The organism is Planctomycetaceae bacterium (genome assembly GCA_041398825.1).
Classification (GTDB): domain Bacteria; phylum Planctomycetota; class Planctomycetia; order Planctomycetales; family Planctomycetaceae; genus F1-80-MAGs062.
Window position 1 is genome coordinate 1 of sequence record JAWKTX010000013.1, and the last position, 115,343, is coordinate 115,343.

At 54.5% G+C, this 115,343-nt stretch carries 81 protein-coding genes, 2 tRNA genes and 3 pseudogenes (1 of these 86 running past the window's edge); 23 read left to right on the plus strand and 63 right to left on the minus strand.

Annotated elements, in window-relative coordinates; all coding sequences use genetic code 11:
- Positions 1–73: 73 nt before the first annotated feature.
- Positions 74–604: a DUF4240 domain-containing protein gene (locus R3C20_20880; GenBank protein MEZ6042965.1), complete on the minus strand. Its 531-nt coding sequence runs from the start codon at positions 602–604 to the stop codon at positions 74–76.
- A 100-nt stretch (positions 605–704) separates the two neighbouring features.
- On the opposite strand from R3C20_20880, the gene R3C20_20885 reads away from it, so the two are divergent.
- Positions 705–1,178 (plus strand): Imm1 family immunity protein, encoded by a 474-nt coding sequence (locus tag R3C20_20885; GenBank protein MEZ6042966.1) that lies wholly within the window; start codon positions 705–707, stop codon positions 1,176–1,178.
- Positions 1,179–1,723: 545 nt separating this feature from the next.
- Here the strand turns inward: R3C20_20885 and R3C20_20890 are convergent.
- The 7 genes and pseudogenes from R3C20_20890 to R3C20_20920 form a co-directional block, all read right to left on the minus strand.
- Positions 1,724–3,118 carry an AAA family ATPase gene (locus R3C20_20890; protein ID MEZ6042967.1) on the minus strand — a complete coding sequence of 465 codons (1,395 nt, stop codon included), beginning with the start codon at positions 3,116–3,118 and terminating at the stop codon, positions 1,724–1,726.
- Positions 3,088–3,477 (minus strand): hypothetical protein, encoded by a 390-nt coding sequence (locus tag R3C20_20895; GenBank protein ID MEZ6042968.1) that lies wholly within the window; start codon positions 3,475–3,477, stop codon positions 3,088–3,090. The genes R3C20_20890 and R3C20_20895 overlap by 31 nt, the downstream gene beginning before the upstream one ends.
- Before the next feature lie 5 nt (positions 3,478–3,482).
- Complete coding sequence (locus tag R3C20_20900) at positions 3,483–4,253, minus strand: nucleotidyltransferase domain-containing protein (protein MEZ6042969.1); 771 nt, start codon at positions 4,251–4,253, stop codon at positions 3,483–3,485.
- 653 nt (positions 4,254–4,906) lie between these two features.
- Positions 4,907–6,286 (minus strand): nucleotidyltransferase domain-containing protein, encoded by a 1,380-nt coding sequence (locus R3C20_20905; GenBank protein ID MEZ6042970.1) that lies wholly within the window; start codon positions 6,284–6,286, stop codon positions 4,907–4,909.
- Positions 6,287–6,457: 171 nt separating this feature from the next.
- Positions 6,458–7,267, minus strand: a pseudogene (locus R3C20_20910) (PhzF family phenazine biosynthesis protein).
- Positions 7,268–7,660: 393 nt separating this feature from the next.
- Entirely contained in the window at positions 7,661–8,011 is a 351-nt protein-coding gene (locus R3C20_20915) for a hypothetical protein (protein MEZ6042971.1), read from the minus strand.
- Positions 8,012–8,436: 425 nt separating this feature from the next.
- The gene (locus tag R3C20_20920) at positions 8,437–8,937 is read right to left on the minus strand and encodes a VOC family protein (GenBank protein MEZ6042972.1); all 501 of its coding nucleotides are present in this window, start codon (positions 8,935–8,937) and stop codon (positions 8,437–8,439) included.
- A 241-nt stretch (positions 8,938–9,178) separates the two neighbouring features.
- Here R3C20_20920 and R3C20_20925 point away from each other — a divergent pair, with 241 nt between their 5' ends.
- The 3 genes from R3C20_20925 (at position 9,179) to R3C20_20935 (ending at position 11,787) form a co-directional block, all read left to right on the plus strand.
- Positions 9,179–10,081 carry an AraC family transcriptional regulator gene (locus R3C20_20925; protein ID MEZ6042973.1) on the plus strand — a complete coding sequence of 301 codons (903 nt, stop codon included), beginning with the start codon at positions 9,179–9,181 and terminating at the stop codon, positions 10,079–10,081.
- 397 nt (positions 10,082–10,478) lie between these two features.
- Positions 10,479–10,637 (plus strand): PEP-CTERM sorting domain-containing protein, encoded by a 159-nt coding sequence (locus tag R3C20_20930; GenBank protein MEZ6042974.1) that lies wholly within the window; start codon positions 10,479–10,481, stop codon positions 10,635–10,637.
- A 304-nt stretch (positions 10,638–10,941) separates the two neighbouring features.
- Positions 10,942–11,787, plus strand: coding sequence for a radical SAM protein (locus tag R3C20_20935; GenBank protein MEZ6042975.1), 846 nt, complete (start codon positions 10,942–10,944; stop codon positions 11,785–11,787).
- 239 nt (positions 11,788–12,026) lie between these two features.
- Here R3C20_20935 and R3C20_20940 read toward each other — a convergent pair whose 3' ends face one another.
- Both R3C20_20940 and R3C20_20945 read right to left on the minus strand, forming a co-directional pair.
- Complete coding sequence (locus tag R3C20_20940; protein MEZ6042976.1) at positions 12,027–12,815, minus strand: SDR family oxidoreductase; 789 nt, start codon at positions 12,813–12,815, stop codon at positions 12,027–12,029.
- 175 nt (positions 12,816–12,990) lie between these two features.
- Positions 12,991–16,134 (minus strand): MMPL family transporter, encoded by a 3,144-nt coding sequence (locus R3C20_20945; GenBank protein ID MEZ6042977.1) that lies wholly within the window; start codon positions 16,132–16,134, stop codon positions 12,991–12,993.
- A gap of 413 nt (positions 16,135–16,547) precedes the next feature.
- Between R3C20_20945 and R3C20_20950 the strand changes: the two genes are divergently transcribed.
- Positions 16,548–17,834 (plus strand): redoxin family protein, encoded by a 1,287-nt coding sequence (locus tag R3C20_20950; protein MEZ6042978.1) that lies wholly within the window; start codon positions 16,548–16,550, stop codon positions 17,832–17,834.
- Positions 17,835–17,973: 139 nt separating this feature from the next.
- Here R3C20_20950 and R3C20_20955 read toward each other — a convergent pair whose 3' ends face one another.
- A complete protein-coding gene (locus R3C20_20955; GenBank protein MEZ6042979.1) occupies positions 17,974–19,626 on the minus strand; it encodes a hypothetical protein in 1,653 nt (550 codons plus the stop codon).
- Positions 19,627–20,260: 634 nt separating this feature from the next.
- Here R3C20_20955 and R3C20_20960 point away from each other — a divergent pair.
- The gene (locus R3C20_20960; protein ID MEZ6042980.1) at positions 20,261–20,965 is read left to right on the plus strand and encodes a response regulator; all 705 of its coding nucleotides are present in this window, start codon (positions 20,261–20,263) and stop codon (positions 20,963–20,965) included.
- A 194-nt stretch (positions 20,966–21,159) separates the two neighbouring features.
- Positions 21,160–22,491 carry a Gfo/Idh/MocA family oxidoreductase gene (locus tag R3C20_20965; protein MEZ6042981.1) on the plus strand — a complete coding sequence of 444 codons (1,332 nt, stop codon included), beginning with the start codon at positions 21,160–21,162 and terminating at the stop codon, positions 22,489–22,491.
- A 36-nt stretch (positions 22,492–22,527) separates the two neighbouring features.
- Here the strand turns inward: R3C20_20965 and R3C20_20970 are convergent, their stop codons facing one another.
- Complete coding sequence (locus R3C20_20970) at positions 22,528–23,667, minus strand: ROK family transcriptional regulator (GenBank protein MEZ6042982.1); 1,140 nt, start codon at positions 23,665–23,667, stop codon at positions 22,528–22,530.
- 280 nt (positions 23,668–23,947) lie between these two features.
- A complete protein-coding gene (locus R3C20_20975; GenBank protein ID MEZ6042983.1) occupies positions 23,948–24,163 on the minus strand; it encodes a hypothetical protein in 216 nt (71 codons plus the stop codon).
- A 29-nt stretch (positions 24,164–24,192) separates the two neighbouring features.
- Here R3C20_20975 and R3C20_20980 point away from each other — a divergent pair, with 29 nt between their 5' ends.
- Positions 24,193–24,435, plus strand: coding sequence for a hypothetical protein (locus R3C20_20980; protein ID MEZ6042984.1), 243 nt, complete (start codon positions 24,193–24,195; stop codon positions 24,433–24,435).
- Here R3C20_20980 and R3C20_20985 read toward each other — a convergent pair.
- Complete coding sequence (locus R3C20_20985; protein MEZ6042985.1) at positions 24,416–26,800, minus strand: MMPL family transporter; 2,385 nt, start codon at positions 26,798–26,800, stop codon at positions 24,416–24,418. The two genes, R3C20_20980 and R3C20_20985, sit on opposite strands and share 20 nt — an antisense overlap.
- 83 nt (positions 26,801–26,883) lie before the next feature.
- Here R3C20_20985 and R3C20_20990 point away from each other — a divergent pair, with 83 nt between their 5' ends.
- Positions 26,884–28,161 (plus strand): amidohydrolase family protein, encoded by a 1,278-nt coding sequence (locus R3C20_20990; protein MEZ6042986.1) that lies wholly within the window; start codon positions 26,884–26,886, stop codon positions 28,159–28,161.
- Between the two features lie 404 nt (positions 28,162–28,565).
- Positions 28,566–29,852, plus strand: coding sequence for a hydroxylamine reductase (hcp, locus tag R3C20_20995; protein MEZ6042987.1), 1,287 nt, complete (start codon positions 28,566–28,568; stop codon positions 29,850–29,852).
- 187 nt (positions 29,853–30,039) lie between these two features.
- On the opposite strand, the gene R3C20_21000 is transcribed toward hcp, so the two are convergent.
- Both R3C20_21000 and R3C20_21005 read right to left on the minus strand, forming a co-directional pair.
- On the minus strand, positions 30,040–31,002 hold the full coding sequence (locus R3C20_21000; protein ID MEZ6042988.1) for a 2-hydroxyacid dehydrogenase: 963 nt from the start codon (positions 31,000–31,002) through the stop codon (positions 30,040–30,042).
- On the minus strand, positions 30,999–31,262 hold the full coding sequence (locus R3C20_21005; GenBank protein ID MEZ6042989.1) for a hypothetical protein: 264 nt from the start codon (positions 31,260–31,262) through the stop codon (positions 30,999–31,001). The genes R3C20_21000 and R3C20_21005 overlap by 4 nt, the downstream gene beginning before the upstream one ends.
- A 269-nt stretch (positions 31,263–31,531) precedes the next feature.
- Between R3C20_21005 and R3C20_21010 the strand changes: the two genes are divergently transcribed.
- The 3 genes from R3C20_21010 (at position 31,532) to R3C20_21020 (ending at position 35,453) form a co-directional block, all read left to right on the plus strand.
- A complete protein-coding gene (locus R3C20_21010; protein MEZ6042990.1) occupies positions 31,532–32,929 on the plus strand; it encodes an SGNH/GDSL hydrolase family protein in 1,398 nt (465 codons plus the stop codon).
- A 171-nt stretch (positions 32,930–33,100) separates the two neighbouring features.
- Complete coding sequence (locus R3C20_21015) at positions 33,101–33,886, plus strand: TVP38/TMEM64 family protein (GenBank protein ID MEZ6042991.1); 786 nt, start codon at positions 33,101–33,103, stop codon at positions 33,884–33,886.
- A gap of 52 nt (positions 33,887–33,938) precedes the next feature.
- Positions 33,939–35,453, plus strand: coding sequence for a mercuric reductase (locus R3C20_21020; protein ID MEZ6042992.1), 1,515 nt, complete (start codon positions 33,939–33,941; stop codon positions 35,451–35,453).
- A gap of 230 nt (positions 35,454–35,683) precedes the next feature.
- On the opposite strand, the gene R3C20_21025 is transcribed toward R3C20_21020, so the two are convergent.
- The 12 genes from R3C20_21025 to R3C20_21080 all read right to left on the minus strand — a co-directional run bounded on the left by R3C20_21025 (position 35,684) and on the right by R3C20_21080 (position 60,865).
- Positions 35,684–37,060, minus strand: coding sequence for a DUF1593 domain-containing protein (locus R3C20_21025; GenBank protein ID MEZ6042993.1), 1,377 nt, complete (start codon positions 37,058–37,060; stop codon positions 35,684–35,686).
- Positions 37,061–37,081: 21 nt separating this feature from the next.
- Positions 37,082–38,518 carry a DUF1501 domain-containing protein gene (locus R3C20_21030; protein MEZ6042994.1) on the minus strand — a complete coding sequence of 479 codons (1,437 nt, stop codon included), beginning with the start codon at positions 38,516–38,518 and terminating at the stop codon, positions 37,082–37,084.
- 7 nt (positions 38,519–38,525) lie between these two features.
- A complete protein-coding gene (locus R3C20_21035; protein ID MEZ6042995.1) occupies positions 38,526–41,543 on the minus strand; it encodes a DUF1553 domain-containing protein in 3,018 nt (1,005 codons plus the stop codon).
- Between the two features lie 440 nt (positions 41,544–41,983).
- Positions 41,984–43,045: an arsenosugar biosynthesis radical SAM protein ArsS gene (arsS, locus tag R3C20_21040; GenBank protein MEZ6042996.1), complete on the minus strand. Its 1,062-nt coding sequence runs from the start codon at positions 43,043–43,045 to the stop codon at positions 41,984–41,986.
- Positions 43,046–43,145: 100 nt separating this feature from the next.
- Positions 43,146–44,324 (minus strand): methyltransferase domain-containing protein, encoded by a 1,179-nt coding sequence (locus R3C20_21045; protein MEZ6042997.1) that lies wholly within the window; start codon positions 44,322–44,324, stop codon positions 43,146–43,148.
- Positions 44,325–44,586: 262 nt separating this feature from the next.
- Positions 44,587–47,319, minus strand: a complete 2,733-nt coding sequence (locus R3C20_21050) for a protein kinase (protein ID MEZ6042998.1) — start codon at positions 47,317–47,319, stop codon at positions 44,587–44,589.
- A gap of 13 nt (positions 47,320–47,332) precedes the next feature.
- Entirely contained in the window at positions 47,333–47,902 is a 570-nt protein-coding gene (locus tag R3C20_21055; GenBank protein MEZ6042999.1) for a hypothetical protein, read from the minus strand.
- A 67-nt stretch (positions 47,903–47,969) separates the two neighbouring features.
- Positions 47,970–48,659, minus strand: coding sequence for a PEP-CTERM sorting domain-containing protein (locus R3C20_21060; protein ID MEZ6043000.1), 690 nt, complete (start codon positions 48,657–48,659; stop codon positions 47,970–47,972).
- A gap of 98 nt (positions 48,660–48,757) precedes the next feature.
- Positions 48,758–55,462, minus strand: coding sequence for a hypothetical protein (locus R3C20_21065; protein MEZ6043001.1), 6,705 nt, complete (start codon positions 55,460–55,462; stop codon positions 48,758–48,760).
- Positions 55,463–55,509: 47 nt separating this feature from the next.
- Positions 55,510–56,154, minus strand: coding sequence for a hypothetical protein (locus tag R3C20_21070; protein ID MEZ6043002.1), 645 nt, complete (start codon positions 56,152–56,154; stop codon positions 55,510–55,512).
- Between the two features lie 649 nt (positions 56,155–56,803).
- Positions 56,804–58,564: a PKD domain-containing protein gene (locus R3C20_21075; protein MEZ6043003.1), complete on the minus strand. Its 1,761-nt coding sequence runs from the start codon at positions 58,562–58,564 to the stop codon at positions 56,804–56,806.
- A 24-nt stretch (positions 58,565–58,588) separates the two neighbouring features.
- Entirely contained in the window at positions 58,589–60,865 is a 2,277-nt protein-coding gene (locus tag R3C20_21080; GenBank protein ID MEZ6043004.1) for a hypothetical protein, read from the minus strand.
- 351 nt (positions 60,866–61,216) lie between these two features.
- Here R3C20_21080 and R3C20_21085 point away from each other — a divergent pair, with 351 nt between their 5' ends.
- From R3C20_21085 to R3C20_21095, 3 genes are read left to right on the plus strand one after another with little or no spacing between them, the layout of a single operon-like run.
- Positions 61,217–62,014, plus strand: coding sequence for a hypothetical protein (locus R3C20_21085; GenBank protein MEZ6043005.1), 798 nt, complete (start codon positions 61,217–61,219; stop codon positions 62,012–62,014).
- Entirely contained in the window at positions 62,011–62,973 is a 963-nt protein-coding gene (locus tag R3C20_21090) for a hypothetical protein (protein MEZ6043006.1), read from the plus strand. The genes R3C20_21085 and R3C20_21090 overlap by 4 nt, the downstream gene beginning before the upstream one ends.
- A 14-nt stretch (positions 62,974–62,987) precedes the next feature.
- Complete coding sequence (locus R3C20_21095) at positions 62,988–63,728, plus strand: hypothetical protein (GenBank protein ID MEZ6043007.1); 741 nt, start codon at positions 62,988–62,990, stop codon at positions 63,726–63,728.
- Between the two features lie 270 nt (positions 63,729–63,998).
- On the opposite strand, the gene R3C20_21100 is transcribed toward R3C20_21095, so the two are convergent.
- The 16 genes and pseudogenes from R3C20_21100 to R3C20_21175 form a co-directional block, all read right to left on the minus strand.
- A complete protein-coding gene (locus R3C20_21100; protein ID MEZ6043008.1) occupies positions 63,999–70,667 on the minus strand; it encodes a secretin N-terminal domain-containing protein in 6,669 nt (2,222 codons plus the stop codon).
- Between the two features lie 83 nt (positions 70,668–70,750).
- Positions 70,751–70,930, minus strand: a complete 180-nt coding sequence (locus tag R3C20_21105; protein MEZ6043009.1) for a hypothetical protein — start codon at positions 70,928–70,930, stop codon at positions 70,751–70,753.
- An 812-nt stretch (positions 70,931–71,742) separates the two neighbouring features.
- Positions 71,743–72,885, minus strand: coding sequence for a hypothetical protein (locus R3C20_21110; protein MEZ6043010.1), 1,143 nt, complete (start codon positions 72,883–72,885; stop codon positions 71,743–71,745).
- Entirely contained in the window at positions 72,882–76,787 is a 3,906-nt protein-coding gene (locus tag R3C20_21115; GenBank protein MEZ6043011.1) for a secretin N-terminal domain-containing protein, read from the minus strand. The genes R3C20_21110 and R3C20_21115 overlap by 4 nt, the downstream gene beginning before the upstream one ends.
- A 236-nt stretch (positions 76,788–77,023) precedes the next feature.
- A complete protein-coding gene (locus tag R3C20_21120; protein MEZ6043012.1) occupies positions 77,024–77,446 on the minus strand; it encodes a hypothetical protein in 423 nt (140 codons plus the stop codon).
- Complete coding sequence (locus R3C20_21125; GenBank protein ID MEZ6043013.1) at positions 77,446–77,949, minus strand: hypothetical protein; 504 nt, start codon at positions 77,947–77,949, stop codon at positions 77,446–77,448. The genes R3C20_21120 and R3C20_21125 overlap by 1 nt, the downstream gene beginning before the upstream one ends.
- Positions 77,946–79,745: a hypothetical protein gene (locus R3C20_21130; GenBank protein ID MEZ6043014.1), complete on the minus strand. Its 1,800-nt coding sequence runs from the start codon at positions 79,743–79,745 to the stop codon at positions 77,946–77,948. Before R3C20_21130 ends, R3C20_21125 begins: the two co-directional genes overlap by 4 nt.
- A gap of 4 nt (positions 79,746–79,749) precedes the next feature.
- A complete protein-coding gene (locus tag R3C20_21135; protein MEZ6043015.1) occupies positions 79,750–81,405 on the minus strand; it encodes a type II secretion system protein GspK in 1,656 nt (551 codons plus the stop codon).
- A complete protein-coding gene (locus R3C20_21140) occupies positions 81,402–82,550 on the minus strand; it encodes a prepilin-type N-terminal cleavage/methylation domain-containing protein (GenBank protein ID MEZ6043016.1) in 1,149 nt (382 codons plus the stop codon). Before R3C20_21140 ends, R3C20_21135 begins: the two co-directional genes overlap by 4 nt.
- Positions 82,547–83,149, minus strand: coding sequence for a hypothetical protein (locus R3C20_21145; protein ID MEZ6043017.1), 603 nt, complete (start codon positions 83,147–83,149; stop codon positions 82,547–82,549). The genes R3C20_21140 and R3C20_21145 overlap by 4 nt, the downstream gene beginning before the upstream one ends.
- On the minus strand, positions 83,146–83,967 hold the full coding sequence (locus R3C20_21150; protein ID MEZ6043018.1) for a prepilin-type N-terminal cleavage/methylation domain-containing protein: 822 nt from the start codon (positions 83,965–83,967) through the stop codon (positions 83,146–83,148). The genes R3C20_21145 and R3C20_21150 overlap by 4 nt, the downstream gene beginning before the upstream one ends.
- A 145-nt stretch (positions 83,968–84,112) precedes the next feature.
- Positions 84,113–84,682 (minus strand): type II secretion system protein GspG, encoded by a 570-nt coding sequence (locus tag R3C20_21155; protein MEZ6043019.1) that lies wholly within the window; start codon positions 84,680–84,682, stop codon positions 84,113–84,115.
- Positions 84,683–84,718: 36 nt separating this feature from the next.
- Entirely contained in the window at positions 84,719–85,534 is an 816-nt protein-coding gene (locus R3C20_21160; protein ID MEZ6043020.1) for a type II secretion system F family protein, read from the minus strand.
- A 502-nt stretch (positions 85,535–86,036) separates the two neighbouring features.
- Positions 86,037–86,456 carry a hypothetical protein gene (locus tag R3C20_21165; GenBank protein ID MEZ6043021.1) on the minus strand — a complete coding sequence of 140 codons (420 nt, stop codon included), beginning with the start codon at positions 86,454–86,456 and terminating at the stop codon, positions 86,037–86,039.
- 62 nt (positions 86,457–86,518) lie between these two features.
- Positions 86,519–86,725 (minus strand): annotated as a pseudogene (locus tag R3C20_21170) (ATPase, T2SS/T4P/T4SS family).
- On the minus strand, positions 86,635–87,747 hold the full coding sequence (locus tag R3C20_21175; GenBank protein MEZ6043022.1) for an ATPase, T2SS/T4P/T4SS family: 1,113 nt from the start codon (positions 87,745–87,747) through the stop codon (positions 86,635–86,637). Before R3C20_21175 ends, R3C20_21170 begins: the two are co-directional and overlap by 91 nt.
- A 479-nt stretch (positions 87,748–88,226) precedes the next feature.
- Between R3C20_21175 and ilvC the strand changes: the two genes are divergently transcribed.
- The gene (gene ilvC / locus R3C20_21180; GenBank protein MEZ6043023.1) at positions 88,227–89,231 is read left to right on the plus strand and encodes a ketol-acid reductoisomerase; all 1,005 of its coding nucleotides are present in this window, start codon (positions 88,227–88,229) and stop codon (positions 89,229–89,231) included.
- Between the two features lie 171 nt (positions 89,232–89,402).
- Here ilvC and R3C20_21185 read toward each other — a convergent pair whose 3' ends face one another.
- The 9 genes and pseudogenes from R3C20_21185 to R3C20_21225 all read right to left on the minus strand — a co-directional run bounded on the left by R3C20_21185 (position 89,403) and on the right by R3C20_21225 (position 98,332).
- Positions 89,403–90,338 carry a hypothetical protein gene (locus R3C20_21185; protein ID MEZ6043024.1) on the minus strand — a complete coding sequence of 312 codons (936 nt, stop codon included), beginning with the start codon at positions 90,336–90,338 and terminating at the stop codon, positions 89,403–89,405.
- 236 nt (positions 90,339–90,574) lie between these two features.
- Entirely contained in the window at positions 90,575–91,303 is a 729-nt protein-coding gene (locus tag R3C20_21190; GenBank protein MEZ6043025.1) for a DUF434 domain-containing protein, read from the minus strand.
- Between the two features lie 187 nt (positions 91,304–91,490).
- A complete protein-coding gene (locus R3C20_21195) occupies positions 91,491–92,468 on the minus strand; it encodes an SDR family oxidoreductase (GenBank protein MEZ6043026.1) in 978 nt (325 codons plus the stop codon).
- A gap of 399 nt (positions 92,469–92,867) precedes the next feature.
- Positions 92,868–92,938 (minus strand) — tRNA-Trp (locus R3C20_21200).
- A 159-nt stretch (positions 92,939–93,097) separates the two neighbouring features.
- Positions 93,098–93,169, minus strand: a tRNA-Ser gene (locus R3C20_21205).
- A 227-nt stretch (positions 93,170–93,396) separates the two neighbouring features.
- Complete coding sequence (locus R3C20_21210) at positions 93,397–94,761, minus strand: PQQ-binding-like beta-propeller repeat protein (protein MEZ6043027.1); 1,365 nt, start codon at positions 94,759–94,761, stop codon at positions 93,397–93,399.
- 329 nt (positions 94,762–95,090) lie between these two features.
- Complete coding sequence (locus tag R3C20_21215; GenBank protein ID MEZ6043028.1) at positions 95,091–96,797, minus strand: DUF4198 domain-containing protein; 1,707 nt, start codon at positions 96,795–96,797, stop codon at positions 95,091–95,093.
- Between the two features lie 174 nt (positions 96,798–96,971).
- On the minus strand, positions 96,972–97,526 hold the full coding sequence (locus R3C20_21220; protein MEZ6043029.1) for a hypothetical protein: 555 nt from the start codon (positions 97,524–97,526) through the stop codon (positions 96,972–96,974).
- Positions 97,432–98,332 (minus strand): annotated as a pseudogene (locus R3C20_21225) (DUF1559 domain-containing protein). The gene R3C20_21220 and the pseudogene R3C20_21225 overlap by 95 nt, the downstream one beginning before the upstream one ends.
- A gap of 374 nt (positions 98,333–98,706) precedes the next feature.
- On the opposite strand from R3C20_21225, the gene R3C20_21230 reads away from it, so the two are divergent.
- Positions 98,707–98,880, plus strand: a complete 174-nt coding sequence (locus R3C20_21230) for a hemin uptake protein HemP (protein MEZ6043030.1) — start codon at positions 98,707–98,709, stop codon at positions 98,878–98,880.
- Between the two features lie 403 nt (positions 98,881–99,283).
- Complete coding sequence (locus tag R3C20_21235) at positions 99,284–100,324, plus strand: VWA domain-containing protein (GenBank protein ID MEZ6043031.1); 1,041 nt, start codon at positions 99,284–99,286, stop codon at positions 100,322–100,324.
- A gap of 209 nt (positions 100,325–100,533) precedes the next feature.
- Here R3C20_21235 and R3C20_21240 read toward each other — a convergent pair whose 3' ends face one another.
- Positions 100,534–100,776, minus strand: a complete 243-nt coding sequence (locus R3C20_21240; protein MEZ6043032.1) for a hypothetical protein — start codon at positions 100,774–100,776, stop codon at positions 100,534–100,536.
- A 57-nt stretch (positions 100,777–100,833) separates the two neighbouring features.
- Positions 100,834–101,853, minus strand: a complete 1,020-nt coding sequence (locus tag R3C20_21245; GenBank protein ID MEZ6043033.1) for a TIM barrel protein — start codon at positions 101,851–101,853, stop codon at positions 100,834–100,836.
- Positions 101,854–102,034: 181 nt separating this feature from the next.
- Here R3C20_21245 and R3C20_21250 point away from each other — a divergent pair, with 181 nt between their 5' ends.
- On the plus strand, positions 102,035–103,270 hold the full coding sequence (locus R3C20_21250; protein MEZ6043034.1) for a Gfo/Idh/MocA family oxidoreductase: 1,236 nt from the start codon (positions 102,035–102,037) through the stop codon (positions 103,268–103,270).
- 390 nt (positions 103,271–103,660) lie between these two features.
- On the opposite strand, the gene nadE is transcribed toward R3C20_21250, so the two are convergent.
- The 5 genes from nadE to R3C20_21275 form a co-directional block, all read right to left on the minus strand.
- Positions 103,661–105,664 carry an NAD(+) synthase gene (gene nadE, locus R3C20_21255; protein MEZ6043035.1) on the minus strand — a complete coding sequence of 668 codons (2,004 nt, stop codon included), beginning with the start codon at positions 105,662–105,664 and terminating at the stop codon, positions 103,661–103,663.
- Positions 105,665–105,839: 175 nt separating this feature from the next.
- Positions 105,840–106,490 (minus strand): nucleoside monophosphate kinase, encoded by a 651-nt coding sequence (locus R3C20_21260; GenBank protein MEZ6043036.1) that lies wholly within the window; start codon positions 106,488–106,490, stop codon positions 105,840–105,842.
- A gap of 206 nt (positions 106,491–106,696) precedes the next feature.
- Complete coding sequence (gene upp / locus R3C20_21265; GenBank protein MEZ6043037.1) at positions 106,697–107,341, minus strand: uracil phosphoribosyltransferase; 645 nt, start codon at positions 107,339–107,341, stop codon at positions 106,697–106,699.
- 163 nt (positions 107,342–107,504) lie between these two features.
- Positions 107,505–108,308, minus strand: a complete 804-nt coding sequence (locus tag R3C20_21270) for an FkbM family methyltransferase (GenBank protein MEZ6043038.1) — start codon at positions 108,306–108,308, stop codon at positions 107,505–107,507.
- Between the two features lie 179 nt (positions 108,309–108,487).
- A complete protein-coding gene (locus tag R3C20_21275) occupies positions 108,488–109,411 on the minus strand; it encodes a class I SAM-dependent methyltransferase (GenBank protein ID MEZ6043039.1) in 924 nt (307 codons plus the stop codon).
- 546 nt (positions 109,412–109,957) lie between these two features.
- On the opposite strand from R3C20_21275, the gene R3C20_21280 reads away from it, so the two are divergent.
- Positions 109,958–110,923, plus strand: coding sequence for a class I SAM-dependent methyltransferase (locus tag R3C20_21280; GenBank protein ID MEZ6043040.1), 966 nt, complete (start codon positions 109,958–109,960; stop codon positions 110,921–110,923).
- 42 nt (positions 110,924–110,965) lie between these two features.
- Positions 110,966–111,853 (plus strand): GNAT family N-acetyltransferase, encoded by an 888-nt coding sequence (locus tag R3C20_21285; GenBank protein ID MEZ6043041.1) that lies wholly within the window; start codon positions 110,966–110,968, stop codon positions 111,851–111,853.
- A gap of 559 nt (positions 111,854–112,412) precedes the next feature.
- Here R3C20_21285 and R3C20_21290 read toward each other — a convergent pair.
- On the minus strand, positions 112,413–112,916 hold the full coding sequence (locus R3C20_21290; GenBank protein ID MEZ6043042.1) for a hypothetical protein: 504 nt from the start codon (positions 112,914–112,916) through the stop codon (positions 112,413–112,415).
- 220 nt (positions 112,917–113,136) lie between these two features.
- On the opposite strand from R3C20_21290, the gene cysE reads away from it, so the two are divergent.
- Entirely contained in the window at positions 113,137–113,979 is an 843-nt protein-coding gene (gene cysE, locus R3C20_21295) for a serine O-acetyltransferase (protein MEZ6043043.1), read from the plus strand.
- 96 nt (positions 113,980–114,075) lie between these two features.
- Here the strand turns inward: cysE and R3C20_21300 are convergent, their stop codons facing one another.
- Both R3C20_21300 and R3C20_21305 read right to left on the minus strand, forming a co-directional pair.
- A complete protein-coding gene (locus tag R3C20_21300) occupies positions 114,076–114,309 on the minus strand; it encodes a hypothetical protein (protein MEZ6043044.1) in 234 nt (77 codons plus the stop codon).
- Positions 114,306–115,343: the 3' portion of a sodium/solute symporter gene (locus tag R3C20_21305; GenBank protein ID MEZ6043045.1), read on the minus strand. It continues 657 nt past the right edge of the window; the window shows 1,038 of its 1,695 coding nt (coding positions 658–1,695); the start codon falls outside the window, past its right edge; its stop codon occupies positions 114,306–114,308. Before R3C20_21305 ends, R3C20_21300 begins: the two co-directional genes overlap by 4 nt.

Below are 115,343 nucleotides of genomic sequence, written 5' to 3' on the forward strand. Positions count from 1 at the left end.
GACGCAAACGCCGTTAATCCCGAAGCAAATGATGACCTTTCCCTCTCGACGACGCAGCAACAGGCAGGTCTCGTCAATGAAACATTGACCACAGTTTGGGATATCTCTTTCGCAGAGATTCTTGATCTTCATCGAATGGTTCGCCGATTGGGTTAGGGTCGCCCGGTCCGTCAGTCGTGTTGGGAAAGTCATCAAGCTCGGATTCCTCTTTCCCAAGTGACTCTGCCCAGGCAAACATGGCGGGGTTGAGAAACGACAATCCGCTGGACCGAACTTTCTTTGCCGGCGGGTCAATCGCCGACGCGAGCGACTCCGGATTGTTCAGGGCCTTCGCGTAGATGCTCTGTCCCTGAGCAACCAGCCAGTGACGGAAGTCAAGAAATCCGTCATCTGAACATCCGTCGCAGATCACGAAGGCAGCTCCCCACAGATCCCATCTGTATGCTCGACAAACGAAGTGCTGAAACCAGTGGTCGAATTCGACAATCTGCTCCGCAGAAAGGCGAACGAGCGCTTTCCGCAGCGATAATTCCTGCCGTTGTACTTGCCCCTTTGCCACATCATGGCTGGCCTGGATCAATGACCAAAATTGTTCTTCTGTCATCGAGGTGTGTTCCGAAAAGCTGCTGCCTCAAATGTGGCTTCGTCGACATGGTTGATCAGTCTCGGTATCATACCAAAGCCTGTGGCGATTGAGGTGCATGATGTCACACGTTCGATATACAAACATCGTCGGCAAGGTGATCGACCATCCCGACGAAACGCAGATGCGACATGACTTGTCGGAGGTCCCGTGGCGGCAATGGTATCGCTGTCTGCAGGGAGCCGCGATGCTGGAAGTTGTATCTGATGAGAACGATCCGCATTCAGTCCGCCCGGGAAAAACGTCGCCACAACCTGTCCTCATTGTTGCTCAGCCAAATGCCGACGAATTCCTGTTGTCATGGCTGGAAGACAGACGCGAATGGGTTCCGTGGAATGGCGGAACATGTGAAGCGTTTTCCACTTACTTTTCAGGAGGCAATGAACATCGAATCCCCGACGACTGTCTGGTTGATTCGGAGACGGCACTCAGGGTAATGTTGCACTTCGTAACACAGCAGACTCGCGACAATTCTGTTACCTGGACACGGCTCGATGAACTTCCGGTCGAAGCGGATTTCTGGGAACCGATGTAGATTCTGATCGCAAAACATGCGTGCAATGTGCGTTCATCTTTTTGTCGCTGGATTCGTAAGAATTCGGGCACTGCGGTGGCGCTTCCAGTAGTCTCACGACCTCTGCTACGAACTCATTTTCCCTAAAAGGCAGCTCCACGGCGGGAAGCCCTGGACTTGTCAGGACGCACGGTTCGCATGACGAATTACCTCCGTCGATATCTCAACGGTGAATGGCAGGCTGTTTGGCGAGAGCTGATATGCGCCGGGCCGGTCGCACTTCAACCCCCACCGATTGGCGTTAACAGCCTGTTGCTGCGACTCTACTGCAGGCCGTTCACAAGGGTCTTGGTATGACCAATTGACGAATGAGAACGGTTCGCTTCGTTGTTCTCACTGCTACCTGTCATAGGAATGATGGATCTGCAGCTTCGTTTCGGGCAAAAACATGGAACCCGCAGGTCGGGCATTTCCAGCCTCCGGAGTCAAGCGCACGCACCCTGACGTGCGATGGCCGGGACCGGATTCCTGAATCGTTGTGATTGGTGAACGTTACCCGCAAGCATTCATCTCCGGTGATTGAATGGATTTACGGTTGAGAATGGCCGTGAAGGTTCGCAGTAAGTCTGCATGGCAGCGACAGAGACGAACTCCTTTTCAGGATAACGCAAAGCAGTGAGCCTGCCGCCGAAGACGCAGCCCGTGTCGATGTTGACCGTCCGGTTGAGCCACTCGGGTTCGGGAACAGGAGTATGGCCGTAGACAACCATTGCCGATCCACGGTATTCCGCAGCCCAGTTGAGCCGAATTGGCATTCCGAACTCGTCGGTCTCTCCCGTGGTGTCTCCATAAAGGGCGAACCCCCGGACCTTGCCCGAACTTCGGCCCTGATACGCTTCCTTCATTCCAGCATGAGCGACAACCAGCTTGCCATCGTCGAGGACGTAGTGGCTCACGAGGCCGTCGAGAAACTCGGCCAAGTCTTTGCAGAAGGGTTCACGAATGTCGTCGGGAAGGGCTTCGATCTCGCTCCATGACTCGGCCAGACCGTGCGTCATCTGCGGATTCTTTCCACGCAGCTTTCGCAGCAATTTCATGTCGTGATTACCGGGGACGCAAATCCCTGTTCCATGTTCCACCATCTTGCGGACAATTCGCAACGTATCGAGAACTCTTGGACCTCGATCCACCAAATCACCAACGAACACCGCCTTGCGGCCTTCCGGGTGCCTGAATGTAGTGGACGAGGCCACGAGTCCGCCAGTTCCCATCGACAACCGTAAATCGCAGGGACTCGTCGCCTCGTCCACTACAGGTCGATAGCCAAGCTCGTGCAACAAGCCTTCAAGCTCGTCACAACAACCGTGAATGTCGCCGATGATGTCAAACGGACCATGCTCGTCCCGTCTGTCGTTCCAAAGCGGGACTCGTTCGATGTTCGCCGATGTGATCTCTTCGACGGAATCCATCACGAAGATGTGTCGGAATCCTTCTTGTTCCAGAGCCTTGATCGAGAATTGATTCTGTGACGATTGTTGTTGCACGACATGCGAGCCGAACTTGCGATCATGCTGATTCTGATTGCGTTCGTGACAAGCCTTTTCCGTGGGATTCAGAACGATAGCCACAGGCAGGCAGTGATACTGTTTCGCCAACCGTACCAACGGCCTGCGTGCTTCCGGCTGAACATTGGTGGCGTCAACGACCGTCAGGTGCCCCCGAGCGAGCCGTTTTGCCGCAACAAAGTGCAGCACTTCAAAGGCGTCGTTCGTCGCTGCCTGATCGTTCTCGCCGTCACTGACGAGTCCACGGCAATAATCCGACGACAGTACCTCAGTCGGCAGGAAGTGCCTGCGTGCAAATGTGCTCTTCCCCGACCCGCTTGGGCCGATGAGAACGACAAGTGAGAGTTTTGGGATTTTGATGTCAATTACGTCTTTTGCTCCCAGAGTTGTTGCCATCCGGGAAAGGCTGCGGCCCAGACTTCTGCCTGTTCTCTGGTCTTGATCCAGCATCGTCGATCATTCCTGATACGCTCGATGACCTTTGGGTGATAGATCATCTTGACTCGAAATGTTTCGACATACTTAACATGAACAACAGAGGTGATGAGTCTTCGTGCCCTGCGATGTAATCCTATGCAAATCAACCCATCACAGGTGCCAGTATAACAACCAGCAATGTACACCTTCGCCCCGCCTCGAAACTGGCGAGTACCGATCTTTATTTCTTTGCCACCGGGACCGAATGGACGCTCTCGCTTGATGTTTGCAACGATGCACCAAATACCGTCGTTGTTACGATCCGTTGTTTCCGTCATCGCAGTCACCTCAATCGAAGCCGAATTAACAGATCGTTCAATGCCGTTGCACCACTCGGCTGTTCTGGGAGGCGGCTCTGCTCAAAGGCTTCCTCAAGCTCAGTCCGCAATCGTTCGTATTCCCGTTCGTGAAATGCAAGGTCGGCCTGATCGAGCGTGCCTTTCTCCGTGCCGCTGATCTTTCGCTCAATCAACTCGGGCAAGTAGGGCAGCTTGAACGTCTCATTCAGATGGACCAGATTCGCTTCGATTTCGCCGGTTCGCATCAGGTGAATTCCCGTCAGCAGAACTCGGTAAACATACAGCAGCGGTTTGACCCGAGGCGGACCGGCACTGTCAGGGGGACACTCCTTCTGAAACAACTTCCACTGCGTTGAGGCGAATCCGAGGTAGTGGTGAGCGTGATGCTTTGTGAGGCAACTCGGGGCGATGGCCTTGATTTCTTCGTGTTCCGGGGTGGTATGGACGATGAGCGGTGAAAGCACCTGCTCCATCCACATAGCCATTTTTCCTGAGCAGTGATACTGGCCGAAGGATTTCCTGGCGTCGTGCGTGACGAGATCAATCTCCAGGCCATCGTGGATGCCCGACTTTGCAATTGTATCGGAGCCGGTTTCCAACCCAGTGATTTCCTCAAGCGGCAACAGATGCGCTCCCCGCAGGTCAGAATCCGAATCCGGCGACGGGAAAGCCGTACAGGTGGGCTCGATCGTGGCGAACAGCAGTGGGTACGGATGGTCGTCGATGTGCTTTTGTAGCCGTGGATCGAATGTCATGAGTGTTGTCCGGTATCGTGATTGACGGGCCTGAACTCGTGAATGACGAAATCGTGCCGACGATGTTGTCGGTTGAATTCCTCCAGTTCCTCTGCCGGAATCCAGTATTCACGAAGTCTCTTCCGCCGGCTTCGTGGATTTCATGTCGGTCGAGATAGTCCTGCAGAAAATCAGAGCGAAGGACATATCCGACGTGGTTGAGAGTTCGATCTTTGGTGTTCCAGTCACGAGCGATGAAAATGGCGTACTCTTCAGTGACCACTGGATAGAAAATTGGCTGCCATTCCAGCCCGGCGGAAATCGCTTCCAGCCCGACGCTTCGATCAAGTCGAGTTCAGCCTGACCAACAGGTCGAAATAGTGTTGCGATCTGTCTGGTCAGCGGGGAACACTCCCGAGCTCCGTGTTATCGAGCCTTGATGAGACAGGTGAAGCCTAAGTGGTCTGTGAGCCTGTGTGGTCTGTAGAGACCGTGTGAGTCTTGTGTGGGACTTTGCAGTTTGTTTAGTCTGTGGGGTTTGTGGAACGGGTGGCACAGACATTCCTGTCTGTGTCAGCCATCAATCCGGCCCGGAATAAAACGCCGGGTAATGATCGACATGCTTAACGAGTTCTGCCTTGACGGGGTTATCTGCCATGTAATTCAGTTTTTCTTCAAACTCCGGGCCTCGTCACGAACGATTCGGTCCCATGATTCATCCTGCCAGATTGTGCCAGTCCGCCTTTGCGATGCTGATTGATCAGACGAGCAGAGACGCCTTTGATCCCCTTCATGACCCGGGACAGGGAATGTCCGGTATGAGGCCGCAACAGTAAATGCATGGTCAGGCATGATATAGCTGCAGCCAGCAGGTAGAATTGTTTGTCGCCGGCCTTGATGTGATCCAGCACAATCATTCGTTCCTGCTCGGTCAATGTGCCAGCCGCCAGCCGAAAAGTGACAAAGTAGCAGCTGCCTTCCATTGTCCATTGAGGCAGGTTTCGCCGCCGTTTTTCCAGGACGGGTTCAGGGGATGACACAGACAGGAATGTCTGTGCTACTGGTACTTTATTGCTGCCAGTTGGTTGAGCAATCTCAGGTGGCTCAGACATTCTTGTCTGAGCTGCACTCCGCCTTGCCTTGATGAGAAAAGCATTCACCTTCTCGTAGTCAGGCCGTTCCGGCAGTCTCGTCTGTTCCAGGGCTCTTTCGAACTCAGCATGGAGAGCAAGTCGCCATTTCTCGGTTTCCTCCCACGGCACCTCGCCCTTCTTGATCGCCAGCAGTTGCTCACGATGTTCGTCCACTCGTACCGGAACAAAGCCCTCTCGAAGCACGGTGATGCCCGAGATGAGCAACCGAATCAGGTGCATGACGTGTTTCCACTTGACCTGCCCCTGATTGCGGATGTCAGACTGCATCTTTTTGAACTGCGATATGACGTAGCCGTTGTAGGTCTGGTACACGAGCCGAGAGAGAAACATTTCGCGCATGTTGAGCAACTCTTCAGCCAACGGTGTCGCTTTTTCGATCAACGGCGAGTAGAGACACTCCAGCACGTTTGGGTTCGCCTTGAGTGCCAGGACGAGAAACTTCTGAAGCTCCCAGTACGACTCCTGAGTCTCATGGCATTCCAGTTGTTCAGGGACACCGTACAGCGACCAATGTAGTTCGGCTGGCGGGAGGTAACAGCCACGACGGTCGATGTCTGACTCGCTGTCGGCCAATCCGTATGCCTGTGAACCAATCACACACTGAAAGATCACGTTTTCAAAGAGATCGTGGCGACGAAGAATGACGCCGCTTTCTCCAATGTCTCCTTCTTTGAACTTGGCGAGGGTCGTGAGATCACCGGACTTCAAAGCTTCTTCGACTCCATCCGGAAAACGAACTCGATAGGAATGTTCGAGATCAGACGGTGATTTCACAACGACGCCGACTGCGCCTCGAGGATGCAGCGTGCGACCATTCTGGCCGAAAACATCCTTCAGCGTTACGACCTGCGTGCCAACTGCGAAAATCAGGTTGGGATGATGACGTACTCGTTTAGTCATTGACTCGCGTCCTTCGAAGTCGAGAAACTCCCACTCAAATGCGTTCCCAAAAATTCTGAGGTATGGTACGCCAAACCGGACTCGGGTGATCTCATCAGGCGAGATCGTAACTGGGCCTTTCTCCCATCGGCTGAGGACATCAGGATGCTCGAATTCTGAGTTAGCGTTAAGCTAAATGGCTGCAGGAACGGCTAGTAGCTCTCCCTGCCAAATCGTCACGGCTTGTCCACCGAGAACGACACGATCACCGGAGGTACGCACCTGAACCACGCCTCCACGGGCGGAGGCCTGAAAAGCCATCATTTCTGTCTTCCCCAGTACCTGAGCCCAGTACGGTGCCAGACAGCAATGGGCCGAGCCAGTGACGGGGTCTTCGTCGATTCCGACGGCGGGAGCAAAGAAGCGAGATATGAAATCGAAAGAAGGATCATTGGATCGGCTCGTGACAATAACGCCCCGAGTCGGAATGTCCTTCAGTTTGCGGAAGTCCGGCGACATGGTTCGCAAGACTTCGGCATCTTCGACAACAATCAGATGGTCGAACTGCGTCTTGCCGACGTATGTGGCCGAGACGCCCAGCGCTGACTACAGATCATCCGGCGATTCGATCTGCTGAGCTGGAGTCGCCGGAAAGTCCATCTCAATTCCAACATCGCTCCGCAGGCAGGTAAGGATTCCACTTCGGGTGTGAAACTGAAGTGGGGCATTTTCAGGATGAATCCCGGCTGTCCAAAGTGCATGGGCGGTGGCGAGCGTGGCATGACCGCACAGCGATACTTCGACCTGCGGTGTGAACCAACGAAGGCCATAGCCGTCGCCGCTCCGTCGCACGAATGCAGTTTCCGATAGATTCATCTCGGAGGCAACGGCCTGCATCCAGTCGTCCGGTACTTCCTGCCCCAGCCAACACACCGCTGCGGAATTGCCGCCGAATGGATGATCTGTAAAAGCGTCGACCTGCCAGCATTTGATCGAAGACATTCTGATGGTGCTCCCGTTGAAGATGTCTTTCAGGGTACTCTATGCCATGAAGCTGCGACACCAGAACAGGAAAATGGTTCATCGAGGGCCTGCCACGCTTACCCCATTCGCACAGAGGAGTGCTTGACGTGACTTCCGCCGACCAGAGCGATCGCCTGCATCAGCAGCGCGTGCGGGTCAATCACCTCTTTCCGGCGGCGGTGCGACCACTGACAGATAGCCCACTGTCCGACCCTTCGTCATTGGGCTGGGTCCGATTTGACGCACGCTCACACGACTGCTGTCCTCCCACGTCTCTATGACAACAACCGGCAGCTTCGATAAATTCGTAGGGCCGATGATTTGTGGTTCGGTATTCACTTGTCCGAACTTCAGTGACGCTGTCGAGCGCTGTCAGCACAGATTAAACGCGTCCTGCAGTAGCGGCCCGTCAGGTCCATTCAGCTGTGTTCGCTGATCGTCGGTCACTTGCCATAGCTCCAGTTGGCTGGCTGGAGATGAAGGCAGCGTGGCGGTGTTGTCGAGGAATCCCAGGAGATCAAACAGGCTCCCTTCTGCAATGTAAGTCAGCAGATCGGCCAGCGTCTGGCGTTGGTCCTGTGACAGTGAACGGTAGAACGACGTGAATTCACCCAGGTGTTCCGGGGGTTCCGGCACGGGAGGGTTCTGCAGGTACTGGAGCAAACTGTTGACTGTTTCTCCTGAACTGCGTTTCAGGTCGTTCACCAATTGTGTTGGGGTCATAATTCGTCTTCAGCTGGGATGTTGAGGCGGCGAGCTCGTCAGGTTGGATTCTCACTCGCTTTGATTTGCGGCAACGGGCGGATAGCTGTCCGTTGAAAAACCGGGAGGCACGCAGGACGACTGGAAACCATCATGTTTTAAGGTCTCCTGCTCGAGCCAGTCCCGTTTTTCAACCGGCGGTTATGGGAATGGCAGTCGGGTAGGTTGTCCATGGCGACTGAGTCCGTGCTTCAACGTAGACAGTTGCCGTGGGAATCACGTGTTTGACCGACGGACAGATGAGACATGATGAGTACCTGGCCATTTCAGCCACGAACGGGTTTGTGGAATTGGGTTTGTGGAACTGAGTTTGTGGAACTGAGTTTGTGGAACCATGTGAGTTCAGCGTGGACGATGACTGAACTCACCCCGGATCCGGCGATGTGTCAGTCGTGGCTCTTTGGTCTGTCGACATGCTGGTCAATCAGAATCGGGTTGCCGTCCGGGTCGGTGATTGTCAGGAATGCTGGTCCGGTCGTGGTTTCATCGGCAGCAACATCCAGTTCGATTCCCTGGTTCTTCAGTTGCTGCTGAATCTCCCGCACATCCATGAATTCCGGCAACGTTTTGCAGTCGCGATCCCAGCCGGGGTTGTACGTCAGCATATTCTTTTCAAACATGCCCTGATACAGCCCAATCGTACTGGTCGCATTTTGCATGACGACGTATTTTCGCTTCACGTCGCCGCCGCTTTGTTTGAACCCTAGTTTTTCGTAGAACGCCTTCGAAACATTCACATCTTTGACAACCAGGCTGACCGAGAAACTTCCGAATTGCATGTGGGAAGCCTTTGAAGAATCCTGGCCATCGCTGGAACGGGATTGGGGGACTTGCGGAACGAATGTTGCCAGAAATAAAGTGACTAAACCGGGAAGAATGAATCGCATTCATCGCCTTTCTGAAACTGCATGAAGTTGCTGAAATGAATCTCCGCCCCGAAGGGCCCTTGTTGCCAGCAGAGCCCTTGTTGCCAGCAGGACTGTTGTGAACGTTCGGCTGTTGCGACGTTGCCTGCACCAGCATCCCGGCTTTGTCGTGAATTTGCACGTGCAGACACAGTTCTCGTACTTTGGTTTCGGATCTTACGAACAGTCAGAAGTCACCACTTGACAGATCTTGCGATTGCCTATGAAAAAAACAGATCAAACAAAGGCAGGCTATATTGAACGGATCAATCGCGTTCTGGACGCCATCCATTCTGATCTGACGCAGCCCCTGCGGCTGCAGGATCTCGCAGTCCTTGCAGACTTGTCTCCTTTTCATTTCCATCGAGTTTTTCAGGCGATGATTGGCGAAACGCCTGCCGATTTTATTAAGCGACTTCGCCTGGAACGGTCGCTGTATCTGATGAGTTATGGCAAACAGAAGTCGCTGACATCAATTGCCCTGGATTGTGGTTTCTCGTGCTCATCGGATTTTACTCGCAGCTTTAAACAGCGTTATGGAGTGGCACCCAGCAAGTTTGACCTTCAGACATGGCAGTCGCAACATGGCGAACAGATCGTTATCGCGACTGACGCTTCGCCGTTCCGATTGCAACACCCTTTGCCGAAATCGAATCCGGATCAATTTCGGGTCTCGATTCGCGAATTGCCCGCCAGATGCGTTGCGTATATTCGAGTCGCAAATCCATACAACGGCGACGGAGTTGTGAGAGCCGCAGAGCGGCTTGTAAAGTGGGCCGAGGAACGCCAGCTGGCTGAAGGGCAATGGCTGGGATATCAGTTTGAGAACCCTAGGGTCACCGCTCTGGAAGCCTGTCATTATTATGTGGCTGTTGAAGTCGAACACCGATTTCAACCGACCGGAGAAATTGGACGGTATTGGTTTCCGGAAATGCTTGTTGCAGATGTCGCAATGAGAGGGGACATTGACCGCGAGATGCGACTGTTCCAGTGGCTGTATGGCCGTTGGCTGCCGCGAAGCAAATATGTACCCGCCGATCAGCCGTCTTTTGAGGCCTGGAATGGCAAGCCATTTGAACATGGACTGCAGCATTTTGAACTCAGCGTTCAGCTGCCGATTCGCTGATGAATGCGATTTCGCGAAGTGTGTTCACCGAGTTGCTGCATCGTGAATCCCTGGAAACGCGATGATTCCATCGTTTAGAACAAGAGCCCGGGCATTGCCCTCGGATCGAGTCCACAAAAGCTCCGTTAGGTAAACGCGATGCAGCAACTGCTGCTGCCGCAGATCCCCGGGGGTTTCGCCGCCAAAGCGCATGAGGTTGCACTGTCACTGTATAGAAATCTGATGACGGTCCAGTCCCGACATCGCATACCTTGTAAACACCGGCAAGGCCAACAATGGCAATGCATACGAAGCGTTTAGTTTTTCTTCTGCACAGTTGACCGGAAATGGGTGGACAGGCATTGGCCTGACACTGGACCTGATTGATTCCAGTCACGGCGGCTGGGGTTGGGTTGGAATGGACACGGTTACAATTAACGGTGGTCAGCTCACCGCGGCTGCCGTACCGGAACCTGCTACCGGCATAGCGATGCTCGTTGGCAGTTGTATGGTGCTGTTGTCGAAGTGTCGCCGCCGCGTTCAATCACAGTCGACTCCGCAAACGCTGCAGCTGTAGTCTGTTCAACACTTCTGGCACTTCCCCGAATGCCGGGTCGCGTCCGATGTTATACGAGGAATGCTGCAGTATCCGACAGGTTCTTGCGACATCGGCGAGAAGATCAGCGAGTGGCGTGTGCCGGACATTCGAACAGATGCAACGCCGCGAGCTTTCGCACGCACGTCAAGGCTAATGATGCAGACTGAATTCTGAAATCGCTGGCGTGAATTCAAGTTGTTGTTGGGATGGAGTAGCATTCGGGTTCGTTGTTGGTGAAAGACAGGATCAACGGAGTCAGGGTGACGCAGCGAAAGAGTGATTGATGTCGAGTGTGTTTGAAGACCATCGGCGATTGTTCGAGAACAATAGGTTTGTTTATCCCGTGGTCTCTCGCCGCAGCCAGGGCGTTTCCATTGGCATCAACCTGAATCCGGATAAGGTCTGCAACTTTGATTGCATTTACTGTCAGGTGAACCGCCGCGACGAGTCAGAGACGCGATTCGTTGATATGGAACAATTGCTGTCCGAACTGGATTCGGTCATCCGAATCGTGATGTCGGGTGAACTCTTTCAGCATCCCCGTTTCTCCGCGACCGGAGAATCATTTCGGCGTCTGAATGACATCGCGTTTTCCGGGGATGGTGAACCCACCACATTTCAAAACTTTGATCAGATCATCGAACGGACAGCGGAGTTGAAGTCGAGTGCCGGGCTGACGGACACAAAGCTGGTTCTGATATCTAATGCCTCGATGTTCCATCGCCCTCACGTTCAACGAGGGCTGGCTCTGATGGATATCAACCAGGGAGAAATCTGGGCGAAACTTGATGCGGGTACTGAGGATTACTACCGGATGATTGAGCGAACGAAGATTCCTTTTCGGCAGATTCTGGACAACCTGCTCGCTGCCGCTCTGGTCAGGCCCATTGTTATCCAAAGCCTATTCATGAGGGTCCATGGCGAAGGTCCGTCAGCAGAGGAGGTGCTGGCATACGCCAATCAACTTCTTGACATTCAACGTCAGGGAGGACGGATCAAGCTCATTCAGTTGTATACGATCGCTCGTGCTCCGGCAGAATCTTTTGTCACGCCGCTTGGTGCGGAGGAACTGAATGTGATGGCCTTAGCTGTCAGGGGTATTGTTGATTGTCCTGTCGCGGTCTTTTGATTCATTACTGATTAGAAGAACGTCAGCGGATTGTGTTTGGATGTCCGCAAGCCGGAGATGACGACTGATGGCAACTTCCATTGCGACGCGTACCGCTGTTGGGTTTGGCGTCATCATTGGACGACGCTGCATTTGTAAGGGAAGCGTCCGGGGAAATGCGACGCAGCATCGGCAGTCTGCGGCGTTGGGATGTTGTGTCAGCGAAAGGCTGATTTCAGGACGGCGATGCCAGCCATCGCTCAGGATTCAGCGGACGGTGGAACTCCCAGGGATTTGCCGCCATCAATAGCGATACAGGTGCCGGTGATCATCCGCGCGGACTGACTACAGAGAAAGGCGATGGATTCGGCAACTTCTTCCGGGCTGATCATGCGGTCCCAGGCTCTGGCCAGCGGGCTTGCTTCAATCAATGCGCGAATCACTGGCTGAGGATCCGTCTGTCCGACAAAGTTTTCTTCAATAATTCTGGTGCGTTCCACAGGTCCGGGACAAACAGCATTGATTCGAATTCGGTCTTTCGAATGACAGAGGGCAAGACTTTTCGTTAGCCCAACGAGTGCCATCTTGCTGATGGAATACACCGGGTCATGACTGCGAGGCAGTATTCCCGCGTTACTCGCGACGTTGACAATGCTTCCTCCGGTCGCCTGCATCTTCATTCTGCTGATGGCTGCTTTGCATCCAAAGAATGCTGCCTTGAGATTGGTATCGATCACCTGTTGCCAATCCTGCTCCGTCACTGTTTCGATTTGAGCGACAAGACCCACCCCGGCATTATTGATCAGATTGTCCAGCCGCCCAGTGGTTTGGCTTGCGGCGTCAATCAGCCGGTTGATGTCGGCAACGTTCCGCACGTCGCAGTGAACGACGTTAATTCCGGCCGCCTTCAATTCCAGTCTGACGGAATCGGAGAGTTCGATATCTGCTGCGAAGACATGGTGGCCGAGCCTGGCAAAATACAAAGCCGTCTCTTTGCCGATACCAAAGCCAGCGCCTGTGATGACGGTCGTTTGAAGGTCTTGTGTCATTGCGTCGGTGTACAGAGTTTTCGATATCAAAAGAACCTGACATCGCCGGTTCACGTTGCTGAGAATCACCGTCACCTGTCTGAACGGTATTCACGCGCACAATGAATGCGCAGGAAGAGTGTAGATTGTCTGGCGACGACGATTTTGGAAAGGCCGCTGCTTCAGAACTGCGATGTTACGCGGCTTTGCGACTTTTCTGTGGCGCGGCTTTCGTTTCTGCTTCTCCATCCGCGTTCTGAGGAGTTCGAAGACGAACAGGTTCCAGTGAAGCAGGCTGGTGCCGTGCGACCAGTGAAAGCACCGCGGGCAGTGGAATCAACGCGACATACAGGCAGGCTGCAATTCCGGTTGCCAGCAGAACACCGACGCTGAAGAGTCCCCGATGTGCCGATATCATCAGACTGCCGAACCCAACGATGGAGGTCATCGAAGTCAGCAGGATACCATTCACCGTGTCAGCTGACGGCGAATACTCAACGGATCCCCGCTGCAATTGCCGCCGGTAATCGTGGAGCAAATGAATGCCATTGTCTACACCAATGCCGAGAACGAGCGGCAGCACAATCAGGTTGACAGGATTCAGATCCCATCCGCAAAGGGCCATCACACCCAGCAGAATAGCTCCGCCAGCAATGGGTGGCAGCAGGGCAAACAGTGTATCACGAAGGTTTCGGGAATCGAGTACCGTGGCGATGAATCCCATGAGTCCGATGGCGATGCCAACAATCAGGTGCGGATTCACTTCGCCACTGCGCTTAAACATGGTGTAACCGACGAATGCAGCGACTGCAATCGGTGGAAGGATCGTCAGCAACTTCTGGCCGGGGCGAAGGAAATCGAAGAGCAGGAACAATGAGATCACGGCCAGAGAATAGACTCCCACCGTTGTGTAGCTGTGGTGCAGCCGGCTGGCGGATTCATAATTCTGGATGGGAACTCCGGAAATGTCGGGCGAGACGCTGCGGACTTCTCTTACGAATGCTTCCAGCGGTTCAGCATCCCAGATCGCACCTTTCGGGTAGACGCGAACCAGCCAGGACTGACTTTCTCTGCCCTCGACTCGTTCTGCCCTGAGAAATCGGGAAGTCAGTTCCGGTGGCAAGTCGCTGGGAATCACGGGATCCAGGGTCGTGGCCGTTGCAACCTGGCCAAGCTCAGCCAGTAGTGCTCCGGCGACCATGAACTGATACGAATTCAGCATGTCCGAGGCCTGGTCGCCGGGCATTTTTGAGAGCCCGTCAAGAAACTGATCCAGAGTCTCGGCCGTCGCACGTCCGGTCACATTTGGCGAATCACGAAGTACGAAGTAGAGGTTTTCAATTTCCCGACCGACAGCATTTAGCGCGGGACGCTGAATAACGGGCGTGGATCGTGGCATTGAGTAGATGCGATCTCGCAGCTGGCGAATCAACTGAACCTGAGCTGCGGAGGGATCCGGAGGCAGCAGGCTTGCCATCTCACTCACACGTCCGACGCTCGGAAGCTTCCGGAATTCATTTCGCAGGCGAAGTGCTTCCTCGTAACTCGGGGCGACAGCCACAGCATAAAGCAGTGACTCATTCGTCGATGCGTTCAATGCTGCCTGTGCCTGCACGGATTCGAGAGTGTTGTCCTGCAGGTTCATCAGATTGGAGTCATATTCGACGAGGCATTTCAAAGTGCCATCGTTGTATTTGAATGCTCGTGTTGCGAACGCGGCAATACAGACGACGCTTGTCGCAATGATGACAACCGGCCATGCCACGATCTTTCGGCGATAGAATTCAGTGGACCATGGAGCTGGAAGCTGTTCGATTTCTGTTGCCTGATCGGACAGTGCAACCAGGGCAGGCAAAAAGAGGAATGTTGCCGCGGCGCACAGCAGAATGCCCATGGCTGAGATTAAACCCAGTTCTGCCAGACCAGGAACGCCTGTCAACATTGCGCTTCCGAACGCCAGTGCTGTTGTCAGCGCGGACATCAGAATGCCGGTGCCGACGGTCTGAGCTGTCAGTCGCAGTGCATCAGGAGTTTCATAGAGTTCCAGTCGCAGGGCGACATAGCGGCTCAGGAAATGAATGGAAAAATCAATGCCCAGTCCAATCAGGATTACCGCAAACGAAACACTGAGAATATTCAGGTGGCCGATGGTCAGCGCCGCGGCTCCGAACGTCCAGCAGATCGAAACAATCAGGGTAAGAATTGCCAGCATGGGATGCCGCATACCTCGGAATCCGAAGAACATCAGCACACTGACAAATGCAAACGCAACAAGCGAAGCGTTGATCATGTCCGATGTGGTGCGCTGCATTTCGTCGTGTTCCAGAACCGGTATGCCGGTTAACGAAATGCTGACCTCATCCTTCATCTTTTCGAATTTTTTGCGAACATCCGCAATCAGTTCGCGAAGGCGATCAATGGATGGGCTGTTCTCATTGACTGCAGTGCTCTGAGCGATCGGGAATGCCTGAAGAAGTCCCACATTTCCGTCCGCATTGATCAGCCACGCGACATCAGCATCGCTCGCATTTTCTGTTGCGTCGATCGACAGCAGATCCGGCAATGGCGACTGGAACGTTTTCTGATCCGGCGTCTGTCCATTTGCGACCTGTTGCTGGAAACGCAGCAGACTCTGGGCGAAACGATCGGCAGACTGGTAAAGAGTTTCGGAAGCCGTCCCGTCTTTTTCGGCTCGCTGAATATTCGAACGAAGCTGCTGAACAAGACGATCTGTTCGAAGCAGATCCCATTGACCGTTGGAAACTACGGGAGCATACCGATCGACTCTTGCTGCGGTGCGTTGCAACTGCTGCTGCGAGAGGAATTGAAGTCCTTTTCGACGCAGGGCTCTTTGATCGATACGATAAAGCACGTTGGAAAACAGCGCGTCTTCACGCCGGAGTTTTTCTCCGAGGCTTTCTACCACTTCCTGAATTAGTTGCTGGTTCGCCTTTTTCGTTTTGACGACGACGATCAAATCAGACGTCGCCCCGAATGTGTCCGTATATTTGCGCCACGATTCGGCGAAATCCGCTGCCGGGTCGATCAGATCGGCACGACTGGTCTTGATGTTCAGCTGAGAAACCGTAACGCCTACCGCAGCGCAGGCGAGCGAAAGAATGCACCAGAGGGTAAACCTGGGGCGCGCAGACACCGCAACGACCAGCCACCCGAGAAAACGAGCGACCAGCGACAGGCGTTGTGCATTCTCGTCTGTTGCCGCCATGACCATCCCTGGCCAGTGAAAATTGCTCCGGAGCCCACGTTGTAACTCAGGAGCCGAAAGGAACTCAAGACAGGTGCCGTCCGTCTTTCGACCAGACAGCGCACCACCGCGCACGGAGATCTTCGTCCCCGTAACGACTGGGCGTAATCGGAGGATCGACAAAACCGTGACATCTGCTCCAGGGGATTTTCTCGTGCGAAGCGAAACCGGCAAGAATGTTCGGCGGTCCTGATCACCAACGTCCCATCTCTCCAGAATGGGTTGGGATTGGGCAGTTTGGCGTGTTTGGGTTAGCTTCGATCGGTGCTTCAAACAACCCGTATTCGATGCGTTTGAGGGGCTGAATTGCGGGAATCCGCAGAATGAAGCCCAAGTTCCTGACGATCCCACGGTGCTGGAACTGCCAAAATCGCGTCAGCAACGGTAGAGTTTACAGATCTCTCCTGCTGTAGTTCAGGCCCCGTATCGAACGCTGTCAGCGGCTGGCTTGTTGTTACGGCTTATCACTACGAAAATAGGGTCCAACCATGAATCTCAAGCAATTCCTCCAACTTACACTCACGACTGCCGCGGCTTCCGCGCTGTTGGCTGCTGGACTGATGGCTGATGAATCAGCATCGGTCCTGACGATTGGCTCCCCTGCCCCTTCGCTGGATGTTGAACACTGGGTCAGCGACGGTCACGGAAAATTCAAACCCGTGACGAAATTTGAGCCGGGTAAAGTCTATGTCGTCGAATTCTGGGCGACCTGGTGTGGTCCCTGTATCGCAAGTATGCCGCATTTGGCCGAGACTCAGACGAAGTACGCAGATAAAGGCGTGCAGATTGTCAGTATCAGCGACGAAGATCTGGAAACTGTTGAAGGGTTTCTGAAACGTCCGGTGCGGGGTGGTGGGCCATCAGCAGACGATCCGGAAAAAAAACAGACATATGCTGAGCTGACCAGTGCTTATTGTTTGACAACGGATCCGGATGGTTCTGTTCAGAAGGACTACATGGAAGCTGCCGGACAAAATGGAATTCCGACCTGCTTTATTGTCGGCAAAGATGCAAGAGTCGAATGGATTGGGCATCCAATGGCAATGGATGAACCGCTCGAGGCAATCCTGACCGGGTCGTGGAATCGGGAGGAATTCCTGGCGGAATTCAAGAAGGAGCAGGAACGTGGCATGCTGATGTCAAAGCTTTCCGGCTTCATGCGAAAGGGTGATACCAAAGGTGCGTTGGCACTTCTGGCCAGGGCGAAAGAGTCCGCTGAAGGAGATGGAGCATACCTCGCACAGATTGGCCAGCTGGAGTTTCAGGTCAAAGCGTCGACGGCTCTGCAGAAGATTCAAAAAGGAGATGTGGCGGAAGGGCTGAAAGAACTGGATGAAGTGGATGCGACCGCCACTGAAAGTCAGAAAAGTCAGCTGAGGATGGTTCGGTTTCAGGTGCTTGTAAGTGTCAAGGAATATGATGCCGCAACGAAAGCTCTTTCGGATGTGGTTGGGTCAGGTGACGCGACACCTCAATTGATCAACCAGTTGACATGGCAGGTCTATGAGGCGGCAGCTGCAGATGAAGGGTTTTCTCAATCGCTGCTGCAAGCCTCAGCGTCCGCGGCCGAAGCTGCTGTAAAGCAGGAGCCCACGAATCCAATGATTCTGGACACACTTGCCCATCTTCAGCATCGCCTGGGTCACCTCGATGACGCCATTGCGACACAGCTGAAGGCGATAGAGAATGTTGACAATGCTCCGGATGCTGCCGCAGGTGAAATGAAGGAATTTCTCGCGAAACTGAAGGCAGAGAAAACGAAGACAGCCGAGTAAATCTCCTCGGATTCGGTCATCGCAGATCAGTTTTGGGCTGGCAGACTTCGTTCTGTCGGCCCATTTTTTTGCGATCCGGTTGACGTTACTTTGCGGTGCCGGTTCCGATACTTTGCAGTGGAATACGACTTTGCTCAGATCATTCGGTCAGTTCAGCTCCGGATGCTGTGTTCGACTGCATTCGTAGTTGATCGTCCAGATTTTGCATGTGCTGACGGTATTGTTGATCAAGTACGTCAAATGTGACCCCGCTGATAGCCTCGAATGATGGTTCCACGTTCAGGGTTTCTCGGGTTGGGCGATAGGCTGCAGACAGCAACTGCACAAAGGCATCTTTGTAGACCCCATCATCGAAGTGCATCATGAAATGGGTCAGGCCGGACGCCTGAGTGTATAGCTGCGCTACATGCGGACTGTTCTGAAAATCGGACTTGCCAAGCGAGCAAAACTGCTTCATTGGCATGTAAAAGCTAATCAGCGGATCGGCGCCGAGGGCTCGCTGCCTTGCCGTGTCAAAGCGCACAAATTCCGGATTGCCGACCGACAAGGAGCCCTGGTTGATTTCCAGGGATTCAAAATAACAGGCAAGTCCTTCGATCATCCAGAAGTTTGAGTTCTCACAGAGAACCCATTCGGTTGGCCTTCGAATTCGCATCTTTGCTGCTCGTATTCGAGCGGCCGCGAGTCGTTCATTCGATGTATGCAGATCCAGAATCTGGTGCGTTGCTTCGTGGTACACCGTTGAAAAATCGCTGGTATCTTCCTTCTGGTAGAAGAAGCTGGTTCGATCGGGCTGCGAATAGAATCCCGTCGTTTCAATTCCCCTGGGAATCAGGTGGGCAATGCGTTTGTTGTACTCCTCGGGAGTTGCGAAGTACTCGACCTCCATCGGACGGGATAACTGCGACTTTCGGCTGCTGCGGCTAACGGCTTCGAAGCGTTTCTCCAAAGCCTGCGGAGTGTCAAAGAAAACAGCCATGTTTCTCTGAAGCCAGTCGTAAAAGACTTCCAGTTTCTCGGAGAGCTCTACACCTGCTTCGAGGCTGACATTGGTCTTCACTCGGAAATGCTCGCTCCGCACCTCCCAGGCATTCCTGAATTCCCGACGGATTTCAGCTTCCTTCTCCCTGCTGATCCAGTCAGATTTCCAGGGGCGAAATCCCTGTTCGTATCGAGCCAGCGTAGAGGATGGAATCCAGCCGAAACGGCTGTCGTAAATGCGCCCTTCACGTCGCATTTCCTGTTCAAAAGGAGAAACCCATTCGCCGTTGTACGCGGGATCCTCTGAGCGAGCCGGATCATGATAGAGTTGTTGCCCAAGAATAGACCTCGCAAATTCGTGGTCCGGGTCGAGGCGTACCACATCCAGAATCATGGAGAAAGCGAGTGATGGAAATCCCGAACGCAGTGCGGACCTTGCGAGTGTATACATTTCGGCAGCGCGTTCGGTTCGATGGTGATTCAACTGAAGACGCCATGCCTGCTCATCCTGGGAAAGTGACGAGAGGACGGCTGGCTGTGCAAATCGATTCAGGGTTTCGGATTGCTGTCGGTTCGCAAGTTGCCTTGCCAGTTCAATCACAGAAGTCGCCCCGTCGGCCAGGTTGCGTTCGGTACACCAGGCATGGACCTTCTGCAAATCGGTGTTCATCAGGTGAAGAATCTGCTGGCGCTTTTCCTGAAACAACCGATGCCGTCGTTCTCTCGTCGCATCGTCGCCAAGCACAGTCTGGCTGAGTGCGCAGGCAAGCAACACCGTCAGCACTGTAAATCGCATGGGGGTTCTTGACATCGTTCGTCTGCGACGGCGGTCGCTCTTTCTGGGGGGCATGTCTGAGATCCTGACTATTATTTGCGAAGTCCCAATTTTGCCTTTCGATCCGTGAGGATATCAGAACGTACCCGGCCGACGAAGACCGCTGCAGAATCTCCGGAGGTCAGATGTTGATCCCTTACCTGAGCCGGTGATGCGTTGCTGCATGAATTCTCGATGCTGGAGAACAAAGATTTGCCTCCATGGAAAATTACTGGGTGTTCCCCGCACCTCGCTCGAATTTTGTGACATTGGCATTGTCAGTAGTGGTATGGCAACTACGATCCCCTTACACGGTTCAGGTTGATGGATCCTCCACGGATAGATGGCGAGAAGGGCCGACTTTGACGGTGCCTTAGATATTGCAGACTGAGTGATCTGGCCAGACCGTATTGTCTCGCAGGGGCAACCATTTCGGGTGGCTTTTGGAGCTGATTTCCGGTTCGTGGCAGATCGTTCCGAAGTACGGAAGAATGCCGTGTTTTTAGGGTTCTAATGCGGCTTCAGTGCGTTGAAGCTCCAACTTTCTTTGTTAAAGTAGCCCGGAAATTGGAAAGTCGGGCTCGTAACCTGATTTCAGGTAGGGAAGCCTTATTACTGGGAGGGTCATCGAATGATTCAAAGAAAACGAAAAGTGATCAAGCGTTTGGAAAAGAAGGCTCCGCCACCGACGGAGTTCCAGCAGCCCAAGAAAAGAAGGCCATTTACGGTCTTCCTGGTTGAAGACGATCAGTCGGTTCGAGCGTCTCTCGTTGAGGCTCTTGGTGAGCAGAAGATCACAGTTCGCGACTACATGACAGCCATGGAGTTTTACCGAGACTATCGCGAGCCGGTTCCGGGCGTTCTGATTCTTGATATTCGCCTGCCAGGTATGAGCGGGATGGAACTTCAGGAGAAGCTGATTGAAGACGGTTTCACTTTGCCAATCGTCATGATTTCTGGTCATGCCGATGTTCCGATGGCCGTTCGCGCAATGAAGAACGGTGCCTTTGACTTCCTTTGCAAGCCGATCAAAGTCGAAGAGATGATTTCTGCTGTGGCGCGCGCTTACAGCTACTACTACGAAGTCGACACAGAAGTGCTCGCAGAAGAACTTGAAGAAACCGAAGAGAGCATCAATCGGTTGACATCTCGCGAACGTGAAGTTCTCGACCACGTGGTTGAAGGACTCTCCAGCCGTGAGATTGCCGAAGAGCTTGGTGTAAGTACCAAGACAGTTGAGGCCCATCGAGCACGAATCAACGATAAGATGCGGGCTGATAACGTCTCACATCTGATTCGGATGTGCTTTGCGTATAACGAGGAACACAGCGAGTAAGCCACGCTTTGTTCAAAATTCCAGCCGGATGAAAACACCGTGCCGCAGTTTTGCCGCACGGTGTTTTCGTTTGATCCCCCTGCTGCAACGAGATTCAGACTCCTGTGGCTTGCCTGCGGCTTCTGTTGCAGGCACGATACTGGAGCAAGTCTGTCCGCCACACACTCAAATGGCGCCTGCCAAAGGGGCTCCGGATGAAAAATTACTGCTTCCATTCCACCCGTCGCGCATTCCTCGCCAGTGCTACAGCGGCCCTGATGGCCCCCTCTGCAGCATCGGCCTTCGCGGCTGCAAACGATCGCATACAGATTGGTGTCATTGGTCTTGGATCACGCGGATTCAATTTACTGGATGATTTTCTGAAACACCGTTCTGCGCGAATTGTCGCATTGTGCGATGTTGATCATTTGCATTACCGCGACAACGCCTGGGGGAAAGGCCGCGCCTTTGGCCGAAAAGCGGCCGCGGACTATGTACAGAAAGCGTACGTGAAGCAGGGGAGCCCCATGTCTGCGCTTTTTCAGTGCAATGATTACCGGGAGCTGATCGATCGCAAAGACGTGGATGCTGTGGTAATTGCCACGCCGGATCACTGGCATGCCTTGTGTACTCTCGATGCGCTGAATGCAGGCAAGGATGTCTACTGCGAAAAACCAGTGACGCACCTGTTTGCTGAGGGACAGGCTGTGGTTCAGGCCGTCGCAAGGAACAAATGTGTCTTTCAGACGGGTTCACAACAACGCTCCGATCCTTTGTTCCGACGCGTGGTCGAATTGACACGCAATGGAATTCCTGGTGATGTGCAGACGATCGAGGTGGGGTTACCACCGGGGTACGACAAGCCTCAGGGGGATACGACGGTGCAACGTCCCAGAGCGGATCTGGACTATGAAATGTGGTGTGGACCTTCGCCCGTCCTTCCACTGATGCAGGCGCGGCATCATCGCTGGTGGCGTGGGCATCGTGCTTATGGCGGAGGTGTGCTCATGGATTGGATTGGGCATCACAATGATATCGCGCACTGGGCAATGGGTGTCGATCGTGCGGGCCCGGTTACCGTCGAAGCCACCGGGTGGACTTTTCCGGAGACCGATGTCTACAACACTCCGCATGAGTACACGATTCGATGTGCCTACGCCAACGGGGTGCATTCGACAATTTCAACCCACAACAGGCAGGGGCTGAAAATTATCGGCACCAAAGGCTGGGTCTGGGTCAACCGAGGCAGAATTGAGGCATCGGACGCCACCTGGCTGGAACCTGGGTTTTCACCGGGGGCTGTTAAAGTGACCGTCTCAGACGATCATGTGGGCAACTTCCTGGACTGCATCCGAACCCGAAGTGAATGCATTGCTCCCGCTGATGCTGGGCATCGTTCCATTACGCCGGGGCACCTGGCCTATGTCTCGAATCATCTGAAGCGAAAGCTGGCCTGGGATCCGGTTGCAGAAGTCTGCCCGGATGATGCGGAAGCGACGGAACTGTTGAAGGCAACGGACTATCGAGAACCGTGGAGGCTGGCGTAAGCAGATTGCGTATGTGCAGTCAGTGTATCGGCGGATTCAGCTAAGCCGAGGTCCAAGGCTTTGGGTGAGTGAGTCTGTGATCGCGGCCATCGCCGCGGTTTGGACGGAGACGGAGGCAGCTAACAGCTGACACGAACCAAAGCTTGCATCCAGTGCCTGGCTCCTGGCCAAATCCGCAATTCGTGAGAGAAGAGAGGGTTCGAATGCCAGTATTCGACTGTGAACAAAAAGAGTGGCCGGATTTAGTAAGTTGATTGCTGAGGCGACGACTTTAGCCATGGAGTGGCAGGCGAGTTCAAGTTCATCCTCAAGTCGAATCGCGCCGGACTGGCACTCCTGCCAGAGCTGGTCAAGCGACATATGGCGGCCGATGCGTTCGCAAACGGCTGCGAGGAAATCTGAATCCGTCGTGACCTGCCGCTTACCACTGTCGTCACTGTTCAACATTGCTGGCGGCGAAATCTGGCCTGCGAGACCGTTCCGTCCGGCGATGAGGTCTCCATCACTGTAGATTCCAAGCGTGGGGCCATCTGCCATGTCTACCATGACAAAGTCCCTCAGCCAGCGAGCATGTCCGAAGAGTCGTTCAGCCATCGCCAGCGACTGTCCCTGAGGGCGGGTTGCAACCTGAATGCCCGCCAAATTACTAAGGTCCGCGCTGAGCGACCGGCCCACAAGGAAGGGTGCCAGTTCTGAGTGGACAACGATCTGGCTTTGTCGACTGATGAGACCCGGAACACAGACTCCGACACCCAGCAGGCGAAACCCCTCCGTTTCCTGGATTTTCTTGACGCAGTCAGCCAGTAATTCCACAAACGTTTGGTAATTCGATGGGGTCGGGAAACTAAATGCTCGGTGGACATCCACTTCACCATCAATGGCTGCCGTGGTAACGCCGCTAAAAAATTGACCTATGGTCACACCTACAACTCGGGAGCCCTGCTTGGCAATTCGCAGGCGTTTACCAGGACGCCCCAACAGGTTCTCGGAGACGTCAGTCTCTTCAACCAAACCTTGTTCAATCAGTTCAGCAACCACCTTCGAAACTGTGGGTGCGCTGATGCCGGTTTCACGCGTGAGGTCAGCGCGCGAAAACGGCCCGTTTTGTTGAAGCTTCTCGAAGACGGATCGAACCGTCATTTTCCGAAGGAGACCGGGCTGAATATCCGAAGCCATTTTGCAGTCAGATCGAAAGAGGTTCACCGAGGAATTCCCGGCTTCGCGACCCCATCAACACCAATGGTTCCATCAGGTGTCGCAGAAAAACGAAGTTCAGATTAAATATTAGTCCCGAAGTAGTTTGTGGCTCCGTGGGAGGTCAGCTGAGGCGACAAAAGGCCACGTGATACTTAACTTTGCCAACGAATCGGAGGGCGGTTCTCGATTTCGAGGGCAAATGAAAATGACGCTGAGGGCTGTCCAGCTCAGAGTGTATTTCGGGGCAGGAGACGGTTCATCAGGCCGGCTTCCTTCTGGATGTCAACGGAGCGTAGGGTAACTCCTGATCTGCATTGACCGTCTGAAAATCATCGTAATTGTGACAACACGATTCGTAATCTTCGCGAATCGTTGTCCATGGTCGAAAAAGAAAGGCATTGTCGCCGGGATCGTTTTCGTGGCTGATACTTGAACCATCCAACGCAGCTAAGGGCTGTCGAATTTGTATGTGCACGACGTCCACCATTCCCCAACGGTGTCCCGATGACCTCTGCTTCTCGTAATGCTTCTTATCGCTTCGATAACAAACACGACCTCCAGCACCAGTTTGTCGCATCGATCCGTCGCATTCAGCTCACGGATGTGACTGCATCATTTGATGAGCAGGAGGTCAGGTTGACGGGGCAGGTTCGTTCATGGTACGAGAAGCAGCTTGTTCAGGAATCTGCCCGATCATTTGTGCCTGAACTTCGAATTGCGAACCTCGTCAGCGTCCGGCCAGAGTGAGTTCGGGTGGCGAATCTGCCGGACCGCGGCATCTGCCAAACAGGGCAAGTAAGGCGGGCAGCAGAACCAGGTCACCGGGCAATGCAGCCAGCATCGTGATGGCGGTCAATTCGGCAAAACGTCGAGTGGGAACGAAGTCGGAACAGAATAACACGCTCAGGCCACACACAATCAGGATGCTCGTCAGGACTATCGCTTTTCGGCTGGTGAGTATGGTTTGCCAGACTGCTTTCTGACGGTTTCCCGTAAGCTCGGATTCCTGCCGGAATCGTGCCAGGAAATGGATCGTATCGTCGACCGCGATCCCAAGGCTGATGGCGAAGACAATCACGTTACCAGCGGTCAGCTCAAATCCGCGTAGTTGCATCCATCCAACTGTCATGACCAGTGGAAAAAGGTTGGGTACAGAAGCCACAAGTCCAGTTCGGATGGAGCGAAACAACACCGCAATCAATGCGAAAATAACGCCGGACGCAGCAATCAGTGACACGAACAGGTCCCGCACAAATTCATCCATACAGACGGCGTGTAAAGCCGCGTCACCAGTGACATGGCACCCCAGCGTGGCTGGCATATTCCGGCGCAGCCGCAGCTCTACATCGGCAATCAGCTCCTTGAGTCCAGCGCTGCCAACATCATGTACCCGCATCATTATGCGTGCTGATTTCTCTGGTTCTGAAAGGAAGTCCCTTGTGATTGGAGTGAGATCATAGCGGTTCGTAACTCTGCGGATTCTTCTGAGTGCGGCGGCGGCGATTCCGGGATCATCGGACATTGATCTCGCGTCAATTGCTGCGAGTACCTGAAGGTAATCCCGATAAAATGTGACTCGACGATCTTCTGACATCTGCTTTCGGAATTGTTGCAGGCCGGACGCAACCTCGGGAGAAAAGAATTCATCCGGGTCCTCTGCCTGAATCTGTACTTCCAGAGAGATGATTCCAGAGAGCTTTTCATCCAGCAGATGCACTGTTTCCATGGCAGGGTTGTCAGCTTCATAGGTTTCGAAGATGAAAGAATTGACCTGCATATCGCGCACCCACCACAAAGTCGCGCCGGCAAGAATCACATGCAGAACAACGACTACGACAGCGTTCCGGATGATCCATGCCCAGCCAGCATCGAAGACAGGGGCAACTCGGCCAGTGACTTTCCTGAGTTGGGTATATCGTTGACTTGCCCGGGCTGCGGCTCTATGTGCCTGCAAACGCAGATGGTCACCGGCAATTGTCAGGCCGGACGTGAGTACGATGATGAGACTACAGTAGCTGAAAAGCATTGAAACAGATGCCTGAATGGCCAGCGTCCTGAGCAACTCTGATCGAGCCAGAAGCAGACTCCCAAACCCGATGGCGGTGGTGGCCAGCGTCAGGAAACAGGTCACCGACATTTCATTCATGACTTCCAGCGTGACCTCCCTGACAGGGCGATTTCCAGCACCGATTAGTTTTTGGAAGCGATTGACGATGTGCACGGCATTGGCGGCAGCGATAATCAAAGCCAATGGGGGAACGACGTTGCTCAGCAGATTGAAAGGCTGGCCCGTCCAGCCCATCAAACCGACTGTATTGCCAACGGCCAGCATTACGGCCAGAAGCGATAGTGAAGTCATTATCAGGCTTCGAAACATAATGGCTGAGACGACGACGAACATGAACGCACAGATGGGCACCATCATTGTTTGATCGCGCTCGAGGCTGCGAATAATGTCAATGCGTATCGGTGGCACTCCACTCAGTCGCACGCGCGTTGCGGAGGGGAGTTGGCTTTGGTGAATGATCTGTTCGATTGCTTCGACCGGCGGCGTAATCATCCCTATACCGCGGAGACTGGAATCCAGTGTGACGACTGTCAGCAGGAGTGTTCGGTCATCGCTGATTAGCAAATCGTTCAGCAATGGAAGGCGATCGAGACGTTCGCTGATTCTCTCGTCCGTCGAAAGGTCGGACGCAGTCAGCAGGGGCCCCCATCGGATCGGGTCATTGACAGGAGTGTCCCGCAACGCTGCATTCAGATCGATCCGTGGACGCTGCAGCGTCGCCAGTGACGAGACATGCTCAACATTGTCGACGTGACTCACCGAAGCGCAGAATTCATCCAGCCATCGAAAACAGTCACCTCGAAGGAGGGAACGTCCGTCTGTTGATTCAAGAACCACCAGGCAGACGCTGTCTTCAAAACGGAACAGCTGTTTATGTCTGTTGCAGAATGCGACGATTTCATCCTGTCCGGAATAGACAGATTCCGGGGAAAAATCGAACTTCAGCCACAAGCATCCTGTCGTCAGGACGGCTGACAGTATCAACCAGCCAGTGAGTGCGGTGCGGGGGAAGTTGATCAGGATCTGAATGTACTGCTGTTTCATACGACAGGGAATTTGGTAAACCACACCTCCAATTGCAATCCACAGGAATCCAGAACCTCCAACTGGCGTTCGACGAGTCTGCTATGACCAGTTTTGATACGTGTTTCGCCAATCCATGGAATGAACTGGCTGGTGCACGGCGATTACATGTTCGATGGTTACTGCGGCCTGACGATGCGCCATTACGAAATGTGGAGGTGGTTGTAGAATCCGGCTTCCTGACTGAGGTTCGGCATATGCCCGAATCTGTGAGTCATCGGGCAGATCCCGTCGTGCTCATGCCTGCTCTTGTGAATGCCCACACGCACCTGGAATTCTCTGACCTGGACACACCGGTCTCTCCCGCCCTTCCATTTCAGGACTGGATTACATCCGTCATTCAGAATCGTCGGAATCGGTCAGCGGTTTCGACCCCACTGCAGGGACTGGCCGATGCGTCGATCATGGCCGGGCTCAGCGAAAGCCGGAAATTCGGTACGCTGGCAACAGGAGAAATTACCACACAGGATCTGTCCGTGGATCTCTGGAGTCGGTTTCAGCAAACATCGACGATCAGCTTTCGTGAATGCATCGGTTTGCAGCCGGAATCCATTCAGAGGCAAATTGAGAACGCGCAACTTCACCTGAAGAATGGTGTCGAAGGAATCACGGGGTTGAGTCCCCACGCGCCCTACACGGTGCATCCTGAGTTGTTCGACGAATTGATCCGGATGGCCTCTCGTCATTGCGTGCCGGTGGCCATGCATTTGGGAGAGACAATCGCGGAACGTCAGTTGCTGCTGGATGCGACGGGGGCATTTCGGAGTTTCCTTTCAGAAAGGCAGTTGTGGAATGCGTCAGCATTTCCAGCCAGTCGAACTCTGCTGAATTATCTGAAGCCCATGGCAACGCTGCGTCGTGCTCTTGCCATCCATTGCAACTATTTGTCAGAGCCGGAAATGGAGTTTCTTGCGGAGAATCCGAATGTTGCAGTTGTCTTCTGTCCGCGGACACATCAATTCTTTCAGCATGGATCACATCCCTGGCGGCGGCTGAGGGATGCCGGTGCAAGAGTTGTTCTGGGAACGGACAGTCGTGCTTCAAACCCGGACCTGAGTATCTGGAGAGAACTGCTGTCCATTGTTCGACAGCATGAAGGTGCCCGTCAGGTGAGCCTGGATGGGATCGCTCGGCACCTGCCTATGATCACAACGGATTCCGCCGATGCGCTGGGCCTGAACTCACAACATTTTGCATTGCAATGCGGTCAACCCTTCCACGCGGTCGCCGTTCCGATGGTTCCTGAAACCGGGGCGATCGCCGACATGCCTGCTGCTGTGTTTCACTGTGGTGAACGAATAGAAGTTCGCTCCGACAATTGATCCGGCGGCGGTGTTGCGGCCACACCGCCGGTGTCCTTGACTGCCCACAGGTGCAGCTCCGTGAATCCTTTCTCAGATGGCGCGCGCTGAAACGGCACAAGTGTAGTCATCCGCGCGCATGCGCTGGGTGCCGCAGCCTTTTGAATTCGGGTCCCCGGCAATTCTCAGGACAGGAAAAGTTGCCGCGCGGGACAGTGCCGACGCCTTATATTACGGCTGCATCCGGCCAGCCTGCTTTGCAAACGGGAGCCATCTGGCTGCTCTGCGTCGGTTGCCCTCATGAGTAACCTGACAGGCAAGTTGCCGCAAAGGCCCGGACCTGTACTCATTGGCACCGCAGTTGCTTTCAGATAAAACGGGAGTCATGTGTCCAGTTTTGGGTGAAAGCGGAAAGGTCTTCTCAAATGTTTTGTAATCAGTGCGAACAAACGGCTCACGGAATTGCTTGCTGCGACACCGGTGTCTGCGGAAAAGACCCGGATATGCAGTCGTTGCAGGAGACATTGCTCTACGGTGTGAAAGGGATGGCATCGTATGCTCATCATGCTCGCCGACTGGGTAAGACGGATGAGGAGGTGAATGCGTTTATTGAAGAGGCGCTTTTTGCGACCGTCACGAATGTGAACTTCGACATGGGGAGTCTGCTGGAACTGGTGCTGGAATGTGGCCGAATGAATCTGCGTACGATGCAGATGCTGGACGAAGGTCACCGCGAATCTTTTGGGGAACCATCACCAACAACGGTTTACGAAGGGACAAAACCCGGGCCTGGCATACTGGTGACGGGACACGATTTGCTGGACCTTGAAGATATTCTCAGGCAAACGGCCGGTACCAATATCAACGTCTACACCCATGGCGAAATGCTGCCAGCCCATGCCTATCCGAAGCTGAGAGCCTACCCGAACCTTGCCGGACATTTTGGAGGAGCGTGGCAAAAGCAAAAAGTAGAATTTGGTCAGTTCAATGGCCCGGTCGTTGCCACAACCAACTGTGTGCTGATTCCCTGGGAGTCTTATCGAGATCGATTATACACGACGCGAACGACCGCCGTTCCCGGTGGGAAACGTATCACAACACGGGATTTCAGCGAGGTCATTGAGTGTGCGAAGAAGTGCGAACCGCTCAGAGAGATGAAGACAGGTGAATCCACCGTTGGATTTCACCATGGCGCGATCCTGGGAGTGGCAGACAGGATTGTCGAAGCGGTCAAGTCCGGTGAGATAAAACACTTCTTCCTGATTGGCGGATGCGACGGAGCAGAACCAGGGCGTAACTGGTATTCACAGTTCGCACAAAACGCACCGCAGGATTCCATCATCCTGACGTTGGGGTGTGGCAAGTATCGCATTCGAAATCATGACTATGGCACCGTGGCCGGGCTTCCGAGATTTCTGGACATGGGGCAATGCAATGACGCATACGGTGCCATTCAGGTTGCTTCAGCTCTTGCATCGGCCTTCAACTGCGGCGTGAATGATCTGCCTCTGAGCATTGTACTCAGCTGGTTCGAACAGAAGGCGGTTGCCGTGTTGCTCACCCTGCTCTATCTGGATGTCAAAGGGATCCGGATTGGCCCGGCCAAGCCAGCCTTTTTGTCCGACAACGTGATGCAGCTGTTGAAAGACAAGTACGATCTGAAGCTGATTGATGGAAATCCGCTTGTTCAGCTGAAAGCCGCTCTGGCATAGGTCCGTAAGTGGATACCGGGCTTCGGGATTGGTTTCCCGGGCATCACTCGTCTGTGCACAGGCTTCGATTGTCAACGAATCGAAGCCCCGCACAGGCCCGGGGAGCCGGATTGTTGATTGATGCGTACTTGTTCCGGATTCCTGCATGGGATCTATCTGAACAAAGCACCAACCGAGTCGACTGCCGTCACGGATTCACAACGTTGGTCGGGTGGCCGTCCATGAATGCGAGGATGTTATCCACGCAGCCCTTTGTCAGAAGATCAATGCCCTCTTGCGTCTGATCGGCGCTGTGGGGTGTGAGTACGACATTCGGGCACGTCAGCAATGGATGCGTATGATCGATGGGTTCATTGTCAAACACATCAATCCCGGCTCCGAATAAATGTCCGGACTGAAGCGCGTCGACCAGAGCCCGTGTTTCAACAATTCCAGCTCGTGCTGTGTTGATCAGGATGCTGCCGGGTTTCATGTGTCGAATGCGGTTTCGATTCATCAGATGGCGAGACTCGTTGGTCAATCGGCAATGCACGCTGATGACATCGGACGTCGCAAGGACATTCTCAATCGGCAGATATTCAAAACCCAGCGCTGCCGCTTTTGAAGCGTCCGGGTGGAAGGTCCATGCTTTGACACTGAGCCCGAATGCCCGACAAAACCGAATCATCTGACACCCAATGTTGCCGGTGCCAAGGATACCGATCTGTTTATCGAGCAGAGAAACGCCGAGATCTCCGGACCATCGGCCGCGCTGCAGTTCGGCCGTCATTTGAGGAAGCTTTCGAGCTGTGGAAAGCATCAATGCGAAAGCATGTTCCGCAACAACGCCGGCAGTTCGCCCCGGGATGTTGCAAACGACAATTCCTTGTTCCGAGGCGGCACCCAGATCGATTGCATCGTATCCGATGCCACAGACGGCAATCATTTTCAGCCGGGGCAACTGGCGAATCACTTCGCCTGAAAAATGGATCGCGCCCCGTGAATTCAAGAGGATTTCAGCATCCTGAAGGCGCGCAAGTTTTTCGTCGTCCGAAACCGGGCGATCGGTGAACAATCGAACTTCGGCGGATGTACGAAGTTCGCTCAGGAAGGGAGAACGCGCCACGAGTGGTGGATCGTCCCCGGGAATCACAACAAGGGGACGCTTCACTGGATCTGGTCACATTGATCGGTTTCGCCCTGCCCAGTCTCGCACCGCCCAGTCTCGCAGGCTTCGGACGGCTTCTGGTGATTTGGGAGTGGGTCGTCGATTGAATAGTACTGTCCGTCCGTGCGTCCCATCGGCTCATGGTAATTCAGCCTCCACAATCGATGAGGCTTAAGTTCGTGCATGATAGAGCTGCATCCCGCACTGCCGAGGGCAAGAATCATCAGGAAATGATTCAGGATCTGGATGGAGTGTCGCTTCATGGTTTGGCTTTCTCTGGGACGATGCAAGTCAGGATTGATGGATACGTATCTCCAGTCTGACCCTTTCGCCAGTTGCATCGCTGATATTCGATCACTGGCAAAACAGGGCCAATTCGGCCACCATTCCGTCTTGTTGGTCGTCCAACATTACCCATTCCAATCCCTCTGCGCGAATTGGTGTTTGATCTGATCTGGCCCGTCTCCGCTGGTTCTCTTCAAGTCGCACACTTAGTTGCGCAGATCCTGCCACTTCCAGAAGGAAAATGCCGATGATGTGCCGAACGAAGCGACCTGCCAGAATTCTGATCACGATTGCGGCCAGTCTGGCCATTGTTCTGATTCCTGTTTCCGCGGTCCACGCCCAGAACAGCGAATCTGCGTCTGTCCCGACGATTCCTGCGGCAATTGATCTTCAGGATGGTGATACGCTTGTCTTTCTTGGAGACAGCATTACGCATCAAAGGCTCTACACGCAGTACGTTGAAGATTTCTTTTACACTCGCTTTCCTCATCGGCGGATTCGTTTTCACAACGCCGGGATTGGAGGCGCCAGAGCCTGGGATGCTCTTCAGAGAGTCAGTCGCGACGTGCTTGACTACAAGCCGCGTTACGTCACCGTTCTGCTTGGGATGAACGATGGAAGTTACCAGCCGTTCAATACCGACATCTTCAACACTTATCAGTCCGACATGCTGGAGTTGATTTCAAAACTTCGTGAGGGCGGAGCGATTCCAGTCCTGATGTCACCAACAATGTTCGATGCCCGAACCGGACGCCTGAAGAATCGCTGGGATGAAGCGATGCTGTCCCAGTACAACGCTGTGCTTGCCTACTATGGAAAGTGGTTGCAGCATCAGGCGATTGAGCAGGGTTTTTCCTTCGTTGACATGTTCGGTCTGCTGAACAAATTGACCATGGAACAACGAAAAGTCGACGGTAACTTCACACTCATCAGGGATGCGATTCATCCGGATGCCCCCGGACAACTGGTCATGGCCTACGCAATGATCGAGGATCTGGGGCTTCGTAAAGGATTGAGCAGCATTCGCGTCATGAACTTACCGAATGGAAAACTGCGAGTGGCCGGAACGGGCGGCAAAGCCAGTAATGCGGTCGCTACGGACGCCGGTGTGGAGTTTGACTGGCTGGCTGACGGGCTTCCATGGGTTGTTCCCGCCGAAGCCCAGCTGGGGGCCGATCTTACGAAACTTGGACATCGAGCGAGTCGAGAAGCGCTCATCGTTCCTCTGCTGCCAGCTGGAAACTACGAACTCAGCATCGACGGAACAGTCGTTGGCCAGTACTCACAGGCCCAGCTGGCCGGTGGGATTGAACTTCAGGGGAACAGCAAGACACCCCAGTACCAGCAGGCGATGAACGTGGCGATGCTGAACAAGACCCGAAACGAAGGTCCCGTTCGAGAACTCCGGGATGCCTGGCGAAGTTTCCAGACGTGGGCACGACAATCACGAGAACTGTCTAAGCAGCCTGGTAATGAACAAATGGCGAAGCAGGTCGCTGCCAGCAGGGAGAAAGTGGACGGTCTGGAGGCGGCCATTGTCGCAGCAGAAGCGGCGTCCGCAGAAATCGAAGCGAAGATCTACGAAGCGAATCAGCCTGTCTCGCGGCACTACAAACTCACGCGCGTCACGCCTGCAAAAAAATGACAGTCTTCATGTGCTGAAGATTCATTTTCAGGTCAGTACGATGCCTCATGCCTCTCGCGAAACGCACAGCGTTTTTCGGGCCCCTCGCATGATTCTCTGCGAGGGGCTTATCGTTTGCTGTTTGTTGGAGTGTGTTTTCCACGGGGGACTAAGGAACTGGGTGAACCTTCCATGCTGAATTCTTCGGAGTCGAATTCATTGCCGTCTGAAAGCGACGGGAAGGCTACCGCGAAGATTCGCGCGAACACCGGGCGATTGAAGATTCCGTTATTGATCTTTGTCGTTACCGCTATCGTCAGTGGCATCTGGTTTCTGGGAGAGGAACTAACCCTGAAGAAGCTGGCGTCGCGTGAAGCGGAGTTTCGACAGTTTCAGGCCAATCATCCGGCTTTGGTTTTTGTGGCGGCATTTTCTGTCTACGCAACAGTGGCCGGGCTGTCTCTGCCCGTCACGTCGGCAATGACATTGTTTTTTGCGTGGCTGTTCGGGTTTTGGCCCGGCATGCTGGTTGTCAGTTTCGGATCCACGGCCGGTGCAACGATTGCCTTTCTGCTCAGCCGTTACCTGCTTCGGGATGCTGTTTCCCGGCGTTTCGGTGATCGGCTGAAAGCTTTCAACGAATCGCTCAAAAAAGAGGGCCCGTTTTATCTGTTCACTTTGCGACTGATTCCGGCGGTTCCCTTTTTCGTAATCAATGCTGTTATGGGGCTGACATCGCTGCGAGCTCGCACGTTTTGGTGGGTCAGTCAGTTGGGGATGCTTCCGGGGACGGCCGTTTATGTATATGCCGGAGCCAGCGTTCCGGCGCTGCAAACTCTGGCTGATCAGGGTCTAAGAGCAATCTTCACACCCCGCCAGTTGACACAAATCCTGATGGCATTGGTCCTTCTGGGGACATCTCCCCTTCTTGTTCGACTCCTGATCCGCAGATTTTCACGGCCCGCCGTTCGGCCGTAAGAACTAAGTTTCGTATTTCCGTAATGGTTTCAGAACTTCGAAAGCCACCGTCGTGACATCGCCCGCCTCTTTGTTGCCTCGCGACGAATTTGACCTGCAGCTGGAAGCGAATGTGCGTCCCCGTGACTGGAAGAACCCAGTACCTTCGGGGCGTTATCATCTTGTGGTTATCGGCGCAGGGACGGCGGGACTGGTGACGGCTGCCGGAGCGGCAGGGTTGGGGGCCAGGGTTGCGTTGATCGAACGCGGACTGATGGGTGGTGACTGTCTGAATTCAGGCTGTGTGCCGTCGAAAGCAATCCTGAGTGCGGCGCGAGCTGCTGCCTCAGTCCGCAGGGCCGGTGAATTCGGAATTGACGTTCCGAAAGATGTTCCTGTCGATTTTGTGTCCACCATGCAGCGAATGCGACGGTTGCGGGCCGGAATCAGTCCCCATGATTCGGCTCAGCGTTTTCGCGATCTGGGGGTCGATGTGTTCTTCGGGGACGCTCGATTCGTCAGCTCAGACACGGTTGAGGTTGACGGTACTCATCTGAATTACAAGCGAGCCGTGATTGCCACCGGTGGCCGGGCCGCGATACCGCCCATTCCCGGTCTGGAGACCACCCGGTATCTGACGAACGAAACCCTGTTTTCACTGACGGAACTGCCACACCGTCTGGGAGTCATTGGTGCCGGGCCCATCGGTTGCGAGATGGCTCAGGCCTTTGCCCGCCTTGGTTCCGATGTCATTCTTGTGCACGCGGAACATGGGATTATGCCGCGTGAAGATCGTGACGCGACCCGCATTTTGCAGGCGTCGATGGGACGAGATGGAATCCGACTGGCTGGTTGCGGAAAGGATCTGCGAATCCGCAATGAAAACGGACCAGTCCTGAGCGTCGATTCGGTTCACACAAGATACGCACATTCGGTGGATGAATTGCTGATCTCTGCAGGACGAATACCGAATATCGAAAACCTGAATCTGGATGCCGTTGGTGTCGAGCATCACCAGAAAGGAGTGGTCGTTAACGACCGAATGCAGACAACGAACCCGATGATTTACGCGGCGGGCGACGTATGTTCGTCGTATCAATTCACCCATGCCGCCGACTTTATGGCTCGGATTGTTATTCAGAACGCATTGTTCAGGGGGCGGAAGAAATTGTCATCGCTGGTCATCCCATGGTGCACTTACACCAGCCCCGAAATTGCTCATGTCGGATTATCTGAACTTCAGGCTAAAGAACAGAATGTTGAAATCGATGTCTACATTCAGAAGTTCAGCGATGTCGATCGAGCTGTTCTGGACGGCGAAGACGAGGGCTTTGTGAAAGTACTTGCAAGAAAAGGAACAGATCAGATCGTTGGGGCTACGATTGTTGCTTCGCACGCCGGCGACATGATTTCCGAGATCACGCTCGCAATGACTCACGGCCTTGGGCTGGCAAAAATCGGCAACACGATCCACCCCTACCCCACGCAGGCCGATGCTATTCGCAAACTTGGCGACCAGTACAGCCGAACTCGCCTGACTCCCTTTGTCAAATTGCTCTTTCGGAAATGGCTCAGCTGGACGCGCTGAGCAAGTGTCCGAAGGATCACAGACCATTGCACGCTTTGGATCATTGAACGGCTGATTCTGCAAATCTTCCCATAGTCCGTTTCGCGGCCGCTTTCAGTCACCAGCGGTTGTTGTGATCGGATGCTGTTGTGCCAGGCTGTTATTGTGCCTGCAAGTGGGAAGCGTGCTGACTCTATTTGAGTCGTGGTAATTGTTTGAATAAACGTTAGGTCGTGGAACGGGATTCAATGTCAGGGAGCAACTGTTACCACCGCGCGACGGTAGCTGGAAAGAGCCGGAATCCCGTTGTCGATCACTTCCATGACGATGTGGATGGTTTGCATGCTGTCCACGGACGGCGCCATGAAACTGGTTTGCGTTCCATTGTCTGAACTCAGGATCACCTGACCGCGAAATGAGCCTGGTTCCGGGTAAACATACCAGTGGACAGAGATCGAATTTCCATCCGGGTCAATTGAGCCGGCGGCAGAAAACGTAACCCTTTCACCAGTCTTTGCGTGTAATTGAAGAATACGTTTCGACTGATCGGTATTGAGCGTCGCCATCGGGGCATGGTTTGCCTTTGTGAATGAATCTGCGACACACCAGTCCATGCGAGCGGCAAAGTCATTCTGCAAAGCGGCAGCCCAGCGCAGGACGGTGTTGTCTCGGTTGGTGGTACCATTCCATTTATCGGTCTGGTTGGCCCAGTAATAGTCTTTCCCCGGAAATCCTTCGTTGTGCCCGTAGCGACCGCCCCAGCTTCCCCACGTCGGTTCCAGCGGATCATTCATTCCCGTTGGCAGCAGATACAGGAACATCATGGTGTCTCCCTCCTTCTGCCTGAGTCCGGTATTAACCGGATAGAGTTGGCCCAGTGGCCCATGGTCCTGACGCACATCGCGTTCGATATCGAAGCCACCGGCTGTGGCAGTCAGAGCTGAAAAACGATGGTACCACCGTTTGCCATCGCGGGGCGGGTGAGACGCGTTGAGCCAGAAGGGAAACGGCGGTGCAACATTCGTCGTATGTTCACCGAACTTATCTGCAGAACTAAGTCTGAGTCGGCTCTTGAATTTTTCATAGCCATCGCGGCCACGTTCACGGAGCACACGATCCAGGGCCCGCTTCAGGCAACTTTCCGCCGCTCCGTTATCGGTGCCCCAGTTACTAAACCAGACGGGTTCCGGGTCATCTGCATCGACAGCCCGGATAATCAGCTGCACGCCATGGTCCACGTCGTCATACCCGGCAACGGTTCGACTCAGCAGCAGATCCGGTTCGGGGAATCCATCGTCGTGGCGCAAAAGGTTTGGATAGCATTTTCCGTACGCATTGATGTGGGCACGGACAATGCCGAGGCCATCACGTACAGGATTCCTGTTTTCACCTTCTCTCGCCTTAGGACGATTCGCAATGATGCCTTCGATGTTGAATTGATTGGCGTAGAGCAGCAGTCGGACAAGTGACTGTTCGTCATCCGGATCGCCTCCCGCATCTGTTTCGACGATCAGTCGAAGCCGAGGTTCGGTGGCATCGGCTACGCTGCCTGACAACTGTGTTGCGGCCACCGGGATCAGAAGAAAGCAGACAGAGATGAACAGCAGACGCAATCGATCAAAACGCATGGGATTTCATCCTGACTGTCTTCAAACAAGAATCTCTTTCACGACATGCCCGTGCACATTTGTCAGGCGGCGTTGAATTCCGTTGTGATAGAATGTCAATCGCTCGTGATCAATGCCAAGAAGATGCAGCACAGTGGCGTGCAGGTCGTAAGTCGTGACAGGGTTTTCGATGGCCGTGTAGCCGATTTCATCCGTCGCGCCGAAAGCGAATCCGGGTTTCAGTCCACCACCGGCAAGCACGTTTGTGAATCCTTCGGGATGATGATCCCGTCCTTTGCTAAGGGTACCTTTGGCCGCCTGAGCGTACGGTGTGCGACCGAACTCGGTCGTGATCATGACGATCGTGGAATCCAGCAGGTTGCGTTGACGCAGATCTCGAATCAGTCCGGCAACGGGACGATCAATCCGCAGGGCTTCTCCGGTGTGGCTCTTGTAACCGTTTCCAGTGATATCGCCGTGAGCATCCCACGAAACGCCATCGCCGGTCCACAACTGCACGGTTCGTACACCACGTTCGATCAAGCGTCTGGCTGCCAGGCAATTGCGGGCGGTATCACGGCACTCTTTACGGTCAAGTCCGTAGAGTTTTCGGATATGCTTCGGTTCGCTACTGAAGTCCATGGCTTCGGGGATTTCTGCCTGCATTCTGGCTGCCAGTTCGTAGCTGCGAATACGAGCGGTCAGCAGATCCTGATGGACGTGCTGTTCCAGGTGCCGGGTGTTTAGCTGAGCCAGCAACTCCAGTCGCTCGCGCTGTGCGTCGGCGTCCAGTCCACTGGCTGGCTGGAGATCGAGAATTGGGGGACCACCTCTGGTATTGAACGGAACTCCCTGGTGCTCGGCGGGCAGAAAGCCACTGCTCCAGTTGAATGAACCGCCAGCCGCATTAGGAATGCCTCGGACATCCGGCAACACGACAAAACTCGGCAGGTTGTCGCTCAGATTACCCAGCCCATAGGATAGCCATGAGCCCATCGCCGGGAATCCCATTTGTCGAAAGCCAGTGTTGGCCTGAAAGATACCCGGAATATGGTTCGCCGTTTCCGCGACCATGGAATTGATGACAGTCAGCTCATCGGCAACCTCGTTCAGTTGCGGAAACAGTTCTGACATCCACAAGCCGCTTTCGCCCCGCTGCCTGAAGGGGTAATGCGACTTGTGAAGTCGGCCCGCTTTACCCATGAACGGGTCTGCTGTGCCGAATTCCCTGGGCAGCTCTTTGTTATGATACTTTTCGAGGTTTGGCTTGTAGTCGAACGAATCGACCTGACTCAAACCGCCCCCCAGGAAGATATGAATGACATGTTTTGCCTTTGCCGGATGGTGCAACCCTTTCGTGCCAGGCGAATCGCCCTGTACCGTTCCGTCTCGCACGAACAAATCGACCGCCGCGATGCGTGCGACGCCGAGGGAAGCATGGGACAGAAAGTTTCTGCGCGTTGAATCAGCCGAGGCCATATTGGGTTCACTCCACAAACAGAAACTCATTGGTATTCAGCAACACCAGACCTAGTTGGTCCAGGCCGCGTTTCTCGGCGAAATCCCCGGACAGTTCCAATTCCATAGGCTGAGGTGTTCTGCCGAAGGTCCTTCGATACATTCGAACGACCTGTTGTTCGAGCCTTCCGCCTGCTTCGCGCTGAGTCTGTTTTGCCAGTTCCGCTGCACACTGTTCCACAAATCGGCTGTTCAGCAGCGACAGCGACTGCACCGGCGTAATCGTCTGCGGTCGCCGTGGAAGCATGACGGACGGATCGGGGCAGTCGAGCGATTCCAGCAGGGGATTGTTGCCGCTCCTCGCCCAGAGTCGGTAAATCGTTCGTCGATTGACCTCCTCATTGAATTCACCTGTCGGATCGGTGAATTCGTGGTTGTTGCCAAGCTTTACTGCCACATCTCGAAAGCCTGGACCGCCCTGTTTGCGATTCAGCGCGCCGCTGACCGCCAGCATGGCATCGCGCGTCGACTCCCCATCAAGTCGCCGTGCGTTGGCTCGCCACAACAGCCGATTGTCGGCGTCTGTTTCCTGAGCCGCCGGATTGCGCACATTGGATGCCTGTCGCCATGTGGCCGATGTAACGATCAGACGGTGAAGAGGTTTGATCTTCCAGCCTTCGGAAACAAACTTCTGTGCCAGCCAGTCAAGCAGTTCCGGATGGGAGGGGCGTCCGCCGGCAAAGCCGAAATCACTGGGCGTGTCGACGATGCCCTGACCGAAATGATAATGCCACAGCCGATTCACCAGCACGCGCGAAGTCAGTGGGTTGCGTGCGTCGGTGACCCACGTGGCCAGTTTCGTCCGACGATCGGCTTCCGGTGCATCAGGGCTCAGGCCAAATTCTGCTGGTAAGCCGGCACGTGAAAGCGAATCCAAACCGGCGGGCGAAACCACATCGCCCGGATTCCGATAGTCTCCTCGAGCCAGCACATGAAACACGGGCGGCTGAACCGGAATGATCACATGGGCCACGCCATCAAACGGCACAGCAGGCTCCGCCATTTCCAGACGCTGAAGCTCCTGACGCAGTTGTTGAAACCGTGAACGCTCGCCGGCCGATGCGCGGACGAACAATTCTTCCAGTGATTCGCCTGCACGAACGTCACGAGATCCTGATGCAAAGTTGCGAGCGACCTGGTTTGCCGGCAACGCTTTGTTGTACAGCCCGATGAAATGCAGTTTTCCTTCCCAACGGCGATTGCCCGTTAACTCATCGCCGAGCGCCAGTTGAAAAGTATCGTCCCAGTTGGAAAGGTCACCACCAAACTGTCGTTCGGCAACGTGTTTCCCATCGACGTAGCAACTCACATTTCCGGACAAGTCAAATGTATACACAACGTGAGTCTTCTGTGTCGTCACTGTCCCGTTGGGAGTGGTCAGCGAAGGCAGGCCGTTCTGATCTGTTTTTGTGGTGCGGAATCGCAGATCAAAACGATTGCCATCCTGACCAAAAGTAAAGTTTCGCCGGGCAGAATCTTTCGACAGGGTTACGATTCTCGCCGGGCCGCTTTGTTTGTCCTTTGCCGGAGTGAGCCACACTTCGATTGAAAACTCGTTTGTTGTCTTTGCCGCTGTGACTAATCGGGTGGCTGGTCCCGTTGAGGCAAACGCATGCTGGCCGCCACTGACAAGATTGAGCGGCGGATCCACGCGGCTTTGATCGGGCAGTGACTGTCCGATCGTTTCGTCCGGCAGGTACAGAATCTGTAGCCCTTCGATCGGATTCCCTGCGCCGGAATCTCCGTACTTATCACGTACGAGCTTTTCGTGGATTGTAAGTTCACGGCGGAGGGTGTCGCGTCTGTTTGTCCATAGGCGATAGGCTTCACTGTCTGGTCGCGCGGTGATGCCCTGTCGCTCTTTTTCCTGTTGTGTAACACCGCCCAGTGCCGCGGCCAGTTGGTAATATTCACGCTGCGAAATGGGATCAAACTTATGATCATGGCAGCGAGCGCAATTGGTGGTCAGGCCAAGGAAAGACTGTCCAAACGCCGCAACCAGATCTTCCAGGTCATCCTGTCGCACGGCCTTTCGCATTTCGGGCGAACCTTCGTTGTGCCCAACCTGATCCCAGGTGCCACAGACTAGAAAACCCGTCGCCAGCAGCGCGTCAAGATCATCAGGATACAGCACATCGCCCGCAATTTGTTGACGCACAAACTCGTCGTATGGCAAATCGTTATTCAAGGCATTGATGACCCAGTCGCGATACCGCCATGCGTTTTCGCGAATACGATTCCGTTCAAAGCCCTGACTCTCACCGAAGCGAATCACGTCTAGCCAGTGCCTGGCCCAGCGTTCACCGTAGTGAGGTGACTGCAGTAATCGATCCACCACTGCTGTGTATGCTTCGGGATGATCTCCAAAGGTCGCCAGGTCAATTTCAATATCGAAGAGCTCCTCCTTCAGTTTGCCGTTTTCCTCCTTCAGCAGCGGAGGCAAACCAATCAGGTCAAAATATAATCGCCGCAGCAATGTTCGACCGTCAGCCTGTTCCGAGGGGGCAAGCTGTTTTGATTCCAGTTTTGCAAGCACGAATCGGTCCAGCTCATTTCGGGGCCAGCTGGCATCGCTCACGTTTGGCACGGCTGGACTTGTAACTGGCTGCAGCGACCACCAGTCATAGCCACCACGATCCTGGGTCGAGAAACGAAACGGATCGATTGGATCAGATCCCCACCTGGCCCCGTCTGCGATCCATTTTCTCAACAGCTCTTTTTCGCTGCTCGGCAAGTGTTCCTTTGGCGGCATCTCGTCAGCATCAATCCGCTGCCAAAGCAGGCTGCCCTGCGGATTGCCCGGAAGAATTGCCGCTCCGCTTTCACCACCGGCCATCGCATCGGCAGAACGCGACAGATTCAGCCCACCTTCGTTCGTTGAGCTATTGTGACAATTCAGGCATCGCCGAACGAGCAGTGGGGCAACCTCATTGTCAAAATGCCCCCCAGGCTCGCCGCCAATCGCGGTTTCTGTATGAAGCAGCAATACAACGATGCAAAAGAATAATCTCGAAATGAACGCCACACATGATGCGAGGTGAGGTTCCGACTGTTGGTCATCGTGAATGGCATGCCGTAAACGTTCACTCCCTGTTCTCGGGGCGTTCCAAATTCCGGTTGTGATGGTAGTCGTCACCATGTGATGCCCTGATCGGTGCAACGAAAGATTATGTAAAGGCCTGATAAGCGGAATTCGTTCCGGACAATTTATGAGCGATGCTCGAATCGCATGTTGGGAGACAGAGAAGTCGGTGTCTCCGTAAAATGAAGGACTCCCGTCACCATTGTTCAGAAAAGAAGGCCGTTTTGCACGGCTCCGTTCCATCATGGAGTGCGGAATCGCGACTTTGATTTGCGTGTCCGGATCTGTTTTCGACTGACACAAGACAGTGGATCTGGAAATGACGTCCCGGAAAATGGCTGCGTTTACTGAAGCGTCAACAGCGCACCCTGACAGCTGGAACCAGCTCCTGCAGTGCAGCCGTAACAGTGCCGACCCACCGAAATGGGTTGGTCTGACAGCAGGTTGGCTTTGTATTCACGGATATGCATTCCTGATGCTGTCGATATCGGGAGATCAAGCATCTGATTGAAGTCGCAATCGAAGAGATATCCCTGCCAGTCTACTGAAAGTGTTGTGCGACACATCAGTTCCTCCAAAGCGTCGGGGTTGAAGGAATTGACCAGTAACTGCATGTAGTGCTCATAACGCCCGCTGGTCAGCAGGTCATCCAGGAAGCGGCTGATTGGCATATTTGTAATGGCATACAGATGATTGAATCTGATGTCGTAACGATCTTTCAATTGTTGCCGGTAACTTTGTTCAAGCTTCCTCTGGTCTGGCGGCAGAATCGCGCCGACGGGATTATAGACAAGTGACAGTGTCAGGTTCCCTGGATCTGCTGCGTAGCCCATACGATTCAGAATCTGAAGAGCCTGAACAGATTTCTGAAAGACTCCTTCACCACGCTGCGTATCGCAGTTTTCCTCCAGGTAACAGGGCAGTGATGCCACAACCTCAACTTCGTGTTGAGCGAGGAATTCCGGAAGATGCGTATATCCGGGGGCCGTCAGGATGGTCAGATTGCATCGATCAGTCACTCGGCAATTTCTGCTCCGCACTTCGCTCACAAACCATTCGAAGTGCGGATTCATTTCCGGTGCACCGCCAGTCAGGTCGACAGTCTCGATGGAACCTTCATCGATAACTCGAAGGCAGTGTTCAAAGACTTCTTTGCTCATCAATTCTCGCCGATCCGGCCCGGCGTCAACATGGCAATGTCGGCAAGTTTGGTTGCACAGTTTTCCCACATTCACCTGAAGTGTTCTTAAGGTGGATCGACGCAGAGCGGGGACGGAGTGTATTTCAAGTGTTGACTGAAATTCAGGGATAGTGTCCGAGTGACAAGTTGCGAGGATTTCTCTCTGTCTCGCCGCATCGGCCAGTGGGTGGCCTTGTCTGAGCAGCGTCAATGATGCCATGGTCATGTCCGGGGGTAAGATAATTCTGGCTGGATTTGCGATGAGCTGACGTCCAAAGTCCTGGGTGAAAAGCTTTCAAGGAATTGAAGGAACTCGTAAATTGTGTTTAGCAGCACGGTTCATCCATGTTGTCGCAATTCGAATTTGATTCCACGGTTGCTCGATAGTCTGCGCCTTTTGTTTCGGATGCTGTTCTGAGTTTCTGGCGTTTACAGTCGTACGGCGCTGCGTCTTCTGTGCGAATACTGATTCGTGGTTCAACGGGTTCGAAGAGTCCATTGTAGGGAGCACGCTGAAGCAGCTGGAATGTTTTGTCGCAAACTGCCATTCGCTGGCCCCGCACGTAAACATGGCCGTCATCATCTTCCACCCGACGAAACGGACCCTTATAAATCACCGCCTGGTTGCGTTCCAGACAGGGCCCCTGTTTGCCCTTCCACGCGACAACAGTGATGGACCGGAATTCGATGCCTTCGACGGTTTGCCAGGGTTCCGTCTGGCGCTTCGCAATGGAGATGCCATGGAAGCCTGCATCGGCAAACGCCTGAAGAAACAGGTCTTCCCGGAATGCTCCGGACAGGCACCCTGACCACAGATATCCATCCTTCTGCATGTGATCAGGGACAATTTCGTCGCTGACAATATCGCTGATCACTGCCCGTCCGCCACGTTTGAGGACGCGAAAAATTTCTCTGAATAGCTGATGACGGTCCTGCTGTCGTACCAGGTTCAGAACGCAATTTGAAACGACGCAGTCGGCGGAATCACTGGCAATCAGCGGTTGTTCTGTTCGAAGTTGTTCTTCCTGAGTGCGCTGATTCAGCCAGGCGGCCGAACTGTTGACAGGCTGATGCTGAAGTCGCTCATTCAGCAATTGAAGGTCGAGTTGCAGATCCTGGATCATTCCGTAGCGGAAGTCGACGTTGGAATAGCCAATCTCCTCTGCAATCTGATGCTGATATTTGCGAGCGAGTTCCAGCATATCGCTGTTACAGTCTACACCAATCACGCGCCCCCCGGGGCCAACGACCTGTGACATGATGTAGCAAAGTTTGCCGGCACCTGAACCCAGATCGATAACGGTGTCACCCGCGTCGACCCAGACACTTGGATCGCCGCATCCATAGTCCTTGTCGATGATCTCCTGCGGTATCACTTCCAGATATTGTCCGGAATACTGAATCGGACAGCACAGTTGCGGCTCCACTTTTCTTGAGGCAGCTGCGTACCGCTCATACACGGCCGCTTCGGGGGGTGAATTCGACGCGGGCAAAGATTCCTGCATGCTGACTTCCATTGCTGATGACCCATGCTGAACACCTGGGCAAATGTGAGTTCAGTGATCAGGATAGGAAACGTCTTCCTGCTGGGAAAGCAGGCGGGCATCATTCACGCAGATCTTTATCGGCAGGGATCCGGCTGATTACCGTCGCGAAAGCACGCCATTCCCGCGCGAAACAGCAGCTTGCCACGAAAGGATGCGGGTTCTGTTCCGACGTGATTTGCTCGATGGTGTCTGCGCAGGCTTCAGGATGGTGACGCGTTTATCAGGGTAATACGGTTTCGGCCCGGGCATTTCCTGACAATTGAGTATTGTTTAGTCGATGACATAAAGCGGCGAATCGTTCGTCGTCCCTGACTGGATACAAATCAGGTTGCTTTTCGATCAGAAACGAATCCTGAAGTCCATCAGCGACGGCTTTGTTTAAAGCGGCGATTGCGGCATCCAGCAATTCTGTCCTGGCATCGTCATCGGCATACCGATACAGTTGGGCCAGTGCACGGGCAATGTCCAGATGCAGGTCGGCATCTTTGGCGTCGCCAGCGGACAACTCTTCGATCAGGGCCTGAGCTGCCATGGCATTGCCCATTCGGGCTTCTGTCAGCATCAGGTTGACACTGTTGTTTTTGTCATCACTGACAGCCAGCATTTCTGATCTGACAACACGAGAGCGTTCCAGCAGCACGGTCGCTTCGTCTGTCTGGTTTTGCAGATCTCTGGCGGTAGCCAGATAGTACAAACCATGCCCAAAGCTGCGTTTGTAGTCCGCATTCTTCGGATCGGCTTCGTAGAGCGTTTCGCTGAGCAGCAGAGATTCTGCCATCGCGGCGGCACCCTGATCCACCCTGCCCACCCGCACCATATACTGACCAAAATTCCTTAAATGCCGCGCGAGCTGGTCTTTTGCATTTAAATCATCGGGATTGTCCTCAACTGAAGTTCTTCGATCTTCAATCACAGCCAGATACACGGGGACGGCCTGTTCTGCTTTACCCAGCGTGCACAAAATATTTGCCTGGCTGGAACGAGCAATATCGCTGCTCTGACTAAAGAACTGTCGAATCAGGGGGATTCGGTTGGCTGGCTGTTGTTTCACCCAGTCGGCGTCATTCTGGATGTCATCAAGAATGGCCTGACACACATCGCCGGCCTCCGAAAAATACTCAGAGGCCTGATCCAGTTGCCCCAGCTTTTTGGCCCCGCTCCCCAGTTCACGCAGCGTTCCCTGCAATGGGACTGCAACTTCGAATTTTACCGGGCCGGGAACCGTCGCGGTGGGGTCGGACAGGGGGTGGGCGATAATGTCACGCAGTTCGGCGAGTGCTTCCTGCAGTAATTTTTCCTTGCTGGCTGGATCACCCGTCACGCGTTCTCGTAGTGGAGCCCATTCGAGACAGATCATCGCAAGATTGTAGCGGGTGGCATCAATTCGGCCCTTTTCAAGAATTCGCTGCTGTGCCACTTCGTAGATTTTTTCGAATGTTACATTCGCTTCTTCCAGCTTATCGAGACTTAGCCAGGCTTTGGCAATTTTGAAACGAATCGTCATCAGCGTCGGAATTGCCTCCCCCCTGATGCCGCCTACGAGCGCCAGATCCAGTTCATTACAACGCTTTTCGACCATTTTCAGCAGATCGATTCGAAGCTCCGTGGTTCCTGCTTCCTTCGCGATGCGGTCATCAACTTCGGTGATGATCAGCTGAATATTTTCCAAAGCTTTCTTTGCCTGTGATTCGGCCAGTTGCTGATTCTTTTCCGCCTGCAATTGGGCTTCGTGAGCCAACAATCGCTGCCGTTCAGCTTCCTGCTGTTCTTTGATCGCATTTTCTTCGTTGGCGATAGCGATTGCTCGCTGTTCTTCGGCAATCCTGCGTTGGTTTTCGGCTTCCTGCTGCTGTTCAATGGCTTTCTGTTCGTTGGCAACGGCGATCGTCCGTTGTTCTTCTGCAATACCACGCTGGGTGTTGGCGTTATCGCGTTCTTCCTGCGCGTTGTCGCGTTCTGTGGCGATGATGGCGGCCTGCGCCGAAGTGGTCGACCACGCCCACGTGGAAATCAGAGCGGTTGCCATCAGCAAAACACCGGCCAGCATCGATGGAATTGCCACGGTTGGGTTTCGCCTGCACCAACGAACAGCGCGTTCCAGCTTGCTGATGGGGCGTGCCAGAATTGGTTCGCCATTCAGGAATCGCTGCAGGTCGTCGGCCATTTCCTGGCAACTACCGTAACGCGCCGCCGCGTCTTTCTGCAGAGACTTCATGCAAATGGTTTCGAGGTCGACAGGAACACTCGGCTGCATGTCTCTGGGAGTGACAGGATCGTTGTTGATCACCTGCATTACGGTTTCGATCGCACTATCGGTCAGAAACGGCGGTCGACCGGTTAGCATCTGGTACAGGATGGCTCCCAGCGAATACAGATCAGACCGGGGAGTCACCGACGACAATTCTCCTCGGGCCTGTTCGGGGGGCATGTAGCTTGGACTGCCCATGACGGTCCCGTCACTGGTGTCGGTGGATCCCTCTGTATCTACTTTTTTGGCGAGGCCAAAGTCTGTGATTTTGAGGGAACCATCGGTTCCGATCAGTACGTTGGCGGGCTTCAGGTCCCGATGCAGGATATTGTTATTGTGCGCGTACTGCATGGTTTCGCACAGGCGATGCGCAATTTCGGCGGCCTGCCGCGGAGTTCGTGGCTGTCGCACCAGCTCTTTTTGCAGGTCTGTTCCGTCGACGAACTCCAGGGAAAAATACGGCAAATTCTGATGTTCACCGATGTCAAAGATCTGCACGATGCCGGGATGCTGCAGGTGAGCGACAGCGCGGGCTTCGGCCACAAAACGCTTGAGCGCGTCAGCACTGGAATACTTGCCGGCAAGGATCATCTTTAAAGCGACAACACGATTCAGCTTGCGGTGGCGGGCTTTATACACCACGCCCATGCCGCCCCGACCCAGTTCGCTCAACACGATGTAGTCGCCAACGACTCGTGAATTCACCGCATGATGCCCGTCAGTTCCAGGGTCGATCGCCTCTGTCTCGAGGCCTCGGCGCATTGCCCTCCGTATTCGGCGTCGGATTCTTCGGTGTTGCCGGGGCGATTGCCGACGGTGAAAGTGAAAATCCAGCGTCGGGGGCTGATGATGGTGCGATCAGCGTGTCCGCGGTGCCCGTCGATTCGGCAGGGCTCACTGCGGTTTGATGGAAAGCACTGGTTCTGGTGGCTGGATTATTCGATCCTGCCGGGGCAGATCCTGCATTTGTTCCTGCAGGCGGCATACCGATCATCGTTTCCTGGACCTGAGCGGCAAGCCGCGGAGTCAGAGTATCCTCTTCGCCTTCCCCGCCGGCGGCTGATACCGTGTGAGGCGGATTGTGGCCGCCCATTCCTGCGGTCAAATCCTGATGTGTGTCATGGCCTTTCTGTGGCGTGGCTGCCAACGTATCTGATGCAATGAAGGTAGTTTCCGGATCAATGCTGTCCGACTTCTTTTGGCCATGCGGGTGATCGTGTTTGACGGTTTCGCTGGTGGTTTGGTCAGGGAGGTTGTTTTCGTCAGGAGAACCTGATGGTTTATTCATGGCATCGAAGCTTTGAAAATACATTGCGAATCATGGAATCAACCTGATGCCCGGGATGTCCGCCTCATCAACTCGTGGTGTTAGATTTTCGCCTTCGCCCTGCCCGAAGACTCGCCCATGAAATTCCCCCAATGAAAAGGGCTGCAAATGAGGTGGGCTCCGGGACGGCAGCAGTTGGGGACATCGTGATGTTGCCTCCGAAGGAGAGCGTTTCGTCGATTAGAATCAGATCCCCTGCATCGTCGTAAAATTCGAAGAATCCGTCCAGGAAATTCGGGGCGATTGTAAAGGTGTCGCCAAGGGCCAGAGATGGATCGGTTCCGGAAGGCAGACTGTGAGTGACATCGAGTTGAGCCAACAGTTTGCGAGTGGATCCCAGGACTGAATATCCATTGGCACCCACGTTCAGGTCTGAACCTTCCAACTCCAGCGGAGAAGCACCCAACATATGAAGTGGATCGGCTTCACCCAGAAAGATGTAGTCAGCGTCTAATGTTTCTGACAGCAATTGCGGATCACTGAAGCTCAGGCTTCCAACATTGGCAGGATTGGCGACGATATCGAAATCAAAGCCAAATGCGGCGACATTCACCTCTCCATCTTCGGAGTAGACCCAGACATCGACAGTTCCGGATCCACCGATTGTTAACGAGGTACTATCGACTTCCACAACGATGTCAGCGTGAAGAGTTTGGCCGCCGCCAGCCATGAGAGCGGAAACCATGGCAAAGGAAATACATAAGAGCTGGGATCGCATATTTCTATTCTTTTGTAAGTTGCTCACGTTTGTTGATAGTCAGGGGAATTGATTCGGGGCAGGACCACTGGTGTGTGACTGCAAGCCCGAAGAACGAATTAATCGTCCAGATAATCGAACAGATCTTCCTTCAGACGCACGCCGACGTTACGCGTGGCAAACAATCGATCGGAGATGGCAACTCGCTGATCGCCATCGATGTCACCATCCAGATTGGCACCTCGCTGCCCATACTGGCTGTTCACGACAGCCTGATCCAGACTGTCGACAATGCCACTGCCATCCGCATCGCCAAAGACGCGGAAGAATTCGAAGTGCTGGTCGTCCCAGTTGCCGTCGTCGTCAGAATCGATGCTGATGCGATAGAAACCGTTTCCGCTGGCGGATCGACGATCGCCTCCAACTCCCTGAGCTCCGAAGTCCAGGGTAATGGACGGACCGTTAACGGATGCTGTTCCCGCTGGTACAACAACGCCGGTGCCAACCGCCACAGATTCAGCGTCGAGGTTGAATCGTTCCAGACGCAGGCGATTGTTATCGAGCAGGCTTTGCAGACCGGCGGCGTTACTGAAGGTGATATCCAGATAACGAATGAAGGATCGCTGGTTGGCTCCTCTTTGCACGTCGATACCGGTCGCCTGCAGTCCGGCCGGTTCGGCAAATATTCTCGTCAGCACGGAGTCGGCGGATTCCGGAGCGTCTTCTACGTTCTGGCGGGAGTCGATTCCGACGCTGTAAAATCCATAGGTGTGTTGTTGTCCATCGACGATGCCCTGATAGGTCATCATCGCAACTCGTGTCCCATCACCTCGATCGGTGGTCGGCGATTCACCAACTAGCTGGGGAATACCGCCGTCGATTGAAACATAGAACTGAACGGTTTCCAGCATTCCGCCACCCAAATCGGTACCGGTAGCAGTGACTTCAATCAAACCTGAATCGGCGGCAGAAATCAGAGTGACGGCTGTTTCTGGTTTCTCCAGGTCACCCACAATGATGTGAGTATCCGGACCCAAAGGTTCGTCTTCCAGATTGCCGGCGTTGTCTTCAGCGACACTGCGGAACCAGTAGATGTGGTTGCTTTCGGCAGTGAATGTTGCCACCGGGCTGTCGGCGGCGATGGTTTGCCAGAATTCAAACGCTCCCTGGTCGACGGCTACGTAGATGTGGTAGCCGGCGACACCAGAGGCCTGATCGGAGGCGGTTTCCGGATCGTAACCATCCACCACGAAATCAAAAGTCAGCGCGGTTGCCTGCTGTGGTAGTTGCTGCACTTCGCTCACCGGAGCCGTCACATCAGACTGCGATCCACCCAGAATCACATCCGTTCCGCCGTTGCCCAGAATCACGTTTGTTCCGTCTGTCGACGTGGCATCGCGGAAGCCGTACATGATCAGCTGGTACCGTCCGATGTCTGTGTCATTCAGGCTGTCCAGAAATCGTCGTAGTACGTCCGGCTGATCCAGAATGTTATTGGGGTTCTCCGGGTTCAGTGGGCTGACAGGATTTGATGGAACCCCCAGGGGATCGCCGTCATATCGATGGAAGGTGTCGACTTCGACGTAGTAGGTGCCGTCCGTCGGAATCAACAGGTCGAACAATGCCGAATCTGTCGGTTCGAGGGTATCATCATTGACCGCCAGACCGCCGTAGTAAGGAAGCAGTTGACCGCTGGAGTCGTAGACACGCAGGATGGAATCCACGAAGTTGTTCGGCTGGTTTCCAAAGACGGAAACAGACATCAGTTCCAGAGTGAAGACGTCGCCAGCCTGAGCCGTAAACTGATAAAAGTCACTTTCGCTCACCTGCCCGCCTGCACCATCGGACACCAGCTCAATTTCACCATGGATCGCCTGATATACCGCAGAAAAACGGTCGCCTGAATTGATGCCGCGAGTCAGCGTATTCGGCAGATTCAGCCGGCTGAATTCAACTGGCTGAGCTGTCGCGATATCGGCTTTGGAAGTGGTGCTTTCCGTTGTGTGGATATCGGCTGGTTCTGACATGGCTGCCACCAGCTTGATGACTTCCCGTTCGCCGAAGAATAAATCTTTCAGGTCATCAAATCGAGTTGAACCAACCGACGCCGGCGAACTGGAGATATGATCGAACGTTTCCAGAGCACTGACCGGACCCGTGTAATCGGGCTTGAAACGATCGCTCCCTGTGGCAATGTTGACTCCAAAACCAATCGGACCAAACGCGTCCTGATGTCGCAGTCCTAGCAGGTGGCCAAGTTCGTGAGCAATGATTTTTGACGTGAGCTGCACAAAGCTGGCACTGGATCCCGCTGGTTTGGCCGATCCCACAGGGTCGGTGGCCAGAAGCTGCTGCGGTGACTCTGTGTCGCTGTGAGAACCATACGACGCATGATCATCGATCGGAATAGCGTCCAGACTGGATACGATGCCACCCAGCAAGCCGTTCACCTGGACCACAGCCGTGCCGCCCAGATTTGTGTTGCCCAAATCAATCTCACTGGCCAGACCACCAGGTCGACCCGAATCTGGTGTTTGGTTGATAAAGATCGTCGCATATTCGGATGCTGAAATGTCAGCTGCGTCTGTTGTGAAGTACACATCGAACCATGGATTGGATGGATCCGGGCCGTGATAGACTTCACTCAGTCGATTCAGAATGCTCTGTCGTTCTGACGGCGTGTAGACATGCTCGCCGGTATCTGTGTACGAATCAAAATCAAGCAGTACCCACTGGACGTCGTTGCGGCGAGCTGCTTCCGGAGCGGAAAAATCGGCCTGGTAGTCGGCTCCGCTTAACAGATTGTCTCTGGCGTTTCCGGAAATCGTATCTCCAAAGCGAGTGCCAATTACGTTTTCAATTCCCAGTCCATCGCTCAGCTGGAACGTCATTCCGCCAAACGATTGTGAAGTTGTCAGACCAAGGTCCAGATTCAGGGCACCGCCGGTAAACGCGGAAAAGTCCAGTGTGTCGCTGCTGTTGTCTGCGACGGAATCAAAGGATTCGATCACAGACACTGCGGTCAGCCGATCGCCTACAAAGACAAAGGTGTCGTCACCGATTCCGCCGTTGGCGATGATGTTCCCAGCGCCGGCCAGCAGCAGGCTGTCATTCTGGTCGCCGGTGTTGACTTCGCCGGTGTTAAAGTCGCCGAGGATCGCCACAAAGTCGCGCCCCGCACCCACATCAACCGTCAGCGCTTGGCCGCTGGTATAGATCTCAACCGAATCCTGACCATCCAGACCGGTGATCAAAACGGATGCCACTGAAACGTCTGCAATCCAAACACCATTTTGCCCCCTGCCCAGATCCGCCACGATGGAAGCGGCCTGACCGCCCCGACTGATCAGCGTATCGTTGCCATCGTCGCCAGTGAACGCGATGCCCCCCGTCAGCTTTGCGGTGTTGGTAAAGCTGTCATTGCCTGTTCCGCCACTGACCATGAGTGTAGCCACGAAGCCATGGCTTCGAATATCGTCGTCACCGGCACCTCCATTGATCGTCAGTTCAGTCACCTGAACGGCGTAGCTTTCGAACGAATCGTCACCGTCTCCACCGTTAAAGGCGATAAAGCCCAGGTTTCTGCCTTTGACGAACAAGCTGTCACGGCCGTCTTCTCCTGACAGAGTGACGCCGGTGACGCTGTCACCATCGATCACAAAGGTTTCATTGCCGGTTCCGCCCAGGATGGTGGACGATGTCAGACGCCTGCCGCTGCTCTGGAACGCGTCGTCGCCGGCTTGCCCTTCGAATTGCAGCTGCGACACATCGTTGCCGTCGTTGAATACGACATCATTGCCAGCACCGCCCAGGATGGTAATGCCCACCACCAGGGAACCCGTGTTCTGAAATCCGTCGTCGCCATCGCCGCCGCCGAAGGTGATATCAGAAACATCGTCGGCAGCGTTCAAGAATCGATCATCGCCGCCAGCCCCGGTCAGCATAATTTCGCTGGCACTGGTGCCACCCACCAAATTCAGCAGCGTGTCCGCATCGTCGCCGCCAATCAAGTGAAAGCGTGTCAGGCCTGCTCCCTGATTGCGAAACACGTTCAGGCCGTTGCCTGCGTCAAACGTAATATCAGCCACGGACTGACCAAAGTTCTCAAATCGATCTGCATCGTCGTTGCCTGTAAACGTCGACCCGGCTAGCCGGTTGCCAAGGTTAACAAACAGGTCATCTCCGATACCTCCGAAGTAGTTCAATGCAGAAACGTCGTTACCTGTGTTCACCAGAAGGTCAACACCGCCGCCTGCATCGAATAAAACGCCGGTCAGCCCGAGGCCTTTGTTTTCAAAAATGTCGTCACCAATACCACCCAGAAACGTCAGGTTTGAAATCCCATCGCTGGCGTTTACGAACACATCGTTTTCCGATCCACCATCAAACAAGATCGATTCGTAACCCGACGCATAGTTATGCAGAACATCAACGCCCGCTCGCCCGTAGAATTCAACGGTGGAATCGCTGGCTGCCGTACCTGAACCTCGCAGTATCAGAATGTCGTCGCCCGATTCTGTTTCGCCATCTCCTGTAAAGCTGATGGCTCGCACGGCAACGCCCGAATTCAGCAGCACGTCATGACCGCTGCCGCCATCAAACGAAATGAAGTCGATGTCGCTGCCCGAGTTAATCACAGCATCATTGCCATCTCCGCCGGTGATGGTTAACTTTGTGACTTGCTGGCCGGAATTCTGGAACACATCGCTGCCGGCTGCACCATCAAATTCAATCAGGCCAATCAGGCTGCCTGTGTTCACAAACAGGTCGTCGCCGTCTCGTGAAGGATCGGCCAACGGATTAGTCGCCGAACCGCCGCCATAGAAGGTCAGCGTTGCGATCGAATCCTGAATATTCAGCAGCCGGTCGTCGTCCGCTCCGCCGGTAAATGTCAGGCTGGTGACTACGCCGCGATTGACCAGCAGGTCCGAACCATCGTCACCGCCAAAACTCAGCGTTCCGATACTGCCGCCGACGTTTTGCAGCACGTCATCGTCGGCACCGCCGGAAAACGTGAGCGTGGTAATGCTGGCCGAATTGAATAGGACGTCCGATCCATCGTCGCCCCCAAAATTCAGCGACGTGATCGTTCCCGCACGGTGGATCAGCACATCGTCATCGGCCCCACCCGTAAAGATCAACGACGCAATGGTGCCCTGGTTCAGAAGATTGTCGGCTCCGTCGTCGCCACCAAAATTCAGAGTGGACGAAATGGTTCCGCTGTTCACCAGCAGATCATCGTCGGCCCCACCGTTGAATGTCAGAGCAGCGATTGTGCCTGAATTGCTCAGCACATCGAATCCATCATCGCCGCCAAAATTCAGCGTCGTGGAGATGGTGCCGGTGTTCTGCAGGACGTCGTCATCGGCCCCGCCGGTAAACACCAGCGATGCGATGGTGCCCGAATTCGACAACACGTCCAAACCATCATCGCCACCAAAGTTCAGGCTGCCAATGTTCAGCCCGCTGTTGATCAGCGTGTCTGATCCATCGTCGCCGCCGAAGTTCAGGGTAGTAATACCACTGGCCGTGTTGATCAGGACGTCATCGTCGGCTCCGCCGTCAAACGTCAGAGTAGTAACAGTGCCGTAATTCAGTAGCGTGTCAAAGCCGTCGTCACCGCCAAAGTTCAGCGTTCCGACAACCCCTGTGCCGCTTAGCAGAATGTCGTCGTCTCCGCCGAAGCTAAGTGTTGTCGACACGGGACCGTTGTTGATCAGTACGTCGTCGTCCGCACCACCGCCAAACGTCAACGTGCCAATTTGGCTCAGGTTTACCAGCACGTCGGCGCCGTCGTCACCGCCGAAGTTCAGCGAAGTAATCGTGCCCGCACCACTCAGCAGAATGTCTCCGTCCCCACCAAAATTAAGAGATGTCGGCACCAGACCATTGTTGACCAAGATGTCATCATCCGCGCCGCCGTTAAAGGTCAGGCTGACGATGGTGCCGGTATTCAGTAGAGCATCCAGGCCATCGTCGCCACCAAAATTCAACGTGGTCGTGATAGAACCTGCATTCCGAAAAACATCATCATCGGCTCCGCCATTGAAGGTCAGTGAGGCCATCGTGCCAAGGTTCAGAAGCGTGTCCGCACCATCGTCGCCACCAAAATTCAGTGAACCAATTGTCCCCTGCCCAGTGAGCAGCACTTCGTCATCCCCGCCGAAGTTCAGAGTTGTGGGCACCAAACCATTGTTGATGAACAGATCGTCGTCGGCACCGCCGCTAAAGGTCAGCGTGGTGATAGAACTCAGGTTGGCAAAAATGTCGGCTCCGTCATCACCACCAAAGTTTAAGATTCCAACAGTACCGACTCCCGTCAGCAGGATACTTTCGTCGCCGCCAAAGTTCAGTGTCGTGGGCGTGACCCCGTTGTTGAAGAAGATGTCATCATCCGCACCACCACGGAAGATCAGTTCCGCAATTGAACCGGTGTTGGTCAACACATCCAGCCCATCGTCGCCACCAAAGTTCAGAGTCGCGGTGATGGTTCCTGTGTTTTGCAGAATGTCATCATCCGCTCCACCGCCGAACGTCAATCCGGCGATCGTGCCGTTGTTGATCAGTACGTCATCATCTGCACCGCCACCAAATGTCAGCCCGACGATCGCGCCCGTGTTAATCAGTGTGTCCAGGCCATCGTCACCGCCAAAGTTCAGCGATGAAATCCCCGTGCCGGAAACCATCAGTACATCGTCGTCGGCTCCGGCATTAAAGCTGGCTCCGAAGGTATTCGATTTCACTCGCAGCGTGTCATTACCAGCGCCGGAACTGACGGTCGAATTTGAGGCAGCTGTCAGATCATCTCCAAATGTGCTGCCCACCAGTGCGGCAAAGTTACCCTGTGCGCCAATGAAGTGAGTATTCGCTTCTACCCGCCGGGAGCAACGTCCTGAGATGTCAGAACAAGGCCGCTGACTGCATCCAGATCATACGTGATGCCAAAATTGGCTCGTTCAAAATCCAGAGTGTTGCCGCCCTGATCGTCAAAGACCGTCAGCACACTGTTGGGCGTCAGAATGTACCGGTCATCGCCAGCGGTGTTGGGTGTGATCGGTGCCGAAGCGATCACGCCGGAAGGATAAGCATTGGCAGCATCATCGCCGTTGGCCAGGATGTAAATATCATCGCCGGAGCCACCGAACAAAATGTCCTGCCCGCTGCCCCCGTCCAGAATCAGGCGAATCGAAGAATGCGTCACGCCGGTGGCATCAATGACGTCGTCGCCGCCCAGGCCAAGAATCAACACGCCGTCCGTTCCGCCGACAAACGAATGATTATCAAGAACGATGTTGTCGGGGTTGGAGGTACCCACCTGCACTTCCAGCGAATAGCTGCCAAACCAGCCATCACTGTCGGTGACAAACAGCGTTACCAGAAAAACCGCATTCGGTGCGGCACTGCGGTCGAGCGTGAAGATCGATAAGTCACCCGTCTGCGCTGGCTGGCCGTTGGCGATCGCTTCCCATGCATATGTAATCGTATCATCCAGGCCGGGATCGAAGACGCTGACCACAGTTCTACCGCAAGAGGATCGTTCTGATTCGGCGCTGGCAGGAATTCCACCTGCGGAGCCACGTTGATGACTTCCAGATCAACGTTCTGCGTGTCAGTCAGTCCACCGTCATCGGTAATGGTCACCGACACGTTGTAGATCATGCCCGGCAGAGCGGCGTTGTCGCGATATTGATGAGACGCCTGATAGGTTCGCGTCGTCGAATCGACCACCGCTTCGGACTGATTGCCATCCGCCCACGTCACAATTACGGTGTGACGATCGTCCAGACCCGCGTCGGAATAGCTGCCGCTCAGGAAGACGGTATCGCCTTCCAGCGCACTCGGGTTATCAAACTGCGGCGTCCCCAGAACCGGGGCCACGTTGTTGACCACAACATTCAGCGTGCCGATACCAAACAGATCGCGGTTATCGGTGTCGGCGACTCGCATGGTGATTGTGTATTCCGTGCCAACAGCCGGATCGTTTACGTACTACGAGTATCCCCGAAAAGCTTGTCACGCCGGCCGGCAGATCGAATGATGTTTGGCCTCGCCCATCGCCCCAGCCAATAATCACCAGATGCGAATCCATGTTGCCGGATCAGTAAATGACCCGCCAATCGTAAACAAGTCGCCTTCGTTGATGCTTGCCACGCCGGTTTCATTATTCACCACCACATCCGTCGGCGCGGGCTGGAGACGGTGATGAACTGAGTCAGCAGCGCCGGATTCAGCGGTTCGTCATCGTCTGTGATTTCAATCTGCACCAGGAATCCCGGGTCTCCGTTGCGCGGTGTATCCAGATAGGTGTACGACAGATTGTTCAGCGACCGAATCCCGATAGCCGGAGTGAAGATTTCAATAGTGCCGTTGCCCCAGTCGACTTTGATTTCGTGCGTATCATCCAGTCCCGGATCTTCAAAGCTTAGATCCAGAGTTACCGTGTCTCCTTCGTTGATCGACGTCGATGAGAAGTTCGACGTCAGAATACCCGGCAGCGAGTTCTGAACTTCGATCAAAAGGACTCCGGCAGGCGTTGGGTCGCTGTTGCCTGCGACTTCGCGAATCGTCACGCTGACTTCGTACACGTCCGACGCTGTCGCCGAACCGCTGCTGTTGAAGTCATCGCGATACACATGAGTCGCCGTGAACTGCCGATCAGAACTGCTCAGCGGGATGGACGATGTCTGGCCATTACCCCAATCGATGTCCACAAAATAGCTGCCACTGGACAACGCGTCAGAAAATTCTCCCGTCAACGTGGCTGTGTCGCCTTCGATGATCGGACTGGTCAGGCTAAACGTATAAAACGCCGCTTCAGGGGTGTCGTTTTCGACGGTGACCATAAACGTTTGGGTCGCGGTCAGCAGACTGTTGTCGGTAATGCTGACGGTAACGATGTATGTGCCCGGAATTGTGTATTCGTGCTCCAGATCAAACTGAAAATCATCCAGCAACTGCAACGCTCGAACACCGGTGCCATCGCCATAATTAACAGTCGCCGTCCACGCCACCGAATCCGGGTCCACAAAGGCCCCCCGCTGCAACAACGAGTCTCCCGGAACAAGCGTAACGTCTGGCGGCGGATCAATCGTGGGAGCCAGAGAACTGCCGAGTTCGCCGAAGAGGAACGACGGCGAAAACAGAGACATGCGGTCAGAAGCAGCATCCAGCGCAGAGCTCTGCCCAATGGTCGAAAACCGCATGCCTTCGAAAAAGCCATCCGGCACTGGTCCGACGAATCGAAAACGAAAACCTTCATCCTGACCGACTTCAACCCCATTAACAATTGGCCCGTAGCTATTGATGGATCCATCAAGATCGTCGGCTGAACCTTCGACAAAGGACAGGAGTTTGCGTCGGCCTTCACCGTATCCGTCCGCAGTGGGGCCCGACTCATAGATGTCAATCGCCTGGCCGGGACGAGAAAACCCTTCAACAATCAACTGATCCCCAACAATCTCCATCGCGCTGATGACTGGGTAGTTGAATTCTGCTCGCGCCGGAGAATTCAGAACTGGTCGCGTGAAAGCCCCGAGCAGGTTTCCCGAAATCACATTGTTAGCACCATCAATGGCTGGTGTCGTGTTACTAAATGTTCCGAACGCGCTCACCCCATACCGAGCGTTGTACTGGATTGTGTTTCCAGCGAATTCTTCGTTACTGCCCAACGTCACTGTTCCAAGACGATGCGTGCTAATGGCAACGCCATCGCCTGAGTTGGGAGCGGGACTTCCATTCCGATCGACACCCACGAAATTGCCTTTGACCGAAAAATTACCAGTCGAAAGGAAAATACCACGTCCGTTCCAGCCAATCAGGTTTCCTTCAAATTCATCCCCGACGCCGTCAGCATCGGTGCCGATTCGAGTGGTGAAGATCTGTGCGGTGTCGGAACTGGCGGCAATACCTTCTGCGGCATTGCCCAACGGTGCAGTGCCATCGGCCGTGAACTAACAATATTGCCCGCAACAACAGATCCTGCCTATGCCTGAATGCCAGCATCGTTGTTGCCCGAAACCACATTCCCTTTCTCGGAACGAATCGTTGATTCCATCTCCATTGGTTCCAACGAACACTGAACCGCTGGTATTGATTCCGACAGTATTGGGCACTGCCTGCCGACCATTGGGGCCGAGGCCTACATAATTACCATAGACGTAGGTTGGATAACTGGCATTGGCAGGCTGAGCCACAATTCCGATTCCAACACCACCGACAACGTTGCGTTCGATGGAACTGGCTCCGCCAATTCGTCGGTTGCCGGTTCCAAAGACATTGATACCAAACGTGTTTCGATTAAAACCACGCATCCCGGTGACGTCTGTTCCGACATAGTTTCCGGCAATCACCACGTCTCCACCATCCCCGATGTGGATCTGATCCTGGTTATTTCCTGCTATCACATTTCGTTCGGCAATGTCGCTGACACCATCGGCATTGGTCCCAATTTGCAGGGACGTCGTCAGAGATAATCCTTGCACAAAAACCCCGTCCTGACCATTCGCAACAGGGGTGAGTCCGTTCGCATTAAGACCGATCAGATTTCCGGCGATCGTGGCGATTCCGCCAACCAGTTCAATCCCGTGGTTGCGATTTCCGGAGATCACGTTGCCTTCGAATTCATCTGAACTACCATCTCCGTTGGTTCCAATGGTGATGGTGGCAGTGGCCGCGTCAAGCCGCATGCCGGAACCGTCGTTCTGCAGACGGGTCGTTCCGTCGCTGCCAAGGCCAATATAGTTATTCTGGATGGTCACATCGGACTGATCGCCAACTTCAATCCCTGGAGCACCGTTGCCGCTGATGATGTTTCGTCCGGCAGTTCCCGGCGCACCAATCTGTATGTCCCCGCCCCAGACCACAATTCCGGTACTTTGATTGCCAAGATCGATCAGGCCGGTGGGATCAGTGCCAATCTTGTTTCCGGCGACGACACTGCTTCCGCGAAACTGATTAATCCCATGCAGATTTCCGGAGAGTACGTTGCCTTCCAGCTCATCATCTACCCCATCACTGTTGGTACCAATCGTGATGTTTGTCGAAACTGCGGGAATGGACACACCGTTCAATTCATTGCCCAGAGTCGCGGTTCCGGTGGAATCAGGACCGATCCAGTTGCTCTGAATCTTTACGCCGTCGGCCACGTTGATCGAGATTGCCTGACCATTGTTTCCGGAGATCAGGTTGCCGCTGCCTGGAACACCAATGGTCGTATCAAGGGCTCCACTGCCCACCAGAACACCACCCGTCTGGTTGGGAACGGCGACCATTCCTGTGGCGTCTGTCCCGATGTAGTTACCCAGAACCACATTCCCCCACGAGATTCGTTGGAAAACGTCGGCAACAACGGCAATCCCAAACCCTGTGTTTCCGCTGATGATATTCCTTTCAACCGGGGCATCTCCGCCGATCGTCGTATTTGCCGCGCCGCGGAGATTGATCCCGTGGCCACCATTGCCCAGTGGTGAAATACCGTCGGCCGCAACGCCAATTCTGTTCCCTGCGATTGTGGTCAGGTTGACAGCGCCCTGAGAGAAGTTTGTGAAACGAATTCCATCCGTTTGGTTTGAGGAAATAACGTTGCCTTCCAGACTGTCGGAAATCCCATCTCCGTTGGTGCCAATCCGATTGTTGACCCCAGCCCAAAACAGGGAAACACCAACCCCATTCGGCGCTGCCACTTGCCCGGACGCGTCCGTACCAATGTAGTTGCCGACAACCGTCACTGCACTCGTCTGGATATCAATCGCAATTCCCGACCAGTTGCCGATTGCCAGGCCACGAATCTCTGAACCGGCTGGCCAATTGCCGGCCCGAGGCAAAACGAATGCGCTTCCACCTGAAACACTCCCGTCCAGAAAAATCTGCGGTGTACCTGCATATAATGGCTGCGAAAAACCGTCGACCAGAATTCTGGACGCAAATGCAGGCAACGGCGTCAGAGGCTGAATCGTATGAGGCCCTGCTCCGGGGATGTTGAATTCGATGGTGTCGGCCGCGGTATCAACATTGGCCTGAGTGATCGCATCGCGCAGGCTGCCGGGGCCGGAATCGGCGGTTGTGGTTACCGTAAAGACCGCCAGCAAAGTTCGGTCTTCCAGAGACTGAGCTCGCCAGGTACGGCGACGTGAGCGACGAGAATTTGCCAGCCGATGACCGACCAGTCCAAACGATCCGGAATTCAGAAGTCGACCGAACAGAGATTTCAGGTTGTCTGAGTGTCGCATACCGCCATTCTTCGAGTTTCAGAGGTGCTTCCGGGCTGGAAGTACGTTCCCGCCGAATTGCTGCCGTAGAAAATCCGCCCGAATATCAGCGACGGAACGGTCCCCGCAGCAACTGTCGGGTGAATTAGAATGACGCATAAAGGGGTGGCACAAACTTGAACATTTGCCCATGCGGAGAAATTTCATGTGGCCGGGCGCGCCGCGCCCGGAATCCGCGACAATTGCAGAAGGATGCTTTATCGACTATTGATCCCGCCGCAAACGAACGGTCAGATGCAGCCGGGCTCTGACCAGAATTTCCTGCATGCTTCCAGTGCGGGATACGCCTGAGCTACAAAGAAACTGACAACCGTGAAGATTCTGCCCGGGGACTGGTGGCTAATTCGACAGCAAAAGATTCCTCTGTCTGAAGAGGCCGTCACCAGGAACAAGAACGACTGGCTGAGGAAGCCTGCAAACAAACGTCCCGCTACATGGAGCTGCGATATCGCTCTGGGGGAGATCAGTGAGAAGGCAGCCAAATTCTGCTGCCGCCTGCACTGCATGCGCCTGGCAGGCCTGCGTGAGGTGCTGGCCGAATTACAAATCGATGACAAGAATCTTGTGCTGTCTCCTGATCAAAGGGCAGCTCTGCGCGAGCGTTTTGATGTGCCGGAGGGAAAACCCTGGACCGAACGTTTCAGGAAAGATCCCGATCGCTGGACGCCCGATTTTATCTATAAACTCGGTATGTTTCGCGGACAATGGGACCCAGCTCCGCCTACGATCGACTGGGCCAGTGCGATGACCTGGCTGACCATGAATCAGGCTGAAATACCCGTGGGCACCTTGCCAATGGACTATTTTTTGTACTCAATCTGTGCCGTTGAACTTTCTTCGGATTCGCAGTCGCTCAGTCGTCACAGTCCGGCTCGGGCACCCGGCCAGCTGGTTTCTTTCAAATTGGATGCCCCTCTGGCCGACTGGCAACAGCGGACGCTGCAAAATGCAGATCGGTATCTGGAAACAGCTCGGCCGCTGCTCAACCAGGTGAACATGAATCAGCTGAAGTTGCTGGTGAATCACGAACCCTACCAACTGTTCGCGCGTGCTGCAGACTGTTCTTCCAGAATTCATAGGACGCTGCTGGAATGGGGGATACAGCTATGACCAGTTCCGATCCTCCAAACTCCCCGATCACTGATGCCGATCTGGCTCTATATGCCGAGGGTCTGCTTGGCCCGGATCGCAGTGCACAGGTCGAACAGTTTCTCCTGAAGCATCCGGAACTGGAGATCTATTCGGCCTTGTGGAGTCAGACTGACGTCGATACGTCCGCAGGGACTGACTCCGACGGGATTCCCGGCACACAAACCAGATCGACAGTCCTTTGCGAAAATCCAGATCGGCTGAGGCCTTCAGCCACAGCGTGGAAATTCGTCACGGCCTGTTTGGTTGTTGCAATCGGTGGTATTTCGCTTTGGGGCCTGGCTGATGCCCGCGCGATTGAATCGACGTTGAATCAGACCGAACAAATTCTACTGACGGAAAACCCGGCGTTATCTCCGCAGGTTAGAAACAGTCGTATCGCTCTGGAACAACTGGGTGGATCGATCTGGCTGTCTCGCGAAAACAGCCTGCGGCGCGATCGCCTGCTTGCGTCTATTTATGTGACGCAGGCCAGGCTGGAATTGGGCCATCATAATCAGAAAGACTTCCTGAAGACCCCCGCCGCATTTCCACCTTTGGAATTATGCAGTCAAGCGATCAGTCTTGTTCAGCCACATGCTGCTCTGGACGCGGATTGCGAACAGGTACTGAGAGATGCCTACCAGCTGAGAGGCCAGATTTGCTACCTGTTTGGAACTTTTATGAGAACTCCCGAAACGCTGTCACTGGGAGTTGACCAAATGAGTCTGGCTGTGGATTCGCTGTTGAAAGCATTGGAGATCTCACCAGCTGCGAGTAATGGTTCGGCACAACGAATACAACTGAGTGGACTATTGTTCAAAACGCTGCATAAAAGGGGGGCTGGCAGGCCGGTTGACGAACGAATCCGGCTCTATCATGGTCCCAGCAAAGGCCATTCTGATTCCGCGAATTCGGCAGGTGTTTTCGGACGTGTCTGACGGTACAAGGCCCGTTGAACAGCTTACAGAACGAGCAGCTTCATCAACTCGTCGATGACCTCGGCCGCCTGCTGATGAAGCTGCCATTGTCCGGGGATGATCAAACCATCGCCATGATGGAAATTTGTAACTCATTCGGCCTCCGGCAGTCGAACGGGCCAGGTACGAAAGATGAAGCCGTGGCGACATTTTCTCGGGGACTTGAACTTGCTGAATCCCTAGCCACACGCGAAGACGGGGCAGAGTATCTGCTGGCATATGGTCGACTCCTGGGCAACATGGCCGATGCCTGCCGCAATAACAATCAGCTGGATCAGGAGATTGTCTGGCGGCGACGGGCCATTTCTGTATTCCGCAGGTCGACTCAAAAATACCGCTCGGAAGAACTGTTTATGGAGCTGGGTTGGGTAACCTCGGCTCAGCTGATTGCCGAATATCGCTGGCAGCAACGCCATCCGGACCAGGCGGGCAACGTCAAGGAGATCCTTGGCGCGCTGCGACAAATCTCAAATGACCTGGAGTCGCTGAATGGCTACCAAATGGGAGCTGCGTATGTCGAGTGTCTTTATGCCATTCACGCGGAAGACAAGAACGACTTCTGCCTTGGTCGTGGTGTAACGGCTTTGTCGGCGATGGCAGAGATTTCAGGCGATACTCCGCGAGATCAATTGATTCAGAGGCACTGGAGATCTCTCATACGTGACGTCCAGGGAACGCTTACTTACGACAGTTGCCGGAATTCCAAAGATTGCTGAATCTCGTCTCTGATGACAAGGCTGCCGAATAGATTGCGGCATGTTCAGGACATCGTTCTTGCCACGGTAGGCGTCTCGAGAGATCGATACGCCGCCCCAGGGATGGTCACGCGTCTGTTGAAGTGGCCAGTCTTCGCCTTGGAAATTCCACTTAGAACGAGCCACGTCTTTGATCAGTTGCCTGCTCTGCTCTCAACTGCCCCGGCAGAAAAGTGCGGGCGCTGCGAGAAACCTTGTTCAGTTCAGACCCCAGTCCGGGATCTTACTTACTTAATCCAGAACATCGTCCAGAATCTTCATGACTCTGGCAGAATTGGTCTTTCGGAGTGGAACCAGTGTCACTCCCCGGGCGCGCGTGGTTTCGGAGGCCATGTCGAGTTTCTGTGCCAGATCTTTGACGTCTTCCATGAGTGATTGCGGAGCTTTCAGGACCAGGGAGTTTGTGTCCTGCTGGACTTCCACCGTCAACAGTGGAGATGATGCGGCCGCGTTGATTTGACGCAGAACAGCCGCGACGTCAGACGGAACGCCCTTTGGAATCGCAACGCTGCTGCGAGCCCCACCTGCCGTCATTTCGGCTCGGTAAACACCCTGAATGACATCTTCAACTCGTGAGGCGCTCGCGTGCTTCAGGACCAGAATCTCTGTCTGGTAGGCTCGACGAGAATCTTCCAGTCGATCCGAATCGAGCACTTCAATGAGTTGTTCGATACGGTTGCGGTCAGAACGACTGGCATACACGATCAGCACGTTCAGGCGTTCGTCAGGAACCATCACCACCTGACCGAAGTTCAGCAGTCCTTCTGAATCGTCAAATACCTGCTGCAGCATTGTGGCCAGGTCGGATGCTCCGGCGTTGGTGAGCTGATAGACACTGAAATCGCGATTGCGACCTCCGGCAATTCGTGAGTCCAGAGCTCGCAACAGCGATTCCAGCTGGTCCAGCGCTTCGGCATCATCGGAAGCAATTGTCAGGCGGTCGTTTCCAGGAACGATCACCACTGGAGGACTGGTTTCGGGAACGCTGCCCTCTGACGAGCGGAGATCCGGTACTTCAGAGATTGCACTCTCGGCTGCCTGGACGTTGCCCTGAGTTTCAGTCTGATGACGTTCATTGCGTTCATGGTCGATGTCTTGCTGAATGTTTTCCGGCGGCACAGAAAACTGACTCTGCGCGGACGGACCGGGTTGTGGATTCGGCGGCATAATCTTCAGCGGATTGTTACGCAGTCGAGGCCACAGGTCGCGGATCTTCTGAATGGCCTCATCGGTACTGCCACCGAATGGGATGGTACGCAGATTTGGGTTTCGTGATGCGGCCGGGCTGAGTCCACTCTCACCCATCCTGGACAGCAGTGTTCGCATCTCGGCAATCTGTTGTTTGGACGCCTGCACCCAAAGTTGCTGAGTATCTTCGTCTGCATGGATCATGGGTCGCGCCATTTCGCTCTGGAAGCGGCTGCTAATCATGCGGTCAATAGCTGATTGAGCGGTACTGGGTTCGAGGTACGAGAGTTGAAAGACTTCCATTTCGCGAGGCTCCGGAGTTCCAAGCCGCAGCATGGTTTCTTCGACGAGGCGGTGCCCTTCGGCATTTGTGGTGACCAGGAGGTTTCCGGTGACGTGTTCATGATGGACTCGCGAACCTGCAATTCGATCTCGCAGCATGTCGTCGACAACCTGACGCACCTGGCCCTGATCGAAGTCTCCAACCGGGTAAACCTTCAGTGTAAACGCCGCCTCTCCGTCAGCCGGATCAACAGCTGCCAGAGTTTTCTGAATGATGTCCTGCTGATCGGGGCGAGCAACGGCAACGATGGTTTGGTTGACTTCATCCAGCGATAATCGCACATCATCGGCAGTGCTGAACAGGTTCTCCAGAACTTCCAGCATCGTAAAGCCGTCGGCCTGATTCAGTGGGTAGTTCTGGGGAACCGGGCGTTCATCGGGAGAGGTTTCTCCATTCATCTGACCCACGATCGCTTTGATCGTTTCATGTTGTTCGGCCGTGGCGGTGGCCACCAGCACGCTGGCTCGACGATCAGTGACCAGGACGGCATCGGGCAGTAAAGCGGACAGAGCTGACTGAGCTTCGTCGGCATCGCCAATGCCCATTCGGTACGAGACTGTCTGAAGGCTGCTGTCGGTTTTTACGCCGTTCATCTGGTCGACCACCTGAGAAATTGTCTCGTGCTGTTCCGACGAAGCCGTGGCAACCAGGACTCTGTCCAGTCGGTCCGTGACAAGTACTGCGGTGGGAAACAGCGCCATCAGTGCGGACTGTGCGGCGTCTGCGTCGCCTTTCTGAAGTCGATAGGTACGAGTTTCCATCTGACCGCCGACCGGGTTCAACGTGGTGAGCTGCCGAATCAGCCCGGCAATTCGTTTCTGTTCTTCTGCCGGAGCTGTGACAAAAACTTCGCTGGAACGCACCTTCGAAGAAATCCTGACGTCTTTGGAAACCAGTGGTTCCAGTGCTTCCTGAACGGTCGGTCCATCCAGTGGTGCGACTCGGTACACCGCCAGCTCTTTGGGAGTTTCCTCAACAGGTTCGCCGTCGAAGTTCTGAATGACATCCTGGATCAGGCGATGCTGGTCTTCCCGCGCGACTGCCACCAATCGTCCCGTCCGATTGTTCACCGCAAGACGCACCTGGTCACGAGATGTGAACAGATCATCAATCAGGTCTTCTGCGTATTCTGCAGACACATTGTTTAGTTGGTACACCACCGGGTGAGGTGCGTTTTCGAGCGTGCCGCTGCCCGCAATCTGTTTTGAAATGGTTTCAATCATTTTGTGCTGATCGGGCGTGGCAGTGGCGACAATCAACTTGCGATCCGAATCCGTGACAATTGTGGCATCGGGATACAATGCCAGCAGAACTTCCTGCGCTTCATCGGCATTGGGGGCTCCCACCAGATACGTTTTTGTTTCCAGGCGATCGTCTGTCTGCAGACCACTGGTGATCTTTTCAATGGCGGCCTTTACTTCGGCCTGATCCTCCGGGAAGGCTCGCACAAACAAACGACGGCCAGTGGCATCGACGGTGATCTGAACATCGCCATCAATCAGGTTGGCCAGGACTTTCTGTACGGCCGTCGGATCAGTTCCGACGATGCTGTAGATATCCAGTTGCTTTTCCGGGACGTCTGCAGCCGCCGAATTCAGTTGTTTCAATGTCTCTGCGATGACCAGATGGTCGGGTTCGCTGGCGACGACGGCAATCTGGTCGGAGCGAGATCCGCTGGTGATTGTGGCCGCGGGAACGGCCTGACTGAGCACCGTGGTCGCTGTGGGGCCGGCATCGGCAATGGAATACAGCTTCAGTGTGCGTTGCGGGGCAAACGGCTTTTCTTCGGCCAGTTGGGTGAGCGTAGCAGTGATCTGAGCATCCTGTTGTTGGGTCACTCGCCCCATCAATCGTGCGCCGTCGCCGGTCATTGTGAGCGCGACACCGGGCACCGCAGTGGTAAGCATGGTCTGGACCGTGGTGATGGTTTTGGGATCAACCGCGTAAAACTTTAATTGCTTTGGTTCGGTAGCGGCTGGTGATTGTTCAAGTTGCCCCAAAGCAGTTCGAATGGTTTCCGCAGCTCGCTGATCGACCGCGGCAAACAACGACGTTCCGTCTGAACTGCTTTGAAAGGTCACGGCAGGAACAATCTGAGCCAGGATAGTTCGCGCGTCGGTTTCGGACACCTTGCTGATATCGAAAGTCTGAATCTTCTTTTCCTCGCCCTTTTGTTTCAGGCCTTCGATGAGACGAGCCACCAGGGCGTGATCAGGTGGGACGGCCCATGCCATCAGCTTCTGGTCGGTAACGATGATCTGCGCGTTCGGAACCGCGGCGGCCAGCATTGCCGAAACTCCGCTTTGATCGAGATTCTGCAGTGAATATTCCCGGAGTTCTGCTGTGACGGCACCGGATTCCGACATCGCTTCGACGGCTGCCTGAATGGCCTTGTGGTCGTTGGCTGTTGCCAGCGCTGTCATGGTGTGAGTGACCGGGTCCAGCAGGAACGTTGCGTTCGGGAATGCCGATTCGAAGAACGCCTGTTCGGTCGTCGTTTTGCTGTGGGACGTCGGATACGTGACAGCTGTGCGCTGCTGAAGTGGAGTGGCAGCAGCCTGCAGAGAGTCCAGAAGGTCAGCCACCTGCTGCTGATGTTCAAGGCGAGCTCGTACGATAAACGTCTGGCCGGTGGTGTCGTGAATGATGGTTGCTTTGGGGACTTCAGTGTTCAGTAATTCCAGCGCACTGGCGGTGTCAATGCCCTGAACCGGATACACCATCAGTTTAATGGGCGTGTCACTGTCAACTTCAGAATCCAGTTGTTCGATGGCGGCACTGATCGTTTTCTGCAACGCCGGCTTCGCGTGAATCAGCAAACGTGAGGCCGTCTGGTCGGTGGTGATCTTTGCGTCCGGAAACAACTCCTGCAAAACGATTGACACACTGGCGGGATCCACTTTGCGGATGGGGTAAACGATCAGAGATGGCTTTTCTTCCGCCGGAATGTCTCGCTGAAGCTGGCTTAATACTTCCGACACGATCTCGTGCTGAGACGGAGTTGCCCACACTGTCATCTCGCCCGGCTGCGCATCTGTGAGAACCTGCAGGCCGGTAAGCTCCGAGGTCAGGCTTTCCAGTATGGCTGAAAATCGGGTGCGTTGATCTGAGGTGACGTCGTAGATTTTCAGTGTCCGTTTTTCGCTCACCGGGGCTGATGCTTCCAGCTTGGCGAGCGTGGACTGAATTGTCTCGTGGTCGGCCTTCGTTGCGACGGCTGACAATCGCTTCGCATCAGTTTCAAAGGTGATAGTTGTGGCAGGCAGCATGGCCTGCAGGATGGCAGCGGCTCGGTCACCAGCTGCATTTTTCAATGGATAGAATTGAAGCTGCGGAACTTCCCCGCTGGACGCTTCTGCAACCTGAGCAATCGTTTGAGAGATTCGAAGATGGTCCTCTTCCATCGCGCTAATCAGCAGTCGGCGAGCGGAATTGTCGACCGTAATGCTGGCTTTGGGAATGAGGGAACCCAACAAGGCCGTCAGTGTTGCGGCATCCGACTTTGGCGGCAGTGGATAAGACTTGAGGACGGCCTGCCGATGCATTTCGTCCGTCGATACCTGCTGCATGACGTTGTCCACGATCACGTGGTCATCGGCAGAGGCAATGACCAGCAGACGTTCTTCGGCAGTGTTGGCAGTCACCTGAGCGTTTGGAGCGAGTGTGGCCAGCAGCGAAGTCACGCTGGTGATGTCAACTCCGGCAGCGTTATACGCTTTGAGTTGCCTGTCGGGGTGGGACAGGTTTTCGGCCAGTTGCTGCAACGTGGCTGCGACCTGTTGATGCTGTTCAGGAGTGGCCACGATCAGCAGTCGTTGGTTGGTCACATCACTGGTGATGGTGGCCTGAGGCACCAGACTGGTGATCACGGATGGTGCAGATTCCAGCACTGCAGCCTCCACCGCATAGGACTTCAGTTCGCCAGTGCTGATAGAAGCGTTCTGAATCTGCAGCTGCTCCAGCAGATCTGCGATGGCCTTGTGATCGCTGGCGTTGGCAATAGCCACCAGACTCCTGGACCGCGTATCGATGCTCACTTTGGCATCCGGCAGAAGAGCGACGATCATTTCCTGAGCGATCGGACCGGGCGTGTTGCCAAGCTGATAGACCTGCAGCTGAGTTTGTCCGGCCGTCTGTTGATTCAGAAGCAACTCCTGAAGTGATGCTGCGATCTTTTGCTGATCGATCGATGTGGCCCAGGCAACCAGACGTCGGCTGTCTTCGTCATAGCGAAATTGTCCTTCCGGAGAAATCAGTCGCATCGTGGCCAGCATCTCGTCCGCATCAGTAACTCGCGCCGGGTACAGTTTCAGCAGAGGTTGCTTGTCGGGGCCCTGGTTGGATTCCAGTTGCCCAAGGATGATCTTTGCCTTTGCCTGTTCAGCGGGAATTGCATTGACAGAAATCTGTCCCGCTTTGGCATCGACCACCAGTGTTCCGTTGACGATTGTCTTGAGAACTTCGCCAGCTTGTTCCGGGTTCGCGTGCTGAATGGGATACACCACCAGTTCCGGATTCGGGGCAGGTGGCTGGGGCCGTGGAGCCGGTGGCTTTGCCGGCACCGGAATCTTTTCGACCACCTGCTGAATGGTACGAACGGTCTGAGCAGCGTCGGCCACCAGAATTTGCTGGGTGGCCGACAGTACTTCGGCTTTTCCATAGGTACCCAGCAGCGGCTTGATTTCCAGAAGAGCTGTTTCCGAAGGTCGACCGGCCAGCGGAAGCAGTACGCTGACGAATTCGAAGCGTCCTCGATCCGCCAGTTCCTCTTCGGTGACTCGCGGAATGGCTCCGTCCGGCAGTCCACCTTTGAGGTTCAGACACATCAGCAGGCGTTCGCGACGTACCAGAGTGAAGCCTTTTGTCAGCAGCCAGCCGTTCAGCAGATCAATGGCTTCAGTCGGTGAGTAATCTTTGCTGTCGGTGTAGTTGAATGTGCCCGGTGGTGGTTCGTCCATCACCAGTGACAGACCAGCTTCGCTGGCCATCCATTCCAGGACTGTCGCCCACTTTTGTGAGCGAAAGTTGAATCTTAACTGAGGTGTTCCAAACAGCTTTTCGAAGGCGGTTTTCTGTTCTGCTGTCAGCAGCGTCGCCAGTTCCTGCTCAGCAGCGCTGATGATGGCCGCTTTCGCAGATTCATCCGCAGCTTCCGCCAACGCAGCATCACGTTTGGCAAGTGCCTCGGCAATGGCCGTTTGCTGTTCCGGGGTGAGCTTCAGATTCGATGCCGTCTGCACATCCTTCAGCCGACCGTAGTCCGTGCGATTGTCGTTGGCCCCGGAATCCTGAGCATACGCGGACAAACAGCAGCCAACGGCGGAAACGCAGAGGAATGCACGAATGAATGCACTAAGAATTGATGACATGGGATTTCTCGGCAACAGGCCGATCGGCTGGCGGAAGGAGTAAACAGGCGGGAGTTACGGGCAATTGAGACTAATGACCGGAATCAACAGGATACCTCGTCAATCAGCCACAAACCAGTACTTTTGTGAGTCACGAAGGGGGCAGCGCTAAGTTGATCATTATCTCGCCAGCCTCGCATGTGCTCTGACGGACTGTCTGTCTCAGGCAAGTATTTTTCGTAGCCTCCCCGCATCAGGTGAATTCCGCCTGAAAATCTGCTCACCGCCCTCCTCTCCCAGGTTCTCGTGTTGTCGTTGATCTGATAGCACCGCGTCTGTCGTTCGCGTTATAATCCCTACAATGCGTCGCAGGCTGATGCGGAAACGTCGTCTCTTCCGACGCTCTCGTTCGGGCGGAAGTTGAGGACGGTGTGATGACGAATTGAAAACGGGTGAATGGCAGCAGCCGACGGGATGATTCCGGGGAACATGACAAGTGGCGGGTTTAATGCTTTGGCACGCTCCCATCGGGCCGCGCGTTTAAACCTGGGATAAGTACGCAGCGGAACCAGACCGAGCATTGGAGACAGAAACGTGAGCACACTGGGGCAAGCAATTCTGATAAAACGGATTCCACAGATTCTCGGACTGCTGGTCCTGTTCGTCCTCAGTGACTCTACATCTGCTCAATTGTTTGGCCCTCGACGCGTTGGCCGGAACGTTCGTGGAAATCCAGCACCCAGCACTTCTTCTGTTGGAACGGTGACGGAGGACCGGCGGTTTGTTCGAGGCAATCGGTCGGCCAACGACTTTGTCGGCACCGACAGCACAGAAGCCCGTGCCTTCGTGGGAAGTACGCAGGCCACAAGCGACGGAAAAGTCACAACGGCGGTGGAAAGTCTGCGTGAGCAGCCGAACGTTCGCGTGAATCGCCCGGCTACCATCAGTCGAAGAGGTATTTATCGGCCCCGACTTCAGATCGCATTTTCTGTTCAGCCTGCGGAGCAACCAGAATCGTTGCGACAGGATCATCAGACGCCATTTGAAACTCTGTCAGGCTCTGTACGCGAACTGTCCAGGGAACACAGTTTCCGGATTACTCACGATCCCAGGGAGCGGTCCGCAACTCTGACTGGTACCGTTCCGACAGAGCACGACCGACAGATCGCTGAGCTGCTCGTCTTGTTTGAACCCGGTGTTGAAACTGTAGAGAACGATCTTCGGGTAGCGAATTGAAGTCCATGTTCTCACTGCTGTTCCGGACATGCGAACGGTCTTCAACGTGATCAGCCGCCTCCAGAATCGTGTTCTGCAATCCTGAAGGCAACAGATCACTTTGTGACATTTCCTGATGGCTGTGGTAATTCTCCATCGGCGAGTTTGTGTCAAGGAGTTCGTCGGGTGTGTATGCCTGCGGCCCCTGCATATTGCGTTTCAGAAACCCGTCTGTCAGTGGGATTTCAGCCGTGGTCAGAGTTCGCAAGGGTAACTGTTTTTCTGGTGTCAGCATCGGATCTTCAAACTTGACCTGCTGCACTGAGACGGGTGTTTCAGTTTGGAAAGCAGCAGTTTGAACTCCATCATTCGTTTGTTCGCGCCGTCGTTCCTTCTTCGCCAGTTCCGGAATTCGCCCCGGTAGAATCACCTGACCAGGGGCTGATGTAATTTCAGCGCCGTTTCGTCCTACGAATCTCGCGACCAGCGTCAAACGCGTCCTTTCACCATCCGTACCATCCCAGGGAATCCAGAAACTGTACGACTCTCCAACGGGGGATGTGCTGTAATGTTTCTGCAAATCGTCTGCTGGAAACACGTATTTGCGATCCGGCTTCCGCTGTTCCTCATTGTCCGAATCGTTCCACACATAGACAACCAGCGACCCATCCACTCGGACGGCACGCTTTCCGTCACCGGCGTAGAACATCACCCGGCCACCACAGCCGCGCTGGCCCTTTGTGCCGACCTGATGCAGAACGGTATCCGACCAGACAGGAATGATTTTTGTGGGGGTGACGAACTCCGGTTCTTTTTCAAACAGTTGCGCCGGGGAACGAATCAGAGACTGGCAGCCGCTGGCGGAGCATATCATCGCCAGAAGGCATACACCGGCCATCGAAACGGGTATTTGGCGAAGTTTTCTGCTGAACCCGGCCTGTCTTTCAGTCGATGGGTGCAGCTCGTCACTTCTCGATGGAATACAACGTTTCACGACATGATCGAGGTTTTTGTTTTCCGTCATTGATTCCCTCCGAACCACTTCAGGAAGCCCTTCTTCCGGGGCTTTTCCGTCGACCTGTCGAAGTCAGAGGTTGTCTCGTTACTTATCTTGCCGGAGTTCTTTGCCGCGGCAGGAGCAATCCCTGTGTCGCGGTTCGTTGAAGCTTCGTAGCCAGCATTCGTAACCGGAGTGAGACCTGGGTTCGTTCCCTGTTTTGATGCATCGCGATCAAACTCGAAGCCTGAAGCGTCATCTGAATACGGCGGGAACACGATGTCATTGTTGGGACGGCCACCAGGCTGCAGCTCCGCTTCTGGTAATGGAGCCAGTTCGATTGCAGGCACAGTGGGGCTTTCATCCGGAAAGATGACAGGAATGCCGTCGTCATCCAGCATCTGGCGATCCAGCTGCGGAGCACTCATCCATTCGAACACATCGCTCGATACCCAGGACATTCGCGACATCTCGACCTGCTTCAGGTATTCCGCCTCACTTTGTCCGAGGATGACCTGTGGCGTCAGAATGATCAGCAGTTCAGTGCGGCGATTGGTGTAGCCATCGTATCTGAACAAGTTGCCCAGCAGGGGCAGGTCACCCAGCCAAGGCACTTTCCGGGACAAAGACTTGTTGCTGTTGGTGATGAGCCCGCCGATGACGATGGTCTGACCGCTGGCAGCACTGACCGTTGTCTGAGCCGTCGTTACGTTCACTCGCGGTGAACGAATCACGGTGCCGTCGTTGGAGACGGAAATCGGGATCCCGTCGCGTTCGTCACCCACGTCCGACTTTTCTGCATCGATTTCCATCACCACCATGCCATCCGGGCTGATTCGGGGTGTGACACCCAGCAGCAATCCAACGTCCTCCAGAGACAGACTATTGATCTGGCCCAATTGAGTCAGTTGGCTGTTGACAATTCGCGGAACTCGCTGCCCCACCTGAATAAATGCCTGCTGATTGTCCAGGGTCATGATCTGAGGACGAGACAGAACTTCCATGCTGCCGCTCTGATCAAGAGCCCGCAGCAGGACGCTCACATTTTCGCTGCTTGCGGACAGGACCAGACCACCGTATTCGAGATCACTGTTCATTCGCCCCAGACTGAAATGCGACAGTGCCTGCCCCGCAACGTTTCCGGCGGACGACAGTGACTGTGTGCTGCCACTGTTGCCAAGCGGATTGTTGTTGAAGTCAAACCCGGGAGTATTGGACGCACCCAGAATTTGTTGCTGAGTTGTGGTGACAACACCAGCGGGCGTGGACGTGGAACTGGTAACGGTTGTCGAAAGCAGATCGCCCAGAAGACTTCGATCGAACAGCAGGCTGTCCTGCAGTCCCAGTTCCACTCCGAATTCGTGAAAGTTATCGAGGTCAATCTCCGCCAGAATCACCTGAATCATCACCTGGGGTGGCTGATCGTCCAGATCTTCCACCAGTTCCAGAATCTGTTCAAAATACCGCGGAGTAGCGCTGATGATCAGCGAGTTGCGGACAGGTTCCGGAACGACCACGACTTCCTGTTCGATCTGAGCGAACGGATTTTCGCGTCCGGGAGCGGCCTGAGTCACAATGCGTTCGCTGCGAAGAAAATCGTTCACGGCCTGAGCAACATCGTTGGCTGGTGAATTCTTCAGGCGATAAACACGATTGACGCGTTCCTGAGATTCGGTGTGATCCAGGCGCATCAGCAATGCTTCAATGATTTTCAGATCGCCTGACGTCCCCGTCGCCACAATGGTATTCGTGCGAACGTCCACGGAAAATCTCACCGGCACTGTCGAAGATTCGCCATCGGCGGTTGCCAGTTGAGGGACTGTGGATGTTGCTGCTTCAGGAAACAGTGACCGCAGAACTGAGACCAGATCCGTGGCGTCGCCATTGGAAATCTGAAATACCTTAATCTGAGCAGACGACGCAGGGTTCTCGTCGAACTGCTGGATCAGTTGCTCAACCAACGTCAGACTTTCTTCCGGTCCGGTGATGAAGATGCTGTTGGTGCGAACATCAGGTGTGAGCTTAACACTGTCCAGCAATCCCGACGCCACGACCTTCTCACCGCCCGGCTGATCCAGCATCAACTCCAGTGCCGCAGCCCTGCCGCTGCCGGTTCCACTGGCGGCCTGGATTGCTGCGGTCAGAGTTTCTGCAACATCGGCGGCCAGAGAATTCTTCAGACGGATGATGCGAGCCTTGTTGATAGAGGCCGAGGCTCCGGTGTCGAGCTGTTCAATCAGCTGTTCCACCTCCTCAAGATCACGTGGCGATCCATTGACGATCAGACTGTTCGTCCGGGGATTGGCTGTAATCTGCACATCCGGCCCCAGTCCCCCCCGACCGTTCAGGAATCCGGTGATGGATTCACCCACTTCAGCCGCCGGCGCATACTTCAATTCGAACACTCTCATCTGCGAATCCGGAGACACCGGGCGATCCAGCCGTTCAATCAGTCTCTTCGCGGCATTCACTGCTTCGCCCCAGCCGATCAACAATAATGCGTTCGGCTTGATGATTGGCGTAATCGAAATTCGACCCTGCAATGGTTCTGTCAGATCGTTCAGCACTTTTTCGATCAATGACTCCAGAGCCGAACCCTGCACGTGACGCAGATGATAGACCTCGATCTCAGGAGCTGTTTCTTCGCTCAGGCGTTCGATCTCCTGAATAATCTGCAGCAGTTCTTTCACATCCGGATCGCGGCCTCGCAGAATGAGTACATCCAGGTCCGGCAGCGGTTCTACCGTCACATCACTGGACGGCCGACGAAGATCGTCCGCCGTCTTCGTGTCACTCTGCACCGGTATCGTCGTATCGCCCTGCCGTTGTTCCTGAACCTGTGTCGAAAAGCCGACGGGGCGAATCCTGTTGTCTCGAGCAAACGCCGATTGTTCAAACGAATCGCGTGATTGCTGAAACGGTTTCTGCATCCCGTCGTTCAGCATCCGACCCTGAGCAGACGTCTGCTTCCACGTGCGAATTGCTTCCCGCAGAACATCGGGCCGGACGTTTCTGAGCGGAACGAAGCGGAATGTCTCCTGACTGGATGCTTCCTGAGACTGTTCAAGTGATTTCACAAGCGAACCGAACTGTTGTGCGAGTGCTGCGTCTCCCGACACGTAGCAGATGTTGTCATCAGAGTCGAAACGAATCCGCACGTTGCCTGTCGACGTCACGTAACGATAACCAGCACCGTCCTCGTCCTGAAATTGTTTTCCCAGGAGCTTTTGAACTGCCAGTTGACACTGCCGTGCCGTGATATTTCGTAAGGGAATAGCCAGTGACTGTGGACGATTAGAGGCCGCTTCCACGACGGATCCAGGGAACAACGCTGTGGCATCTGCACTCAGACGCTCTGCTGCGCGCGGCTTATTCTCGAAGACGCTGTTATCCTCAAAGACGCTGCCATTGAAAAAATCAGCGGGCTGCGAATCACTCGACTCGGCAATGATGGACCGTATCGTGTCATGCTGGTTCTGCGTCGCCATCACCAGCAGGCCCTGACTTTTACGATCCACTGTGACGCGAATATCCAGACCGAACATCTGACGCAGTTCACCAGCAATTCGATCGGTTCGTTCCGCCCCGACGGAATACCGCTTCAGTATCTTCGGAACTTCGATGGGGCGTGACTGATCCTCAATATCCACCTGTTTGATCAATTGGGACGCCAGTTTCTGAACGCTGGCGTCTCCACGAACAATCAGCTCTCCCCGTTCCGAGTCGGCAATGACCTGAACCGAAGAGGCAGATGCTCCCAGCAGATCCGTCAGCATGCGACGAACTTCGGCCGGACCGACGTGATAAACGCGGTAGGTTCGCAGATCTCCTTCCGCAGTGTCTGATGCCCGCTGCGCTGGCGAAGCAAAGGGAGCCGCAGACAGTAGAAGCAGCAGAAGGACGAGATATTTGGGCCAGCCGTTCGGCATTGAACCGGTTGCTCCGTTCGCCGCGTGTGTCAACAAATACCGTCACCGGTCAGAAACCGAGACGCCATTCAACCGGTATCGGTTAGGCTGGAGTGACTGATTAATCCGATTGTCCGGGTTATTCGGATTAGTCAGGATAGGCAGGATAGTGTCAGGGTGGAGGCTGGTTTCCGACGGGATTCCCGCAGATTCTGCCGGACTATACAGACGCGAAGGTGTGATCGCGGGCGGACTGCCTAGTCGGCGGAATTCGGACTCTCCGCCAGGTCCACTTCCGGCTGCTGCGTTTCAATGGTTGAAACGCTGGCTTCGGCAAAGCTGTGGCCGATCTGCATGGTGTAGAGGAATTCGCCCGACTTGAATGTCATCGATTTTTCGTCGACCTGAACAATCTTTCCGTGCAGAGCATGTGTTTGAAATTCATCGCCGGCAGATACCTGATGTACGGCATCTGTAATTTGTTCGGTAATCCACGCGGTCGGCTGGCCATTGCGATACGTGATGCCGCTCAGGATTGTCAGCTTCATCGGGTCCTGATGGTTGATACCGATTCCGAACAGGTTGTCGCGTGCAATGACGTCGTAGTCGCGTTCGTGAGTTGATGCCAGCAACTGTGATTTCCCTTTGGGCAGTGAGGTCCGCTGCGTTTTTGGAAGCATCAGCCCTTCGATCCCCAGGGCCAGGTCAAACTGTCCTGACTGGGCGACAGGGTGATTCGCAGATTGACAATACGGTGCCTTATGCAGCTGATTCGAACTGAAACAGGGCCGATGTGATTTCCCGCAATGTGCCGCCAGGCCTGAACGATGGGTGGCATCGCGATACAGACCGTAACGATTTGCCGGGAGTCGGAATCTACCGTTGCAGCTCGCAGCTTTGCCTGCCGTACAATGTCCAGCAGCCAGTTGCGATAAAGGGATCGAGCTGTTTCGGTATCGAACGGCAATGATCGCTGTTGCCATGCTTCAATTCGTTGCCCTGCGGTGCGAGCTTCTGCCAGCAGCTTCTCCTGTTTCTCGATGGTCTCCTGCAGTTCGCTGTTGTCACCACGCAACTCCTGCAGCGGCCCTTGTATCATAGACGAGAGCACAAAGTCGCCAGCACGCAGAACGCCTGTCAGGATTAATACCCCCAGCAATACCTGTTGTCGATTTACTTTCATGGCCGCTCCTTCGATGCAGCCGTTGCCGTAACATTGTCTGTTCGCCCCGACATTTTCCCTGCTGACTTCTTCGGAGGTGGGGCCGGCGATTCTTGCTCATCTGCCAGGTGGCTGGTGTACGAGTTCTTCGGACGATGTTTGACACCCATGGTGGTCTGGAAGACCCACTGGCTTTCCCGCCCGACTTGAACTTCGCGAATGCCGGGCGTTTTCGGAGAATGGTATTTGTCTCGAAGTTGTTCTTCCATCGCCCGAATGACTTCCGGACGTTTACTGGTACCGCGAAAGCTCACAATAAAATCGGAACCGGATGCGGCAGCAGAGAATTGATCAATCGTCAGGTCCGGGCTGGACGGCGTACGAATCGTCAGGTCTCGAAGTTCATCCAGCCAACTGATGCGGTTGTTTTCCCAGGCTGCCAGTACCTTCGCCAGATTGCGTTTGGAACGTGTGTCTTTGACCAGTTCGTCCAGTTCCCGGCTGCGAACCCTCAGTCGAGCATTTTCGGCACGAGCTTCTGCAAACATTGAGTTAACGTAGTACCAGCCTCCACCCAGTAACAGCAGCAAAGCCGCTGCAATAGCCAGTGCCTGCTGTGTGCGGCTGAAGGTCTTCGGAGGTTGTCGCGGATTCAGAAAGTCGACCGCGGGGGCAACTTTCAGAGCATCTTCGGCACATGCCGCAATCAATGGTGCGTATGCGCTGACGGCTGCATCACCCACTTCGCCTTCCACCACGGACGTTGCCGAAACACGGCGCACTTCCATTCCAAGCTGCCTGGACAATTCTGCCTGCAGCGGCGAACACTCAATTTCGGCACCGATCACGACGGCATCGGTGATGTGCAGATCTTCGCCGGATTCCGATTCCACAGCGAACAGAGTTTTCTGAACTTCAGCTGCCAGATGAACGGCCTCACGTTCGCCCCTGACTCCCCGGGGCAATCGCAGAGATCGAGACAAGAACGGGCTTCCACCACGCATCAGCAGCAACTGACCAGATTGTCGACCTTTGCTGACGACCAGAGAAACAGAGCTGGCTGCCCCATCGCCCGGCGAAGCAAACAGTCGTAACGGATGAGTCACCACGATGGCTCGTGCGCTGGCACAACCGGATTCCTTCGCGAGTCGCTGCACCAGTTCCTGTTCAGCCTTCGGCAATGCCATGGCCGTGACCCGAACAATGCGATCATCCGCATCGCATTGCGGAACGAAGTCCACCACGCTGTCTTTAGACAGACCAGACAGATATCGACTGGCCATGTTGTTGACAATGACGGGAAGTTCTCGAACATCTGCCGGCGGCACTGGAAATGAAGCTGCCTCCACCAGACCTCGGTTCACACAGATCAACAGTCTGGCTTTGCTTGCCTTGTGTTCGCGGATAATTGACTGAACGGTTACGACCAGTGCGTCCGGCAGGTTTCCGGTTTTCAGAGCGTCTGTCGACTCACCGTCGGGGCCTGAGCTCTCGTTTGTCTCGGTCCCTTCTGCAGATGGATTTTCGTCGACCACGGGCGCGCTATTCGAACCTGCTGCATCACTAAAGAGCAGGCGTTCACCCGACTGCAGCACGCGCAAAGCGTTTCCTTTTGTTGATTCGCCAAGGACGAATCGAACAAGAGAGGCATTCCAGCTGATGGCCAGTGATTTCATGCTTTGTTCATCATGAAATGAGTGATACAAGTGAGATGGACAACGGACCTTCAAACCAACCGTTGAGCCCGCAGCGAAAAGCCCCGCTTTGGATTTTCTGACCTTTCGGTCCCCGGGTAAACGCAGGGATGTCGCAGACACTAAACTACTCGACCGCAAACAACCCTTCCTGTGGTTCCAGTTGTTGAAGTGTCAACGGCAACGGCACAGATGTCTTGTCCAGCCAGTTTACCCGTCGTGGCACGCCGTTGGCAGCATCGATTGTGATTTTACGACGCAGGAAGGGTCCTCCCACAGCCCGGTACACAACGATCTCACCCGTATAAACGTTACCACCGGTCGTTATGTCAGGATAAAGACGACGATACGTCTGCAGATCAGCAATTCGCCGGGACAAGAGCCATGCAGAGCTGTGGAGTTCATCGCCGGACAACGATTGTCTCTGCTGCACAATTTGGGATGCAATCGCCGGATCATCGGTGAGTGCCCGCAAGACTTCTTCACTGGCGAGTAATATGTTCACTCGTCCCCGCACCACCGGTCGTGTTGTGTCGACAGTTGTTACCAACTGCTCCAGGCGAGCGAACATTCGCAGCGATTCCGGGTCGTCGGACCGAAATGGACTGTCAACTCGTTGTCGATTTCCTGGCTGATTCACCACGACGGAACTGTCGATCAGGTCCGGTAGTTTCAGCATTCCGTTGATGGAAACGACGGGCAAAGAATTCAGATCGACCGCCAGCGGATTCATTGGGGGCAACGATGCCGGTGCAGAATTCACTCCAACCATCAGAGCCAGCGCAACATAACGTGCCACGCCCGGGGACACCGCTGCAGACAGACGTTTCTCCAGATCAGCAAGGTCCGACAATGCGAGTTGGTTGAGAACAATTCTGGGGGGGCTGATTTGCGTCGGTTCCGCAGAAGTCAGCGTAAGATATCTTTCCCAGCTGGCAGACGCCGTGTCTGATGCAGATCCGCCGGAACCGAAAAACGCGGCCCGGGTGACGCCTCGAACGAGCAGCAATTCGGTCAGTGTCTGCGGCAGTCCGTTTCGAGGCTGAACATTGATCTGTTGAGCGTTGCGTTCCTGCTGTTGCCGGTATTCATTCTGTTCGGCGCCGGATGGGCGTGGTGTGTCGTCGTCGTCGATCCAGTCCAGAATACAATCAGCAGCTTCCTCGGTCATTCCGGGAATGTGCAGCAACGCGCGTCGACCTCGGCCAGGTTCGACCGTGTCCCAGTAAAGCACTCGCCCCAGGTTCAGTTTGGCAGATTCGTTCTCTATGCCAAATTCCGGGGCGGCAAAGGTATCGATGTTGTTGAGAAGATCGATCTCTTCCGCGCCCACATAGGCCTGAGTTCCCCGCTGTTGCTTCCGCATGGCGTCGAACGTCGAAAGATTGCGAATGACAGCAAAACGCCATTCTGAATCCATCGGGGCCGTACCATCTGAGGTTCCAGATTCGCTTAGCGACGCAAGAGTGACTGCCTGAAAAGGATTCGCGGATTCTGAGAGCACAGAATCCGGTGAAGTCTCTTGCTGAGGTTGTTGCTGGCGAGCAACGTGAGCCAGCAAATAGTTTTCAGCACTGGCCATGACCTGCTGAGCCTGCAGCAGATCGCCGTTGATGCGTGTGGCTTCGTATTCGGTTGTCATCTCCGAAACAAAGCCAAATCCGGCGAACGCGATCATCACGACCAACACCAAAACCACAATCAGCACCACACCACGGCGCGCTGAAACTGACAGACGCGCGAACGTCCAGTCTGCCCCTGGTTGTGATCGGGCTGCATTCACAAAGAACCTCCCGGAAGACCAGCATCTGTTGGGGTCAACAGAATCGTTCTCGAATAACGTCGAGCCGCAATTGCCTGTGGATACAAGTCGTCTGTGGAATGTGAAGAGATCGTTTCGGAAGCTGACGCTTCAGGAGCACTTGTCAAATCTGTGGTCGGTAGAGGGTACGTTTCGTCGCGCTGTCGCAGATCCTTCTGTGAAACAACATCCAGTGAAATGCGAACCGCTTCGGGCAATCCCTGCAATCGATCTGCAGTCCAGGAAGACAACCAGCGGCTTCCGTCAAAGTACTCAAAACGACAATTGATCACTTCCGGAATGGATTCGATGTCTGCCTGTGGCAGATTGCTGAAGTCTCGCGAATCGGGTTCTGACGCTAAGGTGAGTTGGTCTTCGGCCTGCATCAACAGCAGCAGGTTCTGTCGTGAAATTTCGATCGAATTGACCTGCCGCTGCAGTTCTGCTGTTGATTGCCCGGCTTCCAGCGCGTCCACGGATTGAGTATCGGACTGAATACGGTACAGCCCCGGCACCAGAACAGTCGAGACGGAATCGGCGGAACCCCCGTTCTCCGCTGTAATCATCTGGTAGACGACGGTCTGAAATTCCGTCACGTTGCCAACATCCTGCTGTTGCATCGCTGAGCCACCACCGAGTTCATTCAGGAGATCCATGTCGGACGCGGTGTGGAAGGTCGGTGGTTCGAATGTACGAATTCTCAACCGCAGTGCAGTGGAAGTCCCCGACAAAGACAATTCGCCCACACGGCTTTCCGCTTCGGTGGTCTGTCGTCCGTCGAATGGCTGCTCTTCGAATGGTGATGGCTGTAAGCCGGTGTTAGTGGCGGCGGACGGCAAGGGTGCGACGAAAGTGAGATCGTTGAGGGTGTCACCGAATTCCATCATCGACGGTGTCGGTTCGGCCACATTCACTCCTGCCAGATCGTCGTGCATCAGCTCAAACAGCGACCGCACAAGCTGCTGCTCTGTGGTGCGATCTCGTCCCGCTGTCAGCAGGCTGTTGTACAACGACATGATTGTCCACACGCTGGACATCAGCACAGACACCAGCACCATCGCAATGATCATTTCGACCAGTGTGTAACCGCCGCGCGTGGTGGGCAGGGATCGACCGACGAGGTTCATGGGAAGCTCCCCGCAAAGTCGAACATGTCCGGGTTACCGATGTTGACGCCCGACGTGCTGCGAATCAGACGGCTGAGAGTAAATTGATTCCGTCGCTTCCGGGCTGCGGATTCAACTTCGTTCGTCTCCGGCTGTGCAATGAACTGTCCAGAGTCATCCGGTTCGACAGTCACGGTCACTCTTACAAGTTCCGGCATGTTTCTGATCGGAGTTACCACGACCGAATGCAGCCAACGCTGTTGAGGAACACTCACCTGAAATTCGGAATTCTGTGAAACGTCATTCGACAACGCTTCGTTCCGTGTGAGGTCATCAAGTGTCGTCATCTGGCTGTTTGGCACGACGGTTTCCAGCACCGCGCGGTCAACGGCCTGCAGCGGGCGTTGGCCCAGAACGATTTCGTTGATGGTGCGTTCGCAGGTACGGTGCGCCTGCGACAGCAGGGCTGCTTTCTGAGCCGTTGATCGCCCCATCCCCGCCAGCCGCGCCAGCACAATCACGCTGCCCATCAGAATGGCAGTCGCCAGAATGATTTCCATCAGACTGAAGCCACATCGCGAAGACCGTCGAGAAACTGGCGGGCGAGGGAATCGCATCATATGGCACCCTCCCTCACCACGTCCTGCTGATCTATAGACGGAAGGCGAAACGGAGCCGTATACGAAATGCTTCCGGTCAGGCCGCGAACATTCACCTTCACCGCGAAGTTTCGACTGCCACCGATCTGAATTTCGGCGTCACGACTTCGACCGTTCGGACGGAATCGAATCGGCTCCATCTCTCGATCAGAACCAATCGGCGCATTCTCAACGAGTCCTGGCACCGAATCCGCTTGGGCATCCGGCAGCAATCCGGAATTCGCCCGTGTGACTTCGGCCATGACGGGTTCGATAAACCAGCATCCTGTTGGAAGCTGGCCTTCGTGGATGACTTCCAACTTGTTGCCCGGCGATGATTCAGTTCCAGTGATTCGTTCATCCAGTGCGCCATCGGTCGTGAGAGTCGCAGACGAACCGAACGGTGTTCCTGAGCATTCAAGCCACCAGCGGTCGGTCCCGGGTTGATATCGGAACAGCACGTCACAGCCGCGGCGAATCGCAGTGGCACGAGCTTTCGCGATGGCGGCTTTGACTGATGTTGCAGACGATCGCAGACGGCTCTTGTCCAGGGGCCCGCGCATCGAAGGCAACGCGAACGCTGTCATGGTGGTTAGAATTGCCAGCACGATCAGCAGTTCCGGCAGAGAGAATCCGCCGCGTGCTGATCCAACGGCCTGCCCTGCCCCAACATTTCCTGTGCCAACAAGTCTGTTCCAACGCTTTCGTTCACGGAAGGCCGGAGGGAGACTGGATTCGTACACCGGCATCCGACGGAAGTCGTCTGCAAGGCGCAAGAGTTTGCAGATCGCCCTGAACATTATCACTCCGCCTAACAAGGGCACGGCCTCGGGCCCACTGGCGTGGAAAGCAATTCGGCGTGGATCGTGCCAGACGCCGAGGTGCTTCCGTTGATCGCCTGATGAAATACGCACACACTGTGCACGCAAATTCTTCCTTACGATTCTAAACATCGCCATCTGATGAGACGTCTCCGCCTTCGCTGGCCGCTCCGTCACCGGTCCAGCTCACAATGTCATCTTCGGTGTTTTCCTGTCCGTCCGGGCCCAGTGACCAGATGTCAGGCACGTTTAACGTGTTGTGGGTGGCGGGAAATTCGTAGCGGTAACTGTTGCCCCACGGATCCTTGGGCAGCTTTTCTGTTTTGATGTAAGGACCATCCCAGTTGGATGAACTTCCACCACCGTTTTCATCGCCCTCCAGTTCCGGAGCTGCTTCGGAGCCGCTTTCCAGATCACCTCCGGCCGAGTCCGCTGACGGTTCTGAAATCAATGCCGCCAGTCCCTGTTCTGACGACGGGAATTTGTTCATATCAATTGCGTAGCGTTCGAGTGCCGACTGAAACATTCCGATCTGCGTTTTCACAGAATTGATGTCTGCTTTCTCTTTGCTGCCCAGCAGTCGCGGGCCCACCAGCGACACCAGCAGGACCAGAATGGCCATCACGATCAGCAGCTCCGTCAGCGTGAAGCCACGGCGTGAGTTCTTAATCAGGTTCAGATTTCGTTTTTTCATCTGTGCATTCCTTTCGTAAATGCTGAGCGAACCGCGTCAGCCCATCGATGTACTCATTTCAAATACCGGAAGCAGCAGTGCCACAATGACAAACAGCACGGCACTTCCCATGACCATTAACAACGCCGGTTCAATCAGACGAACCATTGTATCAAGTTGCCGAGCCACCTTTTTGTCGATGCCGTCGGCAATGTTATTCAGAACTCGTTCCAGATTATTGGCTTCTTCCGCGATGCTGATCATGGCCATCACATTGGATGGAATCAGCCCGCACTTCGACAGAGGTTCCGAAAGAGTCGCACCGGAAGAAATGTTTTCTGCCGATTCGCGAATAGCACTGCCCAGCACGACGTTGCCTGACGAATCGCTGCTGATCTCCAGAGCCTTCAGCATGGGCACTCCGTTTCGAAGCAGCGTTCCCAGAATACGACAGAAACGTGATGTTGCTCCGTTCAGAAAAATGGGCCCGAAGACCGGCAATCGAGTTTTCGCACGATCGATTTTCCGGCGTCCGTCCGGCGTCGCAGCCCACTTCCGAATGGCAATCACGACACCCATCAGTGCTAACGCAACCAGAATGCCGAATTTCCCCAGAAAATCGCTGAGCCAAAGCAGAACAACGGTGGCCGTTGGCAGAGTTCCTTCGCGTTCCAGTTGAGCGAACAGGTCGCCGAATTTGGGGACGAAAAACACGATCAACACAATCGTGACAATCGACCCGGCCGTGGCCAGAAAGGCGGGATACGCCATCGCGCCACGAATTTTGGCCCGCAGCTCCTCCTGCCGTTCCAGAAACTCGGCCGTCTGTTGCAGCGATTCTTCCAGAAACGCACCTTCCGCTCCCGCGCACAATGCTGATCGTCAGTTCGTTAAAGACGTCACTGTGAGCTTTCATGGCTTCATGTAACTGTGCTCCTTCCGAAATGCGACTGCGCACATCAGCCAGCACCGACTGCAGCCGATCGTTGGGAGTTTGTTGGATCAAAACTTCCAGCGACTGCAGCATCGGCACCCCGTTGGCCAGCAGATCGGACAACTGAGTGAGCGTGCTGGCCAGCAGTTCTGTCTTGATCGGACGATTAAATTTCAGGCCGAAAGAAGGAGCTTTTGACGGCTTCACGTCGATGGGAAACAGTGCCTTATCCGTCAACAAAGCCATCACATCATTGCGCGACTCGGCTGTAATCAGGCCGCTGACGTCCTGACCTGCCATGTTGCGAGCTGTGTAGGCAAATTCCTGCATGATTTGAAATGATTGGTTGTCATCGATCAGTCATGGTGTGTCAGCAAGCGGCACAGGCCAATGCCAGGCAACAACCGGCGTGCGTGCGAGCTAACAAAACCGCATGTTGCACTAATCCGCTTTGGTCACTCGCAGCACTTCGTCGATACTTGTTTTCCCGTGAAGCACTTTCCGCCAGCCGTCGTCGCGCAGAGTCCTCATCCCTGCAGCAACCGCTGCTTTGCGAATCAGGTCGGTGCCAGCCTTGTCGTGCGCCAGCTTGCGGACTTCGTCGTTTGCTTCCAGGAGTTCGTAAATGCCCATTCGTCCGGAGAATCCGGTTCCACGACAGTTGCGGCAGCCAACCGGACGGTAAATGGTGGTTCCGTAGGTGATTTCATCGAAAGGAAAGTCGTCGGGAACTTCGTTATACGCTGGCTGATATTCTTTGCAGCAGTCACGACACAGCCGCCGTACCAGCCGCTGAGCCATAATGCCTTCCACGGTGCTGGACACAAGAAACGGTTCGACTCCCATATCCACCAGACGCATGAAGCGCCGGCTGCGTCATTGGTGTGCAGGGTGCTGAACACCATGTGACCGGTCAGAGAAGCCTGAATTGCATTTTCGGCTGTTTCAAAGTCACGAATTTCCCCGACCAGCACGACATCCGGATCGTGCCGCAGAATACTTCTCAGACTTGCAGCAAACGTCAGCCTGACCTTGTGATTCACCTGAATCTGGTTGATGCCTTCGAGCTGATACTCAATTGGATCCTCGGTGGTGATGATCTTGTTTCGTTCCGAACGAATTTCCGCCACGCGCTGTACAGTGTCGTTGTCTTGCCCGAACCTGTGGGGCCGGTGACCAGCACAATGCCGTGCGGCATGCGGATCAGTCGCTGAAACTGTTCATTTACGTCGTCTTCCATGCCGATGCCGGCCAGAGAAAACGACAGTGCGTCTTTGTCCAGAACGCGCATTACGACGCTTTCGCCGTGCAGCATCGGAATGATCGAAACGCGAATATCAACTTCGCGCCCCGACACGCGAATCTTGATTCGACCGTCCTGTGGAATGCGTTTCTCCGCGATATTCAGGTGAGCCATAATCTTCAGGCGACTGATGATGGCGGCCTGAAAACGATTCAGTTCCTGGGGAACGGGCTGAGTCTGCAGGACTCCGTCAATCCGATAGCGGATCTTGATTCCGGATTCCTGAACCTCCATGTGAATGTCACTGGTGCGCGACTTCACTGCTTCGACCAGAATGTCATTTACCAGTCGCACCACCGACGCCTGCTGAGCCATCGCGGCTGCTTCAGATTCGTCGAACTCCAGCTCACCGATCACTTCCAGTCCATCGGCCGGTTCTTCCACCTGAGCCATCAGCCCATCCAGAGTTTCCGCGCCGACCCCAAGATGGGATTTGATCAGCGTGGCCACCTCGTGGGGAAGTGCGAGCACCGGATTGACGTACAGGCCAGTGGCCGCCGCGACAGCGTCCGGCCCCTGCACATCAAACGGATTTGAAATCACCAGAGTCACTTCGTCGTCGGTGCGTTCGATCGGGAATACACTGTGACGGTGAATCAGCCGCAGCGGAAAACCCTTCAAGAGCGACATATCGACCGACTGTTCGGCGAGGTCAACCAGCTTCAGATTCAACGACTGACCGATTGCCTGCAAGGCCTCCAGGTCATTCGCCAATCCCAGATCATCCGCAAGGCGCACCAGGCCGCGCGCAGGATCGGAGAAAGCCTGTCTGGCAAGCTTTAACTCAGTCCGCGACAAACGGCGCGCAGAATTGTCTCGGGAGGTGGCACCCGTGAGTGCAGTGGACATGAACAACTCCTGCCGGCGCAGGTGTAGAGGAGGGAGGAACAGGCGGGACTGGCGACTCTCCATAACTCACCAGCTGGCAAACAGGTTATATTCAAGCCGACCTGATCACAACCGTTATCTCAGGATCACAACTGTTCTCTCATCTGGTACAGGAAATTCGGACTGCGATTCCGGCTTTCGGTCCAGACAAGTTCCCCCCGTCCCTGCGGGTTAAGCCAAAGATTCGGGTTATTCCGGCCTCAGACGTCCATTCAGTGACTGAATTGACAGCTTCCCGGGAAAATACGGGCGGATGCGATTGGATCTGCAGGATTGCGTTTCACTTTCGCGAATCATGTGGCGTTTCGCTTGTTTCCGACTGTCGAAAACACTCCAATCTGGGCCGGATTTTTGTGCGAACCCCGCTGAAGGTGTGGAGTTGCGCAGTTTGAGGACAGTGGTTTGCTTCTCCGCTTAGAAAAGAACAGGACTTTTTGACGATGGCCGCCAAGGTTTACTACGACGACGATGCCGATTTGAGTCTTCTGAAAGACAAGACGATTGCGATTATCGGCTACGGCAGCCAGGGACACGCACAGGCTCAGAATCTTCGCGACAGCGGTTGCAATGTCATCATTGGACAGCGCCCGGGTGGCCCGAACTACGATCTTGCAATCAGTCATGGCTTCAAGCCGATGTCCGCTGCTGATGCTGCGGCACAGGGTGACCTGGTGAATATCCTTCTTCCGGATGAGCTCCAGGGGGATGTCTACCGAAACGATATCCGGCCGAATCTGAAGTCCGGCAACCTGCTGATGTGTTCCCATGGATTCAATATCCACTTCGGGCAAGTTGTCCCGCCAGCTGGTGTAGACGCTGCACTGGTTGCTCCAAAAGGTCCCGGGCACCTCGTGCGAAGTGAATACGAAGCCGGTGGTGGAGTTCCTAGCCTGATCGCCCTCAGCGAAGGTGCATCAGAGACGTCGCGGCAGCTCGCACTCGCGTATGCCAAGGGGATCGGTGGAACCAGAGGCGGCGTGATTGAGACGTCTTTTGCTGAAGAGACCGAAACCGATCTCTTTGGAGAGCAGGTTGTTCTGTGTGGCGGCGTCAGCGCGCTGGTGAAAGCCGGTTTCGAAACGCTCGTTGAAGCTGGCTATCAGCCGGAAATGGCCTACTTTGAATGTATGCATGAACTCAAGCTGATTGTGGACCTGTTTTACCAGGGCGGCCTGAACTACATGCGGTACAGCGTTTCGAACACGGCGGAATATGGTGACTATTCAACCGGGCCCCGAATCGTAACAGAGGAAACAAAGGCGGAAATGAAACGCGTTCTGACCGAAATTCAGAACGGCACTTTCGCCCGCAACTGGTTGCTGGAAAATAAAGCGGGGCAACCGTCGTTCCACGCCACACGTCGACGTGAACGCACCCACGAAATCGAAGTCGTTGGCAAGCAACTGCGACGTATGATGAGCTGGATTAAGGCGAAAGAAGTCTGATCACAAGGCCGTTGGAGAACCTATTCCTGATCGGCAGCGCCGTACAAGAACGGAATGTCCTGCTCGGGAGATGTCCAACGGATTCGCGATTATTGAGCCCGGCATCTGCACAGATGCCGGGCTTTTGTTTTTCATTGGCTGATGATTTCCATAAAGGCATTTACAGAAGACTCAGAACCTTCGGCGAACGCTGATGTCCTGTTCGAGTTCAAACAGCTCAACCGGATTCATCTTGAATTGCAGCATCCTCGCCGTGGGCCTCCCGTTGTCACCCCCTTTGCGCTGCATGGTGATTCGCCCGATACGAAGGCTGCCATATCGAGTCAACGAAACCTCTCCATCGCCATAGAATGCAGTGGCTTCCTGGGTCGATCGAATCGTCCATCTCCGTTGTACAGACAAGTTGCTCTCCGGGTCTTCACCAGCTCCCTCTGACACTCCAGCCTCGACGGCTTTACCCTTCAGTGTCACCATGATCCAGTCGGCGGCCTGTTCACCGTTTCCGGCCAGAAGATCGCTGACAATGGTTTCACGATTCTGCCGGAAGAATTCGATCACAGCTTTTTGATCTTCATCCGGCAACTCATTCAGGAACATCCGGCGTTCATCTCTCCCTGACTTCAGCGGTGGCTTTTCTCCAACGAAGAGTTTCAATGCTTCATGGACATTCCCGGGCATGTTCCACATTTCTGCGTATGTTTTCAGCCAGCGTTTGTCGATTTGATTGAACCCGTTCCTGTTACTGACGAGCTTGACGGAGATGCGCTCAAACGACGTTCCTGTCTTCGTCGTGATACGAACTTCAACATCCGCCTTTTGTCCGTGGGGCTTTGTTGCCTGCACTCCGAGAATGTCGTCTCGTCCGTATCCCATTGCGCGAAGCCACTCCTGAGCTTCTGAATGATTCTTCCAGTCATTGAACGCATCCCGGATTTCATCTTCGTTCCGGAACCCTGCCCTGGCTGTGGCTGATCCCAGAGCAATCTCCTCTTCTCTCAATCGTTCCTGCCCGCCGGTTGCCGCATGAGTTTCATGTTCTGCCCGGCATGCTGGATTCGGCAGGATGCTGAGGGAGCAGACGCTGAACAGGAAGAGTTTGACACACATTTGCATAGGTGCCTCGCAGTGCGATGACAGTCTTGTGGGGATGATGTCAGCAATATTCCGAAGCGAAGGTGGTACGTGTTCGTGGGCGAACTCTTCTTGAGTTCACTCGTATTCGGAGCAGCGGAAATAAATGCCGCGACTAGATCATGGTCGGTCAGAATCCTTCACTGAGGAGTGACTCCGTCATTGTGCCGGGATTTTGTTGCCGGTCAATCAGTTCGCGTACTGGAGTGTTCTCATGCAGTCAGAGAACGCAGATCAACCAGCCGTGAAAATTCAGTCATTTGATGGATTACGCATGCATTCAAATGAAACCAGCGTTTTGCAGAATCCAGAATGACGCTGTCCGTTGAGATTACAATTCCATCCACCCGAGAGAGTTCATCGTCGGGATTCGGGTGCAGTTCTGTGTGCCAGTTCCAGGAGTTGCGCACAGCCTGTTCGTCCAGTATTTGTTTCAGGCGTCCGCTGTTGGAAACGGGTTTGTCGAGCAACCAGGTTGCTTGTTCCACTTTCAGATCTGACAAGACGCGGCCTGTCAGGTTTACGGCCTCCAGCGTCTCCTGAACTCGTTTGTAAGTTCCATGAACACTGGCAAGATCCCGGTAGCAGCCATCCTGACCGACGAACACATACGCATCGCTCAACGCGCTTTCGATTGTGATCAGCAAATTGAATCCATCGATGAATACCTGCTGGCCCTGAAGGTCGTGATTATCAACCTGATTCGTCTGTCGATTCGTCCGCTGACTGTCGGAACAGGCAGATCGCATGAGCAACATTCGCTGGCGTTCAGAAAGCTGGAACTTGTCGCCGACCAGTTTTAGCGACGAAGCAGTGGCGTAGTGGCGACTCAGCAACCAGCAGTATTCGGAAAGAGCTTCCCGCAGCTTCGGAATCTGCTGATCAGAAAAAAACGATGCATCTTCCGGATGCGTGCCGCGATGTCGTCGCTCATGAGCCATGGAATCAGTTTTCCTGTCCGGATTGGGGGATCTGCGAAATCATTCGACTTCAGGATCGCTACCTCGAAGTTCGGTAAGCACTGCGAATAAGGCGTATCAACGCATCAGTTTCCGATTCCGGACAGGGTTGGAAAGGGGCAATGTCCTGAATTGGACAATGGATTGTCGAATGATGTTGTGGCATGCTTCACCACGGGTGTGGTTGATAGTCTTTGAGAAAACAGCCGCAGTACGGCTCGTCCGGTTCGCTGTATCCCTGAACAATCGGAGCATAAATTCTGGCGGCCCCGTCGATGACGTCGAGCGGCGGGTAAAAGCCATGCTTGTCCCGCACTTGGTCTGCGAGAGGCGTTGGCTTTTCATCGGTGATCCATCCTGTGTCGACACTGTTCATGTAGATAGAAGACTCTGCAAAGTCTGCAGCTGAAGTCCGTGTCAGCATATTCAAGGCGGCTTTCGCCATGTTGGTATGAGGGTGAAAGACAGTCTTGTTCAGCCGACCGAACTGGCCCTCCATGGCCGAGACATTGACAATAAATCGTCGCTGGCTGGGCGAGCGACGAAGTAGAGTTTTGAGTCGTCTGGTCAGAATAAACGGTGCGGCTGCATTGACCAGGTAAACCTCCAGCATTTCGATGGTTGAGATGTCTTCAATCTTATTGCGCCAACTATTCATGGGACGCAGGTCGACTTGTTGTTCATGCACATCAAGCAAGCCCGTTGGGAAATATTGTTCTATGGCAGCGATGTGACCTTTATACTCGGGGTGTGATTCCAGCAGAGCGAAGGGGTTGTGATGAGAGTGGATCAGTGTTGTTGCCTCGGAATCGCAATGTGTTGACAGAAGATGTTGGTAGTAGGCCAATGGCCGTTTGACTGTCTGTGCCGCGTTGTGAATCAAAATGTCCAAATGTGACTGCGAAGAAATCATTGCATCAGCAAATGTTTCTACAGAGGTGAGATTGCGTAAGTCCAGTTGGTGAATCTCAAGGCGATTCCGCCAATCCTCGAAGTCGGGTTCCTGTTGAAATCTTCTTGCTGCGTCAACCGGGAAACGGGTTGTCGTGACAACTGCGGCATCGTCACGTAGTAACTTCAGAACAGTCTGGTAACCAATCTTTATGCGGCCACCGGTGACTAAAGCAATTCGACCATTCAGGTTCACCCGTTCATTTCGTTTCTGCCAGTTCAACTCGGCACAACCGGGGCACAATCGATGGTAGAAATGGTGAAGCTGCGTGTATGGGGTCTTGCAGATATAGCACGAATGCGGCCGGATTCGCTTCGCTGGCTCTGGAGACGGAAGACCTGAATCCGCCAGCTCCTTGAAAGGCGAATGAGGTATCAGCTGCCGCACGATGGTGGTTGATTCAATCGCCCTGCGGTCAGCTGCGGCGATTTGCCTCTGTCGTTGCTGCTTTTTTTGCTTTTTTGCGGTGCGATGTATTTTCGTGATCAGACTCTTGAAGCGGTCCTGATCGTCTACCAGTTCGGGAGCCTCGGAGATTGTCTGCAGTACATCCAGGCAGGTTAGAAATGCTTGTTCGGTGAAAGGCAATTCCGATGGAGTCGGAAGGGATTGAACCTCCGCCTCCGTTAGTTGGGACCGATCTGCTTCCACGATACCACGACTCCGCTCTGACATTCGCTGCGAGCACTTGCAGGCTGCGGGTGATTCAGCCCGGTCAGGTCTTCGCCGGGAGGGCACCCTTGCATTCCGTCAAACAGTGCAGATTTCCGGTACTTCATTTCAGCCAAACAGTATATAGACATGGCAACGCAAAGACCTGAAAATGCATCGAAGAAGATTCGAACTTCTATCTCGCGACAAGCAGTCGCGCGCCCTTCCAGTTGGACCATCGATGCATCGGATAGTGTGATAGTGTAGCGAACCCGTTGTGGGGAACTATTCAGCGACACGGATGCTGACGAATTGGTTCGCTGTCAGGCTTTCGCAGTTCCTGCCAGATGGTATTTCTCGCGTACAGCAAGTGATGAAATCACCTGACGATCGCTCTGAGTTCTCTTCCAATCCGTTGTGGCGACAATTTGCAGGTTGTGTTCAGGAGAACTTTGATCAATTCTCCCTCGCATTACGGAGCTGAAACGGCCGTGTCATCGCTGTTCAGCGCGAGACAGATCAATCGATCCCCCTGACGCAGCAAGAGAGAATCTCTGACAACCACGGCGGCATAAAGTACCGGGGCTTTGCTGCCCGGAGGCCCGCTATTTGTTGGTGAGCCAGCGGCAGGGACAGGATCCTTCTTGTCTTTCGCAGCGACGGGAATGGGGTCCAGCGTCGTCACAGTGAGGTCTGATTTCAGGCCGTTGACGACGTCGATCTTTCCATCACGAGCCGGAACCAACACGCTACCGTTGCAAAGTCCGATTGCGGTTGCCCATGAACTTCCGGACAAACGTTTCGCAAACAATTCATCTCCGGCAGCGGCTTCCAGTCCGTAAAGCACGCCTTCGCGATTCACAAACAAGGCGACTCCTTCATGTACAATCGGCGATGCAAAACTGCTGGTCGCTCTCCTGGCTCGCCAGACATAATCGGCTTTCCAAATACCATCAGCGGTGCGCGAAATCTGCACCATTCCATTTGATTCCGCAGCTCGACCGCTACCGCTTTCACCTCGCCCCACCGTCGCGCCAATCAGGAATTTTCCGTCACCCAGTGGCATGGGAGTTGGCGTGGAATTTCCGGTCAGTTCTTCCAGCTTCCACAGTTGGCTGCCGTCAGTCGGATCAAGACCCATCAGGGAACCACTGGCACTCAAGACCAAATGTTGACCGCCGTCAACCGGGACCAGACGCGGACTTGCCCAGCTTGTGGCACCGACTCCGGGGACTTTCCACCTGGTCTCACCGCTGGATTTTTTCAGGCAGACGACATACGGCTCTTCAGAACGTTCCATCCAGATAAAGACGTGGTCGGCTGATTGTTCCACCGATGCTGCTAATCCATGGCGAGCGACAATGGCGCCATAGTCGACCACCAGATTGCGTTCCCATCGGATCTTGCCATCGTGAGTTAACGCGACCAGATTACCACCTTCGAACAGACAGATGACTCCTGCGTCATCGGCCGCCGGACTTGGGGCTGCTCTGCTGACGTATTCGTTGTTTTCGTGAGGCGTAGCGTTGGAAATCGCATGCCGCCAGAGTTGCTTTCCATCTGTTAACGAATAGGCAGCGACATGGCAGGTGTCTTTGTTGCCGCCTTCAATGCTGGTCACGTAAATGTGGCTGTGCCAGACGACTGGAGTCGACTGGCCATAACCAGCGAGTTCCACAGTCCAGCGTGGTTTTGTGCCGGCCGTCGGAGCCGTTGTGTCCAGCGAAACCTGCCCGCCGTTTTGGAACGAAGCCCACGAATCGTGCGCCAAGGCGGGCCTTGCGAACACCTCGAGCGAAAGCAAAACGCCGAGTCCCAGTGTGATGAGTCTTTTCATAACAGGTTTTCGTTGAAAGATACTGCACGTCACGAAAGTAAAACGAGATCGATTAACCTGACGCCGCAGGTGAGGCCTGTCCAGCCTGACTTATTCTGCCCGCGGCCTGAATTGAGTCGGAGTAAACAGAATCACTCATTTGGCACCGAGTAAAGTATAAACTGCGCCTACGGCATCAGGTTAAACATCAAAAACGGACCAGCACCCTGTTGAAAAATGGGACCGGCTCGACAGGAGACCTCAAAACGCGACGGTTTTCAGCCGTCCTGCGTGCCTGTCCCGGTTTTTCAACGGACAGATAGGTTAGGGCGTTGAGCCCCGCCGTGGTGTTATGACTGAGGTTGAGTGCTGATGACTTCCACTTCTTCGTATTTGCCGACGCTCATATTGGAACCGCCGATAACAATCAGGTGCTGATCATCCAGTGGAAGCAGACGGTGGAAGAAACGACCCGTGGGAGTCTTCGCGATCACATCCCATTTCGTCCCGTCTTCGCTGAGCCTCTGCAACGTCCCCTGCACTGTCGTCACGTATAAGTATCCGCCAGTGGCGAAGGCGGATGCTCCGAAACCGGTCATCATGCCGCCCGACATGTTGCGACGCCGGCCGGAAGTGTTGTCTGATTCTTCGCCGGAGGATTCACTTTCGGGATGGGCTTCTTCCTGTACAACGAGAGCCGGCCCTTCGCTCCACGTATCGGAAGCAGGATCATAGATGGCTGACTTTGTCGTCGGCCCCCCTTCGCGCTGCATGCCACCTATGGCGTACAGCCGACCATTATGAGCGGCTGTTGCGAGAGCTCGACGCTGAAATGGCGGCGATGCAATGGGTTGCCAGTGAAGAGGCTGCTGAGTCAGATTCATCTTCCAGGCAGTTGTATGCCAGACGGAATTGCCTTCGCCTTTCATTGCCCAGCCGCCGACCACGTAGATGCTGTCACCGACAACGGCTGCGTCATGAGATGATCTGCGTTCCGGCAGAGCCGGAAGTTCGTGCCACTGGCCGTCGACGGGATCAAAGCAGGACACGTCACTTTGGGACCAAAGGTCATGCTCTTCGCCTTCCTCGTTCATTGCTGAAAAGCCACCGACGCGATACAGCCGGTTATCATGGGCCACCAGAGCCAGTCCCTGAAGTCCGGGACCTTCGGCAAGTGATTCCCATTCGCCCGATTTCAGGCTCAGCTTCATCAGCCGGTTACCCTGCTCCCCGCTGGAATAGGAATGTGCACCTCCGGTGTGCCCACCGTATGTGTAAACCGCGTCGTTCAGGGTGGCTGCTCCAAAGCTTGTCACGGGCTGAGGCAGGTCCTGAAGACGTACTGCCTGAATCGGCTGATTAGTCGTGGGAACGTGCAGAGACACCGTCGAATAGTGGCGCGTTTCCGGATAAGCCTTGCCGTTCAGTTCCCCGGCAACACTTTCCACAAATTTGGCTCGCAGCGAATACACTCCGGCATCCGCAACATCAAACATCGCCCGTCCCTGATCGTTAGTCGTCGCGTTGACATCTTCCGCTCCTGGTCGAGCCACCGTCAGTTCTGCATTGGCCACGGGCTTTTCGCGAAAGGTGACTGTTACCGCAATCTGCGAACCCTGCAGTTCAGGAACCACGTCCAGGACCAGGTTGTCACTCGTGACACAGGACTTCCATTCGGCGGCACCGGCTTTGGGCCCCGTCTTGGCGTAGTAAAGCAGGCGGAACTTTGCGTCGCCGCGATCCATCACACCCAGATCATGAGACGCGATATACACGCCGCCTTCGATGCATGAGGCGAAGATTTGTTCGTCGGTCTTTGTCAGTGGGACGGCTTCGGCGGCCGCCGTTCCGACAATTCGGTGAACGACCACCCCGCTCACTCGGGAAAGATATTCGGCATTGTCGTCGTGAGCGTCTTCGCCAAAGTACACGCAGACTCGCGGCTGGCCGTCAACCTGAGTCGGTACCAGCCACACAAAATGAGCGTTCGCGGTCAGGGGCATCGCAACGAGTGCAATTGCGGCTCGCATGCACCATGTCTTCAGACAGTTGATCATTGGGGTCTCCTGAGTTTTCGATGAATCGAGTTTGTGTTGTTTGTACATGTGAAAGCTCCGTGTTGAATCCGTTACCGACGGGCCACGGCTGTTCTGTGTCCAGTGTGTGAATCGGTCTTGCCTGTCGGCCATGGGCGAGACGGTCTGTCTCGGAATCGTTGTCCGACGGTTCGGTCACCTCCGTCGGGGCAGTTTCAGGTCGAACGCCAGCTCATTCTTTGTTCCTTCAGTAATGCTGGCCTTCAACTGACTGATTGTGTTGTAAATGGGGGGCACTACAACGACGTTCAACCGATGAGGATTCTTTGCCAGACTGTCAACCATCTGCTCATCATCAAAAGCCGGACCGCATGTCGACTGAATTTCGACTCGATGCTGTCCCACAACCGGACCGTGTTCAGGCGCGGCTTCGAATCGCCCGTCGACAACTGAAACGGTCACTCGCGGTCCCGACGTACCTTCGGTGGGAACAAACACCACGGTCCCCTCTTCCAGTGGCGCTCCGTCGACTGTTACCGTCCCGGCGACCGCCGCGCGAACAGGGCCTGCAACTTTGTCGCTGCAGCCTGTGAAAAGACTGATGCAGAGAATCATCGCAGTTGAATAAAAGACGTGTCGTTTGCTTCTTATCAGGTCAGAATTCACCGACCACCTCGCCTCCGTTTCGAGTTGCCAAAGCGTCCAGTACTGTCGCGTCGATGTTGTCCGAAATAAAGCGACATGAGCCATCCGTCAGCCCAAATTGTACTCCGCCAACGTGGTCGCTGCGGAAGGCTTTGGTCCAGTTAGCGTCCCAAATGCCATCGTCGGCGATGTCGTGGATTGAATCCATACTGAGTTGTACAGGCCGTTGAACCGGGATAGGGCACGGACCAGTAAGTGAACGAAAACCGCGACTGTCCAGCACAAAGACTATCACTGGCGCCGAACTTGTAGTCCGGCAGATTATAGGATGTTTCGCCGATCATCAGTGTTGACGTGGTTCCATCGGTAAAGTCACGAAACCTGGTCTTGCCGCCGGCGGAGTCTGAATACACGATCGCCCCGTTCAGATTCGGCCGCGCGGAACCTGGAATGTAGGGCCAATACACGTTGTAGTCCGCGGTGCCCATGTTAACCGCGTAATGTCCAGGGGCTCGGCCCGCGTCGCTGGTGCAACCGGGAACCTGTCGCCTCATGGGAGAAGACGGACACAGATAAAACGGCAATACCTGAGACGTCACTCGGACATTGTGAGGATGACTGTTGGTGAGACTGAAGTCGTACAGGTTGTAAGCGTTGGCTCCGTCGATCATCGGCAGGATCGCAGTGAACGTGCTGCCGCCGCTGAGCGTGCTGTTGGCATTGGCATTTGGAAAGCAACGGTAGACGTCGTGATAGTTGTGCAGAGCCAGGCTGATTTGCTTGAGATTGTTTTTGCACTGCGTTCGTCGCGCCGCTTCGCGAACCTGCTGCACGGCTGGCAGCAATAGGGAAATGAGAATGGCGATGACTGCAATCACCACCAGAAGTTCAATCAGGGTAAAGCCCGGCATTCGGGAATAGGACCTGATTGGCGTAACAAGATGACCAGGGAGGGCAGCCTCTGAGTTGGGCTCAGGCGTCAATGTGCGCAATTGCATCGCATACTTCCTTCGGTAGACAGACGCATTGAAAAGGTCACCGTCACCCCATGTGACAGTGGACAATTTCCGAGCGTGGCTGGCTATTGCGTGGAAGCAACGTGGGTAGAGATCCCCACAAACTCGCTTGCTGCGGCCTCGGACTGTATCTTCAGAGTTGACACTGAGATTCAGTCTCAGTAGATTAGTTTGGCATGGAGCAGTGTTCAAGGCAGGACCTGCTGTTTTGCCATTCCTTTTCAATCTTTGGCTCATGCCTGAGCTCGAGCAGCAAGCACCCCGCGCCGATGCAAGACGACTCCAGACAGCAAAGAACGCCGAAAACCGACGAACGCAGCATCCCGTTGCCTGTGACATTTTCGCAGCTTGCCGGTGGAAGAACGGAGTGCGCCATCGAACACGAAGGTCAGCTCTACCGCTTGCGAGTCACAAAAAACGGCAAACTCATTCTGAACAAATAAGTGAATGAGATCAGCGGTACGGTCGTGATGTCAGACGTTGCGCACTGATCGCAGTCGATGGCAGTCCGTACCGAGAATGGGAGCGATTGCTCGTGATAACGATCGCTCGTGATAATGCCGTTCCCAGTTCGAATGATTCTGCCGCTTGCGTCTCGTCAGGTTGTTCGCGACATTCCGTTTAACACGCTACTTTCTGTTGGGATTTGCGCGGCTGTCGAGCGATGAGCAAATTGACGGATATCCTGAGAATGTTCAGCGAAGCCACCTTTAACGTGGAACTGCCGAACGGGATCCGGTCAGCTGAAAACGCTGGTTGCCTTTCGCCTTCCTGAATGAATTGAACGCGGTCCTGGTACGGAGTTCGGCACGGAGAAATTCTGAAACCAACAATCGTTGATTACAGGTGAAGTCGCAAGCGATGATCTGGGGACATCCAACTATCTTGTTTGGCATCTGGGGAGTGCCGCTGATTGTGGCGCTGCTGATTTATGCTCAGAAAAGGCGAATCCTGACGGCAGAGCGTTTCGCAGATTCGGCGATGATTCATCGGCTGATTCCATTCATGGGGATGAAGCGAGTCTGGCTGAAGGCTGTTTTGCTGATGACGGCCTTCACCCTGCTGATCGTTGCCTGTGCCAGACCAAGGTATGGCGAATACTTCGAAGAAGTCTCTGTGCGCGGCGTTGACCTGATTGTGTTACTGGATGTAAGCCGATCGATGCTGGCTGAGGACGTCGCTCCCAATCGACTCGAACGTGCTAAGGCAGACATCGTTGACCTTCTCGAAAAACTGAAGGGTGACCGTGTCGGGCTGATCGCGTTCGCGGGGGCACCAGTGGAACTGGTGCCTTTGACAACGGACCATGGTTTCTTCAAGCTGATTTTGAGTGACGTTGACCCCGATAGTGCTCCGCGAGGAGGCAGCCTGATTGGAGATGCGATTCGTAAGGCCATCGAATCCCTGGACACGGTCCCCAATCGCCAGCAGGTTCTTGTGTTGATCACGGATGGGGAAGATCAGGATTCTTTTCCAGAGCAGGCTGCCGAACAGGCAGCTGAAAAGGACATCAAAATCATCACCGTCGGACTGGGCGATAATGGAGAAGGTGCTCGAATTCCACAGCGTGACCAGAACGGGCAGCTGCAGTTTATCCAGCACGATGGTCAGGAAGTGTGGTCCCGGATGGATGAACAACTCCTTCGCAACATTGCACTCAAGACTGCCGGTGCCTATGTGCCAGCGCGAACGACCAGCTACGACCTGGGAAGGATTTATGAAGATCACCTGGCCAAACTGGCACAAGGAGATCTGCAGTCAGAACAACAACGGCGTTTCCGTGAACAGTATCAGTGGTTTGCTGGCGCCGCGCTGATTTGTCTTCTGCTGGAACTGACTATCCCGCGCGCCGGTTCTGTTCAGTCGGTGGGTTCGCTGGCCAACTGATGGCCGTCAAAAGCCTGCTCAGCCTTCCATGGTGTTCTGAGGTATGCCAGCGGCCGGGACGCTGCAGGACGGAGCCACAGCAACTGGTTTCGCGTGCAGTTACTGCGTCTCCGAAGTAGCCCGAAAGGCAGCGCATCCGCCGGGGCCCTGCCAGTGACGAACGTCACCGGATCAGGTGGCCTGACTACGGGTTCCTGGCGAGCAAAAAACTAAGGCGCCGCCACTTCACCGGTTTGAGGATTGCGGCCGTGCTTTTGCATGATGGCGGACCAGGCGTCCTGTTCCACCGTCTGGGCTTCGTCCACAATAAGTCGCGGAATATCATCCACGATGGCATACCGAAGTCTGGTTTCTGCGCAGGTACTGATCAGGGTATCGCCCTCCATCACCAGCTCAGACCGTGATTTCGGGCAAACGAGGATACTGCGGATCTTTTCGAATTCGAAGGCCATCAGTTGTGACTCAACTTCGTGGATGCTGTTTGAAAACTGGCGACATACCGGGCTTTTTCAAAAGCCACGTAATGCCTGAATGTCCCGAAAGTTTCGCAGGCTGTAATCGATGCCCGCGTAGTCCAGAGCGGAGCAAAGGACTCGCACGGCAACCCCCATACCGTCCGGTCCGCTGAATCCACCGAACTGGCCGCCACCTTTCAGGTGGGGTTCGGTTTCCAGGTAAAATCCGGGGATGCCGAGTTTCTCCAGCCGCTTCTGAATCGTCGGCAGTTGTTCTCGCAAATCACGGAAGATCATTTCATGTCCAGCATCGCCTTCGTTGGCGGGCACAAAATTCTTCAGCCGTTCTTCATCGACCACGCCGGTCCACATCAGCGAAGGATCGATCCGGTAGTCTTTGACATGCATCCATCCCAGCCATGGAACCGTCACTTTGTACTCTTCATAAACCTGAACCGGGTTTTTGTTCTGAGCGGCTACGTTTCCGCCATCAAAAATAAGAACCATGTTGGGATGATCGACGCGTTTTGCGAGTTCCGCCAGCAGAGGTCCGGTTTCACCCACCAGGTTCGGTTCAATCTCCAGACCGTAAACCAGTCCTTCGATGGCACAGGCTTCCGTGATTTTTCGGATCTGATCGGCGGCCGCGTCCAGATGATCTTCAGCTTTCGTGCCTCGAGGATGATAAAACGAAAAGCCGCGTATCAATTTCGTATTCAGAGCTTTGGCTGCACGAATGGTTTTGGCCACTTCGCCCTGCATGTATTCCTCGAACGGCACAAACTTATTGTGAGAGCCATCGTCGACATCGACAAGTTTTACTTTTCCGACCCGTGCGCCGATGCTGGTGACGCTGATGCCGTATTCGCTGTGATACTGTTTGAGCCGTTCAAGTTTTTCAGGACTCAGATCAACGACATGCTCGATTTGCCCGTCGCCCATGACATCAATGAATCGTGGGCTGTAGTTTCGCAGGCCAATTGCTGCCAGAGCTGTCATTTGCTCCAGAGCTGTTCGGTAATTGGCGGCTTCATCTGCAAATGCGCTGATGATGACAGATGGCTTACTGGCCATGGGCTGTAATCTCTCCATCGGATTGTAAGATCGGGTTGTCAGGAATACTTGTCGAGCCGTTTCGGCTGCAGCATTGTCACGATCCGGGCCAGCCGTTACAAGCAAACCCGCGCCGATCCCCCGAGTTCAGAAAACTGTCTCCAAAACAACTGACGAATCGTTCGCTACGAAAGGGCAATCCATGGAATCTCAACCAGAAATCCGCGCGGGAATGGTTGGTATGGGAATGATTTTTGACGAAACGTACCGACCATTTTTCGAAACGGCCCATTCGCAGGGACTCTATGATCGAAGGTTCGGCGACGTGAATGTCACTTTGGCCGCCGTTGCAACAAAGACAGGCCGCCGAGCTGATGCGTACAAACGGACAGCGGGCGATCGCATTGCTGCGTTTCAGAATTTCAGCGGTGACGATGCCGTTCGGGAAATGCTGTCACAGGACCTGACGTTCGCCTGCGTCGCCACTCCCGACAATCGTCATTTTGAAGCATCCAAAGCCATTCTTGAGGCGGGCGTCCATCTGCTGGTGGAAAAGCCTTCTGTACTGACCCTGGAGGAACTGGATGAACTGGTGGCTATCGCTGAACGCAATCGCGTTCTGGCACGCGTGGTGTACCACAAACTGGCCGACCCGGACCACAAGAAAATGCGTACACTGGTGCATGACAATATCCTGCAGCACGTAAACAACGGCTACTGTTCGCTGTTGGAACCCAAGCAGATTTCCGGAGCTCAATTCGGGGAATGGATTCAGGGACGCAACCCGGGGACTTATGTTGCGGTGCACTACATCAAGCTCATCGATTTCACGTTCGGGGGGCGACTGAAGACAGTGACATGTACCGGGCAGCGAGGTCTGGTCGGGCCCAAAGATGGTAACACGTGGGACAGTTGTCAGCTTCGCCTGATTTACGAATACGAGAGCGGGCGAGAAGCTGCGTTCGACATTCATACCTCATGGGTGACTCCCGATAACTTTCCTGGCTACGTCGAGCAGGAGGTTCAGTTTCGATTTGATAACGGAGTCTGGAGCGGTCACTCCCGCAAACGTGGCGTCGAACTGACCGTCGAAGACAAGACGCCGCTTTCGCTGAAGAACACGCCCAACAACCATTACAACTCAATCGCCCTGGAGCCCTGGAACGAACGAACCCAACGAGGTTACGGGATCGAAATCATCGAACGATTTGCCCGAGAAGTCGCTTTCGTCGAATATGCCGGGCCCGCCTCCCAACGTGAGGATCGTCTCCAGCAAATGCGCTCGCTGCACTATTCTGATCTCAGCGCAGATCGACAGGTCGTGGCAGCAGTGCAGGCCATGGAAATGATTCTTGAAGAACAGGCCAAAGGTAACCCTGACTGCGTTGTGCGCTATAATGGCAGGAACCTCAGCCTGCTGCATCCGTCTGCAATGTAACCCGGGAGGGATTGCGACAGTTGCGATGACTTGTTCGCTCTGGATCATGACGTCGGGCACGTCGTTGCAACGATTAGCCATTCGTTCGTTTTGTCGTTCGAGCAGCGATTCGTTGCACTGCAGTTGTTGGAAACGATTCGCTGCTTATGGCAGGATTCGGGCGTGCGTTCTCATTGGCTCTGGTTGGCGATCAGGGTCACATCGTTACGTCCGTTTGAACTCAGATTGCTCCTTCGAACCACCGAGCCGTCAGCGATTCGCTTGTGTTTGCAGGAAGGTGCCCATCCTCTGTCGATCACCGAACTCTTCCTTTTAGTCTGTCGCGAGAGCACCGGATCGGGCCTGGGGGATTGATTCATCAGACGACCATGCCGCGAGATTCGGGATCGACTACAGCGAATCCAGCTCGTACTGAAAGCCACCGGAGAGAATGGGAAATCGACACCAGGTTTTTGGGTCCAGGTTCTTGTCGTCCACGTGGAATGAAGGAGCGTATCGTTCCCGTTTCCATTGGTTCCGTGACCAAAGCCGGAAAAAACGTTTGACCCATTCGACCAACTGCTGTTCCTGGTACGGGGAGTTTTCGCGAATCAGCGTTTGAAGAACTTCCGCAGGGCTCAGTTTGTCACGAATGGCAAGCCGTTCGATCTGATCCAGCAGAGGATAAGGCATCAGATCGCCTTCATCGGTTTGGGCGTATTCCTGAGGCCGCAGCTCTGCGGTGGGTTGTTGCATATTGACAAGACCCAATTCCGGAACCGCTGCGCAACCACCAGAGCCCGTGGATTGCATGACCTTCAGCCATTCGCGAAGAAACGCCTTGTCGATGCCGGCAATGGGGCTGAGTCCTCCTGAAGTATCTCCATCCATGGTGGCGTAACCAACGGCTGCTTCGGAGCGATTGCTGGTCGACAACAATAACGCATTGTTCAGGTTGGCCAGCATCCAGATACTGGGCGATCGCGTGCGTGCCTGAATGTTCTGAAGCGTGATGTCATCCTGTTGCCATGTCAGCGGACGTCCGATTGCCGCTTCGATTGCTGTTGTGTAATTCTGAACGATCTGGTCAACGCTGATTTCATAGTACGTCCCTCCAACTGCTCTGGTTATCCCTTCGGCAGCGGTGCGAGTAATGTCTCCGCTGTTTCGAGTGGACTGGTACATACCGGTCAGCAGGAGTTGCATGGCGACTTTGATGAAGTCGTCCGGGGAGCTCGCTGTGTCGGCGACCTTTGCAAAGGATTTGATGTAGTTCAGCCTGCCGATGAAACCATCAACGCCAAGATCCTGAAGTCCACGTTCGACCATGCAACGAATCAGGCAGGCGACAGCAGAAGAATCTGCTCCCCCGCTCATGGAAACAATAAAGCCACTGGAACGACTTTTGCGCATGTAGTCGAACAGGGCCAGGGCAATTGCCTTTGTGAATTCGTCGAATCGACTCTGTGGTTCGACGGCCCTGCCGGGGGGGGCTTCACTGGGTTTCAGAAGTGGAGCGGAGGGGCTGTTCAGTGTCCCTGGAACTCTGGCGATGCGATCGTGAACTTCGTCCTGCACATCGGTCGGCATGGAATGGATTGCGGCTCGGCGGCTTCGCGTGAGTTCGACATCGACATCGGCGACGGTCACATGAACCTCGTGGAACCCAAAGCGGGGCCCGGCTGCAATCAGATCACCACTGGATGCGATCAGGGCACCGCCATCGTAAACAGCGCGACCTGCTTCGTTGCCGACCATATTCGCATAGACGTAGCTCACACCAAAGGATCGGGATCCCTCAAGAACAAATCGCTTTCGGATCTCGTGTTTACCGAATGCAAAGTGACTGGCGCTGGGATTCAGAATGATATCCACACCACATTCTGCCATTCGATTGCCGGGACGCCCGGCGACCCATGCATCTTCACAGATTTCAAAACCCATGCGGATGCCATCGCATTCGAACAGCAGATCACCGATCGGCCAGGATTCCCCTTCGCAGTGATACTCGGTGACCACTTCTGCCGGCCAGACCCGAAACCATCGTGGTTCGTAGTGCAGTCCATCGCCTGCGAGGTGTTGCTTTGCGACAAAGCCAACAATTCTGCCGTCGGCCGCGACGCAGACCGCGTTGTACACTCCATTGGTGACGTAAAGCGGCAAGCCAATTGAAACGACCATTCCCCGGGTTTCGGGGACAATCTTCTGCAGCATTTGCCAGGAAGTCTGCCAGACGCTGGGCGACAGGAACATATCTTCGCAGCCGTAGCCGGTGATACACATCTCCGGGAGGCAAAGGATTCCGGCATCCTGCTGTCGCGCGAGTTGAATCGCTTCAATGATGCGCTGGGTGTTTCCGACCCAGTCCATTGGTGTTTGATTGAGGATGGCAGCGCCGAGTCGGATGCGTTTCATACGATTGGGTGAACCTCACGAAGTGGTCGGATCAAGTCAGCGTGGCGCGCGAGCCGGACGCATTTCCGGAGATCCTGCCGGATCCGGAATCTTGCCGGGTATTGTATCGACACAATATCATGAAGGACAAAGCCTGGCGGCGAGGAGTTCACTTTCGTCGCCAAACTCGCGGGCTCTAATCCCAGCCTCCACCCTGCTCTTCTTCAAGCTGATTGGCTTCGAACAGTTCATTCTGGACGGGAATCAGGCAGCCAAGAATTGATCGAAGCACTTCCGCCGGGGAACCATTGGCATCGACTTCGTGAATGACCCCGGGACTATATTGTTCCAGGACCGGAGCGGTGACGCGGTGGTAAACTTCAAAGCGATGTCGAATGACGTCTTCGTTGGCATCGTCGGTGCGGTTCTCGCGAATGGCCCGTCGACGAATTCGATGAACCATGTCCTCCTCGTCCGAACACTTCAGGTAAATGATGCGATGGATTTCGAGATACTCTTCCACCATCCGCACCTGCTCTACATTGCGTGGCATTCCGTCAAGAATCAGCAGGTCTTCACGCGGCTTAAAGCGAGACAGCGCGACGTAGGCTTCGACCGCCTTTCGCCAGATCTTGATTGTCAGGGCATCCGGAACCAGTTCACCACGCGAAATATGGCGGTAAACCTCACGACCATTCTGTGAGCCGATATCGATCGACCGGAAAACGTCACCAACCGAGAGATGAAAGAATCCGGGAATATTGGCGAGGATCCCGCCCTGTGTTCCCTTGCCCACGCCTGGAGGACCAAACAACGGCACACATCGATATCGTTTAGAGCCACTCATTCCTACATTCCTGCCTGAGGAAACGCGAGTTACGATGAGCATCGAAAAACTACTCGGCCAGATTACCTTTCGGTATCTCTGCAGTTTCGCCAATCCACCTCGTTTTCCGGTCGCCGAGAGTATGACCTCCTGCAAATCGGCTGGATATGGCCCCGTGATGTTGCGTGTGGCAGTTTTTCAGGAAAAGGACAGTCTCGCCGGAATTTCTAGACAGGCAACGTATTGAAAATGCGATCTCCCGCATCACCCAATCCGGGGCAAATGTACTTTTTCTCGTTCAGTTGGCGATCAATCGCACACGTCAGGATGCCTACATCAGGATGATCAACCTGAATGCGGGCAATTCCTTCCGGCGCGGCGATAATCGAAACCACCTGAATTCTCGGGACACCCCAGCGTTTCAATGCGTCGGCGGCCATACAAATGGAACCGCCCGTAGCCAGCATCGGATCGGCGATTATTGCCAGTTGAGGAGGATGGGAGTCGGGCAGCTTATCGTAGTAATGAACGGGCATCGCCGTCTCTTCATCCCGATATACGCCCAAATGCCACACTTCAAGGTCCGGAAGCAGGCTCACGAGAGGATCGACCATCCCCAGACCGGCGCGGAGGACGGGGACGACTGCGACGCGATGGCTCAACTGATGACAGGTTGTTTCTTCAATCGGTGTCTGCACAGTCACCGGTTCAACGGGTAGATTTCGAGTGACTTCGACGGCAAGAATTGCGGAAAGGGCACGAAGATGAATCCGAAAGGCTGACGGTGCTGTCAGCGAATTTCGCAGGATACTGAGATGATGCCTGACCATCGCATGATCAAGAGCAACGACTGTTCCATCTGCCGAGTCCATAGAGCCCCCGTTCTGATGCATTCCCGTTCTGATGCATTCCCGTTCTGATGCATTCCCTGCCTGATGCCGCTCGTCAGAGTTCACAAAACTGCTCCGCAGCAGTCCGATGAACTCCCGAGCATCCGATCGTAGATTGCCTCAGGGACAGTGAATCTGAACTGAATCATGCCGCGCGGCGTTCAAAACACAACTGACCATGATGTGGGTTCACGATAGTGTGTTCTGTCATCTGCAGGCCAGCCGCGGACAGCTTCTTCGATAACTGGTCTACCTGTCCGTTGTGGTACTCCATTCGGACAGCCTGTACGGGTTGCAGGTTGAGGTCGTCGGTCTCCAGCAGAATGGGATATTCGGAACCTTCGCAGTCCATTTTCAGGACACTGATGTTTCTTAATTCGAAGCGATCGACGATTTCGTTCAGTGTCGTGGTTCGGACTTCTTCTGTTTCACCATCGAAGTCGCCTGTCGGGATAGAAGTGTTTGCGTTTGCCGCGACGGGAAACTTTACGATTCCGCCAGCGTCGTTAGTAACCGCTTCTTTGACCAGGGTGATCACGTCCTGAAGTCCGTTGGCTTCGATGTTTCTGCGAAGCAGTTCACTCGTTGCCAGGCCAGGTTCACAGGCGATGACCCGTGCGGCTCCCTGACGGGCTGCATACAGGGAGAAGACTCCGATATTTGCGCCAATGTCGACCACGTCTGTTCCTGCCGGGACGAATCCATAGTCCCGCCGCATGAACACGAGGAAGATCGTGACTATGTCTTCTGCTTCGCCTGGCAGGTGAATGGTCAGACCGTCCCGGAATCGTACACACCGGCTGGCCGGTGATGTCTTTGTCAGATAGTTCCACAAGAAACCAACAGGATTCTCAACCAGGCCAAACGCACGAACAGAGGCGGCCAGCAAAGCGGGAGACTGCATGAATGCGCGAAGCAAAGCGGCGGGCGGACGTCCAAGGATTTTCATGTCGACATCTCTGTCTGAGGAAATTGAATGAGTGATTGATGAAAGTCAGCATAAGATTCCAGTGTCGGCAGATCGCTGATACGGATCGCGGTGTCAACCCGTTCTGGAGACCTCCGAAGAATCTATCGCTGACGCTTCGGCTTTACTTTGAATGACGTGTTTTCAGTAGCCTTCCGGAGTCATGCAGGACGTTCGGCGAGGATGACGGCACCGGGGGCCACAAAAATTCCCAACGTTTGCCAGAGGGCGGTGCCGATCGCAAACGAAGCTTTGACCGAAAGACTCGTATCATCCGAGTGCACGGCACCTTTGGGAGATGCAGAAATGACGTGGAACCCGGATTTCTCCAGAACACGGACAAAGCTGGCGGCCGGCATCGAAAATCGATGATCGTTCACCGCACGACGCAGCAGCTTCTGCCCTTGCGCCGGGGAAACATGCTGCAGCATCGACCCGATTCGGGCCATCCAGGATTTGTCCACAATTCTCATGATCATCAGTCCGCCGGGTTTCAGGCGGTTATAGATTTCGGACAATTCTTCGGGCTGGCTGGGCCAGTACATGTTTGCATCCAGCACAGAGATCACATCGAACGGGTCCGTCCGCAGATCGAATTCCCTGACCTTGCTGCAGCATTGAGCAGAAAGCCCCTGCTTATGAACCGATGCAATGGCAGCAGGAACGATATCGAAGCCGCAGACATCAAAACCGGCCTCCTGCGCGGCCTGCATGAAACCTCCGTAAGAGCAGCCGACATCCAGCAGAGACTTGCCTTCAGGGCTGATATACTTCGACAACTGATGAACGATGGAGCGATACATCCGCTGCTTGATGTCGTTCAGCTGTTCGCCATTGGTTGTATCGCCCCAGGCCATTGTCTGTGTGTGGGCTACTTCTACGTCCAGATCGTAGGGTTTGTTCATGTAGTACGAATGACAATCGGGGCATTTCAGCCATTCAGTTTCACCGCGTGAATTCACAAACTTCCAGGAGGGTCGAATGTCCTGCGGATGAAAACCGCAGGCTGGACAGTGCACGATCTGCGGCTTGGCATTCGTTTCATTCGCTGCGTTGGTAAGAGTTGTGCGAGCTACCGCTGACATCGATCAGAAACTCCTTTTTCTGACAAGTGCTGCGCTCTTCGAACTCCGAGCGGTTGCTGAACGTTCTGTTCAGATGACCATTCCTCAGAGACCTGCATTCGTTTGATTGCGCTTGAATCGGAAGTGATAACACAATTCAGACGTTCAGGTAAAGATGACATCAGCGAACGGCAGGATTCGCCAATTTTGCGGGATTCTGCAGACCCGGGAAATGCCGTTCAACTTCGGTCAAAGTATGAATCTGCCGTTCCGGCACCGAAGGAAAAAAAACTTTGGACCGTAACGAATGGGCGAAACGGCTTCGGTTCTGGCCACACGGGTGGCTGCAAACCTCGAAAAACACGACCTATTACCATCTCAGCACAACAGATCCTGCTTCGTTTTCGCCTGAATTTCGCGGATTGCGTCGGCTTTTGGGATTTCCATAAACTTCAACTGGTGAACACATGCCACAAGTCGAGTCGGGATTGCCAAGTCCGGTTTTCAATTGGCTTGCTATCGTGTGGATACTCGTCATGTCAAACGGGCTCCGACTGGTTGCTGAAAATGACAATTGATAACACCCAGACAAACTTGAGAATCTACAACGGACACAGCGAAGCCGTGACTCTTCATTGTCCAGTTTGCGGACCCGAGGACCGAAAGGTCGCGGGATACAGTAATGACCTTCAGATCGTTTCCTGCTGTGGGTGCGGTCTGATGTATGTTGGGGAATCGCCCCCGATTGACGAGACAGAAGACTTCTTTCGCGAAGAGCATGTGCCGGACGAAGAGCTTGCAGAGACGGCGTATGTGTACAAGCGGCAGCACAGTTTGAAACGGGAAGCACAACTTATTCGAGGGCTGTTGCCTGACGGCGGTCGACTCCTGGACGTTGGCACCGCATCAGGACTGTTTCTGGCTCAGTTTGCAGACGACAGGGACTGGTGCGTCGAAGGTGTCGAACCTTCACGCGTTTCTGCCATGTATGCCCGCCGAAATTTCAACCTGAAGGTTCACGAAGGCTATCTCCGTGATCTGCAGTTCAGTCGCGATCACTTTGATGTCGTTTGCTCTCTTGACGCGTTCCTGTGTCATCGAGAGCCGGTTGAGGATATGGAAGAGTTCTATCGAATCCTGGCACCGGGCGGTTATCTGGCCATTGAGATTCCCGGGCATCACTATCGGCTGATGAACAGTCTCCTGACCCGATTCCGCCGTCGGGGACGCAATACGCTGCGTCTGAATGCCGGTGTCAATTTCTACTACTACACTCGAGAAACACTGACAAAGCTGGCCGCCAACGCAGGTTTTGAATTCGTGGAGTCGCACCCGGAGGCGATGCCGCGGACGCCAAATAGTCTTGTGCGAGTTTTGCGAAACAGTTATGACGCATCTGCGTCGTTGCTGTACCGTATGACTGGCGGAAGAGTGCATATCGCGGCCAAGGAATTCTGCATCTTTCAGAAACCAGCCACCATCACACTGTCCTCCAGCATTCGCAGCAATACTGCGAAAAGGAAAGTGGCGTGAGCGGGAAGCTTGCGTCGGGTATGCTGGAAAGGACTCTTGTCGATGGATCCGCATTTCTACGCCGAATTTGCTCAACGGATTGGGCATGGCGTAATTGAAGACAACGGACGCTACTGGTTCGAAGTCAGTTCCCGTGTCTGGATGTGTTGCCCGTTTGAAATGCGGCTCAACCCAGCCTCTGTGGATCCGTCGAAGATCATGGACAGTCGCGGTGTGATGGCTCGCTACTGCTGTGAACCCGAGAATGGCGTTCCCAGTTTTCGACATATTGTGAATCAGCGAGACTATGACCTGAAGACGCTGAACGCAAAAGCTCGCAACAAAACTCGCCAGGGACTTGAGTATTGTAAGTCGGGCCAGCTGGATGCGTCGGAGCTTCAGGATGCAGGAATCGAACTGCATGAAAAAACACTTCGACGTCAGGGACGCAGGATTCCTGATAACTTCGAGGCGTGGTGGCGCAATTACTTTGAAGCAGTGTCAAAATATCCCGCCGCGACACTTTGGGCCTCCTGGTACGAAGGCAGCCTTGCTGCGTTCCTCGTTTCATTTCGCATCGGGTCCGTTGAGAATATCAGCATCGTGCGGTCGGATGAGGAACTACTGAAATATAAGCCGAACAATGCCATGCTTTATACGTTTCTTCAGGACCGCATGAGCAATCCGGACATCTCAGAAGTCTGCATCGGACTTCAGTCGCTTCAGCCCGGAATGGATTCACTCGATCTGTTCAAGAGAGGCATGGGCTTCATTGAGGAGCCCATTGGACAGCGGATTGAACTGCGACCGACACTCCGAATGGCCATGCCTCAGGGAATCGCCCGACTTGCCGGGAAAGCGATGGGGCGATTCCGGAACGAACACGCGGCCCGTCTGGCGGGAGCTCTTGAGTGCTACGGAACGCAACCAGCCATCCGACGCTCAGCCTGAACAAGCTTCCACAGGACAGCCCCAGGGACAATCTATCGTCACGAGGTGCTCGTCGATGAACATACGGCGATATTCACACAAGGTCCTGGGATCAAATCAGACCTGACGCGCACTGGATGGTCTGGCAGCTTGTAGACGGTGTACTGCTTCCATACGGGCACGGTAAATCAGCGGCCGCACGCGAGGCGGCGAAAGCAGTTTCGCGGCAACAATCGCCAGAAAAGTCTGAAGCAATGATCGGTGGGGAGCATACGAGTCACTTGCGTGACATTCGGGGAATTCAACCATTGTTTGCAGGTTTCGCTGTCGCGGAACTGCCCGGAGATTCCGTTGTCCAAAGAAAAACGTCCCCGGTATTGGCGTTACTACCGGAGACGTTTTCAATTCAGGTCATTTGCCGACCGAGCGGAAATTCACCTTTCATCGAAAGGTGATTTCTTACGTGAGGTTGACTTGCGTGAACAGCCTGTTGAAGAACGGGACTGGCTCGAGCAGGAGACCTGAGAACACGAAGGTTTACCGCCGTCCAGCGTGCCTGTCCCGGTTTTTCGACGGGCAGCTAACCCCCTACGCTTTCAGTGAACTGAAATGCATCGAGTCGAAACAATCCACCCGGGACGGCCGCGGCACGACCTCTTGGCATTGGAAATCCATAAGCAATGACAATCCCGGAAGTAAGCTCACCAATATAGATCACGCCATTGGCAGGCTGCGCGCCAGCTCCTGATCGGAGCGACGCCTGTGTGGAAACAATCGCAAATTTGGGTTCCGGTGAAGCAATCGCCCCCTGAAAGTCGGCTGCTACGTTGTAGATGAAGTGATGGGTGAATGTGTTCGTCGAATTGTTGAACGCAGCGCCACGCAGTACACCGGTCAGATGGTTCAGGACAAAAACTGCTTCCGGATCACCGGGAGCGACGGGAACCGTCACCATTGAGAATTTGTCGTTACCATGAGCCACGGTGGCCTTCAGTGGCTGCTCTGAATTGAAGATCACGACTGCGCCCCCAACAACGATCAAGCTGAGGCACCAACAAACAAACCACTGAATCTTTGTTTTCATTATGGATCCTTTACTCCTGAGGAGACTTGGCGGAAGATTCACTTTTCCTGACGGGGCTATCATAAGCAGCGACCGACAGATCAGCCAGAATCTGCCTGACAAAACTGGCAGAGTCGGAAACGAAATCGCCCACCACGCCTCCGAATATCTCGCTGAAATCGATCTACAAAGTTTCATAATTTACAAACAGCTTTCATTCCAGCAGCGCAAAGCTTATCTCATGTTACCCTCAGCTTCTGTCTCCGAATCTTCCTCATCCCCCCATTGTGTCGGTGGAGCGGATGCCCGTATCTGGAAAAACATCCGTGACGCCGCTGAGGAAAACGTTGCAAATGAACCGATGCTTGCCAGTTTCTTGCACGCGACAATCCTCAATCACGATCGTTTTGAAGACGCTGTCAGCTACCATCTCGCTGGAAAACTTGCCTCCAGCACATTATCCGCGATGCAGTTGAGGGAAGTTATTCAGCAGGCGATGGAAGCCGATCCATCAATCGCGGCAGCGGTCTGCTGCGATATTCAGGCCGTGCAGGACCGGGATCCGGCGGTCAGTTGTTGTCTCGTGCCGCTTCTTTATCTCAAGGGTGTCCATGCACTGGCCAGTCATCGAGTTGGTCACTGGTTATGGAGCTGCGGACGCAGGCTGCTTGCTCTGCACCTGCAAAATCGAATTTCTGAGGTCTTCGGCGTTGATATTCATCCCGCCGCAAGAATCGGTCGAGGCATCCTGATGGATCACGCGACGTCAATCGTTGTGGGAGAAACCGCCGTGATTGAAGATGATGTGTCTCTGCTGCACGAGGTTACGCTGGGCGGGACCGGTAAGCAAACCGGCGATCGTCACCCAAAGGTTCGACGCGGCGTCCTGATAGGGGCGGGAGCTAAGATCCTGGGCAACGTCGAAATCGGAGAAGGGGCGAAAGTCGGTGCCGGCAGCGTTGTACTGAAAAATGTCGCACCGCACTGCACCGTAGCCGGCGTGCCGGCGGTGACCGTCGGCAGGCCCTGTTCGGAATCACCAGCACTTGATATGGACCAGGAGTTCACCGGTGAGGGGATCTGAATCGGTTGATGCGAAAGGCACGCATGATCGAGGTCAGCAGGTTCATCACAACGCAGACAGGTTCATCACAACGCAGTATAGCGGCGTCATCTCACGTCAAAGGATCGCGTAGATCACGATCTGGATGGCCAGGGCCAAACACGCGCCGAACTTCAGATTCTCGTCCCATCGCTTTGCGCCACCGGGTGGAGAAACTTCTGACGTCGGCAAACGCAGGACCCAGACAAGAAGGATGATCAGACTACCCACGAACAAAGCGCGAACGGCCGGTAATGGCACGGCCTGCAGCAACTGTCGCAGCCACTCGCCCAGTTGATGTACAGGAGTCATGTCGCACCTCCATCCCTCTGTTGCGAGACCTTTGACGGTACGTTGTCGCTGTTTCTGGTGAGATTGCTCAGGACGAATTCAAGGTTCCCGGCCGTCGGCCTTGAATCCATCAGGCTGCCAATGACCAGAATGGCTGCCGTGATCAGAAACGCCCAGATTGAGAAATACAGAAATGGCTCAGAGACTCGGAACAGCGGTTCCCAGCCGAGAGATTCGAAGACAGCTGGCTGATTGAACGTGTACAGAGAAACTGCCGTCCCGATCCCGCAGATTAAAGCGGCCAGAGCGGCTCGCCCGGTCGCTCGCTTCCACAAGATGCCGATCAACAGCACCGCAAATGCCGGCCCCTGGAAGAAGGCCATCAGTGTCTGGAAGATGGCGTAGATTCCGGACTCTTCATTCATCCAGGTCAGCAAATACGAAAACAGCAAAGCCCAGCCGACCAATGCAACGGTGGTGAGACGGCCAACTTTCAGTAGCTTTTCGTCAGTGACCGCCGGATCAATAAACCGCTTGTAGAAATCATTGGAAACGATTGTCGCCGCAGAATTCAGATAAGAATCAATACTGGACATTAATGCGGCCAGAAATGCGGCAACAAAAAGGCCACGCAATCCGGCGGGCAGAAGAAGACCAACCAGGCTCGGGATCGCCGCATCTCCGTCTTTCAGGTCGGGCAGCAACGCAACCGCAATCAATCCCGGGACGGCCACAATCAACGGGATGATATTCTTCAGCAAGGCTCCCCAGATGTACGAGGCCTTCGCTTCAAACTCGCTTCTCGCTCCCAGCGATCGCTGCACGATGGCCTGATTTCCAATCCAGTACGCAGGACTCAGTATGAGCGCCAGTCCAAAATAAATACCGGGCCACGGAAAGGGTGATTTGGTATCGGCTGGAAGAATCAATGCCATCTGCTCGCCATTTTTCTCGCTGGTCCGGCTCAATGCCGATTCCAATTGGCGACCACCGGCAGCTGATTGATCGACGTCATCAGAATTCTGCTGTTGGGTGGCAACAGCCCTGGAATTCGC

What these genes read in the sequence shown, in the direction of transcription:
- R3C20_21115 (MEZ6043011.1), bottom strand. Translation starts at nt 76,787, where the DNA reads ATGCCGAACGGCTGGCCCAAATATCTCGTCCTTCTGCTGCTTCTACTG.
- R3C20_21155 (MEZ6043019.1), bottom strand. Translation starts at nt 84,682, where the DNA reads ATGAAAAAACGAAATCTGAACCTGATTAAGAACTCACGCCGTGGCTTC.
- R3C20_21150 (MEZ6043018.1), bottom strand. Translation starts at nt 83,967, where the DNA reads ATGTTCAGGGCGATCTGCAAACTCTTGCGCCTTGCAGACGACTTCCGT.
- R3C20_21045 (MEZ6042997.1), bottom strand. Translation starts at nt 44,324, where the DNA reads ATGCAGGAATCTTTGCCCGCGTCGAATTCACCCCCCGAAGCGGCCGTG.
- R3C20_20925 (MEZ6042973.1), top strand. Translation starts at nt 9,179, where the DNA reads ATGAAAAAAACAGATCAAACAAAGGCAGGCTATATTGAACGGATCAAT.
- R3C20_21100 (MEZ6043008.1), bottom strand. Translation starts at nt 70,667, where the DNA reads ATGTCATCAATTCTTAGTGCATTCATTCGTGCATTCCTCTGCGTTTCC.
- R3C20_20920 (MEZ6042972.1), bottom strand. Translation starts at nt 8,937, where the DNA reads ATGCGATTCATTCTTCCCGGTTTAGTCACTTTATTTCTGGCAACATTC.
- R3C20_20900 (MEZ6042969.1), bottom strand. Translation starts at nt 4,253, where the DNA reads ATGACATTCGATCCACGGCTACAAAAGCACATCGACGACCATCCGTAC.
- R3C20_21185 (MEZ6043024.1), bottom strand. Translation starts at nt 90,338, where the DNA reads ATGTGTGTCAAACTCTTCCTGTTCAGCGTCTGCTCCCTCAGCATCCTG.
- R3C20_21145 (MEZ6043017.1), bottom strand. Translation starts at nt 83,149, where the DNA reads ATGATGCGATTCCCTCGCCCGCCAGTTTCTCGACGGTCTTCGCGATGT.
- R3C20_20950 (MEZ6042978.1), top strand. Translation starts at nt 16,548, where the DNA reads ATGAATCTCAAGCAATTCCTCCAACTTACACTCACGACTGCCGCGGCT.
- R3C20_20890 (MEZ6042967.1), bottom strand. Translation starts at nt 3,118, where the DNA reads ATGGCAACAACTCTGGGAGCAAAAGACGTAATTGACATCAAAATCCCA.
- R3C20_21175 (MEZ6043022.1), bottom strand. Translation starts at nt 87,747, where the DNA reads ATGTCCACTGCACTCACGGGTGCCACCTCCCGAGACAATTCTGCGCGC.
- R3C20_21055 (MEZ6042999.1), bottom strand. Translation starts at nt 47,902, where the DNA reads ATGAATAAACCATCAGGTTCTCCTGACGAAAACAACCTCCCTGACCAA.
- R3C20_21005 (MEZ6042989.1), bottom strand. Translation starts at nt 31,262, where the DNA reads ATGAAGCGACACTCCATCCAGATCCTGAATCATTTCCTGATGATTCTT.
- hcp (MEZ6042987.1), top strand. Translation starts at nt 28,566, where the DNA reads ATGTTTTGTAATCAGTGCGAACAAACGGCTCACGGAATTGCTTGCTGC.
- R3C20_20905 (MEZ6042970.1), bottom strand. Translation starts at nt 6,286, where the DNA reads ATGACTAAACGAGTACGTCATCATCCCAACCTGATTTTCGCAGTTGGC.
- R3C20_21285 (MEZ6043041.1), top strand. Translation starts at nt 110,966, where the DNA reads ATGGATCCGCATTTCTACGCCGAATTTGCTCAACGGATTGGGCATGGC.
- R3C20_20880 (MEZ6042965.1), bottom strand. Translation starts at nt 604, where the DNA reads ATGACAGAAGAACAATTTTGGTCATTGATCCAGGCCAGCCATGATGTG.
- R3C20_21220 (MEZ6043029.1), bottom strand. Translation starts at nt 97,526, where the DNA reads ATGGCTCATGTCGCTTTATTTCGGACAACATCGACGCGACAGTACTGG.
- R3C20_21090 (MEZ6043006.1), top strand. Translation starts at nt 62,011, where the DNA reads ATGACCAGTTCCGATCCTCCAAACTCCCCGATCACTGATGCCGATCTG.
- R3C20_21120 (MEZ6043012.1), bottom strand. Translation starts at nt 77,446, where the DNA reads ATGCTTCCAAAAACGCAGCGGACCTCACTGCCCAAAGGGAAATCACAG.
- R3C20_21025 (MEZ6042993.1), bottom strand. Translation starts at nt 37,060, where the DNA reads ATGCGTTTTGATCGATTGCGTCTGCTGTTCATCTCTGTCTGCTTTCTT.
- R3C20_21250 (MEZ6043034.1), top strand. Translation starts at nt 102,035, where the DNA reads ATGGAATCTCAACCAGAAATCCGCGCGGGAATGGTTGGTATGGGAATG.
- R3C20_20940 (MEZ6042976.1), bottom strand. Translation starts at nt 12,815, where the DNA reads ATGACACAAGACCTTCAAACGACCGTCATCACAGGCGCTGGCTTTGGT.
- R3C20_20885 (MEZ6042966.1), top strand. Translation starts at nt 705, where the DNA reads ATGTCACACGTTCGATATACAAACATCGTCGGCAAGGTGATCGACCAT.
- R3C20_20960 (MEZ6042980.1), top strand. Translation starts at nt 20,261, where the DNA reads ATGATTCAAAGAAAACGAAAAGTGATCAAGCGTTTGGAAAAGAAGGCT.
- arsS (MEZ6042996.1), bottom strand. Translation starts at nt 43,045, where the DNA reads ATGACCATGGCATCATTGACGCTGCTCAGACAAGGCCACCCACTGGCC.
- R3C20_20955 (MEZ6042979.1), bottom strand. Translation starts at nt 19,626, where the DNA reads ATGTCAAGAACCCCCATGCGATTTACAGTGCTGACGGTGTTGCTTGCC.
- R3C20_20980 (MEZ6042984.1), top strand. Translation starts at nt 24,193, where the DNA reads ATGACCTCTGCTTCTCGTAATGCTTCTTATCGCTTCGATAACAAACAC.
- R3C20_21275 (MEZ6043039.1), bottom strand. Translation starts at nt 109,411, where the DNA reads ATGTCAGCGGTAGCTCGCACAACTCTTACCAACGCAGCGAATGAAACG.
- nadE (MEZ6043035.1), bottom strand. Translation starts at nt 105,664, where the DNA reads ATGAAACGCATCCGACTCGGCGCTGCCATCCTCAATCAAACACCAATG.
- R3C20_21140 (MEZ6043016.1), bottom strand. Translation starts at nt 82,550, where the DNA reads ATGAACCTCGTCGGTCGATCCCTGCCCACCACGCGCGGCGGTTACACA.
- R3C20_20915 (MEZ6042971.1), bottom strand. Translation starts at nt 8,011, where the DNA reads ATGACCCCAACACAATTGGTGAACGACCTGAAACGCAGTTCAGGAGAA.
- R3C20_21270 (MEZ6043038.1), bottom strand. Translation starts at nt 108,308, where the DNA reads ATGAAAATCCTTGGACGTCCGCCCGCCGCTTTGCTTCGCGCATTCATG.
- R3C20_21125 (MEZ6043013.1), bottom strand. Translation starts at nt 77,949, where the DNA reads ATGAAAGTAAATCGACAACAGGTATTGCTGGGGGTATTAATCCTGACA.
- R3C20_21210 (MEZ6043027.1), bottom strand. Translation starts at nt 94,761, where the DNA reads ATGAAAAGACTCATCACACTGGGACTCGGCGTTTTGCTTTCGCTCGAG.
- R3C20_21290 (MEZ6043042.1), bottom strand. Translation starts at nt 112,916, where the DNA reads ATGAAAACAAAGATTCAGTGGTTTGTTTGTTGGTGCCTCAGCTTGATC.
- R3C20_21110 (MEZ6043010.1), bottom strand. Translation starts at nt 72,885, where the DNA reads ATGACGGAAAACAAAAACCTCGATCATGTCGTGAAACGTTGTATTCCA.
- R3C20_20970 (MEZ6042982.1), bottom strand. Translation starts at nt 23,667, where the DNA reads ATGGCTTCGGATATTCAGCCCGGTCTCCTTCGGAAAATGACGGTTCGA.
- R3C20_21165 (MEZ6043021.1), bottom strand. Translation starts at nt 86,456, where the DNA reads ATGCGTCTGGTGGATATGGGAGTCGAACCGTTTCTTGTGTCCAGCACC.
- R3C20_21010 (MEZ6042990.1), top strand. Translation starts at nt 31,532, where the DNA reads ATGATGTGCCGAACGAAGCGACCTGCCAGAATTCTGATCACGATTGCG.
- ilvC (MEZ6043023.1), top strand. Translation starts at nt 88,227, where the DNA reads ATGGCCGCCAAGGTTTACTACGACGACGATGCCGATTTGAGTCTTCTG.
- R3C20_20895 (MEZ6042968.1), bottom strand. Translation starts at nt 3,477, where the DNA reads ATGACGGAAACAACGGATCGTAACAACGACGGTATTTGGTGCATCGTT.
- R3C20_20965 (MEZ6042981.1), top strand. Translation starts at nt 21,160, where the DNA reads ATGAAAAATTACTGCTTCCATTCCACCCGTCGCGCATTCCTCGCCAGT.
- R3C20_21240 (MEZ6043032.1), bottom strand. Translation starts at nt 100,776, where the DNA reads ATGGCCTTCGAATTCGAAAAGATCCGCAGTATCCTCGTTTGCCCGAAA.
- R3C20_21030 (MEZ6042994.1), bottom strand. Translation starts at nt 38,518, where the DNA reads ATGGCCTCGGCTGATTCAACGCGCAGAAACTTTCTGTCCCATGCTTCC.
- cysE (MEZ6043043.1), top strand. Translation starts at nt 113,137, where the DNA reads ATGTTACCCTCAGCTTCTGTCTCCGAATCTTCCTCATCCCCCCATTGT.
- R3C20_21080 (MEZ6043004.1), bottom strand. Translation starts at nt 60,865, where the DNA reads ATGCGACACTCAGACAACCTGAAATCTCTGTTCGGTCGACTTCTGAAT.
- R3C20_21230 (MEZ6043030.1), top strand. Translation starts at nt 98,707, where the DNA reads ATGCAAGACGACTCCAGACAGCAAAGAACGCCGAAAACCGACGAACGC.
- R3C20_21015 (MEZ6042991.1), top strand. Translation starts at nt 33,101, where the DNA reads ATGCTGAATTCTTCGGAGTCGAATTCATTGCCGTCTGAAAGCGACGGG.
- R3C20_20990 (MEZ6042986.1), top strand. Translation starts at nt 26,884, where the DNA reads ATGACCAGTTTTGATACGTGTTTCGCCAATCCATGGAATGAACTGGCT.
- R3C20_20930 (MEZ6042974.1), top strand. Translation starts at nt 10,479, where the DNA reads ATGGACACGGTTACAATTAACGGTGGTCAGCTCACCGCGGCTGCCGTA.
- upp (MEZ6043037.1), bottom strand. Translation starts at nt 107,341, where the DNA reads ATGGACTCGGCAGATGGAACAGTCGTTGCTCTTGATCATGCGATGGTC.
- R3C20_21215 (MEZ6043028.1), bottom strand. Translation starts at nt 96,797, where the DNA reads ATGATCAACTGTCTGAAGACATGGTGCATGCGAGCCGCAATTGCACTC.
- R3C20_21245 (MEZ6043033.1), bottom strand. Translation starts at nt 101,853, where the DNA reads ATGGCCAGTAAGCCATCTGTCATCATCAGCGCATTTGCAGATGAAGCC.
- R3C20_21190 (MEZ6043025.1), bottom strand. Translation starts at nt 91,303, where the DNA reads ATGGCTCATGAGCGACGACATCGCGGCACGCATCCGGAAGATGCATCG.
- R3C20_21060 (MEZ6043000.1), bottom strand. Translation starts at nt 48,659, where the DNA reads ATGCGATCCCAGCTCTTATGTATTTCCTTTGCCATGGTTTCCGCTCTC.
- R3C20_20935 (MEZ6042975.1), top strand. Translation starts at nt 10,942, where the DNA reads ATGTCGAGTGTGTTTGAAGACCATCGGCGATTGTTCGAGAACAATAGG.
- R3C20_21300 (MEZ6043044.1), bottom strand. Translation starts at nt 114,309, where the DNA reads ATGACTCCTGTACATCAACTGGGCGAGTGGCTGCGACAGTTGCTGCAG.
- R3C20_21260 (MEZ6043036.1), bottom strand. Translation starts at nt 106,490, where the DNA reads ATGAGTGGCTCTAAACGATATCGATGTGTGCCGTTGTTTGGTCCTCCA.
- R3C20_20985 (MEZ6042985.1), bottom strand. Translation starts at nt 26,800, where the DNA reads ATGAAACAGCAGTACATTCAGATCCTGATCAACTTCCCCCGCACCGCA.
- R3C20_21280 (MEZ6043040.1), top strand. Translation starts at nt 109,958, where the DNA reads ATGACAATTGATAACACCCAGACAAACTTGAGAATCTACAACGGACAC.